95 protein-coding genes, 3 tRNA genes and 1 other RNA gene (1 of these 99 only partly in view) are annotated in these 114,786 nt (G+C 73.9%); 53 read left to right on the top strand and 46 right to left on the bottom strand.

Annotation, left to right across the window (positions count from 1 at the left end; genetic code table 11):
* On the bottom strand, positions 1-473 hold the 5' portion of the coding sequence (locus ABWU78_RS05950; RefSeq protein ID WP_439157825.1) for a metal ABC transporter ATP-binding protein. The gene continues 358 nt to the left of window position 1, outside the view; only the first 473 of its 831 coding nucleotides appear in the window; it begins with the start codon at positions 471-473; the stop codon falls past the left edge of the window.
* Positions 470-1,459, bottom strand: coding sequence for a metal ABC transporter substrate-binding protein (locus ABWU78_RS05945; RefSeq protein ID WP_439157824.1), 990 nt, complete (start codon positions 1,457-1,459; stop codon positions 470-472). Before ABWU78_RS05945 ends, ABWU78_RS05950 begins: the two co-directional genes overlap by 4 nt.
* Positions 1,460-1,621: 162 nt before the next feature.
* Here ABWU78_RS05945 and ABWU78_RS05940 point away from each other — a divergent pair, with 162 nt between their 5' ends.
* Positions 1,622-3,019 carry a glycine--tRNA ligase gene (locus ABWU78_RS05940; protein ID WP_237843107.1) on the top strand — a complete coding sequence of 466 codons (1,398 nt, stop codon included), beginning with the start codon at positions 1,622-1,624 and terminating at the stop codon, positions 3,017-3,019.
* A 115-nt stretch (positions 3,020-3,134) separates the two neighbouring features.
* Here ABWU78_RS05940 and ABWU78_RS05935 read toward each other — a convergent pair whose 3' ends face one another.
* Complete coding sequence (locus tag ABWU78_RS05935) at positions 3,135-3,293, bottom strand: hypothetical protein (RefSeq protein ID WP_253050286.1); 159 nt, start codon at positions 3,291-3,293, stop codon at positions 3,135-3,137.
* Between the two features lie 115 nt (positions 3,294-3,408).
* On the opposite strand from ABWU78_RS05935, the gene dusB reads away from it, so the two are divergent.
* Positions 3,409-4,656 (top strand): tRNA dihydrouridine synthase DusB, encoded by a 1,248-nt coding sequence (gene dusB / locus ABWU78_RS05930; RefSeq protein WP_439157823.1) that lies wholly within the window; start codon positions 3,409-3,411, stop codon positions 4,654-4,656.
* A 351-nt stretch (positions 4,657-5,007) separates the two neighbouring features.
* Here the strand turns inward: dusB and ABWU78_RS05925 are convergent, their stop codons facing one another.
* The 3 genes from ABWU78_RS05925 to ABWU78_RS05915 form a co-directional block, all read right to left on the bottom strand.
* Positions 5,008-5,187, bottom strand: coding sequence for a hypothetical protein (locus ABWU78_RS05925; RefSeq protein ID WP_439157822.1), 180 nt, complete (start codon positions 5,185-5,187; stop codon positions 5,008-5,010).
* A gap of 220 nt (positions 5,188-5,407) precedes the next feature.
* Positions 5,408-7,231 carry a glycoside hydrolase family 13 protein gene (locus ABWU78_RS05920; protein WP_439157821.1) on the bottom strand — a complete coding sequence of 608 codons (1,824 nt, stop codon included), beginning with the start codon at positions 7,229-7,231 and terminating at the stop codon, positions 5,408-5,410.
* Between the two features lie 185 nt (positions 7,232-7,416).
* Positions 7,417-8,454 carry a LacI family DNA-binding transcriptional regulator gene (locus ABWU78_RS05915; protein ID WP_439157820.1) on the bottom strand — a complete coding sequence of 346 codons (1,038 nt, stop codon included), beginning with the start codon at positions 8,452-8,454 and terminating at the stop codon, positions 7,417-7,419.
* 266 nt (positions 8,455-8,720) lie between these two features.
* On the opposite strand from ABWU78_RS05915, the gene ABWU78_RS05910 reads away from it, so the two are divergent.
* The 4 genes from ABWU78_RS05910 to ABWU78_RS05895 all read left to right on the top strand — a co-directional run bounded on the left by ABWU78_RS05910 (position 8,721) and on the right by ABWU78_RS05895 (position 14,510).
* Complete coding sequence (locus ABWU78_RS05910) at positions 8,721-9,953, top strand: sugar ABC transporter substrate-binding protein (protein ID WP_353708950.1); 1,233 nt, start codon at positions 8,721-8,723, stop codon at positions 9,951-9,953.
* 148 nt (positions 9,954-10,101) lie between these two features.
* Positions 10,102-11,745, top strand: coding sequence for an ABC transporter permease subunit (locus tag ABWU78_RS05905; protein WP_439157819.1), 1,644 nt, complete (start codon positions 10,102-10,104; stop codon positions 11,743-11,745).
* Between the two features lies 1 nt (position 11,746).
* Entirely contained in the window at positions 11,747-12,664 is a 918-nt protein-coding gene (locus ABWU78_RS05900) for a sugar ABC transporter permease (protein ID WP_439157818.1), read from the top strand.
* Between the two features lie 4 nt (positions 12,665-12,668).
* Positions 12,669-14,510, top strand: coding sequence for a glycoside hydrolase family 13 protein (locus tag ABWU78_RS05895; RefSeq protein ID WP_439157817.1), 1,842 nt, complete (start codon positions 12,669-12,671; stop codon positions 14,508-14,510).
* 45 nt (positions 14,511-14,555) lie between these two features.
* On the opposite strand, the gene ABWU78_RS05890 is transcribed toward ABWU78_RS05895, so the two are convergent.
* Entirely contained in the window at positions 14,556-14,987 is a 432-nt protein-coding gene (locus ABWU78_RS05890; protein ID WP_353708953.1) for a hypothetical protein, read from the bottom strand.
* A gap of 156 nt (positions 14,988-15,143) precedes the next feature.
* Between ABWU78_RS05890 and ABWU78_RS05885 the strand changes: the two genes are divergently transcribed.
* Entirely contained in the window at positions 15,144-16,436 is a 1,293-nt protein-coding gene (locus tag ABWU78_RS05885) for a deoxyguanosinetriphosphate triphosphohydrolase (RefSeq protein WP_439157831.1), read from the top strand.
* Positions 16,437-16,473: 37 nt separating this feature from the next.
* Here ABWU78_RS05885 and ABWU78_RS05880 read toward each other — a convergent pair whose 3' ends face one another.
* Positions 16,474-16,926: a VOC family protein gene (locus ABWU78_RS05880; protein WP_439157816.1), complete on the bottom strand. Its 453-nt coding sequence runs from the start codon at positions 16,924-16,926 to the stop codon at positions 16,474-16,476.
* A 93-nt stretch (positions 16,927-17,019) separates the two neighbouring features.
* On the opposite strand from ABWU78_RS05880, the gene ABWU78_RS05875 reads away from it, so the two are divergent.
* Positions 17,020-17,940 carry a helix-turn-helix domain-containing protein gene (locus ABWU78_RS05875; protein WP_439157815.1) on the top strand — a complete coding sequence of 307 codons (921 nt, stop codon included), beginning with the start codon at positions 17,020-17,022 and terminating at the stop codon, positions 17,938-17,940.
* Positions 17,941-17,996: 56 nt separating this feature from the next.
* Positions 17,997-19,943 carry a DNA primase gene (gene dnaG / locus ABWU78_RS05870; protein ID WP_439157814.1) on the top strand — a complete coding sequence of 649 codons (1,947 nt, stop codon included), beginning with the start codon at positions 17,997-17,999 and terminating at the stop codon, positions 19,941-19,943.
* Positions 19,944-19,956: 13 nt separating this feature from the next.
* On the opposite strand, the gene ABWU78_RS05865 is transcribed toward dnaG, so the two are convergent.
* The 3 genes from ABWU78_RS05865 to ABWU78_RS05855 all read right to left on the bottom strand — a co-directional run bounded on the left by ABWU78_RS05865 (position 19,957) and on the right by ABWU78_RS05855 (position 22,192).
* Positions 19,957-21,420, bottom strand: a complete 1,464-nt coding sequence (locus ABWU78_RS05865; RefSeq protein ID WP_353708956.1) for an MDR family MFS transporter — start codon at positions 21,418-21,420, stop codon at positions 19,957-19,959.
* Between the two features lie 128 nt (positions 21,421-21,548).
* Positions 21,549-21,621 (bottom strand) — tRNA-Asn (locus tag ABWU78_RS05860).
* 55 nt (positions 21,622-21,676) lie between these two features.
* Complete coding sequence (locus ABWU78_RS05855; protein WP_253050267.1) at positions 21,677-22,192, bottom strand: hypothetical protein; 516 nt, start codon at positions 22,190-22,192, stop codon at positions 21,677-21,679.
* Positions 22,193-22,327: 135 nt separating this feature from the next.
* Between ABWU78_RS05855 and ABWU78_RS05850 the strand changes: the two genes are divergently transcribed.
* Positions 22,328-23,176, top strand: coding sequence for a hypothetical protein (locus ABWU78_RS05850; RefSeq protein ID WP_353709002.1), 849 nt, complete (start codon positions 22,328-22,330; stop codon positions 23,174-23,176).
* Positions 23,177-23,211: 35 nt separating this feature from the next.
* Here ABWU78_RS05850 and ABWU78_RS05845 read toward each other — a convergent pair.
* Positions 23,212-23,285: transfer RNA gene (locus ABWU78_RS05845), tRNA-Ile, on the bottom strand.
* A gap of 80 nt (positions 23,286-23,365) precedes the next feature.
* Between ABWU78_RS05845 and ABWU78_RS05840 the strand changes: the two genes are divergently transcribed.
* Complete coding sequence (locus tag ABWU78_RS05840; protein WP_253050263.1) at positions 23,366-23,725, top strand: DUF488 domain-containing protein; 360 nt, start codon at positions 23,366-23,368, stop codon at positions 23,723-23,725.
* Here ABWU78_RS05840 and ABWU78_RS05835 read toward each other — a convergent pair.
* Positions 23,698-24,810 (bottom strand): acyltransferase family protein, encoded by a 1,113-nt coding sequence (locus tag ABWU78_RS05835; protein ID WP_353709003.1) that lies wholly within the window; start codon positions 24,808-24,810, stop codon positions 23,698-23,700. The genes ABWU78_RS05840 and ABWU78_RS05835 overlap by 28 nt on opposite strands.
* Positions 24,811-24,952: 142 nt before the next feature.
* Between ABWU78_RS05835 and ABWU78_RS05830 the strand changes: the two genes are divergently transcribed.
* The 3 genes from ABWU78_RS05830 (at position 24,953) to ABWU78_RS05820 (ending at position 26,985) form a co-directional block, all read left to right on the top strand.
* Positions 24,953-25,759 carry a DUF1206 domain-containing protein gene (locus ABWU78_RS05830; protein ID WP_353709004.1) on the top strand — a complete coding sequence of 269 codons (807 nt, stop codon included), beginning with the start codon at positions 24,953-24,955 and terminating at the stop codon, positions 25,757-25,759.
* 68 nt (positions 25,760-25,827) lie between these two features.
* Positions 25,828-26,313: a peptide deformylase gene (def, locus tag ABWU78_RS05825; protein ID WP_047233027.1), complete on the top strand. Its 486-nt coding sequence runs from the start codon at positions 25,828-25,830 to the stop codon at positions 26,311-26,313.
* A 171-nt stretch (positions 26,314-26,484) separates the two neighbouring features.
* Entirely contained in the window at positions 26,485-26,985 is a 501-nt protein-coding gene (locus ABWU78_RS05820) for a DUF3145 domain-containing protein (RefSeq protein ID WP_047233028.1), read from the top strand.
* A 77-nt stretch (positions 26,986-27,062) separates the two neighbouring features.
* Here the strand turns inward: ABWU78_RS05820 and ABWU78_RS05815 are convergent, their stop codons facing one another.
* The 6 genes from ABWU78_RS05815 to ABWU78_RS05790 form a co-directional block, all read right to left on the bottom strand.
* Positions 27,063-31,589, bottom strand: coding sequence for a choice-of-anchor G family protein (locus tag ABWU78_RS05815; protein WP_439157813.1), 4,527 nt, complete (start codon positions 31,587-31,589; stop codon positions 27,063-27,065).
* Positions 31,590-31,987: 398 nt separating this feature from the next.
* The gene (locus ABWU78_RS05810; protein WP_439157812.1) at positions 31,988-33,232 is read right to left on the bottom strand and encodes a beta-ketoacyl-[acyl-carrier-protein] synthase family protein; all 1,245 of its coding nucleotides are present in this window, start codon (positions 33,230-33,232) and stop codon (positions 31,988-31,990) included.
* A gap of 96 nt (positions 33,233-33,328) precedes the next feature.
* Entirely contained in the window at positions 33,329-33,577 is a 249-nt protein-coding gene (locus ABWU78_RS05805; protein ID WP_021482065.1) for an acyl carrier protein, read from the bottom strand.
* A 164-nt stretch (positions 33,578-33,741) separates the two neighbouring features.
* A complete protein-coding gene (locus tag ABWU78_RS05800) occupies positions 33,742-34,749 on the bottom strand; it encodes a beta-ketoacyl-ACP synthase III (protein ID WP_253050254.1) in 1,008 nt (335 codons plus the stop codon).
* Positions 34,746-35,735 carry an ACP S-malonyltransferase gene (locus tag ABWU78_RS05795; RefSeq protein ID WP_253050252.1) on the bottom strand — a complete coding sequence of 330 codons (990 nt, stop codon included), beginning with the start codon at positions 35,733-35,735 and terminating at the stop codon, positions 34,746-34,748. Before ABWU78_RS05795 ends, ABWU78_RS05800 begins: the two co-directional genes overlap by 4 nt.
* A gap of 132 nt (positions 35,736-35,867) precedes the next feature.
* Complete coding sequence (locus ABWU78_RS05790; protein ID WP_439157811.1) at positions 35,868-37,067, bottom strand: PucR family transcriptional regulator; 1,200 nt, start codon at positions 37,065-37,067, stop codon at positions 35,868-35,870.
* Between the two features lie 132 nt (positions 37,068-37,199).
* Here ABWU78_RS05790 and ABWU78_RS05785 point away from each other — a divergent pair, with 132 nt between their 5' ends.
* Positions 37,200-37,886, top strand: coding sequence for a hypothetical protein (locus tag ABWU78_RS05785; protein ID WP_253050250.1), 687 nt, complete (start codon positions 37,200-37,202; stop codon positions 37,884-37,886).
* Between the two features lie 129 nt (positions 37,887-38,015).
* Here ABWU78_RS05785 and aceE read toward each other — a convergent pair whose 3' ends face one another.
* Positions 38,016-40,778 (bottom strand): pyruvate dehydrogenase (acetyl-transferring), homodimeric type, encoded by a 2,763-nt coding sequence (aceE, locus tag ABWU78_RS05780; protein WP_253050248.1) that lies wholly within the window; start codon positions 40,776-40,778, stop codon positions 38,016-38,018.
* A gap of 432 nt (positions 40,779-41,210) precedes the next feature.
* Between aceE and ABWU78_RS05775 the strand changes: the two genes are divergently transcribed.
* From ABWU78_RS05775 to ABWU78_RS05730, 10 genes are all read left to right on the top strand, one after another.
* Positions 41,211-41,624, top strand: coding sequence for a DUF3052 domain-containing protein (locus ABWU78_RS05775; protein WP_253050246.1), 414 nt, complete (start codon positions 41,211-41,213; stop codon positions 41,622-41,624).
* Positions 41,608-42,111, top strand: a complete 504-nt coding sequence (locus ABWU78_RS05770) for a peroxiredoxin (protein ID WP_439157810.1) — start codon at positions 41,608-41,610, stop codon at positions 42,109-42,111. Before ABWU78_RS05775 ends, ABWU78_RS05770 begins: the two co-directional genes overlap by 17 nt.
* Positions 42,112-42,232: 121 nt before the next feature.
* Positions 42,233-42,309, top strand: a tRNA-Val gene (locus ABWU78_RS05765).
* A 722-nt stretch (positions 42,310-43,031) separates the two neighbouring features.
* The gene (locus ABWU78_RS05760) at positions 43,032-43,544 is read left to right on the top strand and encodes a hypothetical protein (protein WP_439157809.1); all 513 of its coding nucleotides are present in this window, start codon (positions 43,032-43,034) and stop codon (positions 43,542-43,544) included.
* A 115-nt stretch (positions 43,545-43,659) separates the two neighbouring features.
* Positions 43,660-47,388, top strand: coding sequence for a DUF4132 domain-containing protein (locus tag ABWU78_RS05755; protein WP_439157808.1), 3,729 nt, complete (start codon positions 43,660-43,662; stop codon positions 47,386-47,388).
* A gap of 164 nt (positions 47,389-47,552) precedes the next feature.
* A complete protein-coding gene (locus ABWU78_RS05750; RefSeq protein WP_253050236.1) occupies positions 47,553-48,689 on the top strand; it encodes an ATP-binding protein in 1,137 nt (378 codons plus the stop codon).
* Entirely contained in the window at positions 48,680-51,184 is a 2,505-nt protein-coding gene (locus ABWU78_RS05745; protein WP_439157807.1) for a DUF5682 family protein, read from the top strand. Before ABWU78_RS05750 ends, ABWU78_RS05745 begins: the two co-directional genes overlap by 10 nt.
* Positions 51,181-52,425: a VWA domain-containing protein gene (locus ABWU78_RS05740; RefSeq protein ID WP_353709011.1), complete on the top strand. Its 1,245-nt coding sequence runs from the start codon at positions 51,181-51,183 to the stop codon at positions 52,423-52,425. The genes ABWU78_RS05745 and ABWU78_RS05740 overlap by 4 nt, the downstream gene beginning before the upstream one ends.
* Entirely contained in the window at positions 52,422-54,722 is a 2,301-nt protein-coding gene (locus tag ABWU78_RS05735; RefSeq protein ID WP_439157806.1) for a hypothetical protein, read from the top strand. The genes ABWU78_RS05740 and ABWU78_RS05735 overlap by 4 nt, the downstream gene beginning before the upstream one ends.
* The gene (locus ABWU78_RS05730; protein ID WP_353709013.1) at positions 54,719-56,416 is read left to right on the top strand and encodes a bifunctional 3'-5' exonuclease/DNA polymerase; all 1,698 of its coding nucleotides are present in this window, start codon (positions 54,719-54,721) and stop codon (positions 56,414-56,416) included. Before ABWU78_RS05735 ends, ABWU78_RS05730 begins: the two co-directional genes overlap by 4 nt.
* A 57-nt stretch (positions 56,417-56,473) precedes the next feature.
* Here the strand turns inward: ABWU78_RS05730 and ABWU78_RS05725 are convergent, their stop codons facing one another.
* The 5 genes from ABWU78_RS05725 to ABWU78_RS05705 are packed head-to-tail and all read right to left on the bottom strand — an operon-like array spanning position 56,474 to position 60,441.
* Positions 56,474-56,959 (bottom strand): VOC family protein, encoded by a 486-nt coding sequence (locus ABWU78_RS05725; RefSeq protein WP_253050226.1) that lies wholly within the window; start codon positions 56,957-56,959, stop codon positions 56,474-56,476.
* Positions 56,925-57,833 (bottom strand): AraC family transcriptional regulator, encoded by a 909-nt coding sequence (locus tag ABWU78_RS05720; protein ID WP_353709014.1) that lies wholly within the window; start codon positions 57,831-57,833, stop codon positions 56,925-56,927. Before ABWU78_RS05720 ends, ABWU78_RS05725 begins: the two co-directional genes overlap by 35 nt.
* 29 nt (positions 57,834-57,862) lie before the next feature.
* The gene (locus ABWU78_RS05715; RefSeq protein WP_353709015.1) at positions 57,863-58,252 is read right to left on the bottom strand and encodes a hypothetical protein; all 390 of its coding nucleotides are present in this window, start codon (positions 58,250-58,252) and stop codon (positions 57,863-57,865) included.
* 21 nt (positions 58,253-58,273) lie between these two features.
* Positions 58,274-59,986: a SulP family inorganic anion transporter gene (locus ABWU78_RS05710; protein ID WP_439157805.1), complete on the bottom strand. Its 1,713-nt coding sequence runs from the start codon at positions 59,984-59,986 to the stop codon at positions 58,274-58,276.
* Positions 59,983-60,441, bottom strand: coding sequence for an ArsR/SmtB family transcription factor (locus ABWU78_RS05705; RefSeq protein ID WP_353709017.1), 459 nt, complete (start codon positions 60,439-60,441; stop codon positions 59,983-59,985). The genes ABWU78_RS05710 and ABWU78_RS05705 overlap by 4 nt, the downstream gene beginning before the upstream one ends.
* 87 nt (positions 60,442-60,528) lie before the next feature.
* On the opposite strand from ABWU78_RS05705, the gene ABWU78_RS05700 reads away from it, so the two are divergent.
* Genes ABWU78_RS05700 through ABWU78_RS05690 form a run of 3 tightly spaced genes read left to right on the top strand, consistent with a single transcriptional unit; the run spans position 60,529 to position 63,548 of the window.
* Positions 60,529-61,518 (top strand): Nif3-like dinuclear metal center hexameric protein, encoded by a 990-nt coding sequence (locus ABWU78_RS05700; RefSeq protein WP_439157804.1) that lies wholly within the window; start codon positions 60,529-60,531, stop codon positions 61,516-61,518.
* Between the two features lie 51 nt (positions 61,519-61,569).
* Entirely contained in the window at positions 61,570-62,313 is a 744-nt protein-coding gene (locus ABWU78_RS05695; protein WP_439157803.1) for a zinc ribbon domain-containing protein, read from the top strand.
* Complete coding sequence (locus tag ABWU78_RS05690; RefSeq protein WP_439157802.1) at positions 62,310-63,548, top strand: bifunctional RNase H/acid phosphatase; 1,239 nt, start codon at positions 62,310-62,312, stop codon at positions 63,546-63,548. The genes ABWU78_RS05695 and ABWU78_RS05690 overlap by 4 nt, the downstream gene beginning before the upstream one ends.
* A 109-nt stretch (positions 63,549-63,657) precedes the next feature.
* On the opposite strand, the gene ABWU78_RS05685 is transcribed toward ABWU78_RS05690, so the two are convergent.
* Together ABWU78_RS05685 and ABWU78_RS05680 are read right to left on the bottom strand one after the other, a co-directional pair.
* Positions 63,658-64,005, bottom strand: coding sequence for a TfoX/Sxy family protein (locus ABWU78_RS05685; RefSeq protein ID WP_439157801.1), 348 nt, complete (start codon positions 64,003-64,005; stop codon positions 63,658-63,660).
* A gap of 64 nt (positions 64,006-64,069) precedes the next feature.
* Positions 64,070-64,912: a YaaA family protein gene (locus ABWU78_RS05680; RefSeq protein WP_439157800.1), complete on the bottom strand. Its 843-nt coding sequence runs from the start codon at positions 64,910-64,912 to the stop codon at positions 64,070-64,072.
* 86 nt (positions 64,913-64,998) lie between these two features.
* On the opposite strand from ABWU78_RS05680, the gene ABWU78_RS05675 reads away from it, so the two are divergent.
* On the top strand, positions 64,999-65,382 hold the full coding sequence (locus tag ABWU78_RS05675) for a tautomerase family protein (RefSeq protein ID WP_439157799.1): 384 nt from the start codon (positions 64,999-65,001) through the stop codon (positions 65,380-65,382).
* A gap of 57 nt (positions 65,383-65,439) precedes the next feature.
* On the opposite strand, the gene recQ is transcribed toward ABWU78_RS05675, so the two are convergent.
* Together recQ and ABWU78_RS05665 are read right to left on the bottom strand one after the other, a co-directional pair.
* Complete coding sequence (gene recQ / locus ABWU78_RS05670) at positions 65,440-67,266, bottom strand: DNA helicase RecQ (protein WP_439157798.1); 1,827 nt, start codon at positions 67,264-67,266, stop codon at positions 65,440-65,442.
* 68 nt (positions 67,267-67,334) lie between these two features.
* Complete coding sequence (locus tag ABWU78_RS05665; RefSeq protein WP_439157797.1) at positions 67,335-69,413, bottom strand: HelD family protein; 2,079 nt, start codon at positions 69,411-69,413, stop codon at positions 67,335-67,337.
* Positions 69,414-69,534: 121 nt separating this feature from the next.
* Here ABWU78_RS05665 and rnpB point away from each other — a divergent pair.
* An RNA gene (gene rnpB, locus ABWU78_RS05660) (RNase P RNA component class A) lies at positions 69,535-69,948 on the top strand.
* Positions 69,949-70,178: 230 nt separating this feature from the next.
* Here rnpB and puuE read toward each other — a convergent pair.
* Positions 70,179-71,141, bottom strand: coding sequence for an allantoinase PuuE (gene puuE, locus ABWU78_RS05655; protein WP_439157796.1), 963 nt, complete (start codon positions 71,139-71,141; stop codon positions 70,179-70,181).
* A 145-nt stretch (positions 71,142-71,286) separates the two neighbouring features.
* Between puuE and ABWU78_RS05650 the strand changes: the two genes are divergently transcribed.
* The 9 genes from ABWU78_RS05650 (at position 71,287) to ABWU78_RS05610 (ending at position 79,275) form a co-directional block, all read left to right on the top strand.
* Positions 71,287-72,063, top strand: coding sequence for an FCD domain-containing protein (locus ABWU78_RS05650; RefSeq protein ID WP_439157795.1), 777 nt, complete (start codon positions 71,287-71,289; stop codon positions 72,061-72,063).
* Positions 72,064-72,172: 109 nt separating this feature from the next.
* Positions 72,173-73,315 (top strand): sialidase family protein, encoded by a 1,143-nt coding sequence (locus ABWU78_RS05645; RefSeq protein WP_353709027.1) that lies wholly within the window; start codon positions 72,173-72,175, stop codon positions 73,313-73,315.
* A 148-nt stretch (positions 73,316-73,463) separates the two neighbouring features.
* On the top strand, positions 73,464-74,093 hold the full coding sequence (locus ABWU78_RS05640; RefSeq protein WP_253050196.1) for a hypothetical protein: 630 nt from the start codon (positions 73,464-73,466) through the stop codon (positions 74,091-74,093).
* A 30-nt stretch (positions 74,094-74,123) separates the two neighbouring features.
* Complete coding sequence (locus ABWU78_RS05635) at positions 74,124-74,921, top strand: energy-coupling factor transporter transmembrane component T family protein (RefSeq protein ID WP_253050194.1); 798 nt, start codon at positions 74,124-74,126, stop codon at positions 74,919-74,921.
* Position 74,922: 1 nt separating this feature from the next.
* Positions 74,923-75,795 carry an energy-coupling factor ABC transporter ATP-binding protein gene (locus ABWU78_RS05630; RefSeq protein WP_353709028.1) on the top strand — a complete coding sequence of 291 codons (873 nt, stop codon included), beginning with the start codon at positions 74,923-74,925 and terminating at the stop codon, positions 75,793-75,795.
* Positions 75,792-76,658 carry an energy-coupling factor ABC transporter ATP-binding protein gene (locus ABWU78_RS05625; protein WP_353709029.1) on the top strand — a complete coding sequence of 289 codons (867 nt, stop codon included), beginning with the start codon at positions 75,792-75,794 and terminating at the stop codon, positions 76,656-76,658. The genes ABWU78_RS05630 and ABWU78_RS05625 overlap by 4 nt, the downstream gene beginning before the upstream one ends.
* Positions 76,659-76,667: 9 nt before the next feature.
* Positions 76,668-77,675 carry an NAD-dependent epimerase/dehydratase family protein gene (locus tag ABWU78_RS05620; RefSeq protein ID WP_439157794.1) on the top strand — a complete coding sequence of 336 codons (1,008 nt, stop codon included), beginning with the start codon at positions 76,668-76,670 and terminating at the stop codon, positions 77,673-77,675.
* Positions 77,672-78,658 carry a 2-dehydro-3-deoxygalactonokinase gene (locus tag ABWU78_RS05615; protein ID WP_439157793.1) on the top strand — a complete coding sequence of 329 codons (987 nt, stop codon included), beginning with the start codon at positions 77,672-77,674 and terminating at the stop codon, positions 78,656-78,658. The genes ABWU78_RS05620 and ABWU78_RS05615 overlap by 4 nt, the downstream gene beginning before the upstream one ends.
* Positions 78,655-79,275 carry a 2-dehydro-3-deoxy-6-phosphogalactonate aldolase gene (locus ABWU78_RS05610; protein WP_439157792.1) on the top strand — a complete coding sequence of 207 codons (621 nt, stop codon included), beginning with the start codon at positions 78,655-78,657 and terminating at the stop codon, positions 79,273-79,275. The genes ABWU78_RS05615 and ABWU78_RS05610 overlap by 4 nt, the downstream gene beginning before the upstream one ends.
* 232 nt (positions 79,276-79,507) lie before the next feature.
* Here the strand turns inward: ABWU78_RS05610 and ABWU78_RS05605 are convergent, their stop codons facing one another.
* The gene (locus ABWU78_RS05605) at positions 79,508-80,068 is read right to left on the bottom strand and encodes an amidohydrolase family protein (protein ID WP_439157791.1); all 561 of its coding nucleotides are present in this window, start codon (positions 80,066-80,068) and stop codon (positions 79,508-79,510) included.
* Between ABWU78_RS05605 and ABWU78_RS05600 the strand changes: the two genes are divergently transcribed.
* The 4 genes from ABWU78_RS05600 to ABWU78_RS05585 all read left to right on the top strand — a co-directional run bounded on the left by ABWU78_RS05600 (position 80,057) and on the right by ABWU78_RS05585 (position 84,948).
* The gene (locus ABWU78_RS05600; RefSeq protein ID WP_253050180.1) at positions 80,057-80,368 is read left to right on the top strand and encodes an amidohydrolase family protein; all 312 of its coding nucleotides are present in this window, start codon (positions 80,057-80,059) and stop codon (positions 80,366-80,368) included. The genes ABWU78_RS05605 and ABWU78_RS05600 overlap by 12 nt on opposite strands.
* Before the next feature lie 238 nt (positions 80,369-80,606).
* Complete coding sequence (thiD, locus tag ABWU78_RS05595) at positions 80,607-81,425, top strand: bifunctional hydroxymethylpyrimidine kinase/phosphomethylpyrimidine kinase (protein WP_253050178.1); 819 nt, start codon at positions 80,607-80,609, stop codon at positions 81,423-81,425.
* Positions 81,426-81,631: 206 nt separating this feature from the next.
* The gene (locus ABWU78_RS05590; RefSeq protein WP_253050758.1) at positions 81,632-84,253 is read left to right on the top strand and encodes a phosphoenolpyruvate carboxylase; all 2,622 of its coding nucleotides are present in this window, start codon (positions 81,632-81,634) and stop codon (positions 84,251-84,253) included.
* Between the two features lie 335 nt (positions 84,254-84,588).
* Positions 84,589-84,948, top strand: a complete 360-nt coding sequence (locus tag ABWU78_RS05585) for an STAS domain-containing protein (protein ID WP_439157790.1) — start codon at positions 84,589-84,591, stop codon at positions 84,946-84,948.
* A gap of 6 nt (positions 84,949-84,954) precedes the next feature.
* Here the strand turns inward: ABWU78_RS05585 and ppgK are convergent, their stop codons facing one another.
* Entirely contained in the window at positions 84,955-85,731 is a 777-nt protein-coding gene (gene ppgK, locus ABWU78_RS05580) for a polyphosphate--glucose phosphotransferase (RefSeq protein ID WP_353709040.1), read from the bottom strand.
* Positions 85,728-86,639, bottom strand: a complete 912-nt coding sequence (gene map, locus ABWU78_RS05575) for a type I methionyl aminopeptidase (RefSeq protein ID WP_439157789.1) — start codon at positions 86,637-86,639, stop codon at positions 85,728-85,730. The genes ppgK and map overlap by 4 nt, the downstream gene beginning before the upstream one ends.
* A 69-nt stretch (positions 86,640-86,708) precedes the next feature.
* Here map and ABWU78_RS05570 point away from each other — a divergent pair, with 69 nt between their 5' ends.
* Both ABWU78_RS05570 and ABWU78_RS05565 read left to right on the top strand, forming a co-directional pair.
* Complete coding sequence (locus tag ABWU78_RS05570; RefSeq protein WP_253050171.1) at positions 86,709-86,930, top strand: SPOR domain-containing protein; 222 nt, start codon at positions 86,709-86,711, stop codon at positions 86,928-86,930.
* The gene (locus ABWU78_RS05565) at positions 86,927-87,844 is read left to right on the top strand and encodes an N-acetylmuramoyl-L-alanine amidase (protein WP_439157788.1); all 918 of its coding nucleotides are present in this window, start codon (positions 86,927-86,929) and stop codon (positions 87,842-87,844) included. The genes ABWU78_RS05570 and ABWU78_RS05565 overlap by 4 nt, the downstream gene beginning before the upstream one ends.
* Positions 87,845-87,889: 45 nt before the next feature.
* On the opposite strand, the gene panB is transcribed toward ABWU78_RS05565, so the two are convergent.
* Together panB and ABWU78_RS05555 are read right to left on the bottom strand one after the other, a co-directional pair.
* The gene (gene panB / locus ABWU78_RS05560) at positions 87,890-88,738 is read right to left on the bottom strand and encodes a 3-methyl-2-oxobutanoate hydroxymethyltransferase (protein ID WP_439157787.1); all 849 of its coding nucleotides are present in this window, start codon (positions 88,736-88,738) and stop codon (positions 87,890-87,892) included.
* 58 nt (positions 88,739-88,796) lie between these two features.
* Positions 88,797-90,500: an NAD+ synthase gene (locus tag ABWU78_RS05555; protein ID WP_439157786.1), complete on the bottom strand. Its 1,704-nt coding sequence runs from the start codon at positions 90,498-90,500 to the stop codon at positions 88,797-88,799.
* Between the two features lie 117 nt (positions 90,501-90,617).
* Here ABWU78_RS05555 and glnA (ABWU78_RS05550) point away from each other — a divergent pair, with 117 nt between their 5' ends.
* Both glnA (ABWU78_RS05550) and ABWU78_RS05545 read left to right on the top strand, forming a co-directional pair.
* On the top strand, positions 90,618-91,955 hold the full coding sequence (gene glnA / locus ABWU78_RS05550) for a type I glutamate--ammonia ligase (RefSeq protein WP_253050163.1): 1,338 nt from the start codon (positions 90,618-90,620) through the stop codon (positions 91,953-91,955).
* A complete protein-coding gene (locus ABWU78_RS05545) occupies positions 91,952-95,095 on the top strand; it encodes a bifunctional [glutamine synthetase] adenylyltransferase/[glutamine synthetase]-adenylyl-L-tyrosine phosphorylase (RefSeq protein ID WP_439157785.1) in 3,144 nt (1,047 codons plus the stop codon). The genes glnA (ABWU78_RS05550) and ABWU78_RS05545 overlap by 4 nt, the downstream gene beginning before the upstream one ends.
* 52 nt (positions 95,096-95,147) lie before the next feature.
* Here ABWU78_RS05545 and ABWU78_RS05540 read toward each other — a convergent pair whose 3' ends face one another.
* Positions 95,148-95,789 carry an NADPH-dependent F420 reductase gene (locus tag ABWU78_RS05540; protein ID WP_353709043.1) on the bottom strand — a complete coding sequence of 214 codons (642 nt, stop codon included), beginning with the start codon at positions 95,787-95,789 and terminating at the stop codon, positions 95,148-95,150.
* An 87-nt stretch (positions 95,790-95,876) separates the two neighbouring features.
* Between ABWU78_RS05540 and ABWU78_RS05535 the strand changes: the two genes are divergently transcribed.
* Positions 95,877-97,472: an SLC13 family permease gene (locus ABWU78_RS05535; protein ID WP_253050157.1), complete on the top strand. Its 1,596-nt coding sequence runs from the start codon at positions 95,877-95,879 to the stop codon at positions 97,470-97,472.
* A gap of 124 nt (positions 97,473-97,596) precedes the next feature.
* Complete coding sequence (locus tag ABWU78_RS05530) at positions 97,597-99,303, top strand: flavin-containing monooxygenase (RefSeq protein WP_439157784.1); 1,707 nt, start codon at positions 97,597-97,599, stop codon at positions 99,301-99,303.
* 64 nt (positions 99,304-99,367) lie between these two features.
* Here ABWU78_RS05530 and ABWU78_RS05525 read toward each other — a convergent pair whose 3' ends face one another.
* The 3 genes from ABWU78_RS05525 to glnA (ABWU78_RS05515) form a co-directional block, all read right to left on the bottom strand.
* Positions 99,368-100,279, bottom strand: a complete 912-nt coding sequence (locus tag ABWU78_RS05525) for a glycoside hydrolase family 19 protein (RefSeq protein ID WP_439157783.1) — start codon at positions 100,277-100,279, stop codon at positions 99,368-99,370.
* Between the two features lie 198 nt (positions 100,280-100,477).
* The gene (locus ABWU78_RS05520) at positions 100,478-100,864 is read right to left on the bottom strand and encodes a hypothetical protein (protein WP_253050151.1); all 387 of its coding nucleotides are present in this window, start codon (positions 100,862-100,864) and stop codon (positions 100,478-100,480) included.
* A 220-nt stretch (positions 100,865-101,084) separates the two neighbouring features.
* Positions 101,085-102,509 carry a type I glutamate--ammonia ligase gene (gene glnA / locus ABWU78_RS05515; RefSeq protein WP_439157782.1) on the bottom strand — a complete coding sequence of 475 codons (1,425 nt, stop codon included), beginning with the start codon at positions 102,507-102,509 and terminating at the stop codon, positions 101,085-101,087.
* Between the two features lie 261 nt (positions 102,510-102,770).
* Here glnA (ABWU78_RS05515) and ABWU78_RS05510 point away from each other — a divergent pair, with 261 nt between their 5' ends.
* Positions 102,771-103,247 (top strand): RDD family protein, encoded by a 477-nt coding sequence (locus ABWU78_RS05510; protein WP_253050147.1) that lies wholly within the window; start codon positions 102,771-102,773, stop codon positions 103,245-103,247.
* Positions 103,248-103,374: 127 nt separating this feature from the next.
* On the opposite strand, the gene ABWU78_RS05505 is transcribed toward ABWU78_RS05510, so the two are convergent.
* The 5 genes from ABWU78_RS05505 to ABWU78_RS05485 all read right to left on the bottom strand — a co-directional run bounded on the left by ABWU78_RS05505 (position 103,375) and on the right by ABWU78_RS05485 (position 107,886).
* Positions 103,375-104,118: a DUF4191 domain-containing protein gene (locus ABWU78_RS05505; protein ID WP_047233940.1), complete on the bottom strand. Its 744-nt coding sequence runs from the start codon at positions 104,116-104,118 to the stop codon at positions 103,375-103,377.
* A gap of 10 nt (positions 104,119-104,128) precedes the next feature.
* The gene (gene lipA / locus ABWU78_RS05500) at positions 104,129-105,139 is read right to left on the bottom strand and encodes a lipoyl synthase (RefSeq protein WP_353709048.1); all 1,011 of its coding nucleotides are present in this window, start codon (positions 105,137-105,139) and stop codon (positions 104,129-104,131) included.
* A gap of 108 nt (positions 105,140-105,247) precedes the next feature.
* Positions 105,248-106,600 (bottom strand): MFS transporter, encoded by a 1,353-nt coding sequence (locus ABWU78_RS05495; RefSeq protein ID WP_439157781.1) that lies wholly within the window; start codon positions 106,598-106,600, stop codon positions 105,248-105,250.
* Between the two features lie 83 nt (positions 106,601-106,683).
* Positions 106,684-107,370, bottom strand: coding sequence for a lipoyl(octanoyl) transferase LipB (lipB, locus tag ABWU78_RS05490; RefSeq protein WP_353709050.1), 687 nt, complete (start codon positions 107,368-107,370; stop codon positions 106,684-106,686).
* A gap of 9 nt (positions 107,371-107,379) precedes the next feature.
* Positions 107,380-107,886: a MarR family winged helix-turn-helix transcriptional regulator gene (locus ABWU78_RS05485; RefSeq protein ID WP_253050139.1), complete on the bottom strand. Its 507-nt coding sequence runs from the start codon at positions 107,884-107,886 to the stop codon at positions 107,380-107,382.
* A 38-nt stretch (positions 107,887-107,924) separates the two neighbouring features.
* On the opposite strand from ABWU78_RS05485, the gene ABWU78_RS05480 reads away from it, so the two are divergent.
* On the top strand, positions 107,925-110,294 hold the full coding sequence (locus tag ABWU78_RS05480) for an MMPL family transporter (protein ID WP_439157780.1): 2,370 nt from the start codon (positions 107,925-107,927) through the stop codon (positions 110,292-110,294).
* On the opposite strand, the gene ABWU78_RS05475 is transcribed toward ABWU78_RS05480, so the two are convergent.
* Positions 110,207-110,920 carry an HNH endonuclease family protein gene (locus ABWU78_RS05475; RefSeq protein WP_439157779.1) on the bottom strand — a complete coding sequence of 238 codons (714 nt, stop codon included), beginning with the start codon at positions 110,918-110,920 and terminating at the stop codon, positions 110,207-110,209. The two genes, ABWU78_RS05480 and ABWU78_RS05475, sit on opposite strands and share 88 nt — an antisense overlap.
* A 163-nt stretch (positions 110,921-111,083) precedes the next feature.
* Here ABWU78_RS05475 and ABWU78_RS05470 point away from each other — a divergent pair, with 163 nt between their 5' ends.
* Both ABWU78_RS05470 and ABWU78_RS05465 read left to right on the top strand, forming a co-directional pair.
* Complete coding sequence (locus ABWU78_RS05470) at positions 111,084-112,124, top strand: Gfo/Idh/MocA family protein (RefSeq protein ID WP_439157778.1); 1,041 nt, start codon at positions 111,084-111,086, stop codon at positions 112,122-112,124.
* Between the two features lie 107 nt (positions 112,125-112,231).
* A complete protein-coding gene (locus ABWU78_RS05465; protein ID WP_439157777.1) occupies positions 112,232-113,683 on the top strand; it encodes a hypothetical protein in 1,452 nt (483 codons plus the stop codon).
* 53 nt (positions 113,684-113,736) lie between these two features.
* Here the strand turns inward: ABWU78_RS05465 and ABWU78_RS05460 are convergent, their stop codons facing one another.
* A complete protein-coding gene (locus ABWU78_RS05460; protein ID WP_353709056.1) occupies positions 113,737-114,630 on the bottom strand; it encodes a TIGR01777 family oxidoreductase in 894 nt (297 codons plus the stop codon).
* Positions 114,631-114,786: the final 156 nt, after the last annotated feature.

Below are 114,786 nucleotides of genomic sequence, written 5' to 3'. Positions count from 1 at the left end.
CGGCGGACCAGGGCGCGCGCGATGAGCACGCGCTGCTGCTGGCCGCCCGACAGCTCGGCGGTGGAGTCGTCCGCGCGGTCGGCGAGCCCGACGAGGTCGAGCGCCTCGACCGTGCGCGCACGCCAGCCGCGGGGGAGCCGGAGCCGGCCGCCGCCGAGGAGCCCGGAGGCGACGACCTCGGACGCCGTGGACGGCATGCCCGACGGCGCGGCGACGCGCTGCGGCACGTAGCCCAGACGTTGCCAGGGCAGGCGAGGACCGAGCGGTGCGCCGAACAGGTCGACGGAGCCGCGGGACAGCGGGACGATCCCGACGAGCGCCCGCACGAGCGTCGACTTGCCCGACCCGTTGGCACCGAGGACCGCGACGACCTCGCCGGCGCCGACGGTCAGGTCGATCCCGCGCAGGATCTCGCTCTCGCCGAGGGTCACGTGGACGTCGCGCGCGGCGACGAGCTCCGCCGCGCCCGTCATGAGCAGGCGAGGCCGGAGGTGAGCGCCTCGAGGTTGGACTCCATGACCTCACGGTAGTCCGTCGCACCCTCCGCGAGGCTCTCGATCGGGTCGAGGAGGGCGGTCTGCACGCCGAGGTCGTCGGCGAGCGTCTGGGTCACCTTGGGGCTCACGAGCGTCTCGAAGAAGATCGTGGTCACGCCGTTCTCGCGGACGATCTCGCCGACCTCGCGCAGGCGCGCGGGCGACGGCTCGGCCTCGGGGTCGATGCCCGAGACGCCCACCTGGTGCAGGTCGTAGCGCTCCGCCAGGTACCCGAACGCCTCGTGCGACGTCACGAGCGTCGCCCCCGAGCACGGCGCGAGCGCCTCGGCGAGCTCGGTGTCGAGGTCGTCGAGGTCGGTGGTGAGGGCGGCGGCTCCGGCGGCGTAGTCGTCCGCGTGGTCGGGGTCGATCACGGAGAGCTCGTCGGCGACGGCGTCGCCGACGGCGGCGAGGCGCGTCGGGTCGAGCCAGAAGTGCGGGTCGGTCGCGCCGTGGTCGTGGCCGTCGCCGGACTCGTCCGCGTGCTCGGCGTGCTCCTCCGCGGTCTCGTCGGCGTGCTCGCCCTCGCCGCCGGGGTGCTCCTCGAGCCCCGCCGACTCGGCGGCGTCGACGACGTGCTCCGGGGCGCGCTGCTCGATCCCCTCGTCGACGGCGGGCTGGAAGCCGGAGAGGTAGACGACGAGGTCGGCGTCGCCGATCGCACGCACCTGGGCGGGCGCGAGCTCGAGGTCGTGCGGCTCGGCCGCGGGCGGGGTGAGGTTGGAGACGTCGACGTGCTCGCCGCCGACCTGCTCGACGACGTACTGGAGCGGGTAGAACGACGCGAGCACCTGGAGGCGCCCGTCGTCGCTGCCGCCGGCGCCGGGGGAGTCGCCGGGGGAGCACGCCGCGACGAGCGCGGCCGTGGCGAGGGCGGCGGTGGTGGCGAGGGCGCGACGGCGCCGAGCGGGGGAGCGATGCATGACCACCAGTGTCCGCCTTCTTGAGAATGAATGTCAAAACCGATCCCGGTGAGGCCGGTCACGGGCCGGGTACGCTGGTCGGTCGGCGCCCGTGCGGGCGCCGCCCACCCGTCCAGCCCCCACGAGCCACGTGCGGGGCCGTGAGCACCAGGAGTGATGTCCGTGGCCGCAGCGCCCTCACCCACCGCCCGTCTCGACGCCGTCGTCTCCCTCGCCAAGCGGCGTGGGTTCGTCTTCCCCTCGGGCGAGATCTACGGCGGTACCCGCTCCGCCTGGGACTACGGGCCGCTCGGCACCGAGCTCAAGGAGAACATCAAGAAGCAGTGGTGGCGCGCCATGGTCACCAGCCGCGACGACGTCGTCGGCCTCGACTCGTCCGTCATCCTCCCGCGCCAGGTGTGGGTGGCCTCGGGCCACGTCGGCGTCTTCACCGACCCGCTCACGGAGTGCCTGCACTGCCACAAGCGGTTCCGTGAGGACCAGATGATCGAGGAGTTCGAGGAGAAGAAGGGCCGCGCGCCCGAGGGCGGCCTCGCCGAGATCGTGTGCCCCAACTGCGGCACGCGCGGCCAGTGGACCGAGCCGCGCGACTTCAACATGATGCTCAAGACCTACCTCGGCCCCGTCGAGGACGAGTCCGGTCTGCACTACCTGCGTCCCGAGACGGCGCAGGGCATCTTCGTGAACTTCGCCAACGTCATGGGCGCGAGCCGCAAGAAGCCCCCGTTCGGCATCGGCCAGATCGGCAAGTCGTTCCGCAACGAGATCACGCCGGGAAACTTCATCTTCCGCACGCGCGAGTTCGAGCAGATGGAGATGGAGTTCTTCGTCGAGCCCGGCACGGACGCCGAGTGGCACCAGTACTGGATCGACACGCGCACCGACTGGTACGTCGACCTCGGCATCGCGCGCGACAACCTGCGCCTGTACGAGCACCCGCAGGAGAAGCTCTCGCACTACTCGACCCGCACGGTCGACATCGAGTACCGCTTCGGCTTCTCCGGCTCGGAGTGGGGCGAGCTCGAGGGCATCGCGAACCGCACGGACTTCGACCTCAAGACCCACGCCGAGCACTCGGGCAAGGACCTGTCGTACTTCGACCAGACCAAGAACGAGCGCTGGGTCCCCTACGTCATCGAGCCGGCGGCCGGCCTCACGCGCTCGCTCATGGCGTTCCTCGTCGAGGCGTACACCGAGGACGAGGCGCCGAACGCGAAGGGCGGCGTGGACACGCGCACCGTCCTGCGCCTCGACCACCGCCTCGCGCCGGTCAAGGCCGCCGTGCTCCCGCTGAGCCGCAACGAGCAGCTCTCGCCCAAGGCGAAGGATCTCGCGACGGAGCTCCGCAAGTACTGGAACGTCGACTTCGACGACGCCGGCGCCATCGGCCGCCGGTACCGCCGTCAGGACGAGATCGGCACGCCGTTCTGCATCACCGTCGACTTCGACACGCTCGACGACCAGGCCGTGACGATCCGGCACCGCGACTCGATGGCCCAGGAGCGCGTGGCGCTCGACAAGGTCACCGAGTACCTCGCCGGGCACCTGCTCGGCGCCTGACCGTCCGACCGGCCGCGCGGGGAGTCCGCGCGCCGGGCACGCAGGAGGGGCGGGACCTTGCGGTCCCGCCCCTCCGTCGCGTCGTCCGGGACGCGTCGCCCCCTGCGGCCTCGCGCTAGCGGGCCGCCCCCTTCGCCCGGTTGAGCAGGCCGACCACGAGGCTCACGACCAGCACGATGATGCCGATCCAGATGAGGATCCATGCGGCCTTGATAGCGACACCGAGGATGAGCAGCACGGCGCCGACGATGACCAGGATGAGCCAGAGAGGCATGTCGTCCCTTTCGTCCGGGTCCGGCCTGGATCGCCGGACCTTCCCACCGTCACACGGGTCGCGACCACTCGCGCGTTCAGAGACCCTCGCGGGGGAGCGCCGACCGGATGGGACAATGGAGCGCGTGACTGCTCCCGCCCCCGCACTCAGCACGACGCCCGACACGGTCGCCGGCACCGCTCCCGCCGGTGCCGGGCGGCTGCTCGCACCCCTGCGGATCGGTCCGATCGTCGTCGACACCCCGGTTGTGCTCGCCCCGATGGCGGGCGTCACGAACCGCGCCTTCCGCACGCTGTGCCGCGATGCCGGCGCGAGCGGCGGCGACGACCCCGGTCTCTACGTGGCCGAGATGGTGACGAGCCGTGCGCTCGTCGAGCGCAACACCGAGGCGCTGCGCATCGTGACGTTCGGTGCGGACGAGACGCCGCGCTCCGCGCAGGTGTACGGCGTCGACCCGGCGACCGTGCGCGAGGCGGTGCGCATCATCGTCGCCGAGGACCGCGCCGACCATGTCGACCTCAACTTCGGCTGCCCCGTGCCCAAGGTGACGCGCAAGGGCGGGGGAGCGGCCCTGCCCTGGAAGCGGGACCTGTTCACGGCGATCGTGCGAGGCGCCGTCGAAGCGGCGCGCCCCTACGGCGTGCCGGTCACCGTGAAGATGCGCAAGGGCATCGACGACGACCACCTCACCTACCTCGAGGCCGGCCGGATCGCCGAGGGCCTGGGCGTCGCGGCCGTCGCGCTGCACGCCCGCACCGCCGCCGAGCACTACTCCGGCACCGCGGACTGGACCGCGATCGCCCGCCTCAAGGAGGCCGTGACGAGCGTGCCGGTGCTCGGCAACGGCGACATCTGGTCCGCCGAGGACGCGGTCCGCATGGTGCAGGAGACGGGCTGCGACGGGGTCGTCGTCGGCCGCGGCTGCCAGGGTCGTCCCTGGCTGTTCGCCGACCTCGCCGCCGCGTTCGCGGGCCGTCCCGAGCGCGTGCGCCCCGGGCTGCGCGAGGTGGCCGACACGATCTACCGTCACGGCGAGCTCATGATCGACTACTTCGACGGCGACGAGGGCAAGGGCATGCGCGACCTGCGCAAGCACATGGCCTGGTACCTCAAGGGCTACGCCGTGGGCGGCGACGCGCGCCGCGCGCTCGCGATGGTCTCGACGCTCGCCGAGCTGCGCGCTCTCCTCGACGACCTCGACCAGGACGCGCCCTACCCCGGCGAGGCCGCCGAGGGGCAGCGCGGTCGCGCCGGGTCGCCCAAGACGCCGCACCTGCCGTACGGCTGGCTCGACTCGCGCGAGCTCGACGCGGACCACGAGGAGCGGCTGCGCGAGGCCGAGCTGAGCGTCTCCGGCGGCTGACGCCGGTCGGCCGACGCGAACGAGGGGACTCCGGTGCGGTTCGAGGGGCGGCCGTCGTGGCGACTGTCGGTGTCGGACGACGGAGACCTCGGCCTGCTGCTCTGGGTCCGCGACGCGCTCGCGCTCGCCGTCTCGGCCGACGACGCGCCGCCGCGCAGCGAGCCGGGACCGCCCGACCGGTCGGCACTGGTCCCCGCGGACGAGCGCGACGCCGCGGCGTCGCGGTGGATCGCCTGGTGGCGCGCCGCCCTCGCGTTCGAGGCCGTCGGCCGGACGCAGGAGCCGCCGGCGGGGGAGGACGCGTTCCTCGGCTGGGTCCGCGCGCGGTCCGTGGCGCGGGACGCCGTCGGTTCACCGCCCGCGTTCGCGGCGCTGGACGACGTGCCCGCGCTGCGTGACGCCGTCGCGCACCTGTTCCCCGAGGCGCACCGCGCCCTCGCGGCGCGCGAGGCGGACCGCGCCAGGGCGCTGCACCGACGAACGGCGGCGGACGACCGTCGAGCGCTCGCTGCGGACGTGGCCCGCACGCACGGCGTCGGGATCGGTGAGGTGCGCGGCGCCGTGCTCCTGGTCCCGGTCGCCGGACCATGGTGGCGCGTCGCCGCCCCGGGGCGGTCGTGTGCTCCGCGTCCGCCTACGTCGACGACGCGGCGTTCGCGGCCGAGGTGGTCCGTGTCGCGTTCGAGTCCGGGCTGCGGGCATGAGAACGGCCGGGGCCCTCGCGGACCCCGGCCGTGCTCGGCTCAGCCGCTCAGCGCGCGCGCAGCCACACCGTCGTGTCGGACGGGACGCGGACCTGCGGGTCGGCCGAGCGGTCGGTGAGCACCGGGCCCGACGCGACGAGCATCTCGGTGCCGCGCGGCAGCACGACGGGCTCCGTGCCGAGGTTCGCGAGCACGACGACGTCGCGGTTGCGCAGCGCGACGACGTCCACGGAGTCCGCGTAGTCCTCGACCCACGCGAGCGTGCCCGAGCCGAGGCGCTCCGCGCGGCGCGTCGCGAGCGCGGTGCGGTAGGTCTCGTAGGTCGAGCCCTCGACGCCGCGCTGCGCGTCGGCGGCGTAGCGCGCGTAGGACGCGGGCTGGGGGAGCCACGTCTTCCCGGACGGGCCGAAGCCGAACCCGTCGGCGTCCGCGTGCCAGGGGATCGGGATGCGGCAGCCGTCGCGGCCCGCCTCGGCGCCCTGGGTCCGGAAGAACGCGGGGTCCTCGCGCACGTCGTCGGGCAGCGCGGTGTGCTCGGGAAGGCCCAGCTCCTCGCCCTGGTAGAGGTACGACGACCCGGGCAGGCCGAGCATGAGCAGCGACGCGGCGCGCGCCCGGCGCAGGCCGAGCTCCTCGTCGGGCTGCGGGTCGTGCGCGAAGATCCCGTTGGGGCGCAGACCCGGGTCGGCGAGGCCGAGGCGCGACGCGTGCCGCACGACGTCGTGGTTCGACAGGACCCACGTCGTGGGAGCGCCGACCTCGTCGTTCGCACGCAGCGACGCCGCGATCACGGTGCGCAGCGGCGCCGCCGACCACGCGGTGGTGAGGAAGGAGAAGTTGAACGCCTGGTGCATCTCGTCCGGGCGCACGTAGCGCGCGAGCCGCGAGAGCGGCTCGACCCAGGCCTCGGCGACGAGCGCGCGGTCGCCGTCGTACTCGGCGAGGACCCGGTGCCACGCGCGGTAGATCTCGTGCACGCCGTCCTGGTCGAACATCGGGCCCGAGTTGCCGGCTCCCGTCGACCCGTCCTCGGGAGCGCCCGGGTCGGTCTCCTCCTCGGCGGTGCCCTCCACCATGGACACCGTGCCGTCCCAGTCGGGCAGGCCGTCGGCCTTGATCATGCCGTGCGCGACGTCGACGCGGAACCCGTCCACGCCCTTGTCGAGCCAGAAGCGCAGGACCTGCTCGAACTCCTCGCGGACCTCCGGGTTGTCCCACGCGAGGTCCGGCTGGGTCGAGTCGAACAGGTGCAGGTACCACTGGCCCGGGGTCTCGCCCTCGGCGCCCGTGACGGGGTGCGCGTCGGGACCCGCGGTCACGCGGGTCCACGCGGGGCCGCCGAAGATCGACTGCCAGTTGTTCGGGGGCAGCTCGCCGTGCTCGCCCTCGCCCTCGCGGAACACGTAGCGCGCGCGCTCGGGCGAGCCCTCGGGCGCGGCGAGCGCTGCCCGGAACCACGCGTGCTGGTCCGAGGTGTGGTTCGGGACGAGGTCGACGATCACGCGGATGCCGCGGGCGTGCGCCTGGGCGAGCAGCTCGTCGAAGTCGGCGAGCGTGCCGAACAGCGGGTCGACGTCGCGGTAGTCGGCGACGTCGTAGCCGGCGTCCTTCTGGGGCGAGCGGTAGAACGGGCTCAGCCACACCGCGTCGATCCCGAGCTCGGCGAGGTGGTCGAGCCGGGACGTGATGCCGGGAAGGTCGCCGATGCCGTCGCCGTCGCCGTCCGCGAAGGAGCGGGGGTAGACCTGGTAGATCACGGCATCGCGCCACCACTCGGGCGCCTCGCCGGGGCCGGCGTGCACGAGCGCCCCGGTGCTGAAGGGCGCGGGCGCGGTGGTGGTGGCGGTCGGCGTCGAATCGATACGAGTCATCGAGCTGTCGGTCCTCACGTGCGTGGTGTCGGGGTTCTCGGGGGGGATTCGCTCGGCAGGCGGAGCGGGGGTGACGCGACCCGCTGTCGAGTGTAAGCGCTTGCGGTGACGAGTCGACGGCGTGCGGCCCGGGCCGGCGTCGCGACGTCCGTCCGCGCCGGGCGTGCAGCCGCGGCGCGTCGCCGTCAGGCGGTGGGCGCGCCCGTCGTCGGGGCGGCGCCCGTGGAGTCGCGGACGATGAGCTCGGGCTGGAACAGCAGCTCGGACCGCGGCGCCCGCTCGCCCGCGATCTCGGTGAGCAGCGCGCTCACCGCGGCGTGCGCCATCGCGTTCACGGGCTGGCGCACCGTGGTCAGGGGCGGGTCGGTGAAGGCGATGAGCGGCGAGTCGTCGTAGCCCACGACCGAGACGTCCTGGGGCACGCGCAGGCCGCGCGAGCGGGCCGCGCGGATCGCGCCGAGGGCCATGAGGTCGGAGCCGCAGACGATCGCGGTGTGGCCGGAGTCGATGAGCTCCCCGGCGGCCGCCTGGCCGCCCTCGACGGTGTAGAGCGTGACGACGACGTGCTGCGCCGCCTCGGACTCGTCGGCCACGAGGCCGTGGCGCACGAGCGAGTCGGCGAAGCTCGCGAGCTTGCGCTGGGCCGGGACGAAGCGGTCGGGCCCGATCGCGAGCCCGACGCTGCGGTGCCCGAGCGAGACCAGGTGGCGCACCGACAGCTCGACGCTCGCGACGTCGTCGGGCGAGACGAACGGCGCGTCGATGCCCTCGGCGAACCCGTTGACCAGCACGATCGGGATGCCCCGGCTGCGCAGCCGCTCGTAGCGCTCGTGGCTCGCCTGGGTGTCGGCGTGCAGGCCGGAGACGAAGACGATGCCGTCGACCGCGTGGTCCATGAGCATGTCGACGTAGTCGTCCTCGGTGGTCCCGCCGGGAGACTGCGTGCACAGGAGCGGGGTGTACCCGTGCTCCGACAGCAGCGACTCGATGGTCTGGGCGAACGCGGGAAAGACGGGGTTCGTCAGCTCGGGGACGACGAGGCCGACGAGGCCGGCCGAGCGGGTGCGCAGCGTCGAGGGGCGTTCGTAGCCCAGCACGTCGAGCGCGGCGAGGACCGCCTGGCGGGTCTCGCTCGCGACGCCGGGCTTCCCGTTGAGGACGCGCGAGACCGTCGCGGTGGAGACGCCGGCCTGGGCGGCGAGATCGCTGAGACGGGTGCGCACATGGGGAAGCGTAGGGGACACCGGACCTCCTCGTCCTGGTCGTCCGGTCGGTGGGCCGCGAGCCTCCGTGCGGAGGCGCGCCGACCCGTCGGCCGGGGGAGGCGGGGCGGACGCCGGACGGCGCCCTGTAAAGCGTTGCATGAAAGTTACCGCAACGACTTGCATCGGTGCCACCTCGCGCTCTACCGTCGTCGCATCAGGGCCACGGTCGGTGCGAGACCGACGTCGGCCGCCACCGCACTGCAACATGCTGGGAGTGACCACTGATGCGACGGAGCATCCTTCTTGCCGCCGCGCTGACCACGACGTTGGCGCTGGCCGCCTGCTCGTCCGGCGGCTCGGGAGACGAGAGCACCGACGAGCCGAGCGCCGAGGACACCTCCGCCGGCGGCACGCTCACCGTCTGGGTCGACGAGACCCGCCAGGACGCCGTGACCGCGGCGGCCGAGTCGTTCGAGGCCGAGACGGGGACGACCGTCGAGGTCGTCCTCAAGAACTTCGAGGACATCCGAGCGGACTTCCTCGCGCAGGTCCCGACCGGCGAGGGTCCCGACATCACGGTCGGCGCGCACGACTGGCTCGGCGAGCTCACGACGAACGGCGTCGTGGCGCCGCTCGAGCTCGGCGACAAGGCGGCCGACTTCGAGGACGTCTCGATCGAGGCGTTCACGCAGGACGGCCAGGTCTACGGCCTGCCCTACGCGATCGAGAACATCGCCCTGATCCGCAACACCGCTCTCGCGCCGACCGCTCCGGCGACGTGGGACGAGGCCGTCGCCGCCGGCCAGGCCGCGGGGACGCAGTTCCCGATCCTGGTCCAGTCGGACGGCGACAAGGGTGACCCGTACACCCACTACCCGTTCCAGACGTCGTTCGGTGCCCCGGTCTTCACGCAGAACGAGGACGGCAGCTACACGTCCGAGCTCGCGATGGGCGGCCCCGAGGGCCAGGCGTACGCGCAGTGGCTCGGCGCCCAGGGCGCCGCGGGCGTGCTCAGCCAGGACACCACGTACGACATCGCGGTCGAGGCGTTCAAGAACGGCCAGTCCCCGTTCATCGTCGGCGGCCCGTGGATGATCGACTCGTTCGAGGGCATGGACCTGTCGATCGACCCGATCCCGACCGCCGGCGGCCAGCCCGCCCAGCCGTTCGTCGGGGTGCAGGGCTTCTACCTCAGCGCCGAGAGCAAGAACGCGATCGTCGCGAACGACTTCCTCGTGAACTTCCTGTCCACGGAGGAGGCGCAGCTCGCCCTCTACCAGGCAGGCAACCGTCCGCCGGCGCTGACGGTCGCGGCCGACTCCGCCTCGGCGGGCGACCCGATCGTCGCGGGCTTCCGGGCCGTCGGTGCCGAGGCTGTGCCGATGCCCTCGATCCCCGAGATGGCGTCCGTCTGGAGCTTCTGGGGCGTCACGGAGGCCGCGATCGTCAGCGGTGCCGACCCCGTCCCGACCTGGGACAAGATGATCGCCGACATCCAGGGCGCGATCGACTCCTGACCCGGTCTGGACCGTCGTCGCGGTGCGCAGGGCTCCTGCGCACCGCGGTGGCGTGTCGGCCCACCCACCCGGACCGGCTGCGACGCAGCACGACGACACTCGGGACGACGCGGGACGCACCGCGTCCGACGACCTCGGAGGCACCACGATGTCCGCCCCACAGACCACGGCCGACGCGGGAGTCGGCTCGACCGGAACCGACGGCCCGCCGCCTCGGCGCACCCGCGGGCTACGCGGGGCGGACGCCTCGCACGCACGGGACTACAGCCCCGGGTTCTTCGTCAAGCTCGCGCTCATGGCCGTCGTCGACGCGCTCGGCGTGTACGTGGTCTGGTCCGCGTGGACCGCGGGCTCGTACGGGATCCTCGCGGCGTCCCTGGCGATGCTCGTCGTCGCGAACTGGGTGTACTTCTCGAGGCGCGCGCTGCCGCTCAAGTACATCCTTCCCGGGCTGCTCTTCCTCCTCGTCTACCAGATCTTCGTGGTCGGCTACACGGGGTACGTCGCGTTCACCAACTACGGCACCGGGCACAACGCGACCAAGGAGCAGGCGGTCTCCGCGCTGCTCATCCAGAACGAGCGCCGCGTCGAGGGCTCTCCGTCGTCGGCCCTGACCGTGGTCGAGGATGGCGACGCGCTCGGCTTCGCGGTCGTCACCGAGGACGGAGAGGTCGAGGCCGGGACGGCGGACCGGCCGCTCGCCGTCGTGGACGGCGCGACCATCGAGGACGGGCGCGCGACCGACGTCCCCGGGTTCACCGTGCTGCCCCGCGACCAGGTGCTCCAGCGCCAGGCCGACGTGACGGAGCTCCGCGTGCCGGTCTCGGACGACCCCGCGGACGGCTCGATCCGCACGACGGACGCGCGGACCGGCTACGTCTACACCTCGGCGCTCGAGTGGGACCCCGCGGCGGACACCATGACCGACACGACGACCGGGACCGTCTACACCCCGAACGACGAGGGCCAGTTCCAGGCCCCCGACGGCTCGACCCTCGCGGTCGGGTGGCGCGTGCCGGTCGGCTTCGACAACTTCGTCACCGCGTTCTCCGACGCCCGCTACGCGCAGCCGTTCGTCAAGATCCTCGTGTGGACGTTCGTCTTCGCGATCGGCTCGGTCGTCACGACGTTCCTGCTCGGCCTCTTCCTCGCGATCGTCTTCAACGACACGCGCATGCGCGGGCGCAAGGTCTACCGGACGCTCATGATCCTGCCGTACGCGATCCCGGGGTTCCTCGCGGCGCTGCTCTGGTCCGGCCTGCTCAACACGCGGTTCGGGTTCATCAACGAGGTGATCCTCGGCGGCGCGCACATCCCGTGGCTCACGGACCCGTGGCTCGCGAAGCTCTCGGTGCTCGGCGTGAACCTGTGGCTGGGCTTCCCCTACATGTTCCTCATCTGCACGGGCGCGCTGCAGTCGCTGCCGGGCGACGTCATGGAGGCGGCCAAGATCGACGGCGCCGGGCGCTGGCGGACGTGGCGGGCGATCACGCTCCCGCTCCTGCTCATCGCGACCGCGCCGCTGCTCATCTCGTCGTTCGCCTTCAACTTCAACAACTTCACGCTCATCTACATGCTCACCGGCGGCGGTCCACGGTTCGCCGACGCGTCCGTCCCGCTCGGCCACACCGACATCCTCATCTCGATGGTCTACTCGATCTCGGGTGTCGACGGGTCCGCCCAGAAGGACTTCGGTCTCGCGAGCGCGCTGTCGATCGTCATCTTCGTCATCGTGGGGACGATCTCGGCCATCGCCTTCCGCAGCACGCGCAAGTTCGAGGAGATCAGCTGACATGGCGACCACCCAGGCACCCCCCGTCGTCGGCGGTCGTCCCGCCCCGTCCGTGGCCTCGCGGAACCGGATGAAGCCGGGCCGCTGGTTCTCCGAGCTCGGCTGGCGGCACGTCGTCGGCGTGATCGCCGTCGTCTACGCGGCCTTCCCGCTCGTCTACGTCCTCTCGGCGTCCTTGTCGGAGAACGGGACGCTCACCGGCTCCAACACCCTCTTCTCCGACGTGAGCGGCGCGAACTACGCCCAGCTCGGCAGCACGATGTTCTGGACGTGGATGGGCAACACCCTCGTCATCGCGGTCGCGACGTCCGTCGGCACGGTCCTCATGGGCGCGGCCGCCGCCTACGCCTTCTCGCGCTTCCGGTTCGCCGGGCGCCGCATGGGCCTCACGTCGCTGCTCATCGTCCAGATGTTCCCGCAGATGCTCGCGTTCGTGGCGATCTTCCTGCTGCTCATCGGCCTGGGCAACGTCGTCCCGATCCTCGGCCTGAACAGCAAGATCGCCCTCATCGCCGTGTACCTCGGCGGCGCGCTCGGCGTGAACACGTTCCTCATGTACGGGTTCTTCAACACGGTCCCGCGCGAGCTCGACGAGGCCGCCAAGATCGACGGGGCCACGCACTCGCAGATCTACTGGACGATCATCCTGCGCCTGGTGGCGCCGATCCTCGCGGTCGTCGCGCTGCTGTCGTTCATCAGCACGTTCGGCGAGTTCATCATCGCGCGCATCGTCCTCACGTCCGAGCGCAACTGGACGCTCGCCGTCGGGCTCTACGGCTGGGTGTCGTCGCTCAAGGAGGCGAACTGGGGCCTGTTCACGGCCGGCGCCGTGATCTCCGCGCTGCCCGTGCTCGCCCTCTTCCTCTATCTGCAGAAGTACATCGTGGGCGGCCTCACGGCCGGCTCCGTGAAGGGCTGACCGCGTGCGCGACGTCGTCACCACCGTCCCGCACCACGACGGCTCGGCGCTGTACGTCCCCGAGGGCGTCCCCGCCCTCGGGGACACGGTCCCCGTCCGCGTGCGCGTGCCCCGGTCCGCGGGCGTGCGCGACGTGTGGCTGCGCACCGTGCGCGACGGCGAGCCGCGCCTCGCCCCCGCGCGGCTCGACCGCTCGGACGAGCACGAGGACTGGTACGTCTCCGAGGTGCTCGTGCACAACCCCGAGACGGGGTACCGGTTCTTCCTCGACGAGGGCGAGCGCGGCTACCGCTGGCTCAACGGCCGCGGGGCGTGGGACCGCGACGTGCCCGACGCCGCGGACTTCCGCCTCACCGTCCACGAGGGCGCGCCCGCGTGGATGCGCGACGGCGTCGTCTACCAGGTCTTCCCGGACCGGTTCGCGCGCTCCGCCGCGGCCGACGGGCGCCCGCTCCCGGAGTGGGCCGTCCCTGCGGCCTGGGACGACGAGCCGCACGGCGCGGGGCCCGACGTCGGCACGCAGTACTACGGGGGCGACCTCGCCGGGGTCGAGGAGCGGCTCGACCACCTCGTCGCGCTCGGCGTCACGACGCTGTACACGACGCCCGTCTTCCCGGGGCGCTCCAACCACCGCTACGACGCGAGCACGTTCGACCACGTCGACCCGCTGCTCGGCGGCGACGCGGCGTACGCGTCGCTGATCCGCGCCGCGCACGCGCGCGGGCTGCGCGTCATGGGCGACCTCACGACCAACCACACGGGCGCCGGGCACGAGTGGTTCGCGCGGGCGCTCGCGGACCCCGCCGCGCCGGAGCGCGACTTCTACTACTGGACCGACGGCGAGCCCGGGTACGTGGGCTGGCTCGAGCACGCGTCGCTGCCCAAGCTGTCGTACGGCTCCGCCGAGCTCGGGGCGCGCATGATCGACGGGCCCGGGTCCGTCGTCGGGCGCTACCTGGGCGAGCCGTTCGGCCTCGACGGCTGGCGGATCGACGTCGCGAACATGACGGGACGCTTCGGTGCGGAGGACCGCACGCTCGAGGTCGCGCGGCGCCTGCGCGCGACCATGCGGGACGCGAACCCCGAGGCCGCGCTCGTCGCGGAGCACTTCCACGACGCGTCGGGCGACCTCGCGGGCGACGGCTGGCACGCGAACATGAACTACTCGGCGTTCACCCGCCCGGCCTGGACGTGGCTGTCCCCGGCGGACTCGCCCGTGCCGTACCTGGGGCTGCCGGTGCGCACGCCGCGGCGCGGCGGTCGCGACGTCGTGGCGACCATGCGCGAGTTCGACGCCGTGCTGCCGTGGCGCGTCACGGCGTCGCAGTGGAACATGCTCGGCTCGCACGACACCCCGCGCCTGCGCTCGATCGTCGGCTCGCGCGAGATGGTCGAGGTCGCGGCGACGCTCCTGCTCACCTACCCCGGCACGCCGGTCGTCTTCGCGGGCGACGAGGTGGGGCTCACGGGCCTCAACGGCGAGCACGGTCGCGCGACGATGCCGTGGGACGACGCGGCGACGGGTTCTGGCCGCTGGGACGCCGCGACGTTCGACCTGTACCGCGCCCTGATCGCCGTCCGGCGCGGCTCGGACGCGCTGCGCCACGGCGGCCTGCGCTGGGTGCACGTCGACGACGACGCCCTCGTCTACCTGCGGGAGACGCCCGGCGAGCGCGTGCTCGTCGCGCTCGCCCGCGCACCCTGGGACGGCGTCACCCTGCACCCCGCGCTCGTGGGGCCGGGCGGGGCGGAGCGGCTGCACGGCACGCTGGGCCTCTCCCGGCACGACGGCGGGGCGCGGCTCGCGGGCGACGGCCCGGCCGTCGGGGTGTGGCGCCTGGGCTGAACGGCCCGTCCCGGGCGGCCCCACGGGCGTCCGGGGGCCTGAGACTCAGGCGAAGAGGTGCGCGACCTGGCGCACGGCGTCGTCGTACCGGGCGCGGTCGAACGTGAACGAGCCCAGCGCGGAGTAGTCCCACTCGGGCCGGAACGGCTGGGTGAGGTCGCGCCAGACGACGGTCGTCGCGTCGGCGTCGACCGTCACCTCGAACGGCCAGCACCCCGCCTCGTGGCAGTCGCACGCGAGCACCCACGCGTGCCCGCCCGACGGCATCCGTCCGCGGCCGTACCACTGGTGCGCGGCGTCGCCGTAGCGGAAGAACGCCGGGACCAGACCGCCGTACGCGCCCGCGGGGGAGTAGCCGCGCGCCGACTCGTGCCGTCCGACGAGCTCGACGAGCGAGCGGCCGTCCACGTACGGGACGACCTCGACCAGGCCGTCGACGGTGACGGCCCGCAGCTCGAGCGCGTGCGCTGCACCCATGTGCGCGAGGCTACGCCCGTGCGGCTCTCCTCGCCGTCCGCCACGGCGGGACGTCGGCGACCGGCGCGCGGCCCTCGGCGCCGCCACGTCCCGACCCGCGTCGTTACGCTGGGGCCCGTGCAGACGTTCGAGCAGGAGGCGTTCGACCCCGCGGTGGTGGGGACCGGGCCGCGCCCGGCGCGCGGCGAGGAGGGCACGGCGTCGTACTCGGACGCCGACACCGAGCGGTGGTTCGTCGAGTCCGCGAAGTCCCGGGCCCGCACACCGTTCGAGCGCGACCGCGCGCGCATCGTGCACTCGTCCGCCCTGCGCCGGCTCGGAGCCAAGACGCAGGTTCTCGGGCCGGGCAGCGACGACTTCGTCCGCACGCGCCTCACGCACACGCTCGAGGTCGCGCAGGTGGGCCGCGAGATCGGCAAGGCGCTCGGCTGCGACCCGGACATCGTCGACACCGCCTGCCTCGCGCACGACCTGGGACACCCGCCGTTCGGGCACAACGGTGAGCGGGCGCTCGCGGACCTCGCGGTCGACGTCGGCGGGTTCGAGGGCAACGCGCAGACCCTGCGGCTGCTCACGAGGCTCGACCCCAAGGTCGTCGACGCGGACGGGCGCTCGTACGGGCTCAACCTCACGCGCGCGAGCCTCGACGCGAGCGTGAAGTACCCGTGGGGCGCGGGCGAGGCGCCGCTGCGCGCGGACGGCCGCCCGACGCACAAGTTCGGCGTCTACGAGGACGACCGACCCGTGTTCGACTGGCTGCGCGCCGGCGCGCCGAGCCAGGTCAAGTGCCTCGAGGCGCAGGTCATGGACCTCGCGGACGACGTGTCGTACTCCGTGCACGACGTCGAGGACGCGATCGTGGGCGGGCGCATCGAGCTCGCCGTGCTGGACGACCCCGACGAGCGGGCCCGGGTCGTGCGCGCGGTCCACTCCTGGTACGGCACCGCGTACGACGAGGCGGCGCTCGACGCGGCGATCACGCGCCTGCAGCGCACGGGTCACCTGGTCACCGGGTTCGACGGGTCGCGCCGCGCGCTCGCGGCGCTCAAGGACGCGACGAGCCAGCTCATCGGCCGGTTCACCGGGGCCGCGCAGGACGCGACGCGCGCCGTCTACGGCGACGGCCCGCTCACCCGGTACGCCGCCCGCCTCGTGGTCCCGGACGAGACCGTCGCCGAGATCCTCGTGCTCAAGGGCGTCGCCGTCGCGTACGTGATGGCCCCGCGCGAGCAGGAGCCGCTCTACCAGCGCCAGCGCGAGGTCATCGCCGACCTCGTCCACGTCTTCTCCGACCGCGCTCCCGTCGCGCTCGAGCCGTCGTTCGCGGCGGACTGGGAGGCCGCGCCCGACGACGCGGCCCGGCTGCGCGTCGTCGTGGACCAGGTCGCCTCGCTGACCGACGTCTCCGCGATGCAGTTCCACGCACGCCTCGTGCGCCCGCCGGCCTGAGGCCGACGGGCGCGACGTGGTCGGGTCGGAGGGCGGCTCAGGCCTGCTCGGTCATCCAGGCGTCGCTGGCGCGCTGCACGTCCGCGGCCGTCACGGAGTCCGCGACGGTCACGAAGAACCAGCGGTGCCCGAACGGGTCGCGGACCGCGGCCTGCCGGAACCCCTCGAACCAGTCCGCGGGCTCCGCGATGCTCGACCCGCCGGCAGAGATCGCCCGCGCGTACGCGGCGTCGGCGTCCTCGACCGGGATCGTGAACGACGCGTGCGTCGGCGCCCCGGCCTCGGGCGCGACGGAGTCGGGCGGGAACGCCTCCGCGACCGTGAACGTGGACGTCCCGGCGGGGGAGACGAGCCGCAGGTCGGAGTGGATGATCGTGTCGCCCGCCGTGATCGTGTCGACCACCTCGGCGCCGAGCGCGGCCTCGTAGAACGCGATGGCCTCGCGCGCGCCGCTCACCGTGACGTTGGGGTGCAGTGCCGACATCTCCATGGGGTCCTCCTCGTCGTGGTCGCCCGCGGGGGTGCGGGCCGTACCCCCATGCTCGTGTCGGCGGGCCGTGCCAGTCTTGGAGGAATGCGACAGGTGTTCGAACCCCGGGTCCGCGCCGACGCGAGGGTGGCCCCTCGGCACGGCCCGACGACGTCCCTGCGGGGGCTCGTCGACCCCGCCGCCGCGCGGCGCGGGTTCGAGCTCGTGCGCGTCGACCCGGCGCCGGATCTCGCGGATCTCGTGGAACGGCACTGGGTCGTGCGCTGGGACCTGCCGCCGGGGGAGTCGTTCACGCAGGTCCTGGTGCCGCACCCGGTCGCCAACGTGGTCGCGGAGGCGGCGGGGTACGTCGCGCACGGCATCCCGCCGGGCCTGTTCGAGCGCACCTTGACCGGGTCGGGGGCCGTCGTGGGGACCAAGCTGCGGCCGGGCGCGTTCCGCGTCCTGCTGGGGCACGCGGACGCCGTGCGCCCGGGAGTGCAGGTGCCCGCCGCCGCGTTCCTCGGCCCGACCGCGGAGCGCACCGGCGCCGCCGCGCTCGCCCTCGCCGTCGCCGGCCGGGACGAGGAGGCCGCACGCGGTGTCGAGCCGCTGCTGCGGGCGCGGGCGGAACGCGTCCGCGACGCGCGGACGGCCCGCGACCTCGACCGCGTCGCCCGCGCGTTCGCCGCGCTCGTCGCCGGGGAGCTCGGGCCCGGTGCGGGCGTCGCCGACCTCGCCGCCGTCGTCGGGACCTCCGCCCGCTCGCTCCAGCGGATCTTCGCCGCGTACGTCGGCGTGAGCCCCAAGTGGGCCCTGCAGCGCCACCGCGTGCACCTCGCGGCCGACCTGCTCGCCGCCGACCCGGACCAGGACCTCGCGGCGCTCGCGAGCGCCGTCGGGTACTACGACCAGGCGCACCTCGGCACCGACTTCGCGCGCGCGACCGGGTCCACGCCGGGGGCGTACGCACGACGCTGCGCCGCGTCGCGCGACGCGCTCGTCGGGGCGGGCGCGACGGCGCACCCGGGGTGACCGACGACGCCGTCGCGCCACCCCCGAGGCACCGCCCGGGCGCATAGACTCGCTCCGTGGCCGGCCTGATTCGACGCGAGGACGTGGAAGCCGTCCGCGACCGCGCACGGATCGACGAGATCGTCTCCGCGCACGTCACCCTCAAGACGGCGGGCGTCGGCTCGCTCAAGGGGTTGTGCCCCTTCCACGACGAGCGCTCGCCGTCCTTCCACGTGCGGCCCGGCGTGGGGCGCTGGCACTGCTTCGGGTGCGGCGAGGGCGGCGACGTCATCTCGTTCGTCCAGAAGATCGACGGCCTGACGTTCGTCGAGGCCGTCGAGTACCTCGCCGACCGCGTCGGGATCCAGCTCCGCTACGAGGACTCGGGAGGGCCGCAGCGCCCGCGCGAGGAGCCGGGACGGCGCCAGCGGCTGCTCGAGGCGCACCGCGTCGCCGCGCAGTACTTCTCCGAGCAGCTCTTCGCGCCCGGCGCTCAGGCGGCCCGCGCGTTCCTCGCCGAGCGCAGCTTCGACCGGGCGGACGCCGAGCACTTCGGCGTCGGGTACGCGCCCACCGGCTGGGACAACCTGCAGCGCCACCTCCAGGGGCGCGGCTTCACGCAGCCTGAGCTGATCGCGTCCGGACTCATGAGCCAGGGCCAGCGCGGCATCTACGACCGGTTCCGCGGTCGGCTCGTGTGGCCCATCCGCGACGTCACGGGCGAGATCGTCGGGTTCGGCGCGCGGCGCCTCTACGACGAGGACCAGGGGCCCAAGTACCTCAACACCCCCGAGACCTCGCTCTACAAGAAGTCGCACGTGCTCTACGGCATCGACCTCGCCAAGCGCGAGATCGCCAAGCAGAAGCGCGTCGTCGTCGTCGAGGGGTACACGGACGTCATGGCCGCGCACCTCTCCGGCGTGACGACCGCCGTCGCGACGTGCGGCACGGCGTTCGGGTCCGACCACGCGCGCATCGTGCGCCGGCTCCTCGGCGACACGACGGCCGGGGGCGGCATGCAGCTCGCCTCGGGCGCCTCCGTCGGGGGAGAGGTCGTGTTCACGTTCGACGGCGACGCCGCGGGCCAGAAGGCCGCCGTGCGCGCGTTCGGCGAGGACCAGCGCTTCTACGCCCAGACGTTCGTGGCCGTCGAGCCGAGCGGCATGGACCCGTGCGAGCTGCGCATGGCGCGCGGCCCCGACGCGGTCCGCGCGCTCGTCGACGGGCGCCAGCCCCTCTTCGAGTTCGTCATCCGGACGACGCTCGCGACGTTCGACCTCGACACCGCCGAGGGCCGCGTCGGCGCGCTGCGCGCCGCCGCCCCGGTCGTCGCCGGGATCCGCGACGCCGCGCTGCGCCCCGAGTACGCCCGCATGCTCGCCGGCTGGATCGGCATGGACGCCGAGCGCGTCCGCCGCGAGGTGGCGGCCGCCGCCAAGCGGGGCAGCGCGCCCGGCCCGGTCCGCACCGCGCGGCCCGACGACGCCCGCCCGGGTGCGGAGGCCCCCGCACCCGAGCCGGAGGTCCCGGCGCTGCCGGCGCCCGACCCGCGCGACCCCGTGGCGCGCCGCGAGCGCCTCGCGCTCGTCGCCGTCCTCCAGTACCCCCAGCACGTGCCGCCGGTCTTCGACGACCTCGGCGAGGACGCCTTCGCCGTCCCGGCCTGGCGCGCCGTGCATGCGGCGATCCGTGCCGCGGGCGGGGTGCGCGAGGGTGCGACGCTCGGCGCCGGGCACTGGGTCGAGGCCGTCGTCGAGCAGGCCGCCGAGCCCGTGCGCGGCCTCGTGACCGAGCTCGCCGTCGCGCCGCTGCCGGAGGACCGCGAGAACGTCGTCGGCGGCTACGTCGCCGGGGTCGTGCGCGGCCTCGTCGACCTCGGCCTCACGCGCCGCGTCGCCGACGCGAAGAGCCGCCTCCAGCGCCTCGACCCCACGGCGGACCTCGCCGCGTACCAGGAGGCGTTCGCCGCGCTCCTCGCGGTCGAGGCGGAGCGCCGCACGCTGCGCGAGGGCGAGATCGCCTGAGCCGTCCGGGAGGTCAGGCCCTCGCGTCCGCGGTCGCGGCGGTCGTCGCGGCCCGGCGGTCGCGCGCCGCCTGCCGGTCCGGCGGCATGAGGGCTGCGAGGACGACGAGGACGGCGGCGCTCGCGGCGAGCAGGACGAACACGACGTGGATCGCGCTCATGAGGCCGGGGCCCTCCGGCGTGCCGTCGGCACCGAGCGTCGTGCGGGCGTTGACGATCGCGCCGCAGACCGCGACGCCGACCGCGGAGCCCAGCGACCGCGCGAACATGTTGGTGCCCGTCACGGCGCCGCGCTCCGAGAAGGCGGCCGACGACTGGGCGGCGATGAGCGTCGGGACGGCGGTCAGGCCCATCCCGACACCGACGACGAACGTCGTCGCGGCGACCGCGGCGACCGACGACGAGGCGCCCAGCAGCAGCGTGAGCGAGGTGCCGACGAGGACGAGCGCGGAGCCGATGACGGCGGTCCAGCGGAAGCCGATCCGCAGGTAGAGGCGCCCGGCGTTCGAGGCGGAGATCGGCCAGCCGACCGTCATCGCGGCGAGCGCGAAGCCCGCGACGAGCGGCCCGACGCCGAGGACGCCCTGGGCGTAGATCGGTACGTACGTGGACAGCGCGAGGACGATGACCCCGACGAGGAGCGAGACCGCCGTCGAGACGCCGACTACGCGCCGGCGCAGGATCGCGAGGTCGACCACGGGGTAGCGCGTGCGCCGTGCGTGCAGCGCGAAGACGCCGAGCAGGAGGACCGCGGCGCCGAGGACCGCGAGCGACGCGGGGGAGGCCCACGCCCACGTGGACCCGCCCTCGAGCAGCCCGAGCAGCAGCAGCGTGCTGCCGGCGGTGAGGAGCGCGGCGCCGACGTAGTCGATGGGCTCGCGCGCTCCCTCGCGCGGGGACTCGTGGTACCGGCGGTGCAGCATCCACGCCGCCAGCGCGCACAGCGGCACGTTGACGAAGAAGATCCAGCGCCAGCTCACGAACTCGGAGAAGACGCCGCCGAGCGTCGGGCCGACGACCGACGAGATCGCCCACACCGACGCCAGGTAGCCCTGCGCCTTCGCGCGCTCCTCGAGCGTGTAGATGTCGGCGGCGATCGTCTGGGAGACGGGCATCACCGCACCGGCTCCCAGGCCCTGGAGCACGCGGCCCGCGACGAGCGCCGGCATCGACCACGCGAACCCGCACAGCACCGACCCGAGGAAGAACAGGGCGACCCCGGCCAGCATGAGGCGCTTGCGGCCGAGCACGTCGGACAGCCTGCCGAACACCGGCGTCCCGACCGCCTGCGCGAGCAGATAGCTGGAGAAGAGCCAGGGGAGCTGCGCGAACCCACCGAGCTCGCGCGCGATCGTGGCCGACGCCGTCGCGATGATCGTCGCGTCGAGCGCGACGAGGGCCGTGGACAGCATGAGCGCGAGGAGGACGGGGCCGCGCTCGGAGCGCAGACCGATCCCGGCAGGGGACGTCGTGGTCACGACAGACGCAAGCCCCGGGCAACGGTCGAGTATTCCCGAGGCGCAGACGTGCGCGGTCCGATCGGTCGACGGGACCGGAGAAACACGCGGCCCCGGACCGCTGAACGATCCGGGGCCGAACCCGTGGGCTCCCGCGGTAGGACTTGAACCTACGACCGTCCGATTAACAGTCGGATGCTCTGCCAGCTGAGCTACGCGGGATCGATCACGGCCGTCGCGGTGTGCACCGCAGCGACCGGGGAAAACTCTAGCAGGCTCAGAGGGGTAGTCCGGACGCCGACCGGACCCGGCCCTCGGCGGCGTCCACGCGGGCCGTCACCTCCGGGTCCGTCAGGTCGACGCCGGGGTCGGCGACGACCTGCGAGAAGAGCTCGCCCTCCCCGTCCCGGCGCACCGCGACCCGGGCGGTGAGCCCTGCGGCGAACGTCACGGTCTCGGAGAGCACCACCGACGACTGGACGCGCTCGCGCAGCGTCTGGGCGAGCGACGTGCGACGCGGGTCGGCGAGCGTGAGGGTCAGCGCAGGAGCGCCGTCGACCCACGAGACGGTGATCGTGGCCGTCTCCGGCACGTAGCCCGCGCGGTCGACGTCCGACCACGGGCGTCGCGCGACCGTCCTGCCGGTCGCGTCGCTCGTGAGGAGCTCGGTGCGGGTCGCGACCGCCCACGAGCCGTCGGCCAGCTCGGCCGAGGCGAGCACGCGATCGCTCGCCGGGACGTCGAGCGACCGGCGGACCGGGTCGGGCAGGCTGGGACGGCGGAACCAGGACACGTCCCCACCGTAGCGGCTCGAAGGTGGGGGCCGTACGCAGCTCGGTCGACGAGCCCGGTGCTCCTCCGCTGGCCGATCCGCCCGAGAGCAGCGAGCATCCGAGGAGGCGAGCTTCACGGGCGAGGGGGACGGACCATGATCATGAGGACGGCTGCAGGATTCGTGACGGCGGTCGTCGCGGTGTTGTGCATCGTGCTCGCCGCGATGCCGAGCGCGGCGCTCTCGTACGCCTACCGTGCAGGTCACCCGATGTACTTCGGCGGTCCCCGCTCGGGCGTCCTGTGCACCGGCTCCTACACCATCACCGGGACCAGCGGTTCCTTCCCGGTGACGGCCGGGCACTGCGCCACGCCGGGGACCACGGTGTTCGGCACCGACGCACCCTGGGGCGCGGTCGCCTATGCGAAGACGTACCCGAACACGGATACAGCGCTGGTCCGCGCCTCCGGCGGCGTGGGGCTGTACCAGATGGTCGTCGACCCGCGCACGGGCGCGACACCCGGCGACGGCAGGGTGACGGGAATCATGCGGACGAGCGCGCAGAGCAGGGACGCGCTCGTCGGCAAGATGGGCGTGACGAGCGGCTGGCAGGAGGGGCGGATCAGGTTCTGGGGGTACCACCCCCAGTACGGCGGGGTCCTCGTCTGTCACACGGCGACGACTCTCGCCGGGGACTCCGGCGGCCCCGTGTGGCGCATGGACGAGTTCGGGCTGCGCGCGGTCGGGATCACCGTCCTGCGGCTGGCGGACGGGTCGGGGGGCTGCTACCACCCGATCGACCACGTCCTGAAGGCTTGGGGAGCACGCCTGAACGTCTTCCCGAGCGGATCGGTGACGTACTCCGAGGCGACGCTCTCCGTGCCCGGCAGCCTGCCCTTCGTCAACCTGACGCTGGGGGGCGCGTCCGCGCGGTCGGCACCGAGCTCCGGCGCCACCACCGGTACGCCGGGCCAGGACGCGCCGACCGTGGTCGTGACCTACTGACCGGAGTCGAGCCCTCGGAGGGCTTCCGGTCCTCGTGCCCCGTGCAGGACTTGAACCCGCGACCGAGAGATTATGAGTCTCCTGCTCTGACCGGCTGAGCTAACGGGGCGCGCCGGTGAGCATACCGCCGCGGACCGCCGGTCGGGCGCTGCGGATGCGGTGCGCGCGGCGCAGGGGTGTCATGGCGTCATGACGATCCGGATCAAGCGCGTGTACGAGACGGCTGACGAGGACGACGGGTTCCGTGTGCTCGTCGACCGGCTGTGGCCGCGCGGCGAGAGCAAGGAGAAGGCGCACGTGGACCTCTGGCTCAAGGAGGTCGCGCCCTCCACGGAGCTGCGACAGTGGTTCCACCACGAGGAGCGGCTGTTCGACGAGTTCGCGGAGCGGTACCGGGCCGAGCTGGACGCGAACGGCGAGGCCGTGGGGGAGCTGCGGGACGTCGTCGGGCAGCATCCCGTGGTGACGCTCGTGTACGGGGCGCGGGACGAGGAGCACAACCAGGCGGTCGTGCTGCGGGACTACCTGGCCGCGACGGGCTCGTCCTGACGCGCCGGGGTGCGTCGGCCCGGACGGCCGGGGTCGCGCCGGAGGTCGCGGTCGAGGGTGCGGCGCAGCCGCGGGCCGAGCGGGCGCTCGACGGCGCGGTGGACCGCCCAGGCGAGCAGGAGGCACGCGGCGACCGCGACGGTGAGCGTCGCGGCCCGGGGCAGGTACGGGTGCACCGACTCGATCACCCACCGCCCCCACGACGCGTGCACGAGGTAGAGCGGGTAGGTGAGCGCACCCAGGGCGGTGAGCCATCCCCACGAGACCCGCGCGAGCGGGGTCAGCGTCGCGACGGCGACGACGGCGAAGCACAGGACGATCGCGACCCACCAGACGGCGGGGGGCACGACGACGTCGGTGCTGTTCTCGATGCGGGCCGCCTGGATCCGGCCCGAGACGGCGGCCGCGAGAGCGACGTCGAGGGCGAGCGCGAGCCAGAGGACCGGCGACCGGCGCTCCCGCGTGAGGAGGTAGAGCACCATCCCGCCGGCGAAGAGCGGGGCGTCGGGTGCGACGAGGACGGTCGCGACGAGGTCCGAGCCCGTCCGTGCCGCGATCTCTCCCGCGACGGGCCACAGCACGACGAACGCGACCACCCGCGCCCGGGTGAGGCCGACGGCGACGAGCACCCCGACGAGGACGTAGAACCGCAGCTCCGACCAGAGCGTCCAGTAGACGGCCTCCAGGTCGGGGATCCCGAACGCGCGCTGGACCATGGTGAGGTTGGCGGCCGCCTGCGGGAGGTCGACGTCGCGCCGGCCCGGGATCACGAGGACGAGCAGGGCGAGCGTGAGGAGCACGGCGGCCCAGTACGCGGGGAACAGCCGGCCGGCTCGCGAGGCGACGAAGCCGCGGACGTCGCGGCCCCACGCCGTCATGAGGATGACGAAGCCGCTGACCACGAAGAAGAGCTGGACGCCGAACGAGCCGTAGGCGGCGACGCTCTGCACGCCCGGCAGGGAGTCGCTCGTCCGCTCGCCCCACGCGTGGTGGTTGACGGCGACGAAGTGGTACACGAGCACTGCCGACGCGGCGGCGAACCGGAGTCCGTCGAGCACCGCGAGGCGCGGGGTCGTCGTGGGCATTCGAGGCACGTTACCAAACCGTGATCTGAGGGCCCTGAGGGCGGCGCTCGGCGTGCGTGCGGGGCGCGGTGCTGGCACGGTGTCCGGGCCGGAGAACCCGGCGGCGCGCTGGGGGCGGCGTCCCGACGACCGAGGAGGTCCAGTGGCACCGAGCATCAGCTCGACGGGCAAGGCGGCCGCGCGCGGCGCGCGGGGCAGCAGGCTGCTCGAGATCCTCGCCCGCGCCGGGTACGCCGTCAGCGGCCTGCTCCACCTCGTGGTCGGGGTGCTCGCCGTGCAGGTGGCGACCGGGTCGACGTCGAGCGAGCAGGCGGACCAGACCGGCGCGCTCACCGCCATCGCGCAGACGCCGGGCGGCACCGTCCTGCTCTGGTTCGCGGTCGTGGCGTTCGCCGCGCTCGCGCTGTGGCAGCTCACTGTGGCGATCAGCGGCGCCGCCGAGACGTCCGACCGGCTCAAGGCCGCCGGCAAGGCGGTGCTCTACCTGGCGCTCGGCGTGCTCGCCGTGCAGGTCGTGAACGGGTCCGCGGGCGGCTCCGGCCAGGAGGAGAGCATGACGGCGACGCTCCTGCAGAAGCCGGGCGGCGTGCTCCTCGTGGGCGCCGTCGGCGTCGGGATCGTCGCCGCGGGCGTGTACCACGTGGTCAAGGGCTGGCGGAAGAAGTTCCTCGAGGACCTGGAGGGCGGCACGGCCGGGAACGTCGGACGTGCCGTCGTCACGCTCGGGCGGGTGGGCTACGTCGCCAAGGGGGTCGCGCTCGGCGTGCTCGGCGCGCTCTTCGTCGTGGCCGCCGTGCAGCACGACCCGCAGCAGGCGGGCGGTCTCGACGCCGCGTTCGCGACCCTCGCGGCCCAGCCGTTCGGCGCGGTGCTGCTCGTCGCCGTCGGGCTCGGCTTCGCCGCGTACGGGCTCTACTCGTTCGCCCGCGCCCGGTACGCCCGCATGTGACGCGGTGGGCAGGCGCGCCAGCCGTGAGGCCGGCCGCCCGTCCGCGCGCGCATGGAAGAATGGCGTCCATGGCGATGAGAGAGATCCGGACCATCCCGGACCCCGTGCTCCGCACCCCCTGCGACGAGATCACCACCATCGACGACCGCGTGCGCTCGCTCGTCGCGGACCTCGTCGAGACCGTCGACCACGAGGGACGCGCGGGCCTCGCCGCCAACCAGATCGGCGTGAACCTGCGGGCGTTCTCGTGGAACATCGACGACGAGATCGGGTACGTGCTCAACCCGCGCATCGTCGAGCTCTCCGACGACTACCAGGACGGCGACGAGGGCTGCCTCTCCGTCCCCAACCTCTGGTACCCGACGCGGCGCGCCTGGTACGCGCGCGTCGTGGGGACCGACCTCGACGGCAACGAGGTCGTCGTCGAGGGGACCGAGCTCATGGCCCGCTGCCTCCAGCACGAGTGCGACCACCTGGACGGCATGCTCTACCTGGACCGTCTCGACCGCTCCGTGCGCAAGAAGGCGATGCGGGAGCTGCGCGCCCACCTGTGACGACGCGCGTCGGCCGACCGCGGCCGGGCACGCCCGGCGAATCTCTCGCGCGAACGCGCGATGTCGTGCAAGATGGGCACGAGACACGCCGCGCGATACCTGTGACGTGCTGTGACACCACCCTCGGTGAGGACGTTGGGGAAGACGCAACCTCGACCTAGGGAGGCAGACATGGCCGGTGCCATCACCCGCGGTGTTCTTTACGTGCACTCAGCACCGCGTGCTCTGTGCCCGCACATGGAGTGGGCCGCGGGCAACGTCCTCGGCGTGCGCGTGTCGCTCGACTGGACCGAGCAGCCCGCCGCGCGCGGCCTCTACCGGGCCGAGTACTCGTGGCAGGGCCCGCAGGGGACGGGCGCCAAGCTCGCCTCCGCGCTGCGCGGCTGGTCCCACCTGCGCTACGAGGTCACCGAGGAGCCCAGCCACGGCGTCGACGGCGGCCGCTGGTCCCACACGCCCGACCTCGGCATCTTCTACGCCCAGACCGACGTGCACGGCAACATCGTCGTCCCGGAGGACCGGATCCGTGCCGCGCTGGAGCAGGTGAGCGAGCCCTGGGCCATGCGTGACGCCCTGCACCTCGCGCTCGGCAAGGCGTGGGACGACGAGCTCGAGCCGTTCCGCTACGCCGGTGCCGGCGCCCCGGTGCGCTGGCTCCACCGCGTCGGCTGACGCCGCGTCCGCCACCCCCGGACACGACCGACGGCGCCTGCCGGAAGAACCGGCAGGCGCCCTCGGTCGTGGTGCGCCTAGCTCGCCCGGCGTGCGCAGTGCGTGCGCAGGCGGACGACGGCGCCGGTGGCCACCAGCAGGAGCGCGGCGACCAGGACCAGCGCCAGGTCGTCGGTGCCGGTCCGGGCGAGGTAGTCCGACCCGGTGCCGTTGCCGGTGTTGTTCGAGCCCGAGCCCGAGCCGGGACCGGAGCCGCCCGGTCCGTCGCCGCCCGAGGCCGTGAGGTAGACCTCGAACGACGCGACCGTGGAGTCGCCGACGGCGACGCTCGTCGCCGTGCCCGTGTGCGGGCCGACCTCGAAGTCCGCCGGGACGACGAACGTCCAGCTGACCTGGCCGTTCGCGTCGGCGGTCGCCACCGGCAGGATCAGCGGCTCCGAGTTGATGACCGCCTGGACCGACTCGCCCGGCTCGAAGCCGGACGCGACGAAGGTCTGCTCCGCGCCGCGCAGCACGCGAGGCGTGACGAACGACGAGACCAGGGCGCGGTCACCGGCCGCGACGACCGTGAGCGGCGTCTCCGCCTCGTTCCCGGTGTCGTCGGACGCGTGGACGGTGTAGTCGCCCGGCGTCGCGCCCTCGGGGACCGTGATCGGGGTGGTGAAGCTCCCCGTGTCGTCGGTCTCCACGTCGACCGTCGCGACGACGTCGCCGTCCTCGTCGAGCAGGTCGACCGTGACGGTCGTGCTCGGCGGCCAGCCCTCGCCCGTCACGGTGACCTCGTCGCCGGGGTTCGCCGTGGTCGGGTCGACCGTGACGGTCGGCTCGGACACCCCGACGCCACTGACGCCGAGCGGGGTCTCCGCCTCGGTCGAGGTGGTGTCGTCGATGCCGACCACCGTGTAGTCGCCGGGGGTGGTGTCCGCGGGGACGGTGATCGGGGTGGTGAAGTTCCCGTCGCCGTCGGTGGGGACGTCGCCCAGGCTGGTGACCACCGCGCCGGAGCCGTCGCGGATCTCGACGGTGACCGTGGCGTCGGGGGTGTAGCCCGTGCCGTCGACGGTGACGTCGTCACCGGGGTTGGCGGTGGTCGGGTCGACGGTGATCGTCGGCTCGATCGCGGCTGCCTCCACCGTGAGGGGCGTCTCGTCCTCGGTGGAGGTGGTGTCGTCGATGCCGACGACGGTGTAGTCACCGGGGGTGGCGTCCGCCGGGACGGTGATGGGCGTCGTGAAGCCGCCGTCGCCGTCGGTCGGGACGTCGGTGAGCGTCGCGACGACCGCCCCGTCAGCGTCCCGGACCTCGACCGTGACCGTCGAGTTGGGCGTGTAGCCGGTGCCGGTGACGGTCGTCGGCGTGCCCGCGGGCACGGTCGTCGGGTCGACGGTCACCACCGGGGTGAGAGCCGCGGCCTCGATCGTGAGCGGGGTCTCCGCCTCGGTCGAGGTGGTGTCGTCGATGCCGACGACGGTGTAGTCGCCGGGCGTGGTGTCCGCGGGGACGGTGATCGGGGTCGTGAAGTTCCCGTCGCCGTCGGTGGGGACGTCCTCGACGGTGGCGACGACCGCACCGCTCTCGTCGCGGATCTCGACGGTGACCGTGGCGTCGGGGGTGTACCCCGTGCCGTCGACGGTGACCTCGTCACCGGGGTTCGCGGTCGTCGGGTCCACGGTGAGTGCGGGCTCGATCGCCGCAGCTTCCACGACCAGGGGCGTCTCGGCCTCGGTGGCGGTCGTGTCGTCGATGCCGACGACGGCGTAGTCGCCCGGTGCGGTGTCGACCGGGACGGTGATGGGGCTGGTGAAGCCGCCGTCGCCGTCGGTGGGGACGTCGCTCAGGGTGGCGACGACGGTGCCGGTCGTGTCCCGGACCTCGAGCGTGACGGTCGAGTCGGGCGTGTAGCCGGTGCCGGTGACGGTGGTCGGCGTGCCCGCCGGGACGGTCGTCGGGTCGACCGTGACGGCCGGGGTGAGGGCCGCGGCCTCGACGGTGAGCGGGGTCTCCGCCTCCGTCGAGGTGGTGTCGTCGATGCCGACGACGGTGTAGTCGCCAGGAGTGGTGTCCGCGGGGACGGTGATCGGGCTGGTGAAGTTCCCGTCGGCGTCGGTGGGGACGTCCTCGACGGTGGCGACGACCGCACCGCTCTCGTCGCGGATCTCGACGGTGACCGTGGCGTCCGGGGTGTAGCCCGTGCCGTCGACGGTGACCTCGTCGCCGGGGTTCGCCGTGGTCGGGTCGACCGTGACGGCCGGGGTGAGGGCCGCGGCCTCGACGGTGAGCGGGGTCTCCGCCTCGGTCGAGGTGGTGTCGTCGATGCCGACCACCGCGTAGTCGCCGGGCGTGGTCTCCGCGGGGACGGTGATCGGGGTCGTGAAGCCGCCGTCGCCGTCGGTCGGGACGTCGGAGAGCGTCGCGACGACCGTGCCGGTCGTGTCCCGGACCTCGACGGTCACGGTGGCGTCCGGCGTGTAGCCGGTGCCGGTGACGGTCGTCGGCGTGCCCGCCGGGACGGTCGACGGGTCGACCGTGACGGCCGGGGTGAGGGCGGCAGCCTCCACGGTCAGGGGCGTCTCGGCCTCGGTGGAGGTGGTGTCGTCGATGCCGACGACGGTGTAGGTGCCGGGGGTGGTGTCCGCGGGGATGGTGATCGGGGTCGTGAAGTTCCCCTCCCCGTCGGTCGGGACGTCGCCCAGCGTGGCGACCACCGTGCCGCTCTCGTCGCGGACCTCGACGGTGACCGTCGAGTCGGGGGTGTAGCCCGTGCCGTCGACGGTGACGTCGTCACCGGGGTTGGCGGTGGTCGGGTCGACCGTCACGGAGGGCGTGAGCGCTGCTGCCGTCACGGCGAGAGCCGTCTCGGCCTCGGTCGAGGTGGTGTCGTCGATGCCGACGACGGTGTAGTCGCCGGGCGTGGTGTCCACGGGGACGGTGATCGGGGTCGTGAAGCCGCCGTCGCCGTCGGTCGGGACGTCGGAGAGCGTGGCGACGGCGGTGCCGGTCGTGTCCCGGACCTCGACGGTCACGGTGGCGTCCGGCGTGTAGCCGGTGCCGGTGACGGTCGTCGGCGTGCCCGCGGGCACGGTCGACGGGTCGACGGTGACCGCAGGCGTGATCGCTGCGACCGTCGAACCACGGACGGTCGCCGAGGCGAGATGGAGCTCGGCGAGGCCCGTTCCCGTACCGACCTCGAGGAGCGACAGGGTCAGTGCGCGCTGCGTGAACGTCGCGTCCGCGACGGACGGCTCGGGCTCCTGGACGTTGACGACGAGGCTCACGACCTCCGTGAGGATCTCGAACACCGGCGAGAGCGCCGTGAGCACGGGACCGGTGACCTCCGACGTGATCGTCCCGGCGAGAGTGCTCACCAGTCCGGTCCCGTCGGCGAACAGCACGCTGTTGAGCGGACCGGCCAGCGCGCTGACGAGGTCGCCCAGGGGGAGCGTGACCGGCAGGCCGGAGAGCGCGATGGTGATGGTCGCGTCGCCCGGGGCCACCGTCCCGCCGACCACGTCGCCGACGGTCGTGTCGAGGTTGATGTCGAGGTTCAGCAGGTCTGGTGCGAGGGGGATCGGGTTGTCGACGACGGCCTCGACCGACAGCGTCAGGCTCGCGGCGTGCAGGGCCGTGTCGACCGCGCCGACGAGCGCGGTCGTGAGGTCGTCGAGGGCCGCACCGAGCCCGTCGAGGATCGCGTTGATCGCGGCGTCGTCGAGGACCTCGGTGTTGGGGTCGAACCCGTTCAGCGACCCGGCGCCGCCGAGGATCGTGTCGAGGTCGACCGTGACGGTCCCGTCACCGACGTTGATCACGACGCCCTCGTCGCCGAAGTCCTGGTCGAGCACGGGCGCCAGGGCGCTGTCGAGGTCGACGTCGATCGCGACGGTCGGCTCGAGGTCGGCGCCGAGGACCTCCAGGACGCCGGCCAGCGCGCCGATCGAGTTCAGCGCCTGGGCGAGCAGCCCGTCGGTCCCGACGAGCTGGCCGACGGCGCCGTCCACGAGCGGGACGACCTCGTCGTCGACCGTCGTGGCGATGCCCGAGACGGCGGGGCTGTCGAGCGTGAGGGTCGCACCGGCGATCTGGTAGTCGCCGGTCGGTGCCGTGCCGCCGGTCGCCTCCGCCGTCGCGGACAGCGCGCCGAGCGACAGGTCGAGGTCCGCGACGACCGACTCGAAGCCGGGGCCGAGGAGCTGCGTGAGGTTGAGCTGCGCGTCGGACGGGAACTCCTCGCTGCCGCCGACGGAGATCGCGCCCTGGTCGGAGACGGCGCCGGACGCGGCGCGGGCCGAGCCGTCGTCGTTCGCCTCGCCGTACTGGTTGACCGCGCCGAGCTGCAGGATCCCGTTGGGGCCCAGCAGCTGGAGGGTGCCGGTCAGGTCGATACCGAGCGTCTGGAAGACCGAGGCGGCCAGGGGGTTGGTGACGACGGGGTTCGCCCCGGAGGGGTTCTCGGCCACGGCCCCGTCGAGGGCAGCGATCGTCGCGAGGTCGAGCCCGGCGACGCTGCCGCTGAGGAACTGCCCGCTGGCCTCCGAGTCGTCGGTGGGGGCGGCCGTCGCGGCGATCCCTCCCGCGAAGGTCAGGGCGCCGACGACACCTCCCACCGCGGCGAGCGCCGTCGCTCGCCTCCAGAGGGGAGGTGGTGCCGGGGTGGAGAGGTGTCTCGCCGTTCGGGTCACGTGCTCTGTCCTTCCGCTCGCCTGCCTCGAGGTCGCGATGTGGCAGAGGCCACATCACGCCCACAGGTTCGGCGATGCGACGTGAGCGCGCTCGGCGGGTGACGAGGGGGGCGGGGGTGAATCCCCCCGGATCCTCGGCCGTCCGGGAGACTGCGTCCGGATTTGGGCGACCTTGTCAGGACAAAACGGATGGGTGAAAACGCAACGAACTGGACGGACGTCCATCTCAGGAGCCGAGATCTCCCGTCCGGACGGGCCTCGGACGCACGCGAGCCCCGGCGCGACGGCTGATGGCCGACGCGCCGGGGCTCGTGAGAGGTCGGTCAGGCGCTCGCGACGGCGAGCGCGACGTTGTGGCCGCCGAACCCGAACGAGTTGTTCACCGCGACGATGTCGCCGGACGGCAGCGGAGCCGGGGTGTCGCGCACGAGCGGCACCTGGAGCTCCGGGTCGGGGTTCGCGACGTTGATCGTCGGCGGAGCGAGGCGCTCGGCGACCGCCTTGATCGTGAAGATCGACTCCAGGGCACCCGCGCCACCGAGGAGGTGGCCCGTCATCGACTTGGTCGCCGACAGCAGCACGTGGTCCGTGTCGGAGCCGAGGAGGGAGCGGATCGAGCGGGTCTCCGTGAGGTCGCCCACCTTGGTCGAGGTCGCGTGCGCGTTGACGTGCACGACGTCGCGGCCGGTCACGCCGGCCTCCTCGATCGCGCGGCGCATCGCCGCGACCTGCCCGCGACCCTCCGGGTCCGGGGAGGTGATGTGGTAGGCGTCCGAGGACAGGCCGACGCCCGCGAGCCGCGCGTACACGCGGGCACCGCGCGCGGCGGCGTGCTCGGCGCTCTCCAGGACGACGACGCCCGAGCCCTCGCCGATGACGAAGCCGTCGCGGTCGACGTCGTAGGGGCGCGACGCGCCCTGCGGGTCGTCGTTGCGCAGCGAGAGCGTGCGCGAGGCGGCGAAGGCCGCGATCGGCATGGGGTGGATCGTCGCCTCGGTGCCGCCTGCGACGACGACGTCGGCGCGGCCGGCGCGGATCATGTCGACGCCGTAGCCGATCGCCTCGGCCCCGGACGCGCAGGCCGAGACGAGCGCGTGGGCGCCCGCACGGGCACCGAGCTCGAGCGACACGTACGCGGTGGGGGAGTTGGGCATGAGCATGGGCACCGTCATCGGGAGCATGCGGCGGGCACCGCGCTCACGCAGCGTGTCCCAGCCGTCCAGCGTGGTCCAGATGCCGCCGATGCCGGACGACACGACGGTGCCGAGACGGTCGCCGTCGACCTCGGGGCTGCCCGCGTCGGCCCACGCCTCGCGCGCCGCGATGATCGCGTACTGCGTGGACGGGTCCATGCGCTTGATCTCGGGCCGCGCCAGGACCTCGGCCGGGTCCACCTTGAGGGTCGCGGCGAACGTCACCGGGATCTCGTAGCGCTCCGCCCAGTCGTTGTCGAGGGTGCGGGCGCCGGACTCGCCGGCGAGCGCCGCCGCCCAGGTCGAGGGCACGTCGCCGCCCAGCGGCGTGGTGGCGCCGAGGCCGGTGACGACGACTTCAGTAGCGGCGGACATGGTGCTCCTCGGGTGGGGTTCTGGGGCGGGAGGACGGGCGGGTCGGCGCGGGTGACGCCGACCCGCCCGTGGGCCTGCGAAGCAGGCGGGGCGTGCTCAGGCCTGGGCGCCCGTGATGAAGGACACGGCGTCGCCGACCGTCGTGAGGTTCTTGACCTCGTCGTCCGGGATGCGGACCCCGAACTTGTCCTCGGCGTGCGTGACGATCGTCATCATCGACAGCGAGTCGATGTCGAGGTCGTCGGTGAAGGACTTCTCGAGCGCGACGGCGTCGGTCGGCAGACCCGTCTCCTCGGCGACGATCTCCGCGAGGCCGGCGAGGACTTCCTGCTCGGTGTAAGCCATGGTTTCTCCTTGTCGTGGGGCCGGCGGCGACCGGTCCCGGTGGCGGTGCCCGGGTGGGTGTCCCGGGCGGTACAGCGATAGACGGTGCGTGCGACGGACGGGTCCGCCGACGGCGTGGGTCCTCCCGCGGGGGAGGTCGGCCGTCCGTCCAGGGTGATTCTCCCCTACGGCAGGACGACCACCTGCGCCGCGTAGACCAGCCCGGCGCCGAACCCGATCTGGAGCGCGAGGTCCCCGGAGCGGACCTGGCCCTCGTCGAGCAGGCGGCGGGTGGCGAGCGGGATCGAGGCGGCCGACGTGTTGCCGGTCTCCGCGATGTCGCGGGCGACCGCCACCGTGTCGGGGAGCTGGAGCTGCTTGATCATCTGGTCGATGATGCGCATGTTCGCCTGGTGCGGCACGAAGGCGCCGATGTCGCCGGGTGCCACCCCGGCCTCCGCCATGGCCTTGGCCGCGACGGGCGCCATCTGGAACGCGGCCCACTTGAACACGCTCTGCCCGTCCTGGCGCAGCGTGGGCCACCCGAGCGAGGGGTCCTCGCGCAGGTCCGACCAGGCGTGCGTCTGGCGGATCGCCTGGGCCTTGCCGCCGTCGGACCCCCACACCGTGGGGCCGATGCCCGGGGTGTCCGACGGGCCGACGACCGCGGCGCCCGCGCCGTCGCCCAGGAGGAACGAGATCGACCGGTCCGTCGGGTCGATGAAGTCGCTCATCTTCTCGGCGCCGACGACGAGCACGTGCGTGGCGATGCCCGCCCGGACGAGCGCGTCGGCCTGCGCGATCGCGTAGGCGTAGCCCGCGCACGCGGCCGAGACGTCGAACGCGGCGGCAGGCGTCGCGCCGAGGCGCTCGGCGAGCACCGCGGCCGCGGCGGGCGTCTGGTGGAAGTACGTGACCGTGGAGACGATGACGGCGTCGACGTCGGCGCCCTGGAGCCCCGCGCGGGCGAGCGCGTCGCGCGCCGCCGCCTCGGACAGGTCGAGCACGTCGACGTCGGCGCCGGCGCGGCGACGCGTCACGATCCCGGTGCGCTGGCGGATCCACTCGTCGGACGAGTCGATCGGCCCGGCGATGTCGTCGTTCGTGACGACGTTCTCGCCGCGCACGCCACCGATCGCGAGGATCCGCGAGAACGCCGGGCCGGTGGCCTGGCGCAGCGTCACGCCGCTCACGCGTCGTCGCCCGGGGCAGGTGCGCCGCCCACGACGGAGTGGCGGGCGATCAGGTCGCGGGCCGCCTCGACGTCGTCGGGCGACTTCACGGCCACCGACTCCACGCCCTTGAGGGTGCGGCGCGCGAGGCCCGTGAGGACACCGCCCGGCGCGAGCTCGAGGATCGCGGTGACGCCCAGCTCGGCGAGCGTCTCCTGGCACAGGTCCCAGCGCACGGGCGCGGCGATCTGCGCGGTGAGGCGCCGGACGACGTCGCGTGCCTTGCCGGACGTGCTGCCCTCGATGTCGATGGTCGCGTACGACTCGCCGTCGGCGTTCGAGAGGAACGGCAGGCGCGGGTCGGTGACGTCCCACGCCGCGGCGACCGGCTCGAACTCCTCGAGCGCGGGCTGCATGAACGGCGTGTGGAACGCCCCGGCGACCTGGAGCGGGATGACGCGCGCCTTGGCGGGCGGGTTCTCGGCGAGCGCCGCGAGGTGGTCGAGCGCCCCGGCGGCGACGACCTGGCCGCCGCCGTTCACGTTCGCCGGCCACAGGTGCGCGGCCTCGATCGCGGCGAGGACCTCCTCGGGGTCGCCCCCGACGACCGCGCTCATGCCGGTGGGCGTCGCGGCGGCGGCCGCGGCCATGGCGCGCGCACGGTGCGCGACGAGCCCGACCGCGCCGACGTCGGTCAGCGCGCCCGCGACCGCGGCGGCGGCGAGCTCCCCGACCGAGTGGCCTGCGGTCACGTCGACGACGTCGGCGGTGTCGCGGCCGTCGAGGATCGCCCGCAGGGCGACGAGCGACGACGCGACGATGAGCGGCTGGGCGACCGCGGTGTCACGGATCGTGTCGGCGTCGGACTCCGTCCCGTGCGCGCGCAGGTCGAGGCTCGCGGCCTCGCCGAACGCGGCGACCTGGTCGGCGACGCCGGGCAGCTCGAGCCAGGGGGCGAGCATTCCGGGGGACTGGGAGCCCTGTCCAGGGCACAAGACGGCGAGCACCCGTCAACTGTGCCAACCCGCTGCTCCCGCGCCACGTCACGACCCGCACCAACCTTGCGGAAGGTGATTGTGCCGAACCTACAAGGCGACCCGGACGGCGCGCCCCACGAGCGCCGCTCCGCCCGCCCTGGCTCAGCGCGCGGTGGAGAGCTGCCCGAGGGCGAGCGCGACCTGCAGGACGAACGACTCGCGCGCGTCGAGCGGGTCCCACCCGGTGATCTCGGAGACCTTGCGCAGGCGGTAGCGCACGGTGTTGGGGTGCACGTACAGCGAGCGGGCCGCCGCCTCGAGCGACCGTCCCGTGCCGAGGTAGGCCGACAGGGTCTCGAGCACGGATCCCGTCGCCTCCGCGAGCGGCCGGTACGCCTGCGCGACGAGCGTGCGGCGCGCGGTCGTGTCGCCCGTGAGCACGCGTTCGGGGAGCAGGTCGTCCGCGAGGACCGGGCGCGGTGCCTGGGGCCACGCCGGTGCGGCCCGCAGGCCCGCGAGCGCGGCCTGGGCCGAGCGCGCCGCCTCCTCCAGGCCGGGGACGGTCGGGCCGATGACGACGGGGCCGGGCCCGAACCGCGGCAGGAGCGACGCGGCCGCGGCCTGCAGGTCGCCGTCCCCGCCGAGGACGAGGACGAGGCGGTCGCCGTGGATGCCCACGAGCGCGTCGCCCGCCGCGCGGCGCGTCGCGCGGCGCAGCTCGGCCGTGCGCACCTCGTCGAGCGTCGAGGCGATCGTCCCCGCCATGACCAGGGTCGGGCCGTGGCCGCCCCAGCCGAGCGCCGAGACGCGCGAGCGCAGCGAGTCGTCGCCGTCGCCGCGGATCAGCGCGTCGACGACGAGGGCCTCGAGGCGCGCGTCCCACGCGCCGCGGACCTCCGCGGCGCGCGCGTAGACCTCGGCGGCGGAGAACGCGACCTCGCGCGAGTAGCGCAGGACCGCCTCGCGCAGGTCGCGCTCGCCTCCCGGGGCGGCGAGCTGGTCGGAGTACGCCTCGACGACCTCGACGACGATGCGGACGAGCTGGAGCGTGTTCTGCAGCGAGATCGAGCGGGTCAGCTCCGGAGGGGCGGCCGCGAAGATGTCGCTCACGCCGTGCGGCGGGGCCAGCGGGTCGGCGTACCAGGTGACGAAGGCGGTGATGCCGGACTGCGCCACGAGACCGACGTACGAGCGGTCCTCGGCCGGCAGCTCGCGGTACCAGGGGATCTCGTCGTCCAGGCGGCGCAGGGCCGCGGACATGAGCAGACCGCTCCCGTCGCGCAGGCGCTGGAGGTTGTCCGCGTTGCCCGTCGGGCCGCTCGGGGCGGACGCGCTCGCGGGCGTCCTGGGGGTGGCCGTCACGCGCCGAGCATACGGTCCGTGCTTGTGGACAGTCCACAAATGGCCGCGCCCGCACACGAGCCCGCGCGGAGCCCGACGGCGTCCGACCCGGGCCGCTGGGTGAGCGTCCGGACGACCCGCTAGGGTCGGGACATGGCCCTCATGCCCCGACTCCGCCAGCTCATGCGTCGGCCGACGTCCGCGTCGACCGTCGGCACGCGCCGCCCGCGGTCCGGGGAGAAGCGCGGGGACACGGTCCACGAGGACGCCCTGCGGGCGATGCTCGTCGACGACCCCAACGACGAGCGCGCGTTCCGGGCGCTCGCCGAGCTGGTCCGGCGCCGCGCCGCCGAGGGGCCGGCCGCGGACGACCCGCTCGCCGCGCCTGCGGACGAGACGGAGAAGCAGCGCGCCGCGGACCTCGCGGTCTGGGCGCTCGCGGAGGAGCTCGCCGGGCACCCCAAGGGGTGGTACCCGCTCGTCGAGCTGGGGCGGCTGTCCCTCGACGACGACCAGGAGGCCGCGCTGCGCCGGTTCGCCACCGCGGCCGAGCGCGACCCGTCCGGCCGCGCGCTCGCACAGTCGATGGAGGTGCTGCGCACCGCGGGCCTGCCCGTCGAGGCGCTGGGCCTGGGCGTCGGGCACTGGCGCGCGCGCGAGCACGAGCCGGAGGTCGGGCGCCAGCTCGTCCTCGCGGCGATCGAGGCCGACCGTCCCCTCGAGGCCCGGCACCACCTGGAGTCGCTGGTCGAGTACGGCGACCCTCAGGGTGTGGCGTCCCTGCGCACGGACCTCGAGCGCACCGTCGCGCAGGCCGAGCAGCACCGCGCCGGGACCTGACCCGCGCCGCCCGGGCGAGGACGCGGCGCGGGACCGCCGCTGCGCCGTCGGGCCGCCCACTGCCCGCACGACGACGGCCGGTCACCCCGCGGGGCGACCGGCCGTCGTCGTGCTACCGGGCGGGGACCGTCAGGACTCGCCGCCCGCGTTGCCGGACGTGCCGGCGGTGACGTCCATGAGGCGGTACTTCTCGATCGCCTGGGCGGACGCGTCCGCGGGGACCTTGCCCTGCTTGGCGAGCGCCTGCAGCGTGCGGACCACGACCGACGGGCCGTCGATCTTGAAGTGCCGGCGGGCGGCCGCGCGGGTGTCGGAGAACCCGAAGCCGTCGGCCCCGAGCACCTCGTAGTCGCCCGGGACCCACTTGCGGATCTGGTCGGGCACGAGGTGGTCGTAGTCGCTCGTCGCGACGAACGGGCCCTCGGCTCCGGACAGCTTCTCGGTCACGTACGCGACGCGCGGCTCGGCGGCCGGGTCGAGGAACGCGGCCTGGTCGGCGGCGAGGCCGTCGCGGCGCAGCTCGTTCCAGCTCGTCACGCTCCACACGTCGGCCGCCACGCCCCAGTCGTCGTGGAGGAGCTGCTGCGCCTCCAGCGCCCACGGGACGCCCACGCCCGAGGCGAGGATCTGGGCCCGCGGGCCGTCGCCCTCGCCGACGGAGATGCGGTGGATGCCCTTGAGGATGCCCTCGACGTCCACGTCCTCCGGCTCGGCCGGCTGGACCATCGGCTCGTTGTACACCGTGAGGTAGTACATGACGTTCTGGTCACGCCCGTCCGCGCCGACGCCGTGCTCGCCGGGGCCGAACATGCGCTCGATGCCGTCGCGCACGATGTGGCGGATCTCGTACCCGTAGGCCGGGTCGTACTGGACCATGGCCGTGTTCGTGCCCGCGAGGAGCGGCGAGTGGCCGTCGGCGTGCTGCAGGCCCTCGCCGGTCAGCGTCGTGCGGCCCGCGGTCGCGCCGATGATGAAGCCGCGCGTGAGCTGGTCGCCCGCCGCCCAGAACTGGTCGCCCGTGCGCTGGAAGCCGAACATCGAGTAGAAGATGTAGAACGGCACCATGATCTCGCCCTGCGTGGCGTAGGACGTGCCGACCGACTGGAACGCGGCCGCGGAACCGGCCTCGTTGATGCCGGTGTGCATGATCTGGCCGGCCTCGGACTCCTTGTAGCTCAGCATGAGCTCGCGGTCCACGGCGAGGTAGTGCTGCCCCTGGGTGTTGAAGATCTTCGCCGACGGGAAGATCGAGTCCAGGCCGAACGTGCGCGCCTCGTCCGGGATGATCGGCACGATGCGCTTGCCGAACTCCTTGTCCTTGATGAGGTCCTTGAGGAGCCGGACGAAGGCCATCGTCGTGGCGATCTCCTGCTGGCCCGAGCCCTTCTTGAGGATCTCGTAGGACTTGTCGCCCGGCAGGGTGATCGGCTTGGGCGACGAGCGGCGCTCGGGGACGAACCCGCCGAGCTGCTGGCGACGGTTCAGCAGGTACTGGATCTCCGGCGCGTCGGGGCCCGGGTGGTAGTACGGGGGCTCGTACGGGTTGGCGTCGAGCTCCTCGTCCGTGATCGGGATGCGCAGGGAGTCGCGCAGCGCCTTGAGGTCGGCGAGGCCGACCTTCTTCATCTGGTGCGTCGCGTTGCGGCCGGCGAACGTCGGGCCGAGCGCGTAGCCCTTGACCGTGTGCGCGAGGATCACCGTCGGCTGGCCCGTGTGGGCGCGTGCCGCGGCGTAGGCCGCGTAGATCTTGCGGTAGTCGTGGCCGCCGCGCTTGAGGTTCCAGATGTCGTCGTCGGTCATGTTCTCGACGAGCTGCTTGGTCCGCGGGTCGCGGCCGAAGAAGTGCTCGCGGATGAACGCGCCGGACTCCGCGCGGTACGTCTGGTAGTCGCCGTCGGGCGTGACGTTCATGAGGTTGACCAGGGCGCGGTCCTTGTCCGCGTTGAGCAGGACGTCCCACTCGCGGCCCCAGATGACCTTGATGACGTTCCAGCCCGCACCGCGGAACTGCGCCTCGAGCTCCTGGATGATCTTGCCGTTGCCGCGCACCGGGCCGTCGAGGCGCTGCAGGTTGCAGTTCACGACGAACGTCAGGTTGTCGAGCTGCTGCTGCGCCGCGAGCTGGAGCATGCCGCGCGACTCGGGCTCGTCCATCTCGCCGTCGCCGAGGAACGCCCACACGTCCTGCTGCTCGGTGTCACGGATGCCGCGGTTGTGCAGGTACTTGTCCGTCCACGCCTGGTAGATCGCGCTCGCCGGACCGAGGCCCATGGAGACCGTCGGGTACTCCCAGAAGTCGGGCATGAGCCGCGGGTGCGGGTACGACGGCAGGCCGCCGCCCGGGTGCGACTTCTCCTGGCGGAACCCGTCGAGCTGGTCCGCCGAGAGGCGGCCCTCGAGGAACGCGCGCGCGTACACGCCGGGCGAGGCGTGGCCCTGGAAGTAGACCTGGTCGCCGCCGCCGGGGTGGTCCTTGCCGCGGAAGAAGTGGTTGAGGCCCACCTCGTACAGCGTCGCCACCGACGCGTAGGAGGAGATGTGGCCGCCGACGCCGATGCCGGGCCGCTGCGCGCGCGTCACCATGACGGCGGCGTTCCAGCGGATCCACGAGCGGTAGCGGCGCTCGAGCGCCTCGTCGCCGGGGAAGTAGGGCTCCTCGTGCACACCGATGGTGTTCACGTAGGGGGTGGTCAGGGACGTCGGGACGGCGACGTTGCGCTCCCGGGCCCTCTTGAGCAGGTTCAGCAGGACGTAGCGGGCGCGCGGGCCCCCGCGGTCGTCGATCAGGCCGTCGAGGGCCTCGACCCACTCGCCGGTCTCGGCGGGGTCGAAGTCCGGAACCTGGCTGAGCAGACCGTTGATCAGCGGTCCGGTCTCGTCGTACGAAGCCACCAGCAACCTCATATCTCGTCGGATGCCGGGCGCACGGCCGCGCGGTACACGGCCGACACCCGTCTCGGGGCCACTCCGGGCACGCGGCCGCGGCCGCTGGTGGCGACCGCGCCTCTTCACGAGACCAGGGTGGTCTACCCATTGTGTTCACAACGCGCTCGTAAGTCACACCATCGGGTGGTCAAGAGGGCGTGATTTCGGCGACACGGCCGGGAGGGGAGGTGTCCCGGCGTCGCGCGGGTGCGGTGCCCGACGGCGGTCCGGGCACCACGTGCCCGGCCGGTGTCCGTGGGAGGCACCTTGCCAAGCAACGGATCCTCCGGTGGGCTACCTTTGCCAGACACGGCAGGTCGTCGTGCGCGCGGGCGTCCGCCCGCGCGTCGGGCGGCCCGCCGCACGGACGGACAGGACGAGGAAAGGAACGACACGACAGTGACCGACACCGCAGGGCCCAGCGGGGCGGACCGCCTGGGGTTCGCGCCCGGCAACGTGGTGCAGGAGTTCGGCTGGTCGGAGGACGTCGACGACGACCTGCGCGGTGAGCTCGAGGAGCTCGTCGGCGGCGAGCTCGTGGACGAGGACTACGACGACGTCACCGACGGCGTGATCGTGTGGTTCCGCGAGGACGACGGCGACCTCACCGACCTGCTCGTGGACGTCCAGACCGTGCTCGACGACGGCGGCCTCATCTGGGTGCTCACGCCCAAGCCGGGCCGGTCCGGGCACGTGGGCCACAACGACATCCAGGAGGCCGCGACCACGGCCGGGCTGCACGCGACGAGCACGTTCGCCATCGCGCCCGACTGGTCCGCGACGAAGCTCGGGACCCGTGGCCGCGGTCGCTGACGGCGCGAGCGCACCGACCGTCGGGGGCGCGGTGCGTCCTGGTCCGGGGGACCCGGCGCCCGACTTCACGCTGCCCGACACGCACGGCACGCCCGTCCACCTCGCCGACCTGCGCGGCGGCCCGGTGCTCCTCGTGTTCTACCCGTTCGCGTTCTCCGGCATCTGCACGGGCGAGCTCTGCGAGCTGCGGGACAACCTCGAGGACTTCGAGGCCGCCGGCGTGACCCTGCTGGGCATCTCCTGCGACTCGGTGTTCACGCAGAAGGCGTGGGCGGCCCAGGAGGGCTTCGAGTTCGACCTCCTCTCCGACTTCTGGCCCCACGGCGACGTCGCCCGGGCCTACGGCGTGCTGGACGAGGAGAACGGGCTCGCCCTGCGCGGCTCGTTCCTGCTCGACGCCGACGGGATCGTGCGCTGGTCCGTCGTCAACCCGCGCGGGCAGCGCCGCGACCTCGACGGGTACCGACGGGCGCTCGAACAGCTCTGACGCGGCGCGCCGCGTCGATGAGCGAGGCAGAGCGGCCGACGGTGGTCCTCGCGTGGGCCGTCACGACCCGGCGTGGCCGGTGGCGGGGTGCGCACCCGGTAGGCTGTGCTCCGCTGTTCCGGGGCCTGTAGCTCAGTTGGTTAGAGCGCCACGCTTACACCGTGGATGTCGGGGGTTCGAGTCCCTCCGGGCCCACCACCAAGGGCAAAGTGACGTTGCCATGCGGGCTGGCCGACGGCGTGCGAATCGACGAAGTTGCGCGACGCGCGCGCCATCGCCATGTGTGCGCCTCGTTCGTCACGGTGGAACCGTGGTCACGGGTTTGCACCGATGTGGCGCTGAGACGTTGGCCAGGTTCGGCGGGACGATGGCCAGGTCCAGTGCGGTGACCGCTGCTGGGGCGCCCTGCTGTGGTCCGAGACGACCCATTGACCTCATCCGTGCAGGCCAGCGCCGACATCTGGAGTTATTGATTGCTGGCGCCTAGGATTTTGCACGACCGCCGATGCGGCGGCTACGTACTAGTGGATGGAACCACCAATGGCGAAGGGTCACCTCTGTCCCGACTGCGGCACCTACACGCTCCAGCCGATCAGCACGAACTGGCTTCAGTGCTCTACGTGCAAGGTCAAGCGGCCGCGCTGACGCTGGATCGCCCTCCGCACGGTGAACATCCCAGGCTCTAGGCCTGCTTGGGTAGATGGAGTCGTGGAGTTCGGGGCTCACGCTCCTTCGGGTCGCCTGCTCCGGATCCCGCTCGTCGTCCGTTGGGTTGCTGTGGTCGCCGCTCCTCCTCGGCTGATGTGGCCTCGTGAGCGACGTCGTCCGAGGTGATCGCGGCCGGGCCGGATAGGGTCCTGCGAGTGCCGAACACAAACGCCATCCTGCCCGGTACGTTTCGGACCTCGGACGGTTCGCCGGTGCCGTTCTCCGAAGCGCTTCGCATCTGGGTTCCGCTCGCCCACGCCGAGCTCGTCTCGACCGCGCACCGGTACCACGCCGTCACGACCTACAAGGCGTTGAGCGAGCACGTGCAGGAGCGCTCCGGGATCCGCACGCGCCAGCTCCTCACCAACTGGATCGGGAAGCTGCTCGAGCAGGTGGCTGTCGTGGCCAAGGACAACATGGAGCCCCCGCTGACCGCGCTGTGCGTCCGTCAGGACGGCACCATCGGCGAGGGGTACGCGAAGGCGCCCAAGTTCGTGGACGACATTCCCGGGGACGACATCGAGCAGTACGCGGCTGTGCACCGGCTGCTCTGCTATCGCACGTATGCCGAGGACCTTCCTGCTGACGGCGGGACGCCTGCGCTCACCCAGGCCGTGGTCGATCGGCGGGCGCGAGCCGCAGGACAGGAGCCCAAGAGCCGGCCGACGTGCCCCCAGTGCTTCATGGTCCTGCCGTTCACGGGCACCTGCGACGACTGCGGGTGATCTGATCCGGGGATGACCGCCCTCGACGTGCCGACGGCAGGAGGCTGCGGTCGTGTCGGCACCGCCCCCTAGCATCGGCCCCACCAGCAGCGACGACGTGACGGTGAGGTAGAGCGTGCTCGAGAAGGTCAAGGGTCTGTTCCGGCGGGACGAGGAGCAGGCGGGAGGGGGCCGGCCGAGCGCTCGGCTCGTCGACGCGCTGAAGGTGCTCGCCGTCGAGTCGCCGGGCCTCGCGGACCGCGCGGTCGCGTACGTGCACCGGGGCGAGGGGCCGGAGGTCCTGCTGGAGCTCGAGGCCCTGCGCGGCGGTGACGTCGAGGCGCTGCTGGGGCGGCCGGGCCAGTCCGGCATCTACTCGTGGACGACGCCCGCGCAGGACGACCGGCTGAAGGCCGCGGTGCCGGGCTGGACGTCCGCGAAGGCCGTCACGGCCCGGTCCAACCTCTACACGCTGAGCGACTCCGTGACGATCCCCGAGCTCGTTCGCCTCGGCCGGGTGCTGAGCGCCGTGTCGTCGGAGGTGGACCGCGAGCGCCCCACCGACCCGCGCTGGCTGACGGTGCTGGTCAACGACGTGTCGCGGCGCGCGAACGACCGCCGCAAGGGCAAGAACGGGAAGCGGGCACCCGACCGCTGGACGCCGGACCTGCTGGTGGCGCTCGCGATCGAGGGCGGCGTGCCGGAGGCCGACGCGCCGGCGGTCGTGCTGCGCGAGCTGTTCGAGCGCCCGACGTCGTCGGGCTGGGCCTCGCGGCACCTCGGCCCGGCGCTGCTCGGCGACCCGGCGCGCGACTTCGTGGTCGCGCACGTGGACGTCGCGACCCAGGCGCTGCCGGGCGTGAGCGCCGCGGGCCGGACGGAGCTGGTCGAGCTCGTGGCGTCCGACCCGGCGGCGACCGACGCGCTCGCCCCGCTCCTGGCGCGGCTCGCGGCGGACACGAGCAAGGGTGTCCGTGAGGCGGCGGTGGCCGCCGTCGCGCAGCTCCCGGGCGAGCGCCAGCGCGAGATCCTCACCCCGCTCCTCACGGCCCTCGCGCCGTCCCGGCTCGGGACGGTCGTGACGCGCCTCGCGCAGGTCGACGGCGGGCTGGCCGACCTCGAGCAGGCCGCCGAGCAGTCGACCGGGGCGCGCGCGACGCTCCTGCGCGACACCGTCGAGCGCGCCCGCGTGCTCGACGCCGCGCAGGAGGACGAGCCGGCGATCGAGGTCCCGCCCTTCGAGCCCTTGCCGGAGACGGTGCTGGGCGACGAGTTCGTGCAGGCCGCGCGGGCCGCGATCGACACCGCCCTCGAGCGCGCCCGCGCCGAGCAGGCGGCGCACCCCGGGAGGAAGGACGACGCCGGGTGGCCGCGGTGGCGTCGACAGGCCGTCGAGCAGGACCTCAAGGAGCTGCCCGGCATCTCCGACGAGGACCTCCGGGTCTTCGCGGGGTTCCTGTCCGGGACGAGCACGCGTCGCCCGGGCGGCGTCGCGATGCGCCGGCTGTCCGCACCGGGCGTCTTCTCGCGCCTCCCGGGCATCACCCTCCTGCACCGGCTGCGGCTCCAGGCGAACGAGGCGCGCGGGCGCAGCGAGCGGTTCGGCTGGTACCGGCTCAACGAGGGCGACACGCTCGACGTCGACCTGCGCGTCCTCGACGAGGCGCTGCGACGCATCGGTCGCGACGACGCCGAGGCGCTCGTCGACGAGCTGTACTTCTCCACGTGGTGGGCCATGGACACGGTGACGCCCGAGAACGCGTGGCCGTACTACGCGGGGCGCCTCGACCGGCTCGCCGCGGCGCTCGACGACCGCGAGCGCGCCTACGGCACGACCAAGCCGGCCCGGGCGCTCGCGGTGCTCGCGCAGCTCCCGCACGTCCCGCGCCGGTTCTTGCCGCGACTGACCGAGCTCGCGCTCGGCGAGGGGCGCACCTACCGCGCGACGGCGCAGGCGGCTCTGAGCACGCACCCCGGCGTGCGGGGGCTGGCCGAGCAGGGGCTCGGCAACGGCCGGTCCGAGGTGCGCCGCACCGCCGCGGAATGGCTGGCCCGGCTCGGCGACGCCGACGCTGTGCCTGCCCTGCGGGCCGCGCTCGCGAAGGAGCGCAGCGAGGTCGTCCGTGCGGCGCTCCTCACGTCGCTCGAGAGCCTCGGGGAGGACATCTCGGTCGACCTCGCGCCGGAGGTGCTGCTCGCGGAGGCGACCAAGGGGCTGCGCGGCAAGGCGCCGGTGAGCATGTCCTGGTTCGACCTGGGCTCCCTCCCGGACGCGCGCTGGGCGGCGGACGGCTCGCCGGTGGACCCGACGATCCTGCGCTGGTGGGTCGTGCTCGCGGTCAAGCTCAAGGACCCGAGCGGCGCGGGGCTGCTCGAGCGATACCTGTCGCTCCTGCAGGAGGAGGACCGCGCGCGCCTCGGCAGCCACGTGCTGGCCGCGTGGGTCGCGCAGGACACGCGCAACCCGTCGCCCCAGGAGAGCGACGCGCACGCGACGGCCGGTGCCCAGCAGCGCTACGACCAGTACCAGGCGTGGGCCAAGCGCTCGCCCGAGTACTACTCGGTCGAGGCGTCCAAGTCGGTCGAGGACCATCACCGTGACCTGTACCGGGAGCACCAGGCGACCTACCTCGGCTCCGCGGTCAAGGACAAGGGGATGCTGGCGCTCACGGTCGCGATGCCGGGCGGCGAGCTCGCCGCGACCTTCCAGCGCTACGCCAAGGCGCACATCGGCCGCCGGGCGCAGACCGAGGCTCTCGTCCAGGCGCTCGCGGCGAACGGTCAGCCCGCCGCGATCCAGGAGCTGCTCGCGGTCTCGCGCCGCTTCCGGCAGGCGACCGTGCAGGAGACCGCGCAGCGGCTCGCCGCCGAGCTCGCGGACCGGCGCGGCTGGACGGCGGACCAGCTCGCGGACCGGACGGTCCAGACGGCGGGCTTCGAGGACGACGGTCTGCTCCACCTCGACCTCGGGTCGCGCGAGTACGTCGGGCGCATCACTCCCGCGTTCACCCTCGAGCTCACGAGCGACGCCGGGAAGGTCGTCAAGGCGCTCCCGGCCGCGCGGGCGCAGGACGACCTCGAGCTCGTCTCGGCCGCGAAGAAGCAGCTCACCGCGAGCCGCAAGGAGCTCAAGTCGGTCGTCGCGCTGCAGACGCAGCGGCTCTACGAGGCGATGTGCGTGGGCCGCACCTGGACGGCGCAGGAGTGGCAGGAGTACCTGCTCGGCCACCCGGTGATGTCGCGGCTCGTCGAGCGGCTCGTGTGGGTCGAGAACCCCGGTACGGACGAGGCGCGTCCGTTCCGCCCGGACGGCGGCGCGCTCGTCGACGCCGACGACGAGGACGTGGTGCTCGGCGAGGGGTCGACCGTCGGGCTCGCGCACGCGGTCCTGCTCGGGCCGGACGCGACGGCCGCGTGGGCGGCGCACCTCGCGGACTACGAGGTCGACCCGCTCTTCGCACAGCTCGACGTCGCGACGCCCGACGTCCCGGTCGGCGCGACGGCGATCGACGACCACAAGGGCTGGTTCTCCGACAGCTTCTCCATCCGCGGGCGAGCCACCAAGCGCGGCTACACGCGCTCGCAGGCCGAGGACGCCGGGTGGTTCAGCGCGTACACCAAGTCGTTCGCGAGCGCGGGGGTCGTGGTGCAGATCGAGTTCACGGGGTCGTTCGTCCCGGAGGAGAACATCGCGGCCGCGGTGACGGCGCTGACGTTCGAGCGCACGGGACGTGGGTCGGGGCGGGGGACCGCGCGCATCGCGGACCTCCCGCCCGTGCTCGTCGCGGAGGCGTACCGCGACTACGTCGCCGTCGCCGAGGCGGGCGCGTTCGACCCCGACTGGGAGCGCAAGAGCCAGTACTGACGGTGCTCGTCGGTCCGCACCAGGACCGACGGGCACGGAGCGGCACGGGAGCGGTGCGGTGCTGGGACCCGGCGCCGCACCGCCGGGCGTGTGGGACGCGGCTCCTACGCTGACCTGCAGGACCACGGGCACGGCGCCCGCGACCCGACGAAGGAGGAGCCCGGGTGACGAGCACGACGACCGGTGACGCGCAGGTCGCGGCCGGGGGACCGGGCGAGCTGCGGCCGCCCGCCGAGGTCCGGTACGCCGACGAGCTCGCGGCGCTCGCCGCGGCGGACGCGCGCCGGGGCGCCGACGTCCCGCCCGGGTGGCGCCTGAGCCCCCGTGCGGTGCGCGCGTTCGTCGTGGGCGACGCGGAGCTCGGCGTGAGCCGCAAGTTCTTCGGCGACGACCCGCTCGTCGACCGCGCGGTCGTGTCGCTGCTGGGCCGGCAGGGGCTCATGCTCGTCGGCGAGCCGGGCACGGCGAAGTCGCTCCTGTCCGAGCTGCTGGCCGCGGCCGCGAGCGGCACGTCGACGCTCACGGTCCAGGGCACCGCGGGCACGAGCGAGGACCACGTGCGGTACTCGTGGAACTACGCCCTGCTCATCGCCGAGGGGCCGAGCGAGCGCTCGCTCGTCCCGTCGCCGGTCTTCCGGGCGATGGAGAGCGGGCGGATCGCGCGGTTCGAGGAGATCACGCGCTGCGCGCCCGAGATCCAGGACACGCTCGTGTCCGTGCTCTCGGAGAAGCAGCTCATGGTCCCCGAGCTCGGCGCCGACGCGCGCGTCGCGGCGCGGCCCGGGTTCAACGTGCTCGCGACGGCGAACCTGCGCGATCGCGGCGTCCACGAGATGTCGGCGGCGCTCAAGCGCCGCTTCAACTTCGAGACCGTCGCGCCCATCCGGGACCGCGCGTTCGAGATGGAGCTCGTCGAGAGCCGGCTGACGGCCGAGCTCGGCCCGGCCCCGGAGCGTCCGCGGCTCGACCGCGACGTGCTCGAGGTGCTCGTCACGGTCTTCCAGGACCTGCGCACGGGCACGACGGCGAGCGGCGCCCCGGTCAAGCGGCCCGAGACGGTGATGTCGACCGCCGAGGCCGTGAACGTCGCGGTCGCCGCCTCGCTCGAGGCCCGCTACCTCGGCGACGGCACGGTGACCGCGGGCCAGGTCGCGCGCCAGGTGGGCGGTGTGGCGCTCAAGGGCGACGAGGAGGACGCGCGCCGCCTGCGGCACTACGTCGACAACGTGGTGCGCGAGCGCGCGCGCTCGGACGCGCGGTGGAAGGACTTCCTCACCGCGGCGGGCGACCTGTGGCGGTAGCCCCGCGCGCGGCGTGGGACACCGCGCCGCCCCGGCTGCGGCAGGCGGCCCGCGACCTCGTGACCCTGCGCGAGCGCGACGGCGTGCACCTGGTCGGCGTGCGCCACCACAGCCCCGCGTGCGCGGTCGCCGTCGCCGCGCTGGTCGAGGAGGTCCGGCCCGCGGTCGTGCTCGTCGAGGGGCCGGAGGAGTACACGCGCCTCCTGCCCGCGCTGCTCGACGAGCGGACGGTCCCGCCGGTCGCCGTCCTCAGCCTCGCCGGCGACCCCACGAACGGGGCGGGAGGAGTCGCGCGCGGCGCGGGGTTCTACCCGCTCGCGCGGTACTCGCCCGAGTGGGTCGCGCTCCGGGCGGGACACGCCCTCGGCGCCGGGCTCGCGTTCGTCGACTCCCCGTGGGGCGCGCGGCAGGCGGAGGACGACGACGAGGGCCCGGCGGCCCGCACCGTCCTCGCGGAGCGGCACCTCGCGCACTCCCGCACGGTCGCGCGGATCGCGGAGCGCCTCGGGTGCCGCGACCACGACGAGCTGTGGGACCACCTGTTCGAGGCGCGGGACACCGCGCGCCTGCGTGACTGGCGCGAGCTCACCGACGACGTGTTCGCGTGGGCGGCCCTCGCCCGTCTCGACTACGAGGACGAGGCGCTCGTCGCCGACGGGTCGCTCGACCGGGAGGCGCGCATGTCGGCACGCGTCGCCGAGCACGCGGCGCGCGCGGCCGGACCGGTCGTCGTCGTGACGGGCGCGTTCCACACGCTCGCCCTCGTCGAGGCGCTGACCGGGAGCGCGCACGGCGAGGCGGTCGTCGCGCGCCGCCCGGCGGGCGGGTACGGCGACCTGGCCGACGCGCCCGCGTGGCTCGTGCGGTACGACGACGAGCGGCTCGACGCGCTGCGCGGGTACGGCGCCGGCATGCCGACGCCCGGGTACTACGACCGTCTCTGGGCCGCGCACCACGACGCGGGCGGTCCCGCGGGCGCGGCGAACGCCGTCCTCGTCGACGTCGGGCGGGGGGCGAGCGAGCGGGGCGCGCTCGTGAGCGTGGCGCAGTCGCAGGCCGCGGTCGAGCACGCGCATCGGCTCGCGGCCCTGCGCGAGCGGCCGTGGCCCTGCCGCACCGACCTGCTCGACGCGATCACGTCCTGCTACGTCAAGGACCCCGACGACCTCGACGCGGCGGGCGACCGGCCGCTCGGGCTCGCGGTCGCGGAGGTGTTCGCCGGGCGCGCGCTCGGCGACGTGCCGCCCGGGGGTGCGTCGCCGCCCCTCGTGGAGGAGGCACGCGCACGCGCGCGGGCGCTGCGCCTCGACGTGTCCGACTCCGTGCCGCGCACCGTCCGGCTCGACGCGCGCCGTCGTGCGGCGCACCGCGACCGGCGCCGGTTCCTCGCGCTGTGCGCGTTCCTCGAGCTCGGGTTCGCGCGCCGGGTCTCCGGCCCTGACCACGTGGCCGGACGCGGGCTCGGCCTCGTGCTCGAGGAGTGGGAGTACGCGTGGACGCCCCTCGTCGAGGCGCGGCTCGTCGAGCTCTCGCACCGCGGGGCGACGCTCGACGCCGTCGCCGTCGCGCTGCTCGACGACGCGCGCGAGCGGGCGCGCGAGGAGCGGTCGAGCGACGCGGTGGCGCGACTCGTCGCGCAGTGCGTCGTGGTGGGTCTGCCCGACCGGCTGCCCCCGCTGGTCGCGCTCGTGCGTGCGACGCTCGACGTCGACCCGTCGCTCGCCTCGGTGGTCGCGGGTATGCGCCGCCTCGTCGGGCTGTGGCGCGCGCGCACCGAGCTCGAGCTCGGTGAGCACGCCGAGGCGCTGCTCGACCTCGCGGAGCAGGGGCTCGCCACGGCCGCCTACCTCGTCCCGGACCTCGCCTCCGCGGACGAGGCGACGCAGGACGACGCGCTGGCGAGCCTCGTCGCGCTGCGCTCCCTGGTCCGCGACCTGCGCGACGCCGGCCGCGACGGCACCGGCTCGGCCGCGGAGTCCGTCGCGCGGGCGCTCGTGCACGTGCGGGAGGACGACGACGCGTCGCCCGCGGTGCGCGGCGCGCTCACGGCGTTCGCCGCCGTCGACGACGAGCTGGACGACGAGCCCGGCGGCGACGGCCTCGTCACGCGCGTCCGGGCGCACCTCGCCCTCGGCGCGGACCCGGTGGCGGCGACGGCCTTCCTCGGCGGCGTGATGCGGGCCGCGCCCGACCTCCTGCTCCACACCCCCGAGATGTTCGACGCCGTCGACGACGGCCTGCGCGGCCTGGACGAGGACGCGTTCCGTGCCGTGCTGCCCGACCTGCGTCGCGCCTTCACCTGGCTGCGGCCCACCGAGACGCACCGGCTCGCGGAGCGCGTCGCGGCGCGGACCGGGACGAGCGCCGCCGCGCTGGACCGGCACGTCGACGTGACCGAGGACGACCTGCGCGCCGGGCTGCTCGTCGAGCGCGAGCTCGTCGCGGTCCTGGAGCGCGACGGCCTCGGCGCCTGGACTCGCGGGGGAGCGTCGTGACGGCCGCGGGTGTCGGCACGGCGGACGTGCCGGACGTGACGTCGACCGGGGTAGCACCTGACGGGTTCGGGCCCGGCGCAGGCGAACCCGCCGGGAGCCGCGCAGACGATCAGGAGGCGGCGCGCCGGTGGCGGCTCGTGCTCGGCCGGTACGCCGGCGACACGTTGCCCGTCGCACCGCAGGACCAGGGCCTCGACCGGACGCTCGGTCACCTGTACGACCGCGAGTACACCGCGCGTGGGCACCGGCACGGCGACGGCGACGACGCGCGCGCCGGGCGCGGCGGCGGGGGGCGCGGGGGCTCCGTCGTCGCGGGCCTGGACTGGCTCGAGTCCGCGCGCGAGCTGTTCCCGCGCGAGACGTTCGAGCGCATGCAGGTCGAGGCGGTGGGCCGCTACGGGATGACGGAGCTGCTCGCGGACCCCCGCGCCGTCGAGGCGGTGGAGCCGAGCACGGAGCTCGCGTCCGCGCTGCTGCGTGCCCGGGGCAGGCTCGGGCCCGGGGTGCAGGACGGTCTGCAGCGGCTCGTCGCGCGCGTCGTGGAGGACGTCGTGCGGCGGCTGCGTCCGCGCTTCGAGACCGCGGTGGACGGTCGCCGCGACCGGTCGCGCCGCTCGTTCGTGCGGTCGAGCCACACGTTCGACGCGGCCGCGACCGTGCGCGCGAACCTCGGGCGCTGGGACCCGGAGCGGCGGCGCCTGCTCGTCACGGACCTCCGCTTCTCGGCGCGGCGCCGGCGTGCGCTGTCGTACGACGTGGTCCTGCTCGTGGACCAGTCCGGCTCGATGGCCTCGTCGGTGCTGTACAGCGCGGTGAGCGCCGGCATCCTCGCCGGCCTGCCCGGGATCACCGTGCGGCTCGTGCTGTTCGACACGTCGGTCGTCGACATGTCGCACCTCGCGCACGACCCCGTGACGGTGCTCCTCACCGCACAGCTCGGCGGGGGCACGGACATCGCGCGTGCGGTGCGCTACGCGGAGCAGCACGTGCGCGACCCGCGCCGGACCGTCGTGGCGCTCGTGAGCGACTTCGAGGAGGGCGGCTCGGTGTCGCAGCTCGTGGCGAGCGTCGGGCGGCTGCACGCGTCCGGCGTACGGCTGCTCGGCCTGGCCGCCCTCGACGGCCAGGCGAACCCCGCGTACGACCGCGGCGTCGCCCGGCGGCTCGCGGAGCAGGGCATGGAGATCGCGGCGCTCACCCCGGAGCGCTTCGCGGAGTGGCTGGGGGAGGTTCTCCCGTGAGCGGTACCGGGCCCGGCCCCTGGGCCGCGGTGTACGCGGGGTACGACGACGCCGCGCTCGCCACCCTCGCCAACGCCGGCCTGGTCCGTCGCGCACGCAAGGACGTCGCCGCGGGGAAGGTGGAGGTGATCGAGCTGCGCGGGGACGGGGCCGCGCTGTCGGTCGGGGGCGTGCGCGTCGAGCTCGACGCGCGCGGTCCCGTGGGTGCGCGGTGCGCGTGCCCGACGCCGGGTGCGTGCCAGCACGTCGTGGCCGCGTGCCTATGGGCGCGCGACGCAGCCGCCGAGCCGGTGGCCGACGCGGCGACCGAGCGCCTTGAGCCGGTCACCGCGGCCCGTGACGACGCGGCGGTGGCGCGACCGACGGCCGACGCTCCCTCCGACACTGACACTGACGCTGACGCCGCCTCGCACTCCGACGCCGACGCCGGTACCGAACCCGGGGTCGTCCGCGCGCGTCTCGGTCGAGCCGACGCCGGTTCGACGGGTCCGACGGCGCAGCGCGCCGGGACGGGCGCGCCACCGCAGCCAGACCCTGGTCCTCGTGCCGCGTCGGTGGCCGACCCGCTGGGCGAGATCCTCGCGCTCGACCCGCGGGCAGTGCACCGTGCGGCCGGGGCAGCCGTCGTGCGCGCGGTCGCCCAGGAGCTGCGGGAACGCGTGGACGCGCCGACGCGCGGCTCGACGGACGTGACGGTGGACGGTCCTCGTGTGGTGATCGCCTGGCCCGGCGCCCCGCGCGTCACCTACGTCGTGGGCGCCGGGTTCGCGGGGATGCTCGTGGAGCGCGAACGTCCCGGCCAGGCGTCCTCGGCGGCCCGGCCGGACGACCGTCGGTGGCGGCTCGAGGCGCTCGCCCGCGGCTGGCGCGCGCACGGCCGTGCCTGGCCGTGGCCCGAGGAGACAGCCACCGCCACGCCGCGCTCCTCGGGGGTCCCCGACGCCCGCGCGGTCGCGGACGAGGTCGCGCGCACCGTCGAGCGCGTGCTCGACGTCGGGCTCTCGCACCTCGGCCGCGACGACCTGGAGGAGCTGCGCGGCGCCGGCGTGCTCGCCCGGCTGGGGCGCCGGCCCGCGGTGCAGCGGCTCGTCACGTCCGCGGTCGGGCGGCTCGAGGCGCTCGCGGACCGCCGCGACGCCGTCGACGAGGAGGAGTGCCTGCTCGCGCTGGCCGAGCTGTGGGCGTTCGTGCGGGCCGAGCCCGCGCCGGACGCCGCGGCGCCGGACGAGCGCGTGACGGACCTCCCGCACCTCCTCCCGCTCGGGGCGCGCTGGTGGGTCGCCGCGTCGGGGGCGCGGGGCGTCACCGTGCATCTGTGGGACGGCGCCGAGGGGCGCGCGCGGACGGTCACGACCGGGCGACCGCCCGGGGCCGACCCGACGTTCCGCCGCTCGTGGGACCTCCCGCTCGTCTGGGGGCGCTCGGTGGAGGCGCTCTGCCGCGGCCCGTTCGCCCTGCGGGGTGCGACCGAGCGTGCCGGGGCGCTGCGCCCGGGCGAGGGCCCGGTCGTCGAACCGTGGGGGCGGTTCGACGCCGACGCGCTGCGCGAGGTCGCCGACCGGACCGCGCGGACCGACGCGCGGGAGGAGGTGGGCTTCGGCCGGAGGCCGGCGGTGGTGCGGGTCGTCATGGTCCGGGACGCCGGGTCGGTCGGCGTCGACGAGGTCGCGCAGGAGATCACCTGGACCCTCGTCACGGCGGACGGCACGCCGACCGTCGTGCGCGTCGACGCGGCCGACGAGGCGGCCTGCGACACCCTGCTCGGGGTGGCGGCGGGGAGCCGCCGGCTCGTCGCCGTCGCGGTCGAGCACGATCTGGAGTCCGGCGGGTCCGAGGCCGTCGGCCTGTTCGTCGAGCGTCCCGGGGGAGGACTCCGGCTCGTCGTGCCGACGCTCACGCCGGCCTACGACCACCGCGCCTGGTCGAGCGCGTGGACCCGGCTGCGCGCTCGCGTCCGTGCGCTGCGCGGGCGAGCCGCCACCCAGGTGCACGAGGTCGCGGTACCGGCCCCCGTCGAGGACGTCTGCGGCACGGTGCTCGACGCCGCCGTGGCGCTCGCGGCCACCGGCCGACGGCACCTCAGTCCGCACCAGGCGGCCGCCCTCGCGCGCGCGGCGCGGACCGCGGACGACCTCGGAGCCCCGACCCTCGCGGGTGCGGTGGCGCTCGTCGCCCACGAGCCCGACGCCGCACGCCTGCTGCGGGCGGCGCTCGTCGCCTCGCGGGGCCGCGCCCTCGCACGGGTCGTGGGCTCGTCCCGCGAGCCCCGGCCGGACCAGCGGGCGGTGCGCGCATGAGCACGTACGCCGTCCACGTCGGGTCGCCCGAGCACGGTCGGGTCGAGCACGTCGTCGACGGTCCGGCGGAACCCGTCCGCGAGACGTGGGACGACACGAACCGGTGGTATCCACGGCTCCTCGCCGAGGGTCGGCGCGTCGAGCGGTCGCACGACCTGCGCCTGTCCCACGTGGTGCTGCGGCGCTCGCAGCTCGCCGCGGGATCGGCGCTCGCACGGCGCGACCCGGGTCCGTGGGACGCGCTCGCCGCAGTGCCCGCGGGCCGCGAGCCGACGGCGGCGCCGCGGCCCGTCGGCCTGTTCGAGCTCGGAGCCGAGGCCGTGCCGCGCGTCGAGCTCGACACGGTCGCGGAGCTGCGCGACCAGCTCGCGGCGGTCGACGGGGCCGACGGACCGGGCGGCCCGGGACGGCTGCGGATGCTGCTCGCCGCCGAGTCGGCGGGCGCGCTCGTCGCCGCGGAGATGCACCACGCGGGCGTCCCGTGGCGCGCCGACGTGCACGACGCGATCCTCACGGACGCGCTGGGCCCGCGACCGCGTCCCGGCGAGCGCCCCGCGCTCATGGAGGGCCTCGTCGCGCGCATCCGCGCGGCCCTCGACGCGCCGCCGACCCTCAACCCGGACTCGCACCCGGACCTGCTGAAGGCGTTGCAGTACGCGGGCGTCGGCGTGCGGTCGCTGCGCAAGTGGGAGCTCGAGCGCGCGGACCACCCCGTCGTCGCGCCGCTGCTCGAGTACAAGAAGCTCTCGCGGCTCTTCACCGCGAACGGCTGGTCCTGGCTCGACACCTGGGTGCACGACGGGCGGTTCCGCACCGAGTACGTCGTGGGTGGCGTCGTCACGGGTCGCTGGGCGTCCAGCGGCGGCGGGGCGCTCCAGCTCCCCCAGCAGGTGCGTCGCGCGGTGGTCGCCGACCCGGGCTGGAAGCTCGTCGTGGCGGACGCCGCGCAGCTCGAGCCGCGCGTGCTGGCCGGGCTCGCGCACGACGAGCGCATGGCGGCGGCGGGGCGCGGGGGCGACATGTACGCGGGCATCGTCGCGTCGGGGGCGGTCGCGACGCGCGACCATGCGAAGGTCGGGATGCTCGGGGCGATGTACGGGGGCACGACCGGTGACAGCGCGCTCGTCCTGCCGCGGCTCGCGAAGGCGTTCCCCGACGCGATCGGCCTCGTGGAGCGTGCCGCGCAGGCGGGCGAGCGCGGCGAGGTCGTGTCGACCCTCCTCGGCCGGAGCTCGCCGCGACCCGGCGAGTCGTGGCAGGCGGCCCAGGAGGGTGCCTACGCGGTCGAGGAGGGCGGCGCGGACGACGCCGAGAGCGGCCGGACGGGCGCGGACGCGCAGGCGCGCGCCCGGTCGTACACCCGCGCGTGGGGCCGGTTCACGCGGAACTTCGTCGTGCAGGGCACGGCCGCCGAGTGGGCGCTGTGCTGGCTCGCCTCGATCCGGCGCCGGCTGTGGGAGCTGCCCCTCGCCGCGGCCCCGGGCGCCGCGCCCGCGCCGTTCGCCGACCGGGCGCATCTCGTGTTCTTCCTCCACGACGAGGTCGTCGTGCACGCGCCGGCCGAGCTCGCCGAGGCGGTGGCCGACGAGGTCCGCGCGGCCGCGGCGGAGGCAGGACGCCTCCTGTTCGGGGAGTTTCCGGTCGACTTCCCGCTCACCGTCGCGGTCGTCGACCACTACGCCGAGGCGAAGTGAGGGACGGGCGACGGGCCGCGGTGGACCCGTCGCCCGTCGGGCCGTCGCCCGGCGACCTCACCGCCGCGGTTCGCCGCGGTAGGTGCCGAACGACCACAGGTTGCCCTCCGGGTCCTGGAGCACGAGCTCGCGGCTCCCGTAGTCCGTGTCTCGGAGCGGTACGACGACGCGTCCCCCGGCTCCCGGTGCGCGCTCGCGGAGCCGCGTGTCGAGCGCCTCGATCTCGTCGTCGGGCACGACGACGTACGTGCCGCAGGTGCCGGGCTCGCGCGACCACTCGCGGTCGGGGGAGTGGCTGCCGAGCATGATCCCGCCGCCGTGCGGCCAGTCGAGCTGGGCGTGGGCGACGTCGCGGTCGTCGCCCGCCATGACGGTCGTCGCGACGAACCCGACGACGTCGGTGAGGAACGCGACGAGGCCGCGCGCGTCGTGCGCCTGGAGGGTGGGCCAGACCCACGGCGGCGGCACGTCGGGCACCGGGGCCGGCGCCGCGGCGGTGGGGGAGGTGTCAGCGGTCGTGCGGGTGCTCTCGTGGATGCTCATGTCCCCACCCTGGCCCGTCGGTGTGGCCGCCGGCTTGGATGTTCCCGAGCTCTTCGCGCACCCAGGCGGTCGGGCTCGTGCCGGCGAACCGGCGGAAGTCGCGCACCAGGTGGGAGTGGTCGGCGTACCCGGTGAGCGCGGCGACGTCCGCCAGCGTCCGCGCGCCCCGGCCGAGGGCGAGGCGCTGCACCTGGCGGCGCGCGGCGTCGAACCGCACGAGGCCGCGCGCGGCCCGGGGCGTGACGCCGAGCTCGGCCCGGAACAGCGTCTCGAGCTGCCGCTCGCCGAGGGCGACGTGCCGGGCGACGTCACGGACGTGCGCCCGGCCCCGGGTCCGGACGAGCACGCGCCAGGCCTCCGCGACCTCGGCGCGCACGTCGGCGCGGACGGGCAGGGCTCCGGGGCTGCCAGGCGGGTCGCCCGGGCCTGCGAAGGCCGCGCGCACGGCCTCGAACGCGGCGGCCCACGAGTCCGCCTCGGCGGCCTGCTCGCGCAGTCGGGCGGCGGCGGGTCCGAGGACGGCGTCGCCGTCCTCGACGAGGCCGAGGTCGCCGGCGCGCACGCCCAGCAGAGCCCGGCAGGCGAGCGGGTCGAGCGCGAGCTGCACGCCCGCCTGCTCCCGCGGCTGGTGGATCAGGGCCGGGCGGGTGTGCAGGCCGCCGACGAGCGACTCGTAGCGCACCGGGACGTCGTCCGGCCCGGGCGAGGTCGGGACGACGCCCGCGGTGCTCACGACGAGCGTGAGCCACGGCGACGGCAGGCCGCGGTGGACGGTCGGCGTGCCGTCCGTCGTCTCCGTCCGCAGGCGGTACCCGACCATCGACACGACGCCGGGCGGCAGCGCGTCGGGCGAGGCTCGCACGAACTCGTGCATCCGACCACGCTAGGCGGCCGGCGTACCGCTCACAGCCCGAGCGGGCGGTGCCATCCGACGTCGACGCGGAGCGAGGCGTCGGACGCCCCGGCGTCGACGTCCCCCACGCACCGGACCCGCCGGTCGAGGACCGACATCGCGTCGCACCGCCGCCCGGCGCCGTCGAGGCCGACTCGCGCGCGGACGGCGTCGCGGTCGTGCCCGGACCACGAGAGCGTCAGCTCGCGCCAGCAGCCGCCCGAGCCGCAGCCCGTCTCCTCATGGACGACCTGGATGCCGTCGGCGAACGTCGGGACCGGGGGTGTGCCCGCCTCGTCGAGCTCGACCCAGAGCACGGGGCCGACCAGCCACCCGACCAGGAGGACCAGTCCGACGGCCGCACCGGCGACCCCGGCACGACGGCCCACCGTGCGCTGCATCGGCGCATCGTACCGAGCGGGTCAGGTCGACGGGCGCAGCCCGCGCACCTGGGGGACGTCGGTGCCCCGCGCGGCGCGGCGCACGTGCGAGCGCGCGTGCTCGATCGCGTCGTCGAGCGTGTCGAAGAGGTGGTTCTCGTGGCGCAGCTCGGCGAGCGCCCCGACGTTCGTGAGGAGCGACCGGTGCCGTTCCTGGACGCCCTTGACGAGCACGGTCACGCCGCGCGCCTCCAGCCCTTCCACGAGCTCGCCGAGCGCCTTCGCCCCTGTCGCGTCGACCATGCGGAGCTGGGAGAGCCGCAGGATCACGACCGCCACGTCGTCGTCCGTCGAGGCGTCGGTCACCTCGGTGAGCACGCGGTCCGCGGCGCCGAAGAACATGGAGCCCTCGAGACGGAAGAGCGCGACGTGCTCGTCGCCCGGCTGGGCCGGCCCGGGGAGCGGGTCGCGGTGCACGGCCGAGGCGCGGGCCACGGTCCGCAGCGCGAAGAACGCGGCGACGAGGATGCCGATCTCGATCGCCTGCACGAGGTCGAACGCGACGGTGACGACGGCGGTCACGACGAAGGTCGCCGCGCTGGACCGCCCGGCGCCGACCACGGAGCGGATCGTGCGGGCGCCGATCATCCGGAAGCTCGTCACCATGAGGACGCCGGCGAGCGCGGCGAGCGGGATCCGGGAGACCGGGCCGGTGGCGAGGTAGATGACGGCGAGGATCACGACGGCGTGCACGACGGCGGCGAGCCGCGTGCGGGCGCCGGAGCGCACGTTGACCGCGGTGCGGGCGATGGCTCCCGTGGCGGGCATGCCGCCGAAGAGGCCGCTGGCCACGGACGCGAGGCCCTGCCCGACGAGCTCGCGGTCGGGCTGGTAGACGGAGCCCCCGGGCGACCCGGTCTGCACCATGGACGCGGCGACGCGGGCGGACAGCAGCGACTCGATGGCCGCGAGCGCGGCGATCGCGAGGGCGGCGCCGCCGAGGTCGCGCAGCGCGCCGGGGGTGAACGTCGGCAGGACGGGCGCGGGCAGGGACGACGGCAGGGCGCCGATGCGGGGGACGGGGGCACCGAGCATCTCGACGAGGACGGTGGCCAGCACGACCGCGACGAGCGACGCGGGGATCGCCGCGTGGAGGCGGGGGAGCAGCAGCATCGTCGCGGCGACGAGCGCGACGCACCCGAGCGTCCACAGGACCGGGGCCGGCGGGACGTCGGTCACGGCGGTGCGCACGGCCCCGACGGCGGTCACGAACGTGTTGTGGCCGGGGGCAGCCTCGACCCCGACCGCGGCCGGGACCTGCTGGAGGAAGATGATGCAGGCGATCCCGAGCGTGAAGCCCTCGACGACCGGCCAGGGGATGAACGTGACGACCCGACCGAGCCGGGCCAGCCCCGCGACGAGGACGACGAGCCCGCCGAGGACGGTCACGAGCGCGACCGAGCCCAGCCCGTGGGTGACGACGATCGGCGCGAGCACGACGGCCATGGCCCCGGTCGGGCCGGAGACCTGGTGGTTCGACCCGCCCAGCACGGCGGCGACGACCCCGGCGATGACGGCGGTGACGAGCCCGGCAGCGGCCCCGACGCCGGAGCTGACGCCGAACGCGAGCGCGAGCGGGAGGGCGACGACGCCGACGGTGACCCCGGCGAGGAGGTCGGCGCGCAGGGTCCGGGGTCGCAGGTCGTAGTCGGAGCGCCGTGGGAGCAGGTCGCGGACGGCGGCGAGGCGGCTCATGCCGAGGCGTTCGACGTGGTGGCGTCGAGCACGGCGCGGGCCGACGCTCCCGGCAGGGCGGGGAGCCGCCGCGCGGCCTCGAGCTGGTCGGACGCGCCCGCGAGGCTCGACAGGAGGAACGCGCGCGCGACGACGAGGAGCTCGGCGACGAGGGGCTCGGCGAGACGGTACTCGACCGCGTTGCCGCTGCGGGTCGAGGTGACGACCCCGGCCCGGCGCAGGACGGCGAGGTGCTGGGAGAGCTGGGAGGGCTCGCACCCGGTGACGTCCAGGAGGTCGGACACGGCCGCGGTGTGGTCGGCGTCGGCCGCGAGCACCTCGAGCACCTGGATGCGGGTCGGGTGCGCGAGGCACCGGAAGAGCTCGGCCTTGATGCGGTAGAGGGGAGCGGCCTCGTCGGTGCCGCGGGCGCCGTCGTCGGGAGCGCCGTCGTCGGGGCGGGGGGTGCGGGGCACGGGTCCTCCAGCGGGATGATGGATTGCGCAATCCATCAAACCACGTCGGACGGCACCCGGGCGTCCCGCGCGGGATAGCCTGCCGCCATGACCGTCGCGCCCGACCCGAGCACCGAGACGACGAGCGCCGACGCCTCGCGCGCCGACCCCGCGGCCGACGGCGCCGCGCACCCGACGCTCGGCCGCGTCGTGCGGACGCTGGACGAGCTGTACCCGCCGTCGACGGCCGAGGCCTGGGACGCCGTCGGCCTCGTGGCCGGGGACCCGGGCGCGCCCGTGCACAAGGTGCTGTTCGCCGTCGACCCGGTCGAGGAGGTCGCGGACGAGGCGCTCGCCTGGGGCGCGGACCTGCTGGTCACGCACCACCCCCTCTTCCTGCGGCCCGTGCACTCGGTCGCCGCGACGACGTTCAAGGGCTCGCTCGTCCACCGGCTCATCCGGGGCGGCTGCGGCCTGTACGTCGCGCACACCAACGCGGACGCGGCGGAGCGCGGCGTCGCCGACGCTCTCGCGGACGCCCTTGACCTGCTGCACCGCGTACCCCTCGTCGCGCACCCGGCACCGTCGCCGCACGAGGCGGCGTCGACCGGGACGGGCCGGGTCGGGCGCCTGGCGGAGCCGACGACGCTGCGCGGCTTCGCGCAGCGCGTCGCCGAGGTGCTCCCGCCCACGGTCCAGGGCGTGCGCGTCGCGGGCGACCTCGACGCCCCGGTGGAGTCCGTCGCCGTGGTCGGCGGGTCGGGCGACTCGCTGTTCGACGCCGTGCGCGCGAGCGGCGCCGACGTCTACCTCACGTCGGACCTGCGCCACCACCCGGTCTCCGAGCTGCGCGAGCGCGCCCGGCTCGAGGGCGGTGGCGAGGCGGGGACGCCGTTCCTCGTGGACGTGCCGCACTACGCCTCCGAGTGGCCGTGGCTCCGCTACGCTGCCGAGGACCTCGCGCGCGCCCTCGCGCGCGAGCAGCCCGGGACGGCCGTCGAGACGCGCGTCAGCACGCTCGTCACGGACCCGTGGACCGCACGGATCGCGTCCGTGCCGGCCGACCTGCCAGCCGATCCCGACGCCCCGCACGCCTGACGCCCCGACCCCGCACGCGGCCCCGCACGGGGCCCACGAAAGGAACCACCTGTGGCCACCGCACCGCCCGCCGACCAGCTCCGCCTGCTCGACGTCCAGGAGCTCGACACGCGGGCGCAGCAGCTCGCGCACCAGCGCAAGAACCTGCCCGAGCACGCGCGCATCGCCGAGCTCGACGCCCAGATGGCGGACCTGCGGGGCAAGCTCGTCGAGTCCCGCACCGCGGTGAGCGACCTCAAGCGCGAGCTCACCAAGGCCGAGACCGACGTCGAGCAGGTGCGCACGCGCGCCGCGCGCGACCGGTCGCGGCTCGACTCGGGACAGGTCGGGGCCAAGGACGCGCAGGCGCTCGTCGCGGAGCTCGAGTCCCTCGCGCGCCGCCAGGGCGTGCTCGAGGAGGTCGAGCTCGACGTCATGGAGCGCCTGGAGGCGCACGAGGAGGCGCTCGCGAAGCTCGAGTCCGCGAACGCCGAGCTGGAGGCCGCGAAGGCCGAGGTCGTGGCCGCGCGCGACGCGCGCTTCGCCGAGCTCGACGCCGAGGCGGGCCAGGTCGCAGGCAAGCGCACGGAGGCCGTCGCGGGCCTCGACGCCGGGCTCCTGGCCCTGTACGAGCGCGTGCGCGACCAGAACGGCGGCCGGGGCGTCGTCGCGCTGCGCGGCCAGCACGTCGACGGGCTCAACGTCTCGCTGAGCCCGGCCGAGCTCGCGGCGATCACGTCCGCCGCGCCCGACCAGGTGGTGCGGCTCGAGGACTACGGCCACATCGTCGTGCGGCCGGAGGGCGCCGGCGCGTGAGCGCGGACGGTCGGCGGCACCTCGTCGTCGAGGCGGACGGCGGGTCGCGGGGGAACCCCGGCCCGGCGGGCTTCGGCGCGCTCGTCCGCGACGGCGAGAGCGGTCAGGTCCTCGCCGAGCGCGCCGCGTTCCTCGGGACGACGACGAACAACGTGGCCGAGTACTCGGGCCTCGTCGTCGGGTTGCGCGCCGCGGCGGAGATCGACCCGGACGCGCGGGTGACCGTCCGGATGGACTCGCGGCTCGTCGTCGAGCAGATGTCGGGCCGCTGGCAGATCAAGCACGACGACATGCGCCGCCTCGCCGCCGAGGCCGCCGCGGTGCTGCCGGCGGGCCAGGTCGCGTACGAGTGGGTGCCACGCGCGCAGAACGCCGCCGCGGACGCCCTCGCGAACGAGGCGATGGACACGGCCGGGACGGTCGCGCGCGACTACCCGCCCGAGGGCGCAACGCCGGGTGCCGGCGACGACGAGCCCGACCCCGCCGCCGCCGACGCGCCCGCCGAGGTCCCGGGGGAGTCGGCCGCTTTCGACACCCCCGCCCGCCCGTCGGGCGCCGCGGTGCGGTTCGACGACGCGCCCGCGCTCACCGTCGTGCTCGTGCGCCACGGGCAGACGCCGCTCACGGTCGCGGGCGCGTTCAGCGGGTCGTCGGTGCTGGGCCCGTCGCTGACGGCGCGGGGCCGCACGCAGGCGGCGCAGGCGGCCGACCTCGTGTTCCGGGTCGGCCGTCAGGCCTGGCCCGACCTGCCGCGACCGACGACGATCGTCGCCTCGCCCATGGTGCGCGCGCAGGAGACGGCGCGCGCGGTCGGTCGCCGGCTCGGCGTCCACGTCACGACGGACGACCGGTTCGCCGAGGTCGACTTCGGGGAGTGGGAGGGGCTCACCGCCGCGGAGGTCGACGCCGCGTGGCCGGGCCGACTGCACGCCTGGCACACGACCGGCACGACCGCGGCCCCCGGGGGCGAGTCGTACGCCGACGTCGGTGCGCGCGTCTGGCACGGGCTCCAGGACCTCGTCGACACGCTCCTGGCGGGGGCGGGACCGGCGGGCCGGACGGCGGTCGTCGTCGGCCACGCGGTGCAGGTGCGCGCCGCGATCGGCACGGCGATCGGCGCGCCGCCGTCGCAGTGGTCACGCGTGCGCGTCCCGCCTGCGTCGGTGAGCATCCTGCGCCTGTGGGCCGACGGCACGAGCGAGCTCACCGCCCAGGGCGTCCCGAGCGACCTCTGACGTCCGTCCTCCGCGAGGTAGAACCGCCGGTCGCGAGGTAGAGCTCCGCGCGCTCTACCTCGGGGCAGCGGGCTCTACCTCGGCGGAGTCCGGCGCCGCCGCGGCGCGTTCACCCTTTCCGGGGGTTCTTCGCCTTGGCGGGTTCCGCGAGGGCGTGCTCGACGGCCGTCGCGACCCACGCGTCGAGCTCGACCGAGTCGGCGACCCGCGCGCCGTCGACGAGGATCATGCCCGTCATCGGGCGACCCCCCATCTCCATGACCGTTCCGCCGCGTTCGAGCGCCGCGTCCGTGCCGTCCTTGCCGACCCGCACCATGAGGTCGTCTCGGGTGACGCCGAGCGCCAGGTGGGTGTTGACGAGGAACGCGATCCCGCCGAACATCTTCCGCTCGTCGAACGGTGCGCGCGGCCCCAGGGCGGCGCGGATCCGCTCGGCAAGATCCTCGCTGTAGACCATGGGTCCACTGTGGACCGGGTCCCGTGCTGTCGCAGCGGGGACCGGGGTGGAGGCGGGCGGTCGCTCAGGCGATGACGAGCTCGAGCGTGCGCGGCCCGCTCCGGGAGGTCGCGTCGTGGAGCGTCGTCTGCAGGAGGCGGTAGCTCAGGCCCGAGCCCACCTCGGTGCCGATCACCGTGCCGACGAGCTCGCCTGCGGCGTCGAGCAGCCCTTCGGCCGACGACGGCGACGCCGCAGCCCGGCGCACGAGGTGCCCGGCGAGCACGCCGCGCGTGTGCTTGGCGTTGTGCGAGACGACGATGCGCTTCCCGGCGTGCTCGCGCACGACGCGCACCGCGACCCAGTCGGCCGAGCGCGGCCCGGAGACCGCGGGCTTCCACGCGCCCACGTACGTCGCGGACCGGCAGTCGACGACGACGTCCCCGGCCGCGCGCGCCTCGAGCACGGGGGCCAGGTGCGGGCGCCACGCGGTCGCGAGCTTCCCGACGCCCGGCAGGTCGACGGCCATGGAGAGCCGGTAGGCGGGAACGCGGTCGGCGGGGGAGAGCGCCCCCCAGAGAGCCGACACGACGCGGACGTCCTCGCGCGCGCGTCGCGCGGCCTCGCCGCCGGACGCCAGCGCGCCCGCGAGGTCGGCCGCGCCGTAGAGCACGCCCGTGTAGACGTCGGCCGCGGAGCCCGCGGGCGCGGTGCGCAGTGACGTGTTGCGGCGCACCTCGTCGGCGAGCCCCGGCGTCGTGCCGAGGACCTCGTGCGCGTCCGGGCGTGCGCTCGCCGCGGCGAGCGCGTCGAGGACCACGTCACGGTGCGCGGTGAGGGCGGGAGAGGTGAGCGCGGCGAGGTCGACCGGCGCGGCGCCGTCGGGCGCGGGGGTCTTGCCTTCGGACGGGGGGAGCAGCACGAGCACGCGGCCACTCTACGAGCGCGCGCGGCGTCGTCGCGGCGGGTGACCAGGCCCGACGGCGTGGGGTGCGTCACCGCTACGCTCGGCCGATGGCCCAGGTGAAGATCTACGGACGGCGCAGCGTGTGGGGCGAGCGACGGGCGGAGGTGTCCGACGCGCTGCACGACGCGCTCGTGCGCACCTGGCACCTCCCGGCCGACAAGCGGTTCCACCGGTTCCTGCTCCTGGACGACGACGACCTGGTCGCCCCGCGCTCGGACGCGTACCTCGTCGTCGAGGTCGTGTGCTTCACGGGCCGCACGCGCGAGGCCAAGCGCGCGCTGATCGCGGCGCTGTACGACGACGTCGCGCCCGCCCTGGGCCTGACCGCGGACGACGTGGAGCTCGTGATCCTCGAGAGCCCGCGCGGGAACTGGGGCATCCGCGGGGTCGGCGGCGACGAGCTCGCGCTGTCGTACCGCGTCGACGTCTGACACGCTCGTCCCCTGCCTCGGGCGGCGGGGGACGGTCCGAGCCCGGTGTGCGGCCGCTCAACCTGCCTCGGCGACGACGGCCAGCACCGCGTCGCCGTACCGGGCGAGCTTGTTCTCGCCGACGCCGCTCACCAGCGCGAGCCGCTCGAGCGAGCCGGGCCGGGCGGTCGCGATCCCGCGGAGCGTCGCATCCCCGAACACGATGTACGCGGGGACGCCCTGGGTCTTCGCCTCCCCTGCCCGCCAGGCGCGCAGCGCCTCGAAGAGCGGGACGTCGGCCTCGGCCAGCTCGGCGGCGGCCGCCTTCCGTGCCTTCGCCGCACGCGCCGGACGTGCCGGCTCGTGCCGCATCCGGACCTCGCGCCGCCGGGCCAGGACCTCCCCGCTCGCCGCGGTGAGCACGAGCGTCCCGTGCATGCCCTCGACCGTGAGCAGCCCCTGGGCGAGGAGCTGACGCACCACGGCCCGCCACTCGTTCTCGGACAGGTCCTTCCCGACCCCGAACACCGACAGCTCCTGGTGCCGGAACCGTCGGACCTTCTCCGTGTCCCGGCCGAGGAGGATGTCGACGACCTGCCCGACGCCGAAGCTCTGCCCGCGCTCGCGGTCCAGACGGAACACCGTCGAGAGCACCTTCTGCGCGGCGACCGTCCCGTCCCAGGCCTCGGGCGGGGCGAGGCACGTGTCGCACGACCCGCAGCCCCCCGGGTGCTCCTGGCCGAAGTACGCGAGGAGCTGGGCGCGGCGGCACTCGACGGTCTCGCAGAGGGCGAGCATCGCGTCCAGGTGCCGGCCCAGGTTGCGCCGGTGCGCGGCGTCGCCGTCGGACGTCTCGATGAGCTTGCGCTGCTGCACGACGTCGGCGAGGCCGTAGGCCAGCCAGGCGGTGGACGGCAGGCCGTCGCGCCCCGCGCGCCCCGTCTCCTGGTAGTACCCCTCGACGGACTTGGGCAGGTCGAGGTGCGCGACGAACCGGACGTCGGGCTTGTCGATGCCCATGCCGAAGGCGATCGTCGCGACCATGACCACGCCGTCCTCGCGCAGGAACCGGGACTGGTTCGCGGCGCGCACCGACGCGGGGAGCCCCGCGTGGTAGGGCAGCGCCTGGATCCCGTTCTCGACGAGCGTCGCGGCGGTCCTCTCGACCGACGCGCGCGAGAGGCAGTAGACGATCCCGGCCTCCCCGGCGTGCTCGGTGCGCAGCAGGTCGAGCAGCTGCTTCTCGGGCCGGTCCTTGGGCACGATCCGGTACGTGATGTTGGGGCGGTCGAAGCTGGAGACGAAGTGCCGCGCGCCCTCCAGGTCGAGGCGCTGGGCGATCTCGGCCCGCGTCGCGGCCGTCGCCGTCGCCGTCAGGGCGATGCGCGGGACGGAGGGCCAGCGCTGGTGCAGCACCGACAGCTCGAGGTAGTCCGGCCGGAAGTCGTGGCCCCACTGGGAGACGCAGTGCGCCTCGTCGATCGCGAAGAGCGCGATCGACGTCCTGTCGAGCAGGTCGAGGGTGGCACGGCTGCGGAGCCCCTCCGGCGCCACGTAGAGCAGGTCGAGCTCACCCGCCACGAGCGCGCGCTCCACGGCGCGGCGGTCCTCCGAGGACAGCGTGGAGTTGAGGAACGCGGCGCGGACGCCGAGCGCCGCGAGGGCGTCCACCTGGTCCTGCATGAGGGCGATGAGCGGGGAGACCACGACGCCGGTCCCCGGACGGACCAGGGCGGGGATCTGGTAGCACAGCGACTTGCCCCCGCCGGTCGGCATGAGCACCAGGGCGTCGCCGCCGTCGACGACGGTGTCGATGACGGTCGCCTGCTCACCCCGGAACGCGTCGTACCCGAAGACTCGCCGGAGCACGTCGAGCGCGGGGTCGGTCGCAGTCGCTGTGGCCACCCGGGCACCCTACCGAGGAGTTCCGACACGACGGTCCCGGCGCGTCCGCCCCACCGCCGGGGCGCCCGTCACGGGCGGCGGAGCTCGGCGGGTAGGTCGTCCCGGTGGCGGACGGCGAGGGACGTCACCGCGCGGGTCAGGCAGACGTACAGCCGCCGCAGACCGGTGACCCGGTCGGGCTCGCCCCGGACGACGCCCTCGGGGTCGTCCAGCACGACGTGGTCGAACTCCAGCCCCTTCGCGAGCGACGCGGGGACGAGGTCGAGGCGCGCGTCGAACTCGACCGCGCCGTCGTCGTCCGACGCCTCGCCGACGACCGCGAAGGCGAGGCCCGCCGCGGCGAGCGCCGCGCGCGCGGCGTCCGTGCCGGCGTCGGGCACGATCAGCCCGACCGACCCCTCCCGGGCGAGCGCCGTGCGGACCAGGTCCACGACCGGCTCCGTGGTGAGGACGAGCTCGCCCCGCGCCCGGCGGACGGCGACCGGCGGGTCGAGGTCCGGCGCGATCGAGGGGAGCAGGCGGGCCGCGTACTCGATGACGTCGCCGGGGACGCGGAAGCCCGCGGTGAGCTGCTCCACGTGGCCGTCGGGCTTGCCGAGGTGCGTCAGCGCGTCGGTCCACGAGGAGACCCCCCACGGCGTCGTCGCCTGGGCCAGGTCGCCCAGCACCGTCAGCGAGCCGGTGCGTGCCCGGCGCCCGAGAGCGCGCAGCATCATCGGCGACAGGTCCTGCGCCTCGTCCACCACGACGTGCGCGACCGACGCGCCGCGGGCCAGCAGGTCCGCGACCTCGTCGAGCAGGACGAGGTCGGCCAGCGTCCAGCGGGCCGTGCCCGGTGTCCGGGACGGTCGGGCCGGGCGCAGCAGCTCCTGCTCGGCCGGGGTGAGGACGCCGTCGGCGCTCGCGGCGAGGAACGCGGGGTCGACGACGAGCCGGTGCAGCAGCGCCGTCGGCGTGACCTTCGGCCACACCGCGGCGGTGTAGTCCCGGACCGGGCGGGTGCGCGCGAGCGCGTCCCACGCCCGCTCGTCGAGCGCCTCGCCGGACTCCTCGATCTGCACGAGGATCCGGTGCGCGAGCGCGTGCCGCAGGTGGTCGCGACCGGCGTCGAAGCGCGGCTCCCGGCCGACCACCTGCGCCACGCACTCGCGGGCCTCGTGCGCGGCGACGCGCCAGCGGCGCGCACCGCGCGGCAGCACGAGCGCCTCGGACGGCTCGACGAGGTGCGACCACACCGCGCGGCGGAGCACCTCGGCCATGCGCCCGTCGCCCTTGAGCCGCGCGACGTCCGCGGGCTCCGTCCCGCGCAGGCGACCGTGCACCGCGACGATCTGCTCGACGGTCGTCTGGGTCGCGTCGACCTCGCCCAGGGCGGGCAGGACGTCGCGGATGTACCGCAGGAAGCTCGCGTTGGGCCCCACGACGGTCATGCCGGCGCGGCTCACCCGCTCCCGGTGGGAGTACAGCAGGTACGCGGCACGGTGCAGCCCGACGGCGGTCTTGCCGGTGCCGGGCGCGCCCTGCACGACGACGGTTCGGTCGATCCCGCTACGCACGATGACGTCCTGCTCGGGCTGGATGGTGGCGACGATGTCGCGCATCGGCCCGGTACGGGGCCGCTCGATCTCGGCCTCGAGGATCGCGGAGGACTCCGCGCCGGGACCCGGGGCGGTGAGCGCCTCGTCCTCGAAGCCGGTGAGGGTGCCGCGCTGGAAGCCGTAGCGGCGGCGGACGGCGACTCCCATCGGCTCGGTGCGGGTGGCCCGGTAGAAGGGGGTGCTCACCGGGGCGCGCCAGTCGACGACGAGCGGGTCGCCCTGGGGGTCGGAGACGTGGCGGCGTCCGATGTGGAAGACCTCGGCGGGCTCGTGGCCGGTGCCGTCGAGGTCGATGCGTCCGAAGAAGAGCGGGACCTCGGGGTCGTCGGCGAGCTGGGCGAGCCGACGGGCGAGCGCCGCCTCGAGGTACTCGGCGCTGACCCGGTCTCCCGCGAGCGCGTCGAGCGACCCGGCCTGCTCGCGCATGCGGGCGAGCTGCGCGCGGGCGTTCTCCAGGAACTTCTGCTCTCGCGCGAGCTCGCCCGAGGTGTCCCCGGCGGTCGCCGCGGTCGGTGCGTCGGGGGCGGACGGTACGGCGGGGGCGGGCACGACAGACCTCCGGGAGCGGGATGTTGAGGGGGCGGGCCATCCTACGGGGCCGCCGCCCCCTCCGGTGGGCCGGTCGATGGTCCGCCGAGCCGCTCAGGAGCGGTAATCTTGCTGGCGCGGACGAGTCGGTCGGACGGTCGCGTCGAGGGGCCTCGTGCTCCTCGCCGAGGAACGTCCGGGCTCCGAAGGGCAAGGTGGTGGGTAACGCCCACCCGGGGTGACCCGCGGGACAGTGCCACAGAGAACAGACCGCCACGTCAGGCAGGGCTTCGGCCCCGCCCGGCGCGGTAAGGGTGAAACGGTGGTGTAAGAGACCACCAGCGGGCCGGGTGACCGGTCCGGCTCGGTAAACCCCACCTGGAGCAAGGTCAGACAGACTGTGTCGGAGGGCTGCCCGCCCGATTCTCCTCGGAGAAGCACAGTCGGGTAGACCGCTCGAGCCCTGCGGCGACGCAGGGCCTAGATGGATGACCGTCGCCCGCGCGAGGGCGACCTCGCGCGGGAACAGAACCCGGCGTACAGACCGGCTCGTCCGCATATAGGTTTCTGACCTGCGGTTATGCAAAGTTCGGTAGCAAGGACATCACAAAGACAGCGCAGCGAGCGGCGCGCACCGGGCGAACTGGAGGTTCGGCTGCGGGTCTCTGGGAGGCGCCGCACCCTCCAGGCGGCCTGCACGTCATGCACACCATGTCGCCGTGCGGGAAGTTGCTCGACCATGGGACGGAAGTCGTCGGGGCCACCATGGGGGAGCACGCCTGCTGCCTAGGACATGTCGGCGAAGGGGTCGGCACTGTCCGGTAGCCAGTTCTTTGCCGGGTGGACCGATCGCCAGTGACGCGCGATGTCGATGCGTCGCGCGACCCACACATCGGGGTGGCTGGCGACCAGGCCAAGGAAGCGCTTGAGGTCGGCTGCGCGCCCGGGCCGCCCGGAGATTCGCAGGTGGAGTCCGATGCTCATCATCTTGGGGCTATCGGCGCCCTCTTCGAGAAGCTGCTCCAGGCCGCGGGTCAGATATGCGGAGAAGGACTCGGACTGGAAGCCATAGGTGTTGACGTACCGTCCGTCGTTGTTGTCGAGCGTATACGGGACGACGAGCTGGGCGATGCCGTCGACGTCGACCCAGTAGGGCAGGTCGTCGCTGAACGAGTCGGAGTCGTAGAGGAATCCGCCGTGCTCGACGACCAGGCGGCGGGTGCTGTCGCTGTTGCGACCGGTGTACCACCCGGCCGGCGGTTCTCCGGCGACATCGGTGTGGATGCGGACGGCCTGCGCGATGTGGTCGCGCTCGACGTCGGAGCCCACCTCGGCATAGTTGATCCAGCGCAGCGAATGCGACGCGATCTCCCAGCCGGACTCCTGCGCGGCCGCCACAAGGCCCGGGTTGCGCCGCATCGACTCAGCGATGCCGAAGACGGTGACGGGCAGCGAGCGCTCGGCGAACAGGCGATGCAGGCGCCAGAAGCCAGCACGAGTCCCGTACTCGTACTGGGACTCGACGTTGAGGTTACGACGACCCGACAGTGCGGTCGTCGGCTCCTCGGTCAGGAACGCCTCGGATGCAGCGTCGCCGTGCAGGACGTTGTTCTCCCCGCCCTCCTCAAGGTTGATGACGAACGAGACGGCGACCTTCGCCCCGCCCGGCCACCCCGCGTGCGGAGGACGCCCGGCATAGCCGGAGAGGTCGCGCGGATAGGGCTGCTCGATAGGGTGCGTCGTTGTCATCGCGTGTCTCTCCGTCGGGGTGATGTCGGTCGCCGACGCGCCGACTAGAATGCGTGGTGTTCGTTAGTCACATCTGACCAACATCGGCCAACGATGGCCCCGACTCGCCATCCGCGTCAAGCGGACGGGCCTGGAGAGGACACACATGAACGATCGCGAAGGCGCGATGCTCGCTCTGGCGCACGCCATCTCGACGTCGGACGTTCCCGTGGGCACGCGCAACGCCCAACGCGAGCTCGCGGCACGTGGGATGGTCCTCAGCGAATCCTCCGTGTCTCGCCTCCTGCGCGAGATGGATCGGCGCGGGTGGACGACCCCGGCGGGGACGAAGGGGCGCACCCTTTCGGCAGAGGGGCGGCGCCGCGCCGCAGAGGCGGTCTTGGCGGAGCGGACGTCGGACTCGCTGCAGCACGCGGTGCGCGATGTTCAGGACCTGCTCGACCTGCTGCGCGCACGACAGGCCGTCGAGAGCGCTGTGGCTGCCGACGCGGCCCGCAATCCCCGCGGTGAGGGTGTCGCCGAGCTGCGACGGCTGTGCTCCGATCACGCGAACGCGGTCGGGAGCATGCCGATGATCGAGCAGCCTGGTCTTCAGTTCCATCGCGGCGTGGTGGAGCTGGCGAGCAATCGGATGCTCAAGCTCGCCGCCGACATGATGCTGGCCCCGCACCTGGACCGGGTCGAGGCTGTGCTCGACGCGATCTTGTCCACCCGCCGCGACGAGGAGCGTGTCGTCGCCGAGCACCGGGATGTCCTCGAGCGCATCGAGGCTCGCGATCCCGCGGGTGCTCAGGCAGCGATGGAGGCGCACTTCGACGACATGATCGCAGCGGCGGAGAACGCCCTGGTGGGAAGCGGTGGCGCTCTCGTCGAGCGCCTCCTCGGCTGGGTCGAGGCCGTGCCCGATGTCATTCGACGCTGACCTGGTCGGCGTTAGTCAGAATTGACAGACGCCTGATCGGGTGTGCAGACTGCCGCCGTCGACGGAAACGACCGTCGGATCGACGACGCAACGACGGCAGGAGCAGATGGTGGCCTCAGGCACGATGGTTCCGGCACGGGTGCTGATCAACCCGACCGAGGACCGGTTCCAGGACGAGCACCGCATGTGGCAGGGCATCCCCTCGATCGAGCGGACGGCCGGTGGCCGTCTCTACGTCGACTGGTACACGGGGATGGAGACGGAGACCGGTGGCAACTTCGTCCTGGCAGTAACCAGCGACGACGAGGGCCGAACCTGGGATGGTCCTCGGTTCGTCGTCGAGCACCCCGATCCGCAGGTGCGCGTGTACGACCCGGCACTGTGGCGCGACCCGGCCGACCGGCTGTGGATGTTCTGGAACCAGAGCCGCGACTTCTTCGACGGCCGGGTCGGGGTGTGGGCGTCGGTGAGCGAGAACCCTGACGACGACACGCCCTCTTGGTCGCCGCCGCGGCGAATCGCCAACGGCCTGCAGATGAACAAGCCGACGGTGCTGTCCGACGGCACCTGGCTCTTCCCGACCGCCATCTGGGCATGCCACGAGCCCACCGAGGACCACCCCCTCGACGGCGAGCGGTTCTCGAACGTGTATGCCTCCACCGACCAGGGCGAGACCATCAGGTACAGGGGCAGCGCTGACGTCCCGAACCGCAGCTTCGACGAGCACATGGTCGTCGAGAAGCAGGACGGCACGCTGTGGATGCTGGTGCGCTGCTTCGACGGCGTGGGGGAGTCATTCTCCACCGATGGCGGACGCACATGGTCGCCCGGCCGGCGCAGCCACGTGGACGGCCCGTGCTCGCGGTTCCACATCCGACGAATGCCCTCTGGACGCCTGCTCATGATCAACCACGTCGACTTCGGCGAGCGGCGCACCGTCGAGGAGCTCGAGCTGCAGGGCAACGTCAAGGAGTGGAAGGGGCGTACCAACCTCACTGCTCTCCTCAGCGACGACGACGGGGCCACCTGGCCGCACCGCCTGCTGCTCGACGACCGCGACGACGTGTCCTACCCCGACGCGGCGATCGGCCCCGACGGCCAGATCTACGTGACCTACGACCACGACCGGTTCGGCGACCGGGGGATCTACCTCGCCCGCATCACCGAGGAGGACATCCTCGCCGGCACCCCGAGCAGCCCCGGCTCCGAGCTCGCCCTGCTCGTCAACCGCGCGCTCGCCCGAGTGCACTGACACAGAACTCCGGACACCGGCACGCGCGCCGGTCCGGGCCATGGCCGCAACGCGGCCCCGATCGCTCGTCGGCATGAACGCGCACGGGCGACCACCAGAAGGTGCTGTCAGCGACGACCGCACCATGACACGTCCCCGGAGGGACACCATGACTCGAGCTCAGCAGACCAAGACCCGCTGGACCGTCCTGCCCAACTGGAAGTTCCAGATCCTCCCGCGTGACACGCGCACGATCATCACGTGCGTGTTCCTCGGACTGACGATGGCTGTCATCCTGCAGATCACCGAGCGTATCGACCTCGCCCTGACCGGCGGGAGCATCCCGATCGTCTCGGCGATCGTCGTGTGCGCCATCTGGGTTCCGTCCGCCGCGTTCTACGGGCTGACGGGCGCCTTGATCACGGCGTGGATCAACCCGATCATCTCCAACCTCACCGCATCCCAGCCGATGGCACCGTTCCTGTTCCTGACGAACGCTGCCCACACCGTCCCGGTGGCTCTGCTGGTCTGGGCGCTCAAGCCGCGCGACCGCGGCCTCAAGCTCTGGCAGGTCGTGGTCATCGGCCAGATCGCCGGCCTGTGCGACGCCATGATGTTCGGCATCGGCAACCGCGTGATCCTGCACCTGCCCTGGGACTTCATCACCGTGCAGATCCTCATCGTCCAGCCGTGCTACCTCGTGGGCTCCTTCATCACCTACGGGATCATGCGCCGACTGGTGAACACGGGCCTGGTTCCCAAGGAGCGCGCCACCGCTGGGAGCCTCGATGCGGTGTGACCTGACCATCTCGTCCGCGGGAGGAGCACGATGAGCGGCACGATGCTGTTCCGTCCCGGCCGGTCCTTCCTGCACCGTGCCGACGCCCGGGCGAAGCTGGCAGTGATCCTGCTCGTCCTGGCCGTAGCGCTCAGCACGACCCGGCTCGACGTTCTCGTCGCGCTCACCGTCCTGATCGTCATCGGGCTCGCTGCGCTCGCGCGCATCACCCCAGCCTCCTATTGGAAGGCGCTCGTCCTCATCGTTCCCCTGATCGCGCTGCTGACGCTCCTGCAGGCGCTGGTTCAGGGAGGCCCGGCGCTGATGCACATCGGCTCAGTCTCGCTGTCCCGCTCGGGGGTGCTCCTCGGGCTCGGCATCGGGATGCGGCTGTTCGCGATGGGCATCTGCTTCTACGGGTTCTCCGTCACCACGAGTCCCTCGGACATTGCCCTCGCGCTGGACAAGCTCGGTGTGCCGTACCGGTTCGCCTATCTGACGAGCTTCGCGTTCCGGTTCCTGCCGCTGCTCCAGGACGAGGCGCGCACCCTGCTGACCGCCATGGCCGTGCGCGGGTCCAGCGAGAGCGGCTCCAGCAACCCGTTCAGACGCGGACGAGCGATCGTGCGGATGCTGTTCCCCATGCTTGCGGGATCGATGAAGCGCAGCGGCGACATCGCCCTATCGATGGAGCTGCGCGGTTACGGGCTGCGCGGCACGCGCACGTACTACCGCTCGCCGGTCTTCCGCGCCACCGACGCCGCCCTGCTGCTGTGCACCCTCGCGCTCGCTGTCGCCCTCATCGGCGTGCAGTGGTGGGCCCCGACCCCGTTCCTGGGAGGAACGTGACATGACCACACCAGCCATCGAGGTCGCCGGCCTCAGCGTCCGGTACGACGGCGCCGACCGCCGTGCCCTCGACGAGGTCGACCTGACCATCGGACAGGGTGAGATCGTCGGCATCCTCGGCCCGACCGGTGCAGGCAAGTCCACGCTCCTGCAGTGCCTGTCCGGCGTCATCCCCTTGCACGAGCACCACGCGAGCCTGAAGGGAACCGTCCGCGTCCTTGGTCGCGAGCTCTCCGAGTATGACGGGTTGGCCCAGATCACCGAGGACGTCGGGCTCGTCATGCAGGATCCAGAGGTCCAGCTCGTCAACACGGTCGTGCGCGAGGAACTCGTCTGGGGCATGGAGAACCGCGGCGTGCCTGTCCCGGAGATCGAGCGGCGCCTTGCCCGAGCGGCGCACCTGTTCGACATCGAGCGGCTGCTCGACCGCTTCACCCACGCGCTCTCGGGTGGGGAGAAGCAGCGCGTCGTGGTCGCCTCGATCTTCTGCCTCAGCCCGCGAATCATGCTGCTGGACGAGCCCACGTCAGAGCTCGACCCGGCAGGAACCGAGAACGTCATGGACGCCATCCGCGTACTCGCCGACGAGGGCGTGACCATCATCGTCGTCGAGCACAAGGTCGAGGAGCTGGCGGTGTACGCCGACCGGCTCGTCGTCCTCGACGAAGGGCGCATCCGCGCTCTAGGCACCCCGCGAGACGTCCTTGAAGGGCCGACCGCACCCGAGCGCCCGCAGGTCCTGGACGTCGCACTGCGGCTGCGCGAGCAGGGCCTGTGGCCCGGACAGCTGCCGCTGTCCGTCCAGGAGGCGGTCGACACGTGGCGCCGGGCTGACCTGGCCGAGCCGATGCTGCACGAGGGGAGACTGGCATGACGAGCACCGAGACGGTCATCGAGATCGACAACGTCGAGCACACCTACGGCGGAACGAAACGCGCGCTCGCAGGGGTGTCGCTGTCCATCGGCCAGGGCGAGTTCGTCGCAGTGATCGGGAAGAACGGCTCCGGCAAGACGACGCTCGCCAAGCACTTCAACGGGCTCCTGCGACCGACCAACCCCGGCGGCAGCGTCCGGCTGCGCACGCGAGACGGCATCGTGGACACCCGGCGCACCAAGCTGCACCAGCTCGCCTCCACGGTCGGATACGTGTTCCAGAACCCTGACCGACAGATCTTTCACGACACCTGCCGAGAAGAGCTGGAGTACGGGCCGCGCAACCTCGGCGTCGAGGAGTCCGCACTTGAAGATCAGGTCAACCGCACCCTCGCCCTCGTGGGACTCTCCGGGCGCCAGGACGCCAACCCCGTCCACCTGTCGCGTGGTGAGCGCCAGCGGCTTGCCATCGCCTCGACCCTCGTCATGGGATGCGAGGTCGCCGTCATCGACGAGCCGACCACCGGGCAGGACCGTGCCGAGTCCCGCAAGATCCTGGACGCCCTGGCCCACCATCACGCACTGGGACGCACGGTGGTGATCATCTCCCACGACATGGCTCTCGTCGCCGAGTACGCGACGCGCGTCATCGCGATGCGCGAGGGAGCCGTCCTTGCCGACGGCACCCCAGCAGAGGTGTTCTCCCGGAGGGCGGTGCTCGAGGAGACCAATATCCGCCCGCCGCAGGCCGCTGTCCTTGCCGCCGAGCTCGGCCTGCACGGCGTCCTGACGGTCGACGACGCAGTCCACGCGATGACACGCGAGCGCGCCGCCGCTCCTGTTGCCGGCCGGCACCGACCGTAAGGAGAGCCCATGCACTACCTGATCACCGGAGCCAATGGCTTCGTCATGAGCGTCCTCGCGGCGAGGATCCTTGACGCCGAGCCGGACGCTCAGGTCACGGCGATCGACCTGCACGATCCCGACCAGGCAGCTCTCGACAACCTTGGCCCGCAGGCCCAGCGCGCCCACTTCCGTGCCGTCGACGTCACCGACGCCGACGCGGTAGCACAGGCGGTCCGTGAGGCGAGCCCGGACGCGATCGTGCACGGCGCGACCGTCACACACGACGCCCGCAGCGAGGTCGAGAACCCTGCCCGATTCACCGGGGTCAACGTCGAGGGGACGGTCAACCTGCTGGACGCCGCACGCCGTCTGCCGCAAGCGCCGCGCATCGTCCTGGTCAGCAGCGGCGCGGTCTACGGGTCCTCGCCCGAGACGCTGCTGACCGAGGAGAGCGCGCCCCGCCCCGACGAGCTCTACGGCATCAGCAAGTGGGCGAGCGAGCTCGTCGCCCGCCGCTTCGCCGAGCTGCACGCTCTGCCCACGACCATCACGCGACTGACGAAGATGTTCGGGCCGATGGAGCGACCCACTGGTGGACGGGCGGTCATGTCGCTCCCGTTCCACCTCGCCGCCGCCGCAGTGCGGGGAGAACCGGCTCGATTGACGGCCCGGACTCTTGAAGCGTGCGGCGACTGGCTCAGCGCCGACAGTGCGACCGACGCGCTGCACAAGGCTGCCCGCCATGGGGGAGACCCGGGTACGACACGCACCCTGAACATCTCCTCCGGCCGACGCACCAGCGTGCGCGAGCTCGTCGCGGCGTTCGGCGTCGACGTCGTCGAGACGCCGCTCGACGTGGCCGAGGCCGACATGGACCCGCGCGACGACCACGGGAAGAACGGCGTCTACGTGTCGGAGCGCGCCCAGTCAGAGCTTGGCTGGTCACCTGGCGACCTTCAGACGCAGGTGTCCCACTACCTCGAGTGGGCCCGCGTCCACGCACATCTGCTCCAGCCTGCCGGTGGCGCGTCGTGACGCCCGGCCTCGTCGCCTTGGACTGGGGCACGACAGCCTGCCGCGCCTACCTCCTCGACGACACCGGCACGGTGCTAGCACGACGAACGAGCCAGGACGGCGTGGCGACGATCAGCCGGCGTGCGATCGTTGACGGCCATAGTCGGGAGCGTGCCTTCGAGGACGCCCTGGTGCTGCTGTGCGGGGACTGGCTGGCGCGCACCCCAGGGCTCCCGGTCCTCGCGAGCGGCATGGTCGGCAGCGACCAAGGCTGGCAGCACACGCCCTACCTGCCGCTACCGGTCGAGCTCGCGCGAGACGACGTGCCATTGACCGCAGTGCGCACCCGGATCGCGGACGTGCACCTGCTGCCCGGGGTGACGTCTGCGCAGGGAGCCGTGACCCAGGTCGCCCGGGGAGAGGAGACCCAGGCGCTCGGGGTCCTCCTGCAGATCCGTCCCGCTGACGACGAGGAGACCGTCCTCGTCCTTCCCGGGACCCACTCCAAATGGCTGCGAGCGCGAGGCACACGCCTGACCTCGCTAGCGACAGCCCTGACCGGCGAGCTGTACGCAGCCTTGCTCGCGCACACCGTTCTCGGTCACGACGTGCGCGCGCCGCAGGCTCCGAGCTGGTCGGCGTTCGACCGCGGCTTGGACGTCGCCTGGGACCATCAGGTCGAGGGGACCGTCCTTACGCTCTTCTCGGCGCGGGCCCTGGTCGTGACGGGGCAGCTGCCCGCCGACGACGTGCCGGACTACCTCTCAGGTCTCCTCGTGGGTGCAGAGATCGCAGGCATCGCAAGAGCCTGGCTCAGCTCGTCACATGGTCAGCCCGTCGTCGTGGGGGAGCCGCACCTGCAGGAGCGGTACGTCCGAGCGCTGACGCGGTACGGGACGCAGGCTCGCCTTGCCGACAACGACGTCACCGCGGGCGGACTGCACCACGTCGCTGTGCGCGTCGGCCTTGTCCCTTCACCTACGACCGCAGGAGCCCTCCCATGACCTCATCGGCGGACCCGGCACTGCTCGTCGCCATCCTGCGTGGACTGCCGTCCACCGAAGCGCCGACCGTAGGCACCGCCCTCTACGGCGCGGGAATCCGCACGCTGGAGGTGCCGCTCACGACACCAGACTCCCTGCGCAGCATCACCGCCCTGCGCTCCTGTCTGCCCGAGGACGTTCAAGTCGGCGCCGGGACGGTCAGGACGATCGAGGACGTGGCTCGAGCGCATGAGGCAGGCGCCTCGCTCATCGTCTCCCCACACGTCGACCCGGCCGTCATCGGCGCTGCGCTCGCACGCTCGATGCGATGCCTGCCTGGAGTCGCGACGATCACCGAGGCTCTCACCGCCCTCGCCGCCGGCGCTGCAGAACTCAAGGTGTTCCCGGCCGACCAGGTCGGCACCAGCGGACTGCGCGCCTGGCGAACCGTCCTTCCCGAGGGCATCGCCCTCTATCCCGTCGGAGGCGTGGGCGCGGCCAACCTTGCCATCTGGGCGGCGGCCGGGGCGGACGGGTTCGGTGTCGGGGGCTCGCTGTACCAGCCCGGCATGGGCACCAGCGACCTGGTCGCGGGTGCGAAGGCACTTGTTGCCGCCCACCGCGCCATCTGCTGCTGACGGCGACAACCCCTTCAAGGGCATCGGAACCTGCCTGCGTAGGTCGGCCATCAGGTTTCTCCCTGTACCGCGAGAGGCAAGCAGGACGTGTGGTCGGACGTCCTTGAAGGCCGGCTCGCGCAGGTGAGTGAATGCTGCGCAGGCTGGGAGAACGGGCTGCACCGCCTCCCTGTGCTCCGGTCCGAGCGGCCCGGCACCGTAGGTGCGCCGTGGGCGCAGTCCCACCCGAGCGTCATCGGCTCGCCCGTCTTCGCGTCGTCGGCCGGAGCGAGGCCGCGCCCGACGGCACCTGGAAGTCGTCGGACATCGCGCGGGTCCGGCGAGCGGCCCGGAGGCGGGGGGACACCGGGGGAGGGTCGGGGCGCAGCGGCCGGCCCGGCAGGGCGGTGGTGAGCCTGCCGTCGCGCAGGACGGGCACGCCTGCCACGAGCACGTCGTCCACGCCCGACGCCGGGCGGCGCGGGTCCTCGTACGTCGCTTCGTCGCGCACCCGGTCGGGGTCGACGAGCGCGAGGTCCGCGACCGCGCCGGGCACCACCGTGCCGCGCCCGGCGAGGGCGAACCGTGCGGCGGGCCGCGTGGACAGGTGTGTGACGGCGTCGTGCCAGGTCCAGTCCCCGAGCGTACGCACGTGCTCGGCGAGGAAGCGCGCGAACGCGCCCCACCCGCGCGGGTGGGGTCGGCCGCCGCCTGCGACGGGCGCGTAGATCGCGTCGGACCCGCCGACGTGCGCCGGGTGGCGTAGCAGGGCGCGCACGGAGTCGGGTGAGTTGGTCGGGGGTTGGGCGAACACGCACGAGGCGCCGACCGTATCGCCGGGTCCACCGCCTTCCTGGTCGACTGCGTCCGCAACGCGGTCGGCGCGTCTGGTGCGGACCTCGTCGACGCGGTGCGCATGGCGTCCTCGACGCCCGCCCGGGCCCTGTCGCTACGAGGTCGCGGCGCGCTCGCGGCAGGCGCCCGGGCCGACCTGCTCGTCCTCGACGACGCGCTCCAGCCCGTCGCAGTCGTCGTCGGCGGCGAGGACGTCGAGTGCGCGGCCGACGCGGCACGGAGCGAAGCCGTGCTGGGAAGTCGTGATCGCTCCCGGTGACGTGGTCGCGAGCAGCGCGGACGACCCGGTTCGAGGTAGTGCGCACGCACGACGATCTCGACCGCGGGACACCCCGGAACCGTTGTCGTTCCAACGGTTCCGGGGTGCCTGTGCGCGTCGGGTACGGTTGTCGTTCGGAGGGCCCCGCGCCCCCGGCGTACAGACCGGCTCGTCCGCCCGCCTCTCCCGGCAGGACCGGGAGGAGGGACACCCCCGTCCACTCGTGCCGAGGAGCACCATGTCGCACAACGGCCCCCACACGGCCCCGCTCGCCTACGTCATCGCCGGGTCGGAGGCGACCGGCGGAGCCGGCATCCAGGCCGACCTCAAGACGTTCCAGGAGCTGGGCGCGTACGGCGTCGGCACGCTGACGTGCATCGTCTCGTTCGACCCGAGGAACGACTGGGGCCACCGGTTCGTCCCGGTCGACCCTCAGGTGATCGCCGACCAGTTCGAGGCGGCGACGGTCGCGCACGAGCCGTCGGTCGTGAAGATCGGCATGCTCGGCACGCCCGCGACGATCGACGTCGTCGCCGAGTCGCTGCGCTCGCGCGCGTGGGAGCACGTCGTGCTCGACCCGGTGCTCATCTGCAAGGGCCAGGAGCCGGGCGCCGCCCTCGACACGGACACCGCGCTGCGCGCGCAGGTCCTCCCGCTCGCGACCGTCGTGACGCCCAACCTCTTCGAGACGCGCACGCTCGCGGGCGTCGAGTCGATCGAGACCGTCGAGGAGCTCGTCGAGGCGGCGCGCACGGTCCAGGCGCTCGGCCCGCGGGCCGTCGTCGCGAAGGGCGGCGTCGAGCTGCCCGGGCCCGACGCGGTCGACGTGCTGGTGGACGGCGACGAGGTGCACGTGCTGCGCACCCCGAAGATCGGCGAGGAGCGCGTGAGCGGGGCGGGCTGCACGTTCGCCGCCGCGATCACCGCCGAGCTCGCCAAGGGCGCGTCGGTGCTCGACGCCGTGCGCGTCGCCAAGGACGTCGTCACCGCCTCGATCGAGGACCGTGTGGCGTCGAACGCGCCGTTCGACGCCGTGCGCGTCGGCGCGCGGCGCTGACAACCGCGCGACCGGCGCTCGACCGACGATCACCCCTCGGACGCCTTCACGTCCCCTGACGGTCAAGGAATACTCTCGTCACCGTGAACGACCTCTCCCCTTCGGAACTGTCCCCGTCGCCGGGTGCTGCCGACGCCCCTGACCGGGTCGTCGCCGACGTCTCCGACGACACCGGGCACGCGGGGCGCGGCCTCGCCCGCCACGACGTGCCCGCCCCGCTGCGCGACGACGTCCGCCTGCTCGGCGGTCTGCTCGGCACCGTGCTCCGCGAGACGGGCGGGCAGGACCTGCTCGACGACGTCGAGCGCCTGCGCGAGCTGTCCATCCGCGCGTACGACGACCCGTCCGGCGCGGTGCTCGCCGAGGCGGAGACGCTCGTCGAGGGCCTCTCCATGGCGCGCGCCGAGCAGGTCGCCCGCGCCTTCACGTGCTACTTCCACCTCGCGAACCTCGCGGAGGAGTACCACCGCGTGCGCGTCCTGCGCGAGCGCGAGGCCGAGTTCGCGACCCGCGCGACGACGCCCGACGACTCCCTCCCGGAGGCGTTCGAGCAGCTCGTCGGCGAGGTGGGCCGCGACGAGGCGCTGCGCCGCCTCCGCCGTCTCGAGTTCCGCCCGGTGCTCACGGCCCACCCGACCGAGGCCCGCCGTCGTGCGGTGTCCGGCGCGGTCCGCCGCATCGCGACCCTGCTCGACGAGCGGGACGCGCAGCGCCTCGGCGGCACGTCGCTCGCGGAGAACGAGCGCCGCCTGCTCGCCGAGATCGACACGATGTGGCGCACCGCCCCCATCCGCGAGCACAAGCCGTCCGTCCTGGACGAGGTGCGGACGGCGCTCGGCGTGTTCGACGCGACGATGTTCGACACGTTCCCCACGGTCTACCGCCGCCTGGACGACTGGCTACTCGGCGACGAGGCGGGGCGCGAGGAGCCGCTCGTGCGGCCGTTCGTCAGCCTCGGCACCTGGATCGGCGGCGACCGCGACGGCAACCCCAACGTCACGGCCGAGGTCACGCGCCAGGCCGCGGCGATCGCGGCGGACCACGCGCTCGCGGCGCTCGAGCAGCAGACGCGCGCCGTCGGCCGCAAGCTCACGCTCGACCAGGACGGCACGCCGCCGTCGGACGGGCTGCGGACGCTCTGGGAGCGGCAGCGCCGCCTCTCGGAGACCGTGACGTCCGCCGCGTCGGCGGCGTCCCCGCGCGAACCGCACCGCGCGGTCCTGCTCGTCGTGGCGGAGCGCATCGCCGCGACGCGAGCCCGCAACGCGGACCTCGCGTACGCGACGGCGGAGCAGCTCGAGTCCGACCTGCGGGTCGTCCAGGAGTCGCTCGTCGCGGCGGGCGCGCCCCGCGCGGCGTACGGCGACCTGCAGCAGCTCGTGTGGCAGGTGGAGACGTTCGGCTTCCACCTCGCGGAGCTCGAGGTGCGTCAGCACTCCCAGGTCCACGAGGTGGCGCTCGCGGAGATCGCGGAGAAGGGGCTGCGCGGAGACCTGTCCGACCGCACGCGCGAGGTGCTCGACACCTTCCGCGCGCTCGGCTCGGTCCAGGAGCGCTACGGCGTCCGCGCCGCGCGCCGCTACATCGTGTCCTTCACGCAGAAGCCCGAGCACCTCGCGGCGGTGTACCAGCTCGCGGAGCTCGCGTTCGAGGGCTCCGACGAGGTTCCGGTCGTCGACGCGATCCCGCTGTTCGAGACCTTCGCGGACCTCCGCGCGAGCGTCGACATCCTCGAGTCGATGCTCACGCTGCCCCAGGTGCAGCGCCGGCTCGCCGAGAACGGGCGCCGCGTGGAGGTCATGCTCGGGTACTCGGACTCGTCGAAGGACGTCGGTCCGGTCTCGGCGACGCTCGCGCTGCACGACGCGCAGAGTCGCATCGCGCAGTGGGCCGAGCGGCACGACATCACGCTCACGCTGTTCCACGGCCGGGGCGGGGCGCTCGGTCGCGGGGGCGGCCCGGCGAACCGCGCGGTGCTCGCCCAGCCGCCGGGCTCGGTCGACGGCCGCTTCAAGCTCACGGAGCAGGGCGAGGTCATCCTCGCGCGCTACGGCGACCCGACCATCGCGTCGCGCCACATCGAGCAGGTGGCCGCGGCGACCCTGCTCGCGTCGGCGCCGTCGACGGAGAAGCGCAACGCCGAGGCGACCGAGCGGTACCGCGACCTGGCCGCGGCCCTCGACGCGTCGTCGCGCCGCCGGTTCCACGAGCTGGTCCGCGCGGACGGCTTCCCGCAGTGGTTCGCCCAGGTGACGCCGCTCGAGGAGGTCGGCCTCCTGCCGATCGGCTCGCGCCCGGCCCGCCGTGGCCTGTCCGTCTCCTCGCTCGACGACCTGCGAGCCATCCCGTGGGTGTTCTCGTGGTCGCAGGCGCGCATCAACCTGGCCGGGTGGTACGGGCTCGGGACGGCGCTGAAGGAGTTCGGGGACCTCGACCTGCTCCGTGAGGCGCACCGCGAGTGGCCGCTGTTCGCGACGCTCCTCGACAACGTCGAGATGTCGCTGGCCAAGACGGACGAGCGGATCGCGGAGCGGTACCTCGCGCTCGGCGGGCGCGACGACCTCGCGCAGGCCATCCTCGACGAGCTGCGGCTCACGCGCGAGCAGGTCCTCGCGGTCACGGAGAACGCGTGGCCGCTCGCCGGGCGCCGGGTGCTGGGACGCGCGGTCCAGCTCCGCAGCCCGTACGTCGACGCGCTCTCGCTGCTCCAGGTCCGCGCCCTGCGCGGTCTGCGCTCCGGCGCGGAAGGGCCGGTCAAGGACGAGCTGCAGCACCTCCTGCTGCTCACCGTGAACGGCGTCGCCGCCGGCCTGCAGAACACGGGCTGACGCGCAGCGTCCGAGCGAGCCCGACGGCCGCCACGTCGACCCGGCAGCGGGTCCGTGGCGGCCGTCGTCGTCTGGACACCCGTCCAACTGTTGAATGAATCCTCAACGATCGCTCCGGGGAACGATGTCGAAACCGCCCTGGGTAAAGTCTTGGCCAGAGGCCTACCAGCCAGCGGCATCCGTGGGGTACGCTGGCGACGTCCGATCACGCCGGAGCCGTCTCGTCGCCCGATGACGTACGACAGGAGGCCCCGACCGATCGACAGCGTCAGGCAGGTGGCGCGTACTCGTCGGGGTGGGCGAGGCAGGGCGGGACGAAGGGCGGGGCAGTGTTGGTGCAGGAGCTGGAGCGGAGCGACGCCGAGGCGGGAACGGGCGGCATCCGGCTGCTCGAGGAGCCCGAGGCGAGCGTCGTGGACATGTGGGGCGAGATCGACGTCGCCCTCCGCAGCGAGGCGAGCGCCGCGCTCGCGAACGCGCTCGAACGGGACGTCCCCGTGGTGATCGACACGTCCAAGGTGACGTTCATGGACTCCACGGGCATCGCGTTCCTCGTGCAGTTCTACACGATCGGCTCCGAGGAGGGGCTGTCCGTCACGTTGCGCAACCCGCCGACGGTCGTGACCGACGTCCTCGAGATGCTCGGCGTCATCGACATCTTCGGCACGGAGCGCCGCGAGGTCACGACGAGCTGACGCCGGTCAGCGTGCGTCCGCCGCGAGCGACGCCGCGCCGACGATGCCGGCCGCGTTGCGGAGCTGCGCCGGGACGATGGGCGCCCGCAGGTGCAGCAGCGGGAGGAAGTGCTCGTGCTTCTTGCTCACGCCGCCGCCCACGACGATGAGGTCGGGCGAGAACAGGTCCTCCACGACGCCGAAGTAGCGCTGCAGCCGCTCGGCCCACTGCGCCCAGTCCAGGTCCTCGCGGTCGCGCGCCGCGTCCGAGGCGCGCGTCTCGGCGTCGTACCCGTCGATCTCCAGGTGCCCGAGCTCGGTGTTCGGGAGCAGGTGGCCCTCGACGAGGATCGCGCTGCCGATCCCGGTGCCGAGCGTCGCGACGAGCACGACCCCGTCCGCGTCGCGCGCCGCGCCGTACCGCACCTCGCCGACTCCGGCGGCGTCCGCGTCGTTGACCGCGACGACGTGGCGCCCGGTCTCGCGCGCGACGAGCGCGGGCAGGTCGACACCGGTCCACGACTGGTCGAGGTTCGCGATGAAGCGCACCACCCCGTGCTGCAGCGGCGCCGGGAAGGCGACGCCGATCGGCACGTCCTGCGGGAGGTCGTACTCGCCCACGAGCTCCGCGATCACCTCGGCCACGGCTTGCGGGGTCGAGGGCTGGGGCGTCGGGATGCGGTGGCGCTCCTGCGCGAACTCGCCGGTGGTCAGGTCGACCGGCGCGCCCTTGATGCCGCTGCCGCCGATGTCGATGCCGAAGGCGGTACGGGGGGCGTCGTGGGTGTTCTGGTGAGCGTTCATGGCAGTGTGAGGATCTCCGCTCCGTCGTCGGTCACCAGCAGCGTGTGCTCGAACTGCGCGGTCCGCGACGCGTCCGCGGTGACTACCGTCCACCCGTCGTCCCACATCCGCCACTCGGACGTGCCGAGCGTGAGCATCGGCTCGATCGTGAAGACCATGCCGGGCTCGATGACGGTCGCGTGGTCGGGCGCGGCGTCGTAGTGCGGCACGACGAGGCCCGAGTGGAAGGCGCGCCCCACGCCGTGCCCCGTGTACTCGCGCACGACCCCGTAGCCGAACCGGGCCGCGTAGCGCTCGATGACGCGCCCCACCACGTTGATCTGGCGTCCCGGAGCGACGGCCTTGATGCCGCGTGCGAGCGCCTCGCGCGTGCGCTCGACGAGCAGCGCGGACTCCTCGTCGACCGTGCCCACGGTGAAGGTCGCGTTGGTGTCGCCGTGCACGCCGCCGACGTACGCGGTGATGTCGACGTTGACGATGTCGCCCTCGACGAGCGCCGTCGAGTCGGGGATGCCGTGGCACACGACCTCGTTGAGCGACGTGCACAGCGACTTGGGGAACCCCCGATACCCGAGGGTCGAGGGGTAGGCGCCGTGGTCGAGGAGGAACTCGTGCCCGACGCGGTCGAGCTCGTCGGTCGTGACGCCCGGGGCGACGTGGCGCCCGACCTCGACGAGCGCCTGCGCCGCGATCCGGGACGCGGCGCGGATCCGCTCGATCGTCTCGGTGTCGTTCACCTCGCTGCCCGTGAACGGCCGCGGGCCGGGCCGCCCGACGTACTCGGGACGCTCGATCGACGCGGGCACCGCGCGCAGCGGTCCGACGACGCCCGGGACGAGCGGGCCGCGCCGCGCCGAGCCGGGAGGTGCGACGGCGTCGGGCGAGGTGGGGGACGGGGTGGGGCTCATGGCGGCCAGTCTACGAAGGCGCGCGGGGCGCGGACGGACAGGCGGCCCGGGATGGGGGAGGATCGGAGCATGAGCACCGGATCACGCTTCACCGACGACGGCGAGCCCGCGACCGAGGACGAGTACTACTTCGACACCCGCACGGGCGAGGTGCACCGCGGCCCGAGCGGCTCGTGGTCGCACCGCATGGGCCCGTACCCGACGCGCGAGGCCGCGGAGAGGGCGCTGGAGACCGCCCGCGAGCGGTCCGACGCCTGGGACGAGGAAGAGCGCCGCGAGCGCGGCGAGTGACCCACGCGCCACCACCCGGCCCACGGCGCGCCTGGTCGGGGCGCCTCGGGCTGCTCCTCGCGGGGCTCGCGGTCGGCGCGCTGACGTTCCTCGTCGCGCTGCAGGTCCGGGCCGGCTCCGGGGGAGGTCCGACGACGGTCCGCCCGTCCGGCGACGCGGTCACCTCGGCCCCGGCACCCGGACCGACGACCGTCTCCCCGGACCCGACGGCCGCGACGACCGAGCAGCCGCCCCCGCTCGCGGGGCTCACGGTCGCCGTCGACCCCGGGCACAACGGCGGCAACGGGGCGAACCCGCTCACCGTCAACGCACCCGTGCCCGACGGGCGGGGCGGTACCAAGGCCTGCAACACCGTGGGCGCGTCCACGGACGCGGGCTACCCGGAGCACGCGTTCACGTGGGACGTGAGCAGCCGCCTCGCCGAGCGGCTCACCGGGCTCGGCGCGGTCGTCGTCCTCACCCGGCCCGACGACGCGGGCGTGGGCCCCTGCGTCGACGCGCGGGGCCGCTTCCCGCAGGAGAACGACGCCGACGTGCTCGTCTCGGTCCACGCCAACGGCACGGAGGACCGCAGCGCGCACGGGTTCTTCGCGATCGTGTCCGACCCGCCGGTCGACGAGGCCCAGGGGGCGCCGAGCGTCGCGCTCGCGCACGAGCTCGTCACCGCGCTCGGCGAGGCCGGCTTCGCGCCGTCGACGTCCGTCGCGGCCGACGACGGTCCCGTCCAGCGGCGCGCCGACCTCGCGACGCTCAACCACGCCGAGCGCCCCGCGGTCATGCTCGAGCTGGGGGAGATGCGCAACCCCGACGAGGCCGCGGTCATGGAGTCGGAGGAGGGTCGCCAGCGCTACGCCGACGCTCTCGCCGCGGGGCTCGTGGCGTGGGCGGCCGACGGCGGCGCGGACGCCGGCTGAGCGCCGTCGTTCCCGCCGCCGTCGCCCCGCCCGGAGCACGGCGGGTCAGCGCGCGAAGCTGTGCGCGTCGTCGGGGAACGTGCCGCCGCGCACGTCGGCGGCGTAGTCGGCCGCGGCCTGGCCGAGCGCGGCGCCGATCTCGGCGTACCGCTTGGCGAAGCGTGGCGACCAGTCCGTCATGCCCGCCATGTCGGTCCAGACGAGCACCTGGCCGTCGCACGCCGCGCCCGCGCCGATGCCGATCGTCGGGATGCGCAGGATCTCGGTGATCCGCGCGGCGACCTCGACCGGCACCATCTCGAGCACGACGGCGACGGCGCCCGCCTCGGCCACCGCGAGGGCGTCCTCGCTGAGCCGCTCCGCGGCGTCGTCGCCCCGGCCCTGGACCCGCGGCCCGCCGAGCGCGTTCTCGGACTGCGGCGTGAAGCCGAGGTGCCCCACGACGGGGATGCCGGCGTCGGTCAGGGCGCGGATCTGCGCGGCGCTGCGACGCCCGCCCTCGAGCTTGACCGCGTTCACGCCGGTCTCCTTGAGGAACCGCACGCCCGTCGCGAGCGCCTGCTCGGCGCTCGCCTCGTACGACCCGAACGGCAGGTCGACGACCGTGAACGCGCGGCGTGCGGCGCGCGCGACGGCGCGGGCGGGCGGGATCAGGTCGTCGACCGTGACGGGCAGCGTCGTCGTGTGCCCGTGCATCGTGTTGCCGATCGAGTCGCCGACCAGCAGCATGTCGATCCCCGCGTCGTCGAAGATGCGCGCGGTCACGGCGTCGTACGCGGTGAGCATCGTGATCTTCTCGCCGCGCGCCTTCGCCTCGGCGAGGTGGTGCACGCGGACGCGGCGCGGTCCCGTGCCGCCGGTCGCGGCGGGCTCGGGGGCGGTGTGAGCAGACATGACGGCCTTTCCTGGGTGCGGGGTACGGGTCGGGCGGCGCGCGGGGTGACCGGCGCCGTCAGTCGAGCGGCTCGCGCCAGCGGTTGGTGATGGGCAGGCGACGGTCGCGGCCGAACGCGAGGGCGGTGACCTTGGGGCCCGGCGGGTACTGGCGCCGCTTCCACTCGGCGCGGTCGACGAGCGTGACGACCTTGTCGACGACCTCGGGGTCGAACCCGCGCGCGAGCAGCTCGGCGCGGCCCTCGGCGTGCTCGATGTAGGCGTCGAGCACCTCGTCGAGCAGGTCGTACGGCGGGAGCGAGTCCTGGTCGGTCTGGCCGGGGCGGAGCTCCGCCGACGGGGGCTTGGTGATGGACGACTCGGGGATCGGCGGGATCTCGCCCCGGTCGACCGCCTCGTTGTTGCGCCAGCGCGCGAGCTGCCAGACGCGCGACTTGTCGACGTCCTTGAGGGGCGCGTAGCCGCCGATGCTGCCCGCGTCGTAGATCGTCGCGTAGCCCGTCGCGAGCTCGGACTTGTTGCCCGGTGCGATGACGAGGTGGCCCTCGCGGTTGGAGATCGCCATGAGGATCACCCCGCGCACGCGCGCCTGGAGGTTCTCCTCGGCGACGCCGTCGAGCGCGAGCTCGCCCTGGAACGCCTCGACCATCGGCGCGATGGGCTGGACGCGGTAGTCGGCGCCGAGGCGCTTGGCGAGGTCCGCGGCGTCGTCCTTGCTGTGGTCGGACGAGTACCGCGACGGCATGGAGACGCCGACGACGTTCTGGCCGCCGATCGCGTCGGCGGCGATCGCCGCGGTGAGGGCGGAGTCGATCCCGCCCGAGACGCCGAGGACGACCGAGCGGAAGCCGTTCTTGCGGACGTAGCCCGCCAGCCCGGTGACGCACGCCCGGTAGACCTCTTCGTCGGGGTGCAGCTCGGGGGCGCGCGGCCCGCGGGGGGCGCCGTCGGCCGGCAGGTCCCACACGAGCAGGTCCTCGACGAACTGCGGCGAGGTCGCGACGACCGTTCCCGCGGCGTCGGTGACGAACGAGCCGCCGTCGAACACGAGGTCGTCCTGGCCGCCCACGAGGTTGACGTACGCGACCGGGGCGCTCACCTCGCGCGCGCGCCGCGCCGCCAGGTCGGTGCGGACGTGCCCCTTGCCCTCCTCGTACGGCGAGCCGTTGAGCACGAGCAGCAGGTCGAGCCCGTTCCCCGCCTCGTCGAGCGTCGCCATCTCGGCGACCGGGCCGCCGTCCTGCCAGATGTCCTCGCAGATCGCGATGCCGACGCGGCGGCCCTCGACCTCGACGACCGTCGTCGTCTCGCCCGGCGCGAAGATCCGGAACTCGTCGAAGACGCCGTAGTTGGGCAGGTGGTGCTTGTCGTACGCGGCCTGCACGACGCCGTCGCGGAGCACGACCGCGCGGTTCGTCGGGAGGTCCGCGGGCGAGCCCGAGGCCTCGCGCTCCGCCGCGCCCGCACCGCGCGGCGCCCCGGAGGTCCCGACGGTGCCGAGCACCACGGTGATCCCGCCGAGCCCGTCCGCGGCGAGCCGGGCCGCGATGTCCGCGGCGGCGTCCCACGCCGCCCGGCGGAACGACGCGCGCAGGGCGAGGTCCTCGATCGGGTAGCCGGTGAGGGTCATCTCCGGGAACGTGACGAGCCGCGCGCCCGCCGTCGCGGCCTCCCGGGTGCGCGCGAGGACGAGGGCGGCGTTGCCGTCGAGGTCCCCCACGCACGTGTCGACCTGTGCCAGCGCGACGCGCAGATCAGCCATGCCGCCAGCCTAGACGAGCCCGGCCGCGCGGCCCGTCCGCGGGGTCGTGCGACGGCGCGACGTCCGCCACACGTGCGTGTCACCCGTTCGTCACACGGATCAGGCAGGATGTACCGCATGGACAGGCAGCAGGAGTTCGTGCTCCGCACGGTCGAGGAGCGCGACATCCGCTTCATCCGGCTCTGGTTCACCGACGTGCTGGGCATGCTCAAGTCGGTGGCGATCGCGCCGGCGGAGCTCGAGTCGGCGTTCGCCGAGGGCATCGGGTTCGACGGCAGCTCGATCGAGGGCCTGACGCGCGTGTACGAGGCCGACATGATCGCCAAGCCGGACCCGACGACGTTCCAGGTGCTCCCGTGGCGCGGCGAGCGGCACGGCACCGCGCGCATGTTCTGCGACATCCTCACGCCGGACGGCGAGCCGTCCCTCGCGGACAGCCGGAACGTGCTCAAGCGCGCCCTCGCCAAGGCGAGCGACAAGGGGTTCACGTTCTACACGCACCCCGAGGTCGAGTTCTACCTGTTCAACCAGCCCGCCGACGCCGAGCACGGCCTCGTGCCCGTCGACCAGGGCGGGTACTTCGACCACCTCGCGCGGGGATCGACGCACGACTTCCGCCGCGCCGCGATCACGATGCTCGAGTCCATGGGCATCTCGGTCGAGTTCTCCCACCACGAGGCGGGGCCCGGCCAGAACGAGATCGACCTGCGCTACGCCGACGCCCTCACCACGGCGGACAACCTCATGACGTTCCGGACGGTCGTCAAGGAGGTCGCGCTCGAGCAGGGCGTGTTCGCGTCGTTCATGCCCAAGCCGATGGCCGAGCACCCCGGCTCCGGCATGCACACGCACCTGTCGCTCTTCGAGGGCGACCGCAACGCGTTCCACGAGCCCGGCGCCCAGTTCGAGCTGTCCAAGACGGCGCGCCAGTTCATCGCGGGGCTCCTGGTCCACGCGGCGGAGATCACCGCGATCACCAACCAGTACGTGAACTCGTACAAGCGCCTGTGGGGCGGAGCCGAGGCGCCGAGCTACGTGTGCTGGGGCCACAACAACCGCTCCGCGCTCGTGCGCGTGCCGATGTACAAGCCCGGCAAGGGCAACTCGAGCCGCGTCGAGTACCGTGCGCTCGACTCGGCCACCAACCCGTACCTCGCGTTCGCCGTCATGCTCGCCGCCGGTCTCAAGGGCATCGAGGAGGGCTACGAGCTGCCCGAGGAGACCGAGGACGACGTGTGGGAGCTCACCGACGCCGAGCGTCGTGCCCTGGGCATCAAGCCGCTCCCGCAGTCCCTCGACGAGGCCATCGCGGTCATGGAGAGGTCGGAGCTCGTGGCGGAGACGCTGGGCGAGCACGTCTTCGACTTCGTGCTGCGCAACAAGCGGCAGGAGTGGGACGGCTACCGCGCGCAGGTCACGCCGTTCGAGCTGAAGCGGTTCCTCCAGGTCCTGTGAGCGCGACGACGTCGGGCCGGTCCGGCGGTTCCCGCCGGCCGACGCTCACGGGGCGCCTCGCGCGCATCGGCTTCGCCGACATCTCGCGCTCGGCGGGCCTGCTCGCGGACCCGGACCTCGCGCTCCTGCTCGACGGCGGACGACCGCCGGGAGCGGACGGGGAGACGGAGGAGCCGGCGTCGGCGGTGGACGACGAGCTGCTCTCCGCCTTCGGCGGGGCAGCCGACCCGGACCTCGCGCTCCTGCAGGTCGTGCGGCTGGCCGGCGCGCTGCGGCCCGACGTCGAGGAGCGCTCGCCGCTCGCGGACCTCGCCCGGCGCACCCTGCGGCCCGGCGAGGCACGTGACCGCCTGCTCGCGGTGCTCGGCGCCTCGGTCGCGCTCGGTGACGACGTCGTGCGTCGTCCCGCGCTGCTCGAGATCCTCGCGGACCCGACCCCCGGGACCGGGGTGGACGCGCGCGACGTGCGGGCCGAGCTCCTGCGCGCGGCGGGCGCCGACCCGGACGCGGCGGTGCCCGTCGCCGACCAGCCCGGACCGGAGCGGGTGGACGCGCTGCGCCGCGCCTATCGCGAGCGGATCCTGCGCATCGCCGCCACCGACCTCACCGTGCCCGACCCGCTCACGCGCATGCCTGCCGTCGGGGCGGCGCTCGCGGACCTGGCTGCGGCGGCGCTCGAGGGCGCGCTCGCGATCGCCCGCGCGGAGCTCGACGACCACGGAGCGGGCGTGCGGCTCGCGGTCATCGGCATGGGCAAGTGCGGGGCGCGCGAGCTCAACTACATCTCCGACGTGGACGTCGTCTACGTCGTCGAGCCCGCCGAGGGGCACGACGAGGCGTACGCGACGACGGCGGGGGCCCGGCTCGCGACGAGTCTCGCGCGCGTGTGCTGGGGCACCTCGGGGGAGCCCGCCCTGTGGCAGGTCGATGCCGCGCTGCGTCCCGAGGGCAAGCAGGGCCCGCTCGTGCGCACGCTCGCGAGCCACGTCGCGTACTACGAGCGGTGGGCCAAGACCTGGGAGTTCCAGGCGCTGCTCAAGGCGCGCACGGTCGCAGGGGACCGGGACCTGGGGCGCGCGTACGAGGAGGCGATCGCGCCGTTCGTGTGGTCGGCGGCGGGTCGGGAGAACTTCGTCGAGGACTCGCAGGCGATGCGCCGGCGCGTCGAGGACCACGTGCCCGCGGCCGAGGCCGACCGTCAGCTCAAGCTCGGCAAGGGCGGGCTGCGCGACGTCGAGTTCACCGTCCAGCTCCTGCAGCTCGTGCACGGGCGGTCGGACGAGTCGATCCGCAGCCGGGGCACGCTCACGGCGCTCGCCGAGCTCGCCGCCGCCGGGTACGTCGGCCGCGAGCACGCGGCCCGGCTCGGGGTCTGCTACCGGTTCCTGCGCTCGCTCGAGCACCGCATCCAGCTCTACCGGCTCCGGCGCACCCACCTCGTGCCGACCGCCGAGGACGAGCTGCGCCGTCTCGCGCGGTCGCTCGGGATGCGCGCCGAGGGCGCCGAGGGCCTCACCGAGCGCTGGCGCGCGACGCGCCGCGAGGTGCGGGGCCTGCACGAGGAGATCTTCTACCGCCCGCTCCTGCCCGCCGTCGCGCAGCTCTCCCCGGACGAGGTGAGCCTCGCCCCGGAGGCGGCGAAGGCGCGCTTCGCGGCGATCGGCTACCGCGACCCCGCGGGCGCGATGCGCCACGTCACGGCGCTCACCGAGGGCGTGAGCCGACGCGCGGCGATCCAGCGACAGCTCCTGCCCGTCATGCTCGGCTGGTTCGCCGAGGGCGCGGACCCCGACGCGGGCCTGCTCGCGTTCCGCACGCTCTCCGAGACGCTCGGCGCGACCCACTGGTACCTCAAGCTGCTGCGCGACTCCGGCTCCGCGGCGCAGCGGCTCGCGCACCTGCTCTCGAACTCGCGCTACATGGCCGACGCGCTCGCCCGGTCGCCCGAGTCCGTCCGGTGGCTCGCGGACGACGCCGACCTCGCGCCGCGCGGCATCCAGCGGCTCACGGCCGAGACCGACGCGATCCTCACGCGCGCCGACGAGGTCGAGCCCGCGACGGTGAGCCTGCGCGCGGTGCGCCGGCGTGAGCTCGCGCGGACCGGCGCCGCCGAGCTGCTGGGAGTCGTCGACGCGGTCGACGCGGCCCGGAGCATCTCCGACGCCGCAGACGTCGTGCTCGCGGGCGCGCTCCGGATCGCCGAGTTCGTCGCGCGCGGCGAGCTCGGGTACGACGCCCAGGACCCCGGGTCCGCCCCGGCTCGCCTGCTCGTCGTCGCGATGGGACGCCTCGGCGGGCGCGAGATGGGCTACGGCTCGGACGCCGACGTGATGTTCGTGCACGACCCGCGGCCCGGCGTCCAGAGCAGCGACGCCCAGGCGTACGCGCTCGCCGTCGCGACGCGGCTGCGCCAGCTCCTGTCCGCCGTCGGCCCGGAGCCCGCGCTCCCGGTCGACGCCGACCTGCGGCCCGAGGGGCGCAACGGCCCGCTCGTGCGTTCGCTCGCGTCGTACGCCGAGTACTACGAGCGGTGGTCGAGCGTCTGGGAGGCGCAGGCGCTGCTGCGTGCGCGCCCGGTCGCGGGCGACCTCGACGGGCTCGGCGCGGAGCTCACCCACGTCGTCGACGGCCGCCGCTACCCGCAGGGCGGGCTGGACGTCGCGGAGGTGCGCGAGGTGCGGCGCATCAAGGCGCGCGTCGAGTCCGAGCGGCTCCCGCGAGGCGTCGAGGCCTCGCGCCACCTCAAGCTCGGCCGCGGGGGAGTGTCGGACGTCGAGTGGACCGTCCAGCTCCTCCAGCTCCAGCACGCCCACGACGTGGCCGGGCTGCGCACCACGTCGACCGTCGACGCGCTCGAGGCCGCCGTGACGGCCGGGCTCGTCGAGGCGGACGACGCCGCGGTCCTCGGCGAGGCCTGGCACCTCGCGTCCCGGCTGCGCAGCGCGCTCGTGCTGTGGTCGGGCCGGACGACCGGCACGACCGTGGACGTGCTGCCGCACGACCGGTTCGCGCTCACCGGGCTCGCGCGCGTGCTCGACCTGCCGGACGTCGACACGGGCGCGGAGCTCGAGGAGCACTTCCTGCGCACCGCGCGGCGCGCCCGGACCGTCATGGAGCGCGTCTTCTACGGCGAGGACTGAGCCCGACGCCGCGCGACGGACGAGCTCGGCCCGGGCTGCCCGTCGCGCGCGATCAGATCGTGCGGGGAGCGCGGGCGAGGTTCTCGCGCAGCTCGTCGGCGTCCTGGCGCGCGACGTAGGCCGGCCGGTCCCGCTCCACCCGCCACGACTCCGCGAGCGGGCTCGTGTCGACCGTGTCGAAGCCGAGCTCGTCGTAGAAGCTCGCGACCCAGTCCGCCGCCTCCGGGAAGTCGCTCGCGGTCGCCAGGGCGCGGCGTCCCGGCGTGCCTGCGGGGGTCCCGTCGGTCGTGATGTCCGTCGACCGGATGTGGTTGAACGCCTTGGCCACCTTGGACCCCGCCAGGTGCTCCTGGAGCAGGCCCGACGACGTGGCCTCGCCGCGGTCGAGCGCCTCGACGTGGCCGTCGCGCTCCCAGTAGTAGTTGTTCGCGTCGAGCACGATCTTCCCGTCGAGCGGCTCGACCGGGACCTTGCGGTACGCCCCGAAGGGCACCGCCACGACGGCGACGTCCGCGGCCCGCGCGGCGTCCTCCGCCGTCGCCGACCGCGCCCGCGGGCCGAGCTCGGCGACGAGGTCGTCGAGGGTCCGGGGGTCCCGCGAGTTCGCGATGACCACGTCGTAGCCGTGGGCGATCGCCGCCCGGGCGACCTGAGAGCCGATGTTGCCTGCGCCGATGATCCCGAGAGTCGTCATGGTCATCGACAACGCACCGGCGCGCCCGCTATTCCGGTGACCTTCCGGACGGGGTCGTGTGGCATCCTTCCGTCCCAGGGGGTGCCCATGATCGATCCGCTGGTCGCGACGTTCGTGATCCTCGCGTTGGCGGTCGTCGGCTTCATGACGAACCGGCTCCCGCTCGTGGTCGTCGCGCTCTTCGTGCCCGTCGCGCTCTGGGCGACGGGGGTGCTGCCGCTGGACGCCGCGCTGGGTGGCTTCAGCGACCCGATCGTCCTGTTCATCGCGACCCTGTTCGTGCTCAGCGACGCTCTGGACTCCACGGGGATCACCGCGTGGATCGGGCAGTGGCTCGAGCGGCGCGCCTCGCTGGGGCGGGCCGGGCTGCTCGCGCTGATGGTGGGCGTCGCGGCGCTCCTCGCGGCGGTCATCAGCATCAACGGCGCCGTCGCGGCGCTGCTCCCGGTCGCGGTCGTGGCCGCCGCCCGGGCCGGCATCGTCCCCTCGCGCATGCTCGTCCCGCTCGCGTTCGCCGCGGGCGCCGGATCGCTCCTGACGCTGACCGGCACGCCCGTGAACATCATCGTGTCCGAGGCGGCGGCCGAGGCGGGCGGTCAGGAGTTCGGCTACTTCGAGTTCGCGCTGGTGGGGATCCCGCTCGTCCTCGCCACGGCCGTGCTCGTCGTGACGCTCGGCGACCGGCTGCTGCCGGAGCGTGTCCCCGAGCACCTCGCGGACACGGCCACCGACCCGCGCGAGCGGGTGCGCTCGTGGCGCGAGAGCTACCCCGCGGACCTGGACACGGGTCGCCTGTTCACGGGCGGCACAGGGGTCGTCGAGGTGCTCATCGCGCCCCGCTCCACGCTCGTGGGGCGCCGGGTGAGCCCCGGCATGACGACGCGGGACGAGGGCCTCGTCGTGCTCGCCATCCGCCGCGGTGACGGCAGCACCACGGGCCCCGAGTCCGAGGCCCCCTCGGGTCCGATGATCCTCCAGCCCGGCGACGCCGTGCTCGTGCGTGGGCCGTGGGACGCGCTCCACCGGTACACCCAGTCGCCCGACGTCATCGCCGTCGACTCCCCGCGCAGCCTGCAGCGCGGCGTCCCGCTCGGACGCGGCTGGCGGCGCTGCCTCGGGGTGCTGGTCGCGACGATCGTGCTGCTCGCGACCGGGGTCGTGCCGCCGGTCATCGTGGGCCTGCTCGCGGCGGGCGCCCTCGTGCTCCTGCGGGTCGTCACCGTGCCGCAGTCGTTCCGCGCGATCTCGTGGGACACCGTCGTGCTCATCGCGGCCCTCATCCCGCTGTCCGCGGCGTTCGTCTCCTCGGGCGCGGCCGACGCGATCGCGGACGTCGTGCTCCGGCTCACCGGCGGCGGCTCACCGCACCTCGCGCTGCTCGTCGTGTGCGTGCTCACCCTCGTGCTCGGCCAGTTCATCTCGAACGTCGCGACGGTCCTCGTGATGGCGCCGGTCGCGGTGTCGTTCGCGCAGACGCTCGGGGTGAGCGTGCAGCCGTTCATGATGGCGCTCACGGTCGCGGGCGCCGCGGCGTTCCTGACCCCGATCGCCACGCCGGTCAACCTCATGGTCCTGCAGCCGGGCGGCTACCGGTTCGGCGACTACTGGCGCCTGGGCCTGCCCCTCGCGGTCGTGTTCCTCGCCGCCGCGGTCCTCTACGTGCCGCTCGTCTGGCCGTTCTGACGCGCTTCACGGCACCGCCGGCGTGCCGTGGCAGGAAGCCGCCGCGCGTGGGACGGTATACCGCGTCGCGCGGGGCCGTCCGCCCCTGCGGCGTCCGGACGGACCTGAGACAGGGGAGCGGTGCATGGACGATGTGGCGAGCGGCGGCGGGACGTACGACGCGGTCGTGATCGGGGCGGGTTTCTCGGGGCTGGCGATGCTCCACCATCTCCGGGAGGTCGGGCTCTCCGTCCTCGTGGTCGACGCCGCCGCGGGAGTCGGCGGGACGTGGTGGGCCAACCGCTACCCGGGCGTGCGCACCGACTCGGAGTACCTCGCGTACGCCTTCTCGTTCTCCCGCGAGGTGCGCGACGAGTGGGACTGGAGCGAGCGCTACCCGCGCGGCGAGGAGATCCGCGCCTACCTGGAGTTCGTCGCCGACCGGCTCGACCTGCGGCGCGACATCCGGCTGAGCACGGCCGTCGAGCGGGCGGAGCACTCGGACGCCACGAACCTGTGGACGCTCACCCTCGCCGACGGGTCGACGCTGCGGGCCACCTATCTCGTGTCGGCGACCGGGCTGCTCTCCCGCCCCGTGTACCCCGACCTCCCCGGGCTGGACACCTTCGGCGGGCCTGCGTACCACTCGGCGAGGTGGCCGCACGAGGGGGTGGACCTGTCCGGCAAGCGCGTCGGGCTGATCGGCGTCGGCGCGTCCGGGATCCAGATGCTCCCGGAGCTCGCCGCGCAGGCGGCCCACGTCACGGTCTTCCAGCGCACCCCGAACTACGTCCTGGAGACGACGAGCCCCGCGGTGACCGCCGACGAGCTCGCCGCGCTGCGGGCGGACTACGACGCCGTCTTCGAGCGCGCGGCCCAGCACCCGTTCGGCGTGCCGATGGAGATCCCGACGCGGTCGGCGCTCGAGGTGGACGACGACGAGCGCCGCCGGGTGTTCGAGTCACGGTGGGAGGCCGGGGGCTTCCGGTTCGCCAACGAGTGCTTCACGGACCTGGTCTCCAGCCCCGAGGCGAGCGCGCTCGCGTCCGACTTCCTCCGCGGCAAGATCCGCGAGATCGTCACCGACCCCCGGACCGCCGAGGCGCTCAGCCCCTCCACCTACACGTTCATGGGCAAGCGCCCGCCCACCGGGCACGGCTACTACGCCGCGTACAACCGGGAGAACGTCGAGCTCGTCGACGTCCTCGCGAACCCGATCGCGCGAGTCACGCCGCGCGGCGTCGTCGTCGCCTCCGAGGACGGGACGGAGGAGGCCGAGCACGACCTCGACGTGCTCGTGCTCGCGACGGGCTTCGACGCCATGACCGGGGCGCTCACCGCGTTCGACGTCGTCGGTCGCGAGGGCGTCACGCTGCGCGAGCGGTGGGAGCGCGACGGCCTGCGGACGTACCTGGGGATCTCCGTCCACGGGTTCCCCAACCTCTTCCTGTCGCTCGGGCCGCAGACGCCGCTGTCCAACCTCACCGTGCCGGTCCAGCGCGGCGCGCAGTGGCTCCAGCGCGCGCTGGCCTACGCGCGGGAGAACGGCGTCGCGCAGCTCGAGGCGACGCGCGAGGCCGAGGAGTGGTGGTACGAGGAGACCGAGCGCGCCGCCCGGGCCACGGTCATGTACGAGGAGGGCAAGAAGGCCGGCGCCTGGTTCGTCGGCGGCAACGTCCCCGGCAAGCGCGCGGAGATGGCGGTGTACCTGGGCGGGGGACCCGCCTACCAGGACGCGTGCGCGCGGGCCGCGGCCGAGCAGTACGCCGGGTTCCGCCCCGGCTCCGGGCTGCCGACGGTCCACGTGCCCGCGACCGCCGCGGAGACCGCCGCAGTCCCTGCCGGAGGCTGACAGGCGGGTGCGGTGCGCCCCCTGCGCGCACCGCACCCGCCTCGCTGCCCGCGGGACGAACCGGTCAGCAGTACAGACCCGAGCCCGGGGCCACGCCCAGGACCTCGGTGATGCGCACGTACCGGTCCACCCGGGACTGCACGGACGCCGGGTTGCCGCCGTCGCACTCGAGCGCACCGTTGAGCGAGTTGATCGTCTGGCCGAACCCGGCACCCGAGACCATCGCCTGGTGCGACGTCATCACCCCGGGGCCGTTCTGCGTGTTCCAGTACCAGAGCGCCGTCTGCCAGGCGACGGACGGGTCCTCCTCGACGAGCCACGGGTCGTTCAGCAGGTCGATCCCGAGCGCGTCGCCCGCGGCCTTGTAGTTGAAGTTCCAGCTGAACATGATCGGCCCGCGGCCGTAGTACGCCGTCTGGCCGGCGGGGCAGCCGAACGGCTGCTCGTCGTCGCACTTGATCCAGTAGTTGGCCTCGTTGATCTCCTTCACGTACCGCAGCCCGACCGACTCGAAGTCCGCGTGCGTGAGGAACGCGGCGACCTCGCGCGTCCGCGTCTCGGGCGTGCCCGTGCTCGCGAACGCGGGGTAGGCGCCCAGCGCGTCGACGAACCCGTCGTACGTGTAGAACGGGTGCCGGTTCGGGAAGATCGCGTCGAACTCCGCGCGGCTCACGACGAAGTCGTCCCCACCCCCGACGCACCGGCCCGCATCCACCCAGACGCTCGTCGACCCCGGCGTCTCGCGCTGCGTCCACCAGCGAGCCGTCCAGTTCCGCCCGTGGTGCGACGCCGTCTGGCCGCCCGAGTACGCCGTCGTGGCCGACCACGTCGCGGCGCACGCGGCGGCGCTCGCGGACGGGTCGGCGGTCGCGGGCGCCGCGGACGCGCTCGCCGGAGCGGCGAGCGACGCCACCACGACGGTCGACACCAGCGCGGACGCGACGGCCGTGAGGGCGCGCCGGAAGCGTGTGCTCATGAATCCCCCTGCTCTGTGGGCGGCATCGTTACCGCCGCTCACAAACCTAGCGCGCGCGGGGCACCACGACAAGCAAGACGTCCGGGACACCCGTGCCCGGCGGTCGAGCCCATGGCGGCGGGGAGGAGCGCCGGCGCACGCGGGGCCGTGCGGAGATCGGGGTGCCCGCGGCGCGCCACCGGCGAGCGAGAGCACGGCCTACCGGTGGGCGTGCGTCCCGTAGAACGCCCGGATGCGCTGCTGGGTGGTCGGGTCGAGGCGTCGTCGTCGGCTGGGCGCGCCGACGTCGTGGGCGGCGAGCCACCTTCTGAGGGCGGTGGGGTGTACGTCGACGATCTCGGCGAACTCCTCGACCGTGGGCCATGAGGGCTGTGGTGTCCGCACGCGAGGGCCCATCGCGGCGTGGTGCAGGTCCTGTCCCCACGCCATCGCCTCGGCCGGCGTCGTGAAACCGCCGATCCGTCCCGGGGTGGGGTACGGCTTCTCCAGGCACCACTCGTCCCCGCGGGGCACGATGCGGTACTGCCCCTCGCGCGCGCTCGCCTGATAGCTGCCGTCCTCCGACCGTCCCCAGTCCAGCCTCATGAGTACCAGTCTCGGCGGTAAGCGCTCTCTGGCAAGGCGAGCGCCAGAATTCACCCTCGCGGCACCGACCTCGTCCACGGCCATCCCTGCGCCGACCGGTGGCAGGAGACGACAGAGTCCGCACGAGCCGCCGCCGGTAGGGTGCTGGCGGCTCGTGCGGACTCTGCGGACCAGAGCATCGTCCCGCTCGCGTCGACGCAGGTCAGACGCAGAGAGTCGGTCAGATGTCGTAGTAGAGCTCGAACTCGTGGGGGTGCGGGCGCAGGCGGATCGGGTCGATCTCGTTGGTGCGCTTGTAGTCGATCCACGTCTGGATGAGGTCCGGCGTGAAGACGCCACCCTCCGTGAGGTACTCCTGGTCGGCCTCGAGCGCGTCGAGCGCCTCGCTGAGGGACGCGGGGACCTGCTGGATCTGCGCGTGCTCCTCGGGCGGCAGCTCGTAGAGGTCCTTGTCGATCGGCTCCGGCGGCTCGATGCGGTTCTTGATGCCGTCGATGCCGGCGAGGAGCTGCGCGGCGAACGCGAGGTACGGGTTGGCCGACGGGTCCGGCACGCGGAACTCGACGCGCTTGGCGGCGGCGGAGGAGCCGGTCACCGGGATGCGGATGCACGCCGAGCGGTTGCGGGCCGAGTAGACCAGGTTGACCGGGGCCTCGTAACCGGGGACCAGGCGGTGGTAGGAGTTCACCGACGGGTTGGTGAACGCGAGCAGCGACGGGGCGTGCTTGAGCAGGCCGCCGATGTACCAGCGCGCGATGTCGGAGAGACCGCCGTAGCCCTTCTCGTCGAAGAACAGCGGCTTGCCGTCCTTCCAGAGGGACTGGTGGGAGTGCATGCCCGAGCCGTTGTCGCCGAAGATCGGCTTCGGCATGAACGTGACGGACTTGCCGGCCTCGAACGCCTCGTTGCGGATGACGTACTTGAACTTCATCAGGTCGTCGGCCGCGTGCAGCAGCGTGTTGAAGCGGTAGTTGATCTCCTGCTGGCCCGCGGTGCCCACCTCGTGGTGCGCGCGCTCGACCTCGAGGCCGACCTGCTCCAGCGTGGCGCACATGTCGTCGCGTAGGTCCGCGAAGCGGTCGGACGGGGAGACGGGGAAGTAGCCGCCCTTGTAGCGCGTCTTGTACGCGAGGTTGCCACCCTCCTCCTCACGGCCCGTGTTCCACGCCGCCTCGATGGAGTCGAGGTAGTAGAAGCTGGAGTGCTGGTTCGTCGCGAACCGCGCCTCGTCGAAGAGGTAGAACTCGGCCTCGGGCGCGAAGAACGCGGTGTCGGCGATGCCGGTGGAGCGCAGGTACGCCTCGGCCTTGGCCGCGATGTTGCGGGGGTCGCGCGAGTACGGCTCGCCCGTGAACGGGTCGACGATGGAGAAGTTCACGACGAGCGTCTTGCGCTTGCGGAACGGGTCCACGAATGCGGTCTTGACGTCCGGCACGAGCTTCATGTCCGACTCGTGGATCGCCTGGAAGCCGCGGATCGACGACCCGTCGAACATCAGGCCGTCCTCGAACGCCTTCTCGTCGAACTGCGAGACGGGGATGTTGAAGTGCTGCATGATGCCGGGCAGGTCGCAGAACCGGACGTCGACGAACTCGACGCCCTCGTTCCGCGTGAAGGCGATTGCCTCCTCCGCGTTGTTGAACATCCGTTGCTCCTTGATCGGGTGGTGCCGTCGGGCTGCGCGGCGAACCTGCCGCTGACGTGGCGCCCACGAACCTAGGCCGAGGCGGTTTCCCCGCCGTGTACCCATTGTTTCCGTCGTGTTACGTCCCGCGTCCCCGTGTGACGTTCGTGCTACACGAGGGCACGCGGCAGCCGCCGGCGGGCGGTGTGCCGTTCGGCACGATACCGCCGTGGGTGCCCGAACCGTCGAGGTCGTCCACCGACCGGCACGTACCCTGGTCCCGTGGTTTCACGCGAGGACATGGGTTCGTGGCTCGAGGGCACCCCGGGCGGCCAGCAGGGCGGTCGCGGTGCGCGGCTCGGTCTCCCGCCGGACGGACCGGGTTCGCTCGCGACCCTGGGACGGCGTGTCGTCGCGCTCGTCATCGACTGGGTGCTCGCGACGCTCGTCGCGTTCCTCTTCTTCCGGCCTGCCGTGCCGGGCTTCTTCGAGGGCATCTCCGCGCTGCCGGTGTGGTCGCAGCCGCTCGTCTTCGCGATCGAGAACGTCCTGCTCGTGAGCACGCTGGGGTTCACGGTCGGGCACCGCGTGATGGGCATGCGGGTCCGCCGTCTCGCCGAGCCGGCCCGCATGGTCGGCATCGGCCGCGGGGCGCTGCGCACCGTGCTCCTGTGCCTCGTCATCCCCGCGGTCGTGTGGGACGCCGACGGGCGCGGTCTCCACGACCGCGCTGCGGGCACCGTCCTGGTCCGCACCTGACGGCGGCTCCGACCCGCGTCCCGCTCAGCGGGTCGCCCGGGCCGGAAGCTCACCCGGCACGACGACGCCCGGCCGGTGAGGAGCGAGCCTCGCCCGGCCGGGCGTCGTCGTGCAGGAGGAGTGCGTGTCAGCGCCCCTTGAGGCCCTTGCGGTCGGGGCGGGCGCGCGTCGGGTCGATCCCCTTGGGGATCGGCAGGCGCGAGACCCCGAGCGCGCGCAGGCGCTTGGAGACCTCGGCCGTCTCCGGCTTGGTGAGCGACGGCTTGAGCTTCTGGACGGCGCGCGGGAGCTTGGGAAGGGCGACCTGGCCCTCCTCGTCGCCGACCTGGATCGTCGTGATCGGCACGTTCGGCAGCACGCGCGCGACGCGCTTGCGCTCGGCGTCGAGCTGACGCTTCGCGCGGTGCGCCGGACCCTCGCTCACGAGCACGACACCGGCCCGGCCGACGCCGCGGAACACGAGGTCCTGCGTGCGCGGGTCGATCGCGACGGGCTCCTCGTCGAACGTCCAGCCGCGGCGGATCGTCCCGAGCGCGGCGCGCGCCGCGCCGGGCTGGCCCTCGATCTGCTGGTACGCGGCGCGCTCGGCGCGACGCGTGAGGACGAACATCGCGCCCAGCGCCGCGAACGGGATGCCGACGATGAGGGTGTAGACCCACTGGCCCCACCACAGGCCGATGCCCAGCGCGACGGCGAGGATGCCGACGAACACGCCGAGCATGACCCACGTGACCGCGGGGTCCTGCTTGCGCGTCATCTGGTACGCGGCCCACACCTGGTGGTACCAGCGCTGCTTCTTGGGCTTCTTCTGCTTCGCGACCTGCTCGCCGGCGGCGGGCGCGCCGGTGCTGTCCGAGTTCTTGCGGGCCATGCCGGTCAGTCTAGTGGGGCGAACGGGCCAGCAGGCTCGCGGCCTCCTGGCGGGACGTCGTCGGCTCGGCGAGGTGCGCGAGAGCCGCCGGGATCTCCATGCCGCGGCGCGTCATGGCCTGGCCCCACAGGCGTCCCGCGCGGTAGGACGACCGTACGAGCGGGCCGGACATGACGCCGAGGAAGCCTATCTCCTCCGCGGCGTCGGACAGCTCGACGAACTCCTCGGGCTTGACCCACCGGTCCACCGGGTGGTGGCGCAGCGACGGGCGCAGGTACTGCGTGATCGTCACGAGGTCGCAGCCGGCGTCGTGCAGGTCCTGCAGCGCCTCCTTGGCCTCCGCGATCGTCTCGCCCATGCCGAGGATGATGTTCGACTTGGTCACCAGCCCGGCCTCGCGCGCCCGCGTGAGGACCGACAGCGAGCGCTCGTAGCGGAAGCCCGGGCGGATCTGCTTGAAGATGCGCGGCACGGTCTCGAGGTTGTGCGCGAGCACCTCGGGGCGGGAGTCGTTCACCTCGTCGAGCAGCTCGGGGATCGCGTTGAAGTCGGGGATGAGCAGCTCGACGCCCGTCCCCGGGTTGAGCTGGTGGATCTGGCGGACGGTCTCCGCGTAGAGCCAGGCACCGCCGTCGGGCAGGTCGTCGCGTGCGACGCCCGTGATGGTCGAGTAGCGCAGGCCCATCGCCTGGACGGACTCGGCGACGCGCCGCGGCTCGTCCGCGTCGAAGTCGGCCGGCTTGCCCGTGTCGATCTGGCAGAAGTCGCACCGGCGCGTGCACTGGTCGCCGCCGATGAGGAACGTCGCCTCGCGGTCCTCCCAGCACTCGAAGATGTTGGGACAGCCCGCCTCCTCGCAGACCGTGTGCAGGCCCTCGCGCTTCACGAGGCCCTTGAGCTCGGAGTATTCAGGACCCATCGTCGCGCGGGTCTTGATCCACTCGGGCTTCTTCTCGATCGGCGTCGCGGCGTTGCGGGCCTCGACCCGCAGCATGCGCCGTCCTTCAGGTGCGATCGTCACGGGTGTCTCCCGGTCGTCGTGGCGAGTGAGCGCCGACGTCGCGCCGAGCAGGCAGTGGGCGGGCGCACCGTTCGGGTGCGCGCGCCCGGGTACGACGCCGGACTCCGGTCAGACTACGCGCTCGCGCTCGTCGTCTCCCGCGCGTCGCTCACCCTGTGGACGTGACGTCAACGACACCCCGGTCGCGACGAGCAGGACCGCCGCGACGACGGGCAGCCAGAAGGCGGTCGTCGTCGAGACGGCGTCGGCGAGCGCGCCGCCACCGGAGGCGCCGACCGCCACACCGACGACGTTCGCGCTCGCCACGAGCGTCATGGCTGACGCCGTGCGCCCGGCGGGTGCGCGCTCGCCGGCGACGGTGAACACCGTGACCATCACCGGCCCGACGAACAGGCCGGTCGCGGCGACCGCGACGACGACGGCGGTCAGCGAGCCGCTCGCGGCGGCGAGGACGAGGGCGACCGTGCCCGCCACGAGCCCGGCAGCGAACGTGATCCACCGGCTGCGCAGACCCCACCGGCGGGGGAGCGCGACGACCGACAGCGCGGTGACGGCGGAGCCCACGCCCATCACGGCGTAGACGAGGCCCGCGCTCCCGGGGACGCCCGCGTCGCGGGTCAGCGCGGTGAGCGCGGCCTGGGTCCCGCCGAACAGGAGGCCCATCGCGAGCATCCCGACGAGCACGACGGCCTCGCGCCGTACGAGCGCGAGCGTCCCGACGGTGTCGGTGGCCGCGCTCGTCGTGCCCGTGCCCGTTCCCGCGTCGGACGAGGTGGCGGGGGCGTGGAGGGTCGCGCGCGCCGTCGGGTGGAGAGCGAACGCGGTACCGAAGACGGCGATCCCGCCCGCGGCGGCGAGGACCGCGACCTGCGGCGAGCCGGCGGACGCGAGGACGCCGACGAGCGCGGGGCCGAGCACGAAGCTCACCTCGTCGGCGGTGCTCTCGTAGCTCATCGCAGCCTCGACGGTGCGCGGCTCGTCGGCGGCGAGCCGGAGCCAGCGCACGCGCGCGAGCGGGCCGACCTGCGGCGCGCTCGCTCCCGTCACCGCCGCGGCGGCGAGGACGGCGGCCGTCGCGCCGGGCGCGGAGGCGGCGAGGACGAGACCGAGCACGGCGAGCGTCGCGACGGGGACGGCGACGAGCAGGACCCGGCGCTGACCGACGCGGTCGGCGAGCGCGCCCTGGGTCGGGCCGCCGAGCGCCGTCCCGAGCGCGGTCGCCGCCGAGGCGAGCCCGCCGATCGCGACGGACCCGGTCGTCGAGGACACCAGGAGCAGGGTCCCGATGGTGAGCATCGAGAACGGGAGCCGGGCGAGGAACGCCACGGGGAGGAACGCGCGGCCCGCGAGCTGCGGCAGCCGGGCGTAGCCGCTGCGCCCCGGCGCGTCGGGGCGGGGAGGAGCGGGCAGGGGCGGGGAGGTGCGGGCGCGCGACGTCGGGCGCGCGGGGGTGGTGGTCATGCGGTCCAGGTCCTCGGGGTACGTCCTACCGCGCGCCGACCCACCCGTACTCCGGCGCGCGAGGATTCCCTGGAGTCCCCAGCCTAGCCCGCGAGCGCGTCCTGCGGGGAGGTCGGGTGCGCGTCGTCCCACGCGGTCGCGGCGAGCAGCGGCGTGAGCGCGTCCTCCAGCGCGGCGACGAGCAGCGGCGCGACCTCGGCGAGCGTGACCTCGCGCCCGAGCTCGGCGGTGAGCGAGGTCACGTCGGCGTCCTCGATCCCGCACGGGACGATCCGGTCGAAGCGGGAGAGGTCGGGCACGCAGTTGAGGGCGAGCCCGTGCATCGTCACGCCCTTCGCGACGCGCACGCCGATCGCGCAGACCTTGCGCTCGCGGCGCGTCGCGTCGGCAGCGACCCAGACCCCGCTGCGTCCCTCGACGCGCATCGTCGCGAGACCGAGCCGAGCGCACACGCCCATGACGGCCTCCTCGAGCGCGCGCACGTACGCGACGACGTCGACCGGCTCGGCGAGCCGCACGATCGGGTAGGCGACCTGCTGGCCCGGGCCGTGCCACGTGATCTTCCCGCCGCGGTCCACGTCGACGACGGGCGTGCCGTCGTCGGGCCGCTCGTCACGGCGCGTGCGGCGGCCGGCGGTGTAGACGGAGGGGTGCTCGACGAGGATCAGGGTGTCCGGCCGGGTGGTCGCGACGACGTCGTCGTGCACCGCGCGCTGGAGGTCCCAGGCCTCGTGGTACTCCGTGATCCCGGGCAGCGCGAGCAGGTCCATCGGCTCAGGTTAGCCCTCGTCGTGGGGAGTCCGCGGCAACGTCTCGAGCAGCGCGAGGAGGGCGTCCCGCAGCGCCGCGATCTGGGCGTCGTCGAGCCCGCGGGTCGCGAGCTCCTCGGCGGGACGACGCCGCGCGGCGGCCAGGCCCGCCTCGCGCCCGGCCGCGGTGATCGCGACGGCGCGACGGCGGCGGTCGGCGGGGTCGTCGGTGCGGGTCACGTACCCGGAGCGCTCGAGCCGGGCGACGACCCTGCTCATGGTCTGCTCGGTCACGCCCGACTCCTCGGCGAGGGCCCGCTGCGAGCGAGGTCCGGCGAGCAGGTGCATGAGCACGGGGAAGCCCGCATGGTTGAGGTCCCACTGCCCGAGGTGGGCGTTCCACTCCCGCTCGATCCGGCGGGCGACGGCGAACAGGAGGCGGCCGGTGGCCCACTCCCGGGGGTCGGTGGGTGTGGGGTCGCCGACGTCCGGGCCGGCGTACCGCCCGGTGCTGCCGCTGCTCGACGCGTGCTCCAACGTGCATTCCTCCCTCCGCCATGGCACCATTCCTCAGCATGCTGAGCAATAGGACGGGCGGGTTCCTCCGCGGGCTGATCATTGTCGCAGTCATCGGTCTGTGGATGGCGATCGGCGCGCTGGGCGGGCAGGCCCAGGGGCGCCTGAGCAGCGTGCAGACGAACGACGCCGCCGCGTTCCTCCCGGCGAGCGCCGAGTCCACGCGCGCCGCCGAGGTCGCCCAGGAGTTCACCGACTCCGAGACCCTGCCCGCGCTCGTCGTCGCCACGACGGGCGACGGCAGCGCCCTGACGCCCGAGGACCTCGCCGCGCTCGACGCGTTCGCCCGGGCGGTCCCGGACGCCCCGCTCGCGGGGACGTCGGGCGACGAGCCCGCGACCGTCGGCGACGTCTCCGTCGCCGACCCCGTCGTCGTGCCGTCCGAGGACGGCGAGGCGGCGCTCGTCGTCGTCTCGCTCGACGCGTCCGTCGCGTCCGACCGGATCGGCGCCGACGAGGACAGCGTGAGCGAGCTGGCGGTCGGCGCGCTGCGCGACCTCGCCGCCGCGGACGCGTCCGAGGGCGGGCTCGCCGGGACCTCGCTCGACGTCTGGGTCACCGGCCCGGCCGGGTTCGTGGCCGACCTCGTCACCGCGTTCGGCGGGATCGACACCGTCCTCCTGCTCGTCGCGCTCGGCGCCGTGCTCGTGATCCTCGCGATCGTCTACCGGTCGCCGATCCTGCCGTTCCTCGTGATCCTCACGGCCGTGCTCGCGCTGACCCTCGCGGGCCTCGTCGTCTACCACCTCGCCGCCGCCGACGTCCTCACGCTCAACGGGCAGTCGCAGGGCATCCTCTCGATCCTCGTCGTGGGCGCGGCGGTCGACTACTCGTTGCTCGTCGTCGCCCGGTACCGGGAGGAGCTGCGCCTCGTCCGCTCCACCACGGTGGCGCTGCGGCGGGCGGTGCGCGCCTCGGTCGAGCCCGTCGCCGCGAGCGCGGGGACCGTCATCGCGGGCCTGCTGTGCCTGCTCCTGTCCGACCTGTCGTCCAACCGCAGCCTCGGCCCGGTCGCCGCGATCGGCATCGCCGCGGCGTTCGTCGCCGCGCTCACGCTCCTCCCCGCCCTCCTGCTCGTCGCCGGCCAGCGGTCGCGCGCGCTGTTCTGGCCGCGCATGCCCCGGTACGAGGGCGCGCACGCCGAGCACGACGGCGGGGCGACGGACGCGCAGACCACGCCCGTCGAGAGCGACGACGCGGTGCGCGTCGACGGGCACGGCGTGTGGTCGCGCGTCGCGAGCTTCGTCGGTCGGCACGACCGGCGCGTGTGGGTCGTCACGGCGCTGGTCCTCGCCGCGTGCGCGGCGTTCGTCCCGACGCTCGACGCCGAGGGAACGGGCGACTCGGAGGTGTTCCTCGCGGACGTCGACTCCGTCGCCGGCGAGGCGGCGCTCACGGAGCACTTCGAGGGCGTCTCCGCGCAGCCCGCGATCGTGATCGCCCCCGAGGAGGACCTCGACGCGGTCGTCGCGGCCGCCGAGGGCACCGAGGGCGTCGCCGCCGCCACGCCGGTCACCGACCAGCCTGCCGCGGCGCCGGGCGCACCCGCGCGCGGCGAACCGCTCGTCGTCGACGGACAGGTGCGGGTCGACGTCACGACCGACGCGCCGTCGGACAGCCAGGAGGCCGTCGAGACCGTCTCGGCGCTCCGTGACGCCGTGCACGACGTCTCGCCCGACGCGATGGTCGGGGGCGCCGCCGCCGAGCGGCTCGACACGCAGCTCGCGGGCCAGCGCGACCTGCGGACCATCGTGCCGGTCGTCCTCGCCGTGATCCTGCTCATCCTGATCCTGCTGCTGCGGTCCGTCGTCGCGCCGGTGCTCCTCATGCTCGCCAACGTGCTGTCGTTCGGCGCCGCGCTCGGCGTCGCCGCGATCGTGTTCGACCACGTGCTCGACTTCCCGGGCGCCGACCCGGCCGTCCCGCTCTACGCGTTCTGCTTCCTCGTCGCGCTCGGGGTCGACTACTCGATCTTCCTCATGACGCGCGTGCGGGAGGAGAGCCTGCGGGTCGGGACGCGGCGCGGCGTCCTGCGGGGCCTCGCGGTCACGGGGTCGGTCATCACGTCGGCCGGGGTCGTGCTGGCCACGACGTTCGCCGCGCTCGGCATCATCCCGCTGCTGTTCCTCGCCCAGCTCGCGTTCATCGTCGCGTTCGGCGTCCTCGTCGACACGCTCGTGGTGCGGTCGCTGCTCGTGCCCGCGCTCGTGCACGACGTCGGCCGTCGGGCCTGGTGGCCGAGCGCGCTCGGGCGCACGGACCGGTGCCCGGGGGAGCCGGGTCAGCCGGCGGGGAGCGGCTCGGCCGGGCAGTCCGCGAGCACGCGCGCCATCGCCTCGGACTCCGACGGCGTCACCGCGAGCTCGTAGGCGGTCTTCACGGCGACCTGCCGCGCGACGTACGGGCAGCGGAACGCGTGGTTCGGGGGCAGCCACGCGGACGCGTCGCGAGCGCCCTTGGCCTGGTTCGCGGGGCCGTCGGACGCGAGGAGGTTGAGCGGGTCGTTGGCGAACTGCCGACGCGTCTCGTCGTCCCAGGCGCGCGCGCCCTTGCGCCACGCGTCGAGCAGCGGCACCACGTGGTCGATCTGGACCGCCATGCTCGTCGCGTTGCCGCGGCGGAAGTCGATGGTCTCGCCGGTGTACGGGTCCTGGAAGGTGCCCGTGCGCACCTCGCAGACCTCGCCCCGGGCCGAGAACGTGAGGTCGGTGAGGTCGCGCGCGAGGATGTCGTTGCGGGTGTCGCACCCGTTGCCGTCGACGTCCGCCCACGCGGGACCGAAGAGCCCCCGCTCGTAGCCCGTGTCCGGACCGGGCCCCTTCACCTCGAGCCGCGCCAGCGCCTCGAGCGCGCTGCCCGGGGTCGGGGCCGGCTCGTCGTCGGCGGCGACGGACTGCTGGTTGATCACGTTCGCGACCACGATGGCGACCGCCAGGGCGATCAGGACGTAGCGCAGGACGCTCCGACGAGGGACGCGGCGGCTCGTGGTGCTCAAGGGACGACCTTCCCGAAACCGATTCTCGGCCCGACCCGCGCGAGACGGTACGCAGCGCTCCATACCGGACCAACGCGCACATTCTGCCAGGTTCGCGGGGGTGCTCGGACCATCCCGGCGGACGCCTCCGGCGCCCGTCGCGGTCACGGCTAGATTGGTCGGCATGGACACCGCCGCGCGCACGCTCAGGGTCGGGATCGTCGGGTACGGGGGAGCAGGCCGGGGCATCCACGCGCGCCTCGTCCGCGAGGCCGGGCACGTGGTCACGGCGGTCGTCGTCCGGTCGCCCGAGCGTCGGGCCGCCGCCGCCGAGGACTGGCCGGACGCGCACCTGCACGACGACCTCGACGCGCTCCTCGCGGACCGCGCCGCCTACGACGTCGTCGTCGTCGCGAGCCCGTCGGCCCTGCACGCCGACCACGCCACCGCGCTCGCGCGGGCGGGGGTACCCGTCGTCGTGGACAAGCCGCTCGCGCTCGGCGCGGCGTCGTCCCGCGCCGTCGTGGAGGCGGCCGAGGCAGCGGGCACGCCCCTCACCGTCTTCCAGAACCGCCGCTGGGACCCCGAGCAGCTCACCCTGCGCTCCGTGCTCGACCGCGGCGAGATCGGGCGCGTGCACACGTTCGAGCGTCGGTGGGAGCGGTGGCGCCCCGTGCCGCAGCAGCGCTGGAAGGAGAACGACCTCGTCGGCGGCGGCCTGCTCCTCGACCTCGGGCCGCACCTCGTCGACTCCGCGACGCAGCTCTTCGGGCGCGTCACCGGCGTGTGGGCCGAGCTGCGCTCGCACACCACCCCCACCGAGGACGACGTCTTCCTCGTGCTCCACCACGCGCCCGACGCCGACGGGAACGCGGTTGTGAGCCGACTCTGGGCCGGCTCCGTCGTCGGCGCCCCCGGGCCGCGCACGCGCGTGCTCGGGACGACCGGGGCGTACGTCGTCACGACGTTCGAGAACGACGCGTCGCCCTTCGAGGTCTTCGACGACGCCGCCCCCGAGGGCACGCTCGGCTGGGTCACGCGCGGTCGCGAGCGCGAGCCCGTCCCGCAGGCACCGGGCGGTCACGCCGACTTCTACCGTGCCGTCGCGGACTGGATCCTCGACGACGGGCCCGTCCCCGTCGACCCGCACGACGCCGTCCGCACCGCCGAGGTCCTCGACGCCGCCCGTCGCAGCGCCCGCGAGGGTCGCCTCCTCGACGTCTGACCGCCCCCGGCGTCCCGACCCGCCCGCGCCCGGGACGCGGCACCGGGCGGAGGATCCGGCCTGTGGACAACGGCACGGCGGGGTCCGGCACGCGGTGAGATGGGGGCATGCCGTCGTCGACGTCGCGCCGCGCGCGACCGCCCGTGGAGTCCGTCGCCGACCTGGTACCCGTGCTCGCGGCCGCGGGATGGTCGGTGCGGCGGGAGCCCGGCGCGAGCGGTGGGTCCGTCGCGTACGACGACGCGGGCACGGTGTGCGAGATCGCCCGGCTGGAGGTCCCCGAGGGCCCGGGGGCTCGCGCGGTGCTGGTCGAGCACCTGCACGCGCTCTCCGAGGAGCACGAGCACGTCGTGGCGGTGCGTGGTGTCGTCGAGGCGGGGGAGTCGTCGCTCGTGGTGCTCACCGACCACGTCGACGGGCTGCGTCTCGACGAGCTGGCGGCGGCACGGGAGCCCTTCCGGGCTGCCGAGGCGGTCACGGTGCTGGTCCCCGTCGCGCAGGGCCTGGCGCGGCTCCATCGGGACGGGCGCGCGCACGGGAGCCTCGAGGCGGCGTCGGTGGTCGTCACGCCGAGCGGGAGGGCCGTCCTGCGCCCGGCGCTGGCGCCCGCGCGCGGGACCGCGGCGGACGACGTGCGGGACCTCGCCCGGGTCGTGCTCGACCTCGTGCCGCCCCCGGCGTCGAGCCACCCGTCCTACCGCGCGACCGGCGACCCGGAGGAGGCGCGCGACCTCGCGGCGCTCCACGCCGAGCTCGCGGTGGCGCTGCGCGACGAACCGTCCGCGCGACCTGCCGCGGGGACGTTCGCCGCGCGCTGCTACGACGCCGTGGTGCCGCGACCGGTCGTGATGCCCGACCCCGCGCGTCTCGTGGCCGGTGCTCTCGGCGGTCGGCGGACCGTGCGGCCCGGCGTCGCGGTACGGACGGTGTCCGGGAGCGCCGCGCGTGGTGGGACCGGGCCCCGTGGGCGGGGCGCGCGGGCCCGACGGCGACGGGCGGTTCGCGCCGTCGGCACGAGCCTGGCGATCCTCACCGGGTGCGCGGCGCTCGTGGTGCTCCTGGTGCACCTGGGAGCGTCGTGGACGGCCGCGCCCGACGGCGGCGAGAGGGCGCCGAGCACGGTCGCGACCGCCGTCGAGCCGGCCGAGGACGCGAGGGCGGTGCTCGACCCGGACGACCCGGGCGGGGCCGCACGGGCCCTCACGGCGCGCCGGCTCGCGCTGCTCACCGAGGGCACGGGCGACCTGTCGTCGGTGGTGGTCGCGGGCTCGTCGGCGGAGGCGCGGGACGCCGCGGTGCTGGCGGCGCTCGAGGGCGTGGACGTGCTCGACGCGCGGGCGGAGGTCTTCGACGCCCGACCCGTCGAGGGCTGGTCGCGCGCGGCGGCCGGGGCGGGCACGGTGCCCGCCGACGCGGTCGTCGAGGTCGACTACGCCGTCAGCGCGCACCGGCAGCGCACGGACGGCGACGAGCTGCAGGTGCCCGCGACGCCGCGGACGACCGTCGTGCTCGTGCTCCGCTGGACCGACGCCGGGTGGCGTGTCGTCGAGGTGCGCTGAGGCGCACCGCCGCGGGGTCCGGTCCGACCTGGCTCGGACGTCGGGGCGAGGCGTCAGCGCCGCTCGGCGACCCGCCGGACGGCGTCGTCGAGGAGGGGGTCGGAGTAGGTGAACCCGCTCGCCTCGAGCACGGTGGGGAGGGCGCGCTGGGAGCCGAGGATGTCCGAGGCCAGCTCGCCGAGCACGACGCGCAGCGCGACGGAGGGGACGGCCAGCACGGCCGGGCGGTGGAGCTCTCGCGCGAGCGCGCGGGTGATCTCCGCGTTCGTGGCCGGGTGGGGGGAGCAGAGGTTGACCGGCCCGTGCACGGGCGCGGTGAGCAGGTGGCGCAGCGCGTCGACCTCGTCGCGCAGCGTGATCCAGCTCCAGTACTGCGTGCCGGGGCCGAGGCGTCCGCCGACGCCGAGCCGCAGCAGCGGGAGGAGCCGGCCGAGGGCGCCGCCCTCGGAGGAGAGCACGATGCCCGTCCGGGCGTGGACCACGCGGACGCCCGCCTGCTCGGCCGGCGCGGTCGCGGCCTCCCACTCCCGGACCAGCCGGGCGAGGAACCCGTCGCCCGACGCCGACGTCTCGGTGAGCACCTGCGCGCCCCGGTCGCCGTAGTAGCCGATCGCGGAGCCCTGGACCCAGACCGGCGGTGGCGCGTCGAGGCCGGCCATGGTCCGGGCCAGGAGGCCGGTGGTCCGGGTCCGGGACGTGACCAGGGTGCGCTTGTACTCGGTCGTCCAGCGGTGGTCGCCGATCCCTGCGCCCGCGAGGTTCACGACGGCGTCGGCCCCCGCGAGCACGCCGGGGTCCAGGACGCCGGCGTCGGGGTCCCACTCGTGCTCGTCGGACGTCTGCGGGGCACGCCGCACGAGCCGGCGCACGCGGTGGCCGTCCTCGCGCAGCCGCTCGAGCAGCTCCGCACCGATGAATCCGTGCGAGCCCGCCACGACGATGTCCATGGGGCCACGCTACGGGGCCGCGACCGTCCCGCGCACCCGTGGCCGGGAACTTCTCCGCGACCCGGCCCGCGCCAGGTCACGGGAACGCCGCGAGGCCCCGACCGTGGGTGGTTGGGGCTCACGCCCGCGTGCCGGGCGACGTCGACGATACGGGTC

The sequence above is a fragment of the Cellulosimicrobium sp. CpK407 genome (genome assembly GCF_051844275.1).
Lineage (GTDB): Bacteria > Actinomycetota > Actinomycetes > Actinomycetales > Cellulomonadaceae > Cellulosimicrobium > Cellulosimicrobium cellulans_G.
This window is presented reverse-complemented; position numbering and strand designations above follow the sequence as displayed.

What these genes read in the sequence shown, in the direction of transcription:
- ABWU78_RS05945 (WP_439157824.1), bottom strand. Translation starts at nt 1,459, where the DNA reads ATGCATCGCTCCCCCGCTCGGCGCCGTCGCGCCCTCGCCACCACCGCC.
- ABWU78_RS05935 (WP_253050286.1), bottom strand. Translation starts at nt 3,293, where the DNA reads ATGCCTCTCTGGCTCATCCTGGTCATCGTCGGCGCCGTGCTGCTCATC.
- dusB (WP_439157823.1), top strand. Translation starts at nt 3,409, where the DNA reads ATGGAGCGCGTGACTGCTCCCGCCCCCGCACTCAGCACGACGCCCGAC.
- ABWU78_RS05920 (WP_439157821.1), bottom strand. Translation starts at nt 7,231, where the DNA reads ATGACTCGTATCGATTCGACGCCGACCGCCACCACCACCGCGCCCGCG.
- ABWU78_RS05910 (WP_353708950.1), top strand. Translation starts at nt 8,721, where the DNA reads ATGCGACGGAGCATCCTTCTTGCCGCCGCGCTGACCACGACGTTGGCG.
- ABWU78_RS05905 (WP_439157819.1), top strand. Translation starts at nt 10,102, where the DNA reads ATGTCCGCCCCACAGACCACGGCCGACGCGGGAGTCGGCTCGACCGGA.
- ABWU78_RS05900 (WP_439157818.1), top strand. Translation starts at nt 11,747, where the DNA reads ATGGCGACCACCCAGGCACCCCCCGTCGTCGGCGGTCGTCCCGCCCCG.
- ABWU78_RS05890 (WP_353708953.1), bottom strand. Translation starts at nt 14,987, where the DNA reads ATGGGTGCAGCGCACGCGCTCGAGCTGCGGGCCGTCACCGTCGACGGC.
- ABWU78_RS05880 (WP_439157816.1), bottom strand. Translation starts at nt 16,926, where the DNA reads ATGGAGATGTCGGCACTGCACCCCAACGTCACGGTGAGCGGCGCGCGC.
- ABWU78_RS05850 (WP_353709002.1), top strand. Translation starts at nt 22,328, where the DNA reads ATGATCATGAGGACGGCTGCAGGATTCGTGACGGCGGTCGTCGCGGTG.
- ABWU78_RS05840 (WP_253050263.1), top strand. Translation starts at nt 23,366, where the DNA reads ATGACGATCCGGATCAAGCGCGTGTACGAGACGGCTGACGAGGACGAC.
- ABWU78_RS05835 (WP_353709003.1), bottom strand. Translation starts at nt 24,810, where the DNA reads ATGCCCACGACGACCCCGCGCCTCGCGGTGCTCGACGGACTCCGGTTC.
- def (WP_047233027.1), top strand. Translation starts at nt 25,828, where the DNA reads ATGGCGATGAGAGAGATCCGGACCATCCCGGACCCCGTGCTCCGCACC.
- ABWU78_RS05820 (WP_047233028.1), top strand. Translation starts at nt 26,485, where the DNA reads ATGGCCGGTGCCATCACCCGCGGTGTTCTTTACGTGCACTCAGCACCG.
- ABWU78_RS05810 (WP_439157812.1), bottom strand. Translation starts at nt 33,232, where the DNA reads ATGTCCGCCGCTACTGAAGTCGTCGTCACCGGCCTCGGCGCCACCACG.
- ABWU78_RS05805 (WP_021482065.1), bottom strand. Translation starts at nt 33,577, where the DNA reads ATGGCTTACACCGAGCAGGAAGTCCTCGCCGGCCTCGCGGAGATCGTC.
- ABWU78_RS05785 (WP_253050250.1), top strand. Translation starts at nt 37,200, where the DNA reads ATGGCCCTCATGCCCCGACTCCGCCAGCTCATGCGTCGGCCGACGTCC.
- ABWU78_RS05730 (WP_353709013.1), top strand. Translation starts at nt 54,719, where the DNA reads ATGAGCACGTACGCCGTCCACGTCGGGTCGCCCGAGCACGGTCGGGTC.
- ABWU78_RS05725 (WP_253050226.1), bottom strand. Translation starts at nt 56,959, where the DNA reads ATGAGCATCCACGAGAGCACCCGCACGACCGCTGACACCTCCCCCACC.
- ABWU78_RS05720 (WP_353709014.1), bottom strand. Translation starts at nt 57,833, where the DNA reads ATGCACGAGTTCGTGCGAGCCTCGCCCGACGCGCTGCCGCCCGGCGTC.
- ABWU78_RS05715 (WP_353709015.1), bottom strand. Translation starts at nt 58,252, where the DNA reads ATGCAGCGCACGGTGGGCCGTCGTGCCGGGGTCGCCGGTGCGGCCGTC.
- ABWU78_RS05710 (WP_439157805.1), bottom strand. Translation starts at nt 59,986, where the DNA reads ATGAGCCGCCTCGCCGCCGTCCGCGACCTGCTCCCACGGCGCTCCGAC.
- ABWU78_RS05700 (WP_439157804.1), top strand. Translation starts at nt 60,529, where the DNA reads ATGACCGTCGCGCCCGACCCGAGCACCGAGACGACGAGCGCCGACGCC.
- ABWU78_RS05685 (WP_439157801.1), bottom strand. Translation starts at nt 64,005, where the DNA reads ATGGTCTACAGCGAGGATCTTGCCGAGCGGATCCGCGCCGCCCTGGGG.
- ABWU78_RS05675 (WP_439157799.1), top strand. Translation starts at nt 64,999, where the DNA reads ATGGCCCAGGTGAAGATCTACGGACGGCGCAGCGTGTGGGGCGAGCGA.
- puuE (WP_439157796.1), bottom strand. Translation starts at nt 71,141, where the DNA reads ATGACAACGACGCACCCTATCGAGCAGCCCTATCCGCGCGACCTCTCC.
- ABWU78_RS05650 (WP_439157795.1), top strand. Translation starts at nt 71,287, where the DNA reads ATGAACGATCGCGAAGGCGCGATGCTCGCTCTGGCGCACGCCATCTCG.
- ABWU78_RS05640 (WP_253050196.1), top strand. Translation starts at nt 73,464, where the DNA reads ATGACTCGAGCTCAGCAGACCAAGACCCGCTGGACCGTCCTGCCCAAC.
- ABWU78_RS05635 (WP_253050194.1), top strand. Translation starts at nt 74,124, where the DNA reads ATGAGCGGCACGATGCTGTTCCGTCCCGGCCGGTCCTTCCTGCACCGT.
- ABWU78_RS05630 (WP_353709028.1), top strand. Translation starts at nt 74,923, where the DNA reads ATGACCACACCAGCCATCGAGGTCGCCGGCCTCAGCGTCCGGTACGAC.
- ABWU78_RS05625 (WP_353709029.1), top strand. Translation starts at nt 75,792, where the DNA reads ATGACGAGCACCGAGACGGTCATCGAGATCGACAACGTCGAGCACACC.
- ABWU78_RS05620 (WP_439157794.1), top strand. Translation starts at nt 76,668, where the DNA reads ATGCACTACCTGATCACCGGAGCCAATGGCTTCGTCATGAGCGTCCTC.
- ABWU78_RS05610 (WP_439157792.1), top strand. Translation starts at nt 78,655, where the DNA reads ATGACCTCATCGGCGGACCCGGCACTGCTCGTCGCCATCCTGCGTGGA.
- thiD (WP_253050178.1), top strand. Translation starts at nt 80,607, where the DNA reads ATGTCGCACAACGGCCCCCACACGGCCCCGCTCGCCTACGTCATCGCC.
- ppgK (WP_353709040.1), bottom strand. Translation starts at nt 85,731, where the DNA reads ATGAACGCTCACCAGAACACCCACGACGCCCCCCGTACCGCCTTCGGC.
- map (WP_439157789.1), bottom strand. Translation starts at nt 86,639, where the DNA reads ATGAGCCCCACCCCGTCCCCCACCTCGCCCGACGCCGTCGCACCTCCC.
- ABWU78_RS05570 (WP_253050171.1), top strand. Translation starts at nt 86,709, where the DNA reads ATGAGCACCGGATCACGCTTCACCGACGACGGCGAGCCCGCGACCGAG.
- panB (WP_439157787.1), bottom strand. Translation starts at nt 88,738, where the DNA reads ATGTCTGCTCACACCGCCCCCGAGCCCGCCGCGACCGGCGGCACGGGA.
- ABWU78_RS05555 (WP_439157786.1), bottom strand. Translation starts at nt 90,500, where the DNA reads ATGGCTGATCTGCGCGTCGCGCTGGCACAGGTCGACACGTGCGTGGGG.
- glnA (WP_253050163.1), top strand. Translation starts at nt 90,618, where the DNA reads ATGGACAGGCAGCAGGAGTTCGTGCTCCGCACGGTCGAGGAGCGCGAC.
- ABWU78_RS05540 (WP_353709043.1), bottom strand. Translation starts at nt 95,789, where the DNA reads ATGACGACTCTCGGGATCATCGGCGCAGGCAACATCGGCTCTCAGGTC.
- ABWU78_RS05535 (WP_253050157.1), top strand. Translation starts at nt 95,877, where the DNA reads ATGATCGATCCGCTGGTCGCGACGTTCGTGATCCTCGCGTTGGCGGTC.
- ABWU78_RS05530 (WP_439157784.1), top strand. Translation starts at nt 97,597, where the DNA reads ATGGACGATGTGGCGAGCGGCGGCGGGACGTACGACGCGGTCGTGATC.
- ABWU78_RS05525 (WP_439157783.1), bottom strand. Translation starts at nt 100,279, where the DNA reads ATGAGCACACGCTTCCGGCGCGCCCTCACGGCCGTCGCGTCCGCGCTG.
- ABWU78_RS05520 (WP_253050151.1), bottom strand. Translation starts at nt 100,864, where the DNA reads ATGAGGCTGGACTGGGGACGGTCGGAGGACGGCAGCTATCAGGCGAGC.
- glnA (WP_439157782.1), bottom strand. Translation starts at nt 102,509, where the DNA reads ATGTTCAACAACGCGGAGGAGGCAATCGCCTTCACGCGGAACGAGGGC.
- ABWU78_RS05505 (WP_047233940.1), bottom strand. Translation starts at nt 104,118, where the DNA reads ATGGCCCGCAAGAACTCGGACAGCACCGGCGCGCCCGCCGCCGGCGAG.
- ABWU78_RS05495 (WP_439157781.1), bottom strand. Translation starts at nt 106,600, where the DNA reads ATGACCACCACCCCCGCGCGCCCGACGTCGCGCGCCCGCACCTCCCCG.
- lipB (WP_353709050.1), bottom strand. Translation starts at nt 107,370, where the DNA reads ATGGACCTGCTCGCGCTGCCCGGGATCACGGAGTACCACGAGGCCTGG.
- ABWU78_RS05480 (WP_439157780.1), top strand. Translation starts at nt 107,925, where the DNA reads ATGCTGAGCAATAGGACGGGCGGGTTCCTCCGCGGGCTGATCATTGTC.
- ABWU78_RS05470 (WP_439157778.1), top strand. Translation starts at nt 111,084, where the DNA reads ATGGACACCGCCGCGCGCACGCTCAGGGTCGGGATCGTCGGGTACGGG.
- ABWU78_RS05465 (WP_439157777.1), top strand. Translation starts at nt 112,232, where the DNA reads ATGCCGTCGTCGACGTCGCGCCGCGCGCGACCGCCCGTGGAGTCCGTC.
- ABWU78_RS05460 (WP_353709056.1), bottom strand. Translation starts at nt 114,630, where the DNA reads ATGGACATCGTCGTGGCGGGCTCGCACGGATTCATCGGTGCGGAGCTG.